The 114166-nt window shown below is 71.0% G+C and carries 106 protein-coding genes, 1 pseudogene and 1 riboswitch (1 of these 108 cut by a window edge); of the genes and pseudogenes, 34 read left to right on the plus strand and 73 right to left on the minus strand.

Annotation, left to right across the window (positions count from 1 at the left end; genetic code table 11):
- On the minus strand, nucleotides 1-261 hold a 261-nt coding region (locus AQJ11_RS45660; protein ID WP_079082279.1), incomplete at its 3' end, for a hypothetical protein.
- A gap of 362 nt (nucleotides 262-623) precedes the next feature.
- On the opposite strand from AQJ11_RS45660, the gene AQJ11_RS12410 reads away from it, so the two are divergent.
- Nucleotides 624-3215 (plus strand): ATP-binding protein, encoded by a 2592-nt coding sequence (locus tag AQJ11_RS12410; protein ID WP_079082280.1) that lies wholly within the window; start codon nucleotides 624-626, stop codon nucleotides 3213-3215.
- A 23-nt stretch (nucleotides 3216-3238) separates the two neighbouring features.
- On the opposite strand, the gene AQJ11_RS50325 is transcribed toward AQJ11_RS12410, so the two are convergent.
- The 12 genes from AQJ11_RS50325 to AQJ11_RS12470 form a co-directional block, all read right to left on the minus strand.
- A complete protein-coding gene (locus AQJ11_RS50325) occupies nucleotides 3239-3697 on the minus strand; it encodes a hypothetical protein (RefSeq protein ID WP_059263021.1) in 459 nt (152 codons plus the stop codon).
- Between the two features lie 176 nt (nucleotides 3698-3873).
- Nucleotides 3874-4737, minus strand: coding sequence for a zinc metalloprotease HtpX (gene htpX / locus AQJ11_RS12420; RefSeq protein WP_058081536.1), 864 nt, complete (start codon nucleotides 4735-4737; stop codon nucleotides 3874-3876).
- A gap of 189 nt (nucleotides 4738-4926) precedes the next feature.
- The gene (locus AQJ11_RS12425) at nucleotides 4927-6444 is read right to left on the minus strand and encodes an NADH-quinone oxidoreductase subunit N (protein WP_059263022.1); all 1518 of its coding nucleotides are present in this window, start codon (nucleotides 6442-6444) and stop codon (nucleotides 4927-4929) included.
- Nucleotides 6441-8015 (minus strand): complex I subunit 4 family protein, encoded by a 1575-nt coding sequence (locus AQJ11_RS12430; protein WP_059263023.1) that lies wholly within the window; start codon nucleotides 8013-8015, stop codon nucleotides 6441-6443. The genes AQJ11_RS12425 and AQJ11_RS12430 overlap by 4 nt, the downstream gene beginning before the upstream one ends.
- 6 nt (nucleotides 8016-8021) lie before the next feature.
- On the minus strand, nucleotides 8022-10016 hold the full coding sequence (locus AQJ11_RS12435; RefSeq protein WP_014674323.1) for an NADH-quinone oxidoreductase subunit 5 family protein: 1995 nt from the start codon (nucleotides 10014-10016) through the stop codon (nucleotides 8022-8024).
- Nucleotides 10013-10387, minus strand: a complete 375-nt coding sequence (gene nuoK / locus AQJ11_RS12440; protein ID WP_014674322.1) for an NADH-quinone oxidoreductase subunit NuoK — start codon at nucleotides 10385-10387, stop codon at nucleotides 10013-10015. Before nuoK (AQJ11_RS12440) ends, AQJ11_RS12435 begins: the two co-directional genes overlap by 4 nt.
- A complete protein-coding gene (locus AQJ11_RS12445; RefSeq protein ID WP_014674321.1) occupies nucleotides 10387-10983 on the minus strand; it encodes an NADH-quinone oxidoreductase subunit J family protein in 597 nt (198 codons plus the stop codon). The genes nuoK (AQJ11_RS12440) and AQJ11_RS12445 overlap by 1 nt, the downstream gene beginning before the upstream one ends.
- Entirely contained in the window at nucleotides 10980-11540 is a 561-nt protein-coding gene (locus tag AQJ11_RS12450; RefSeq protein ID WP_059263024.1) for a NuoI/complex I 23 kDa subunit family protein, read from the minus strand. Before AQJ11_RS12450 ends, AQJ11_RS12445 begins: the two co-directional genes overlap by 4 nt.
- 2 nt (nucleotides 11541-11542) lie before the next feature.
- On the minus strand, nucleotides 11543-12511 hold the full coding sequence (locus tag AQJ11_RS12455; RefSeq protein ID WP_014674319.1) for a complex I subunit 1/NuoH family protein: 969 nt from the start codon (nucleotides 12509-12511) through the stop codon (nucleotides 11543-11545).
- On the minus strand, nucleotides 12508-13845 hold the full coding sequence (locus AQJ11_RS12460; protein ID WP_059263025.1) for an NADH-quinone oxidoreductase subunit C: 1338 nt from the start codon (nucleotides 13843-13845) through the stop codon (nucleotides 12508-12510). The genes AQJ11_RS12455 and AQJ11_RS12460 overlap by 4 nt, the downstream gene beginning before the upstream one ends.
- The gene (locus tag AQJ11_RS12465) at nucleotides 13842-14453 is read right to left on the minus strand and encodes an NADH-quinone oxidoreductase subunit B (RefSeq protein ID WP_014674317.1); all 612 of its coding nucleotides are present in this window, start codon (nucleotides 14451-14453) and stop codon (nucleotides 13842-13844) included. The genes AQJ11_RS12460 and AQJ11_RS12465 overlap by 4 nt, the downstream gene beginning before the upstream one ends.
- Entirely contained in the window at nucleotides 14444-14863 is a 420-nt protein-coding gene (locus AQJ11_RS12470; protein WP_014674316.1) for an NADH-quinone oxidoreductase subunit A, read from the minus strand. The genes AQJ11_RS12465 and AQJ11_RS12470 overlap by 10 nt, the downstream gene beginning before the upstream one ends.
- Before the next feature lie 198 nt (nucleotides 14864-15061).
- On the opposite strand from AQJ11_RS12470, the gene AQJ11_RS12475 reads away from it, so the two are divergent.
- The 5 genes from AQJ11_RS12475 to AQJ11_RS12495 all read left to right on the plus strand — a co-directional run bounded on the left by AQJ11_RS12475 (nucleotide 15062) and on the right by AQJ11_RS12495 (nucleotide 22263).
- Complete coding sequence (locus tag AQJ11_RS12475) at nucleotides 15062-16306, plus strand: sensor histidine kinase (protein ID WP_244218196.1); 1245 nt, start codon at nucleotides 15062-15064, stop codon at nucleotides 16304-16306.
- 275 nt (nucleotides 16307-16581) lie between these two features.
- Complete coding sequence (locus AQJ11_RS12480) at nucleotides 16582-17907, plus strand: sensor histidine kinase (RefSeq protein ID WP_058081527.1); 1326 nt, start codon at nucleotides 16582-16584, stop codon at nucleotides 17905-17907.
- Nucleotides 17908-18269: 362 nt separating this feature from the next.
- Nucleotides 18270-18941, plus strand: coding sequence for a response regulator transcription factor (locus tag AQJ11_RS12485; RefSeq protein ID WP_041665428.1), 672 nt, complete (start codon nucleotides 18270-18272; stop codon nucleotides 18939-18941).
- A 339-nt stretch (nucleotides 18942-19280) separates the two neighbouring features.
- Nucleotides 19281-21209 carry a 2-oxoacid:acceptor oxidoreductase subunit alpha gene (locus AQJ11_RS12490; protein ID WP_058081526.1) on the plus strand — a complete coding sequence of 643 codons (1929 nt, stop codon included), beginning with the start codon at nucleotides 19281-19283 and terminating at the stop codon, nucleotides 21207-21209.
- Nucleotides 21202-22263: a 2-oxoacid:ferredoxin oxidoreductase subunit beta gene (locus tag AQJ11_RS12495; RefSeq protein WP_014674311.1), complete on the plus strand. Its 1062-nt coding sequence runs from the start codon at nucleotides 21202-21204 to the stop codon at nucleotides 22261-22263. Before AQJ11_RS12490 ends, AQJ11_RS12495 begins: the two co-directional genes overlap by 8 nt.
- A 13-nt stretch (nucleotides 22264-22276) precedes the next feature.
- Here the strand turns inward: AQJ11_RS12495 and AQJ11_RS12500 are convergent, their stop codons facing one another.
- Entirely contained in the window at nucleotides 22277-22744 is a 468-nt protein-coding gene (locus tag AQJ11_RS12500; protein WP_059263027.1) for a winged helix-turn-helix transcriptional regulator, read from the minus strand.
- Nucleotides 22745-22835: 91 nt separating this feature from the next.
- Here AQJ11_RS12500 and AQJ11_RS12505 point away from each other — a divergent pair, with 91 nt between their 5' ends.
- From AQJ11_RS12505 to AQJ11_RS12515, 3 genes are all read left to right on the plus strand, one after another.
- Nucleotides 22836-23690, plus strand: a complete 855-nt coding sequence (locus tag AQJ11_RS12505; RefSeq protein ID WP_014674309.1) for an SDR family oxidoreductase — start codon at nucleotides 22836-22838, stop codon at nucleotides 23688-23690.
- A gap of 120 nt (nucleotides 23691-23810) precedes the next feature.
- Nucleotides 23811-24800 (plus strand): EamA family transporter RarD, encoded by a 990-nt coding sequence (rarD, locus tag AQJ11_RS12510; protein WP_059263028.1) that lies wholly within the window; start codon nucleotides 23811-23813, stop codon nucleotides 24798-24800.
- A gap of 72 nt (nucleotides 24801-24872) precedes the next feature.
- Nucleotides 24873-25340 carry a VOC family protein gene (locus AQJ11_RS12515; protein ID WP_059263029.1) on the plus strand — a complete coding sequence of 156 codons (468 nt, stop codon included), beginning with the start codon at nucleotides 24873-24875 and terminating at the stop codon, nucleotides 25338-25340.
- Between the two features lie 31 nt (nucleotides 25341-25371).
- Here the strand turns inward: AQJ11_RS12515 and AQJ11_RS12520 are convergent, their stop codons facing one another.
- Complete coding sequence (locus AQJ11_RS12520) at nucleotides 25372-26268, minus strand: hypothetical protein (RefSeq protein WP_059263107.1); 897 nt, start codon at nucleotides 26266-26268, stop codon at nucleotides 25372-25374.
- A gap of 293 nt (nucleotides 26269-26561) precedes the next feature.
- Between AQJ11_RS12520 and AQJ11_RS12525 the strand changes: the two genes are divergently transcribed.
- Nucleotides 26562-27164: a flavodoxin family protein gene (locus AQJ11_RS12525; protein ID WP_059263030.1), complete on the plus strand. Its 603-nt coding sequence runs from the start codon at nucleotides 26562-26564 to the stop codon at nucleotides 27162-27164.
- Between the two features lie 7 nt (nucleotides 27165-27171).
- On the opposite strand, the gene AQJ11_RS12530 is transcribed toward AQJ11_RS12525, so the two are convergent.
- The 4 genes from AQJ11_RS12530 to AQJ11_RS12545 all read right to left on the minus strand — a co-directional run bounded on the left by AQJ11_RS12530 (nucleotide 27172) and on the right by AQJ11_RS12545 (nucleotide 31567).
- The gene (locus AQJ11_RS12530; RefSeq protein WP_059263031.1) at nucleotides 27172-28053 is read right to left on the minus strand and encodes an ABC transporter permease; all 882 of its coding nucleotides are present in this window, start codon (nucleotides 28051-28053) and stop codon (nucleotides 27172-27174) included.
- Nucleotides 28040-29014: an ABC transporter ATP-binding protein gene (locus AQJ11_RS12535; RefSeq protein ID WP_107120811.1), complete on the minus strand. Its 975-nt coding sequence runs from the start codon at nucleotides 29012-29014 to the stop codon at nucleotides 28040-28042. The genes AQJ11_RS12530 and AQJ11_RS12535 overlap by 14 nt, the downstream gene beginning before the upstream one ends.
- Nucleotides 29015-29068: 54 nt before the next feature.
- Complete coding sequence (locus tag AQJ11_RS12540) at nucleotides 29069-30280, minus strand: LolA family protein (protein ID WP_059263033.1); 1212 nt, start codon at nucleotides 30278-30280, stop codon at nucleotides 29069-29071.
- A 276-nt stretch (nucleotides 30281-30556) separates the two neighbouring features.
- Complete coding sequence (locus tag AQJ11_RS12545) at nucleotides 30557-31567, minus strand: polyprenyl synthetase family protein (RefSeq protein WP_014674300.1); 1011 nt, start codon at nucleotides 31565-31567, stop codon at nucleotides 30557-30559.
- A gap of 543 nt (nucleotides 31568-32110) precedes the next feature.
- A riboswitch (cyclic di-AMP (ydaO/yuaA leader) is annotated at nucleotides 32111-32292 on the plus strand.
- A 5-nt stretch (nucleotides 32293-32297) separates the two neighbouring features.
- Between AQJ11_RS12545 and AQJ11_RS12550 the strand changes: the two genes are divergently transcribed.
- The gene (locus tag AQJ11_RS12550; RefSeq protein WP_058081517.1) at nucleotides 32298-32789 is read left to right on the plus strand and encodes a transglycosylase SLT domain-containing protein; all 492 of its coding nucleotides are present in this window, start codon (nucleotides 32298-32300) and stop codon (nucleotides 32787-32789) included.
- 40 nt (nucleotides 32790-32829) lie between these two features.
- Here the strand turns inward: AQJ11_RS12550 and AQJ11_RS12555 are convergent, their stop codons facing one another.
- Nucleotides 32830-33642, minus strand: a complete 813-nt coding sequence (locus tag AQJ11_RS12555; RefSeq protein ID WP_014674298.1) for a Cof-type HAD-IIB family hydrolase — start codon at nucleotides 33640-33642, stop codon at nucleotides 32830-32832.
- A gap of 231 nt (nucleotides 33643-33873) precedes the next feature.
- Between AQJ11_RS12555 and fahA the strand changes: the two genes are divergently transcribed.
- Entirely contained in the window at nucleotides 33874-35091 is a 1218-nt protein-coding gene (gene fahA / locus AQJ11_RS12560; protein WP_059263034.1) for a fumarylacetoacetase, read from the plus strand.
- A gap of 297 nt (nucleotides 35092-35388) precedes the next feature.
- Nucleotides 35389-36336 carry a M56 family metallopeptidase gene (locus AQJ11_RS12565; RefSeq protein WP_014674296.1) on the plus strand — a complete coding sequence of 316 codons (948 nt, stop codon included), beginning with the start codon at nucleotides 35389-35391 and terminating at the stop codon, nucleotides 36334-36336.
- A 77-nt stretch (nucleotides 36337-36413) separates the two neighbouring features.
- On the opposite strand, the gene recQ is transcribed toward AQJ11_RS12565, so the two are convergent.
- The 15 genes from recQ to AQJ11_RS12640 all read right to left on the minus strand — a co-directional run bounded on the left by recQ (nucleotide 36414) and on the right by AQJ11_RS12640 (nucleotide 54756).
- Nucleotides 36414-38432 (minus strand): DNA helicase RecQ, encoded by a 2019-nt coding sequence (gene recQ, locus AQJ11_RS12570; protein WP_107120812.1) that lies wholly within the window; start codon nucleotides 38430-38432, stop codon nucleotides 36414-36416.
- A 202-nt stretch (nucleotides 38433-38634) separates the two neighbouring features.
- Nucleotides 38635-40284: an NADH-quinone oxidoreductase subunit NuoN gene (gene nuoN / locus AQJ11_RS12575; RefSeq protein ID WP_014674293.1), complete on the minus strand. Its 1650-nt coding sequence runs from the start codon at nucleotides 40282-40284 to the stop codon at nucleotides 38635-38637.
- Nucleotides 40281-41852: an NADH-quinone oxidoreductase subunit M gene (locus tag AQJ11_RS12580; RefSeq protein WP_059263035.1), complete on the minus strand. Its 1572-nt coding sequence runs from the start codon at nucleotides 41850-41852 to the stop codon at nucleotides 40281-40283. The genes nuoN and AQJ11_RS12580 overlap by 4 nt, the downstream gene beginning before the upstream one ends.
- 5 nt (nucleotides 41853-41857) lie before the next feature.
- The gene (gene nuoL, locus AQJ11_RS12585; RefSeq protein WP_059263036.1) at nucleotides 41858-43804 is read right to left on the minus strand and encodes an NADH-quinone oxidoreductase subunit L; all 1947 of its coding nucleotides are present in this window, start codon (nucleotides 43802-43804) and stop codon (nucleotides 41858-41860) included.
- A gap of 15 nt (nucleotides 43805-43819) precedes the next feature.
- Nucleotides 43820-44119, minus strand: a complete 300-nt coding sequence (gene nuoK / locus AQJ11_RS12590; RefSeq protein WP_030641022.1) for an NADH-quinone oxidoreductase subunit NuoK — start codon at nucleotides 44117-44119, stop codon at nucleotides 43820-43822.
- Nucleotides 44116-44961: an NADH-quinone oxidoreductase subunit J gene (locus tag AQJ11_RS12595; protein ID WP_014674289.1), complete on the minus strand. Its 846-nt coding sequence runs from the start codon at nucleotides 44959-44961 to the stop codon at nucleotides 44116-44118. The genes nuoK (AQJ11_RS12590) and AQJ11_RS12595 overlap by 4 nt, the downstream gene beginning before the upstream one ends.
- The gene (gene nuoI, locus AQJ11_RS12600) at nucleotides 44958-45608 is read right to left on the minus strand and encodes an NADH-quinone oxidoreductase subunit NuoI (RefSeq protein WP_059263037.1); all 651 of its coding nucleotides are present in this window, start codon (nucleotides 45606-45608) and stop codon (nucleotides 44958-44960) included. The genes AQJ11_RS12595 and nuoI overlap by 4 nt, the downstream gene beginning before the upstream one ends.
- The gene (gene nuoH, locus AQJ11_RS12605; protein ID WP_059263038.1) at nucleotides 45601-46968 is read right to left on the minus strand and encodes an NADH-quinone oxidoreductase subunit NuoH; all 1368 of its coding nucleotides are present in this window, start codon (nucleotides 46966-46968) and stop codon (nucleotides 45601-45603) included. Before nuoH ends, nuoI begins: the two co-directional genes overlap by 8 nt.
- Nucleotides 46965-49493, minus strand: coding sequence for an NADH-quinone oxidoreductase subunit G (locus AQJ11_RS12610; protein WP_059263039.1), 2529 nt, complete (start codon nucleotides 49491-49493; stop codon nucleotides 46965-46967). The genes nuoH and AQJ11_RS12610 overlap by 4 nt, the downstream gene beginning before the upstream one ends.
- On the minus strand, nucleotides 49490-50836 hold the full coding sequence (gene nuoF / locus AQJ11_RS12615) for an NADH-quinone oxidoreductase subunit NuoF (protein WP_059263040.1): 1347 nt from the start codon (nucleotides 50834-50836) through the stop codon (nucleotides 49490-49492). Before nuoF ends, AQJ11_RS12610 begins: the two co-directional genes overlap by 4 nt.
- Complete coding sequence (nuoE, locus tag AQJ11_RS12620) at nucleotides 50836-51702, minus strand: NADH-quinone oxidoreductase subunit NuoE (RefSeq protein WP_014674284.1); 867 nt, start codon at nucleotides 51700-51702, stop codon at nucleotides 50836-50838. The genes nuoF and nuoE overlap by 1 nt, the downstream gene beginning before the upstream one ends.
- The gene (locus AQJ11_RS12625; protein WP_059263041.1) at nucleotides 51699-53039 is read right to left on the minus strand and encodes an NADH-quinone oxidoreductase subunit D; all 1341 of its coding nucleotides are present in this window, start codon (nucleotides 53037-53039) and stop codon (nucleotides 51699-51701) included. Before AQJ11_RS12625 ends, nuoE begins: the two co-directional genes overlap by 4 nt.
- Complete coding sequence (locus tag AQJ11_RS12630) at nucleotides 53036-53830, minus strand: NADH-quinone oxidoreductase subunit C (protein ID WP_014674282.1); 795 nt, start codon at nucleotides 53828-53830, stop codon at nucleotides 53036-53038. The genes AQJ11_RS12625 and AQJ11_RS12630 overlap by 4 nt, the downstream gene beginning before the upstream one ends.
- Nucleotides 53827-54381, minus strand: coding sequence for a NuoB/complex I 20 kDa subunit family protein (locus AQJ11_RS12635; protein ID WP_007383964.1), 555 nt, complete (start codon nucleotides 54379-54381; stop codon nucleotides 53827-53829). The genes AQJ11_RS12630 and AQJ11_RS12635 overlap by 4 nt, the downstream gene beginning before the upstream one ends.
- A gap of 15 nt (nucleotides 54382-54396) precedes the next feature.
- Nucleotides 54397-54756, minus strand: a complete 360-nt coding sequence (locus tag AQJ11_RS12640) for an NADH-quinone oxidoreductase subunit A (RefSeq protein WP_003992243.1) — start codon at nucleotides 54754-54756, stop codon at nucleotides 54397-54399.
- Between the two features lie 742 nt (nucleotides 54757-55498).
- Here AQJ11_RS12640 and AQJ11_RS12645 point away from each other — a divergent pair.
- Both AQJ11_RS12645 and def read left to right on the plus strand, forming a co-directional pair.
- Nucleotides 55499-56335, plus strand: a complete 837-nt coding sequence (locus AQJ11_RS12645) for a C40 family peptidase (RefSeq protein WP_107120813.1) — start codon at nucleotides 55499-55501, stop codon at nucleotides 56333-56335.
- 238 nt (nucleotides 56336-56573) lie between these two features.
- Nucleotides 56574-57197: a peptide deformylase gene (gene def, locus AQJ11_RS12650; protein ID WP_014674280.1), complete on the plus strand. Its 624-nt coding sequence runs from the start codon at nucleotides 56574-56576 to the stop codon at nucleotides 57195-57197.
- On the opposite strand, the gene AQJ11_RS12655 is transcribed toward def, so the two are convergent.
- Complete coding sequence (locus AQJ11_RS12655) at nucleotides 57198-58481, minus strand: geranylgeranyl reductase family protein (RefSeq protein ID WP_014674279.1); 1284 nt, start codon at nucleotides 58479-58481, stop codon at nucleotides 57198-57200. It lies immediately after the preceding gene.
- 99 nt (nucleotides 58482-58580) lie between these two features.
- Between AQJ11_RS12655 and AQJ11_RS12660 the strand changes: the two genes are divergently transcribed.
- Nucleotides 58581-59099 (plus strand): GNAT family N-acetyltransferase, encoded by a 519-nt coding sequence (locus AQJ11_RS12660; RefSeq protein ID WP_059263042.1) that lies wholly within the window; start codon nucleotides 58581-58583, stop codon nucleotides 59097-59099.
- 82 nt (nucleotides 59100-59181) lie between these two features.
- Nucleotides 59182-59526: a PASTA domain-containing protein gene (locus AQJ11_RS12665; RefSeq protein WP_078611798.1), complete on the plus strand. Its 345-nt coding sequence runs from the start codon at nucleotides 59182-59184 to the stop codon at nucleotides 59524-59526.
- 59 nt (nucleotides 59527-59585) lie between these two features.
- Here the strand turns inward: AQJ11_RS12665 and AQJ11_RS12670 are convergent, their stop codons facing one another.
- The 4 genes from AQJ11_RS12670 to AQJ11_RS12685 are packed head-to-tail and all read right to left on the minus strand — an operon-like array spanning nucleotide 59586 to nucleotide 63978.
- Nucleotides 59586-60278, minus strand: a complete 693-nt coding sequence (locus tag AQJ11_RS12670) for a demethylmenaquinone methyltransferase (protein ID WP_014674276.1) — start codon at nucleotides 60276-60278, stop codon at nucleotides 59586-59588.
- Nucleotides 60275-61393, minus strand: a complete 1119-nt coding sequence (locus tag AQJ11_RS12675; protein WP_059263043.1) for an acyltransferase family protein — start codon at nucleotides 61391-61393, stop codon at nucleotides 60275-60277. Before AQJ11_RS12675 ends, AQJ11_RS12670 begins: the two co-directional genes overlap by 4 nt.
- 1 nt (nucleotide 61394) lies before the next feature.
- On the minus strand, nucleotides 61395-63632 hold the full coding sequence (locus AQJ11_RS12680) for a bifunctional polysaccharide deacetylase/glycosyltransferase family 2 protein (RefSeq protein WP_059263044.1): 2238 nt from the start codon (nucleotides 63630-63632) through the stop codon (nucleotides 61395-61397).
- 19 nt (nucleotides 63633-63651) lie between these two features.
- The gene (locus AQJ11_RS12685) at nucleotides 63652-63978 is read right to left on the minus strand and encodes a hypothetical protein (RefSeq protein ID WP_059263045.1); all 327 of its coding nucleotides are present in this window, start codon (nucleotides 63976-63978) and stop codon (nucleotides 63652-63654) included.
- 239 nt (nucleotides 63979-64217) lie between these two features.
- Here AQJ11_RS12685 and AQJ11_RS12690 point away from each other — a divergent pair, with 239 nt between their 5' ends.
- Nucleotides 64218-65225: a chitinase gene (locus AQJ11_RS12690; RefSeq protein WP_208616484.1), complete on the plus strand. Its 1008-nt coding sequence runs from the start codon at nucleotides 64218-64220 to the stop codon at nucleotides 65223-65225.
- A gap of 39 nt (nucleotides 65226-65264) precedes the next feature.
- Here AQJ11_RS12690 and AQJ11_RS12695 read toward each other — a convergent pair whose 3' ends face one another.
- The 4 genes from AQJ11_RS12695 to AQJ11_RS12710 form a co-directional block, all read right to left on the minus strand.
- Nucleotides 65265-65870 carry a hypothetical protein gene (locus AQJ11_RS12695; RefSeq protein WP_059263047.1) on the minus strand — a complete coding sequence of 202 codons (606 nt, stop codon included), beginning with the start codon at nucleotides 65868-65870 and terminating at the stop codon, nucleotides 65265-65267.
- 7 nt (nucleotides 65871-65877) lie between these two features.
- Nucleotides 65878-67077, minus strand: coding sequence for a cyclic dehypoxanthinyl futalosine synthase (mqnC, locus tag AQJ11_RS12700; RefSeq protein ID WP_014674270.1), 1200 nt, complete (start codon nucleotides 67075-67077; stop codon nucleotides 65878-65880).
- A 72-nt stretch (nucleotides 67078-67149) separates the two neighbouring features.
- Complete coding sequence (locus tag AQJ11_RS12705) at nucleotides 67150-67929, minus strand: prepilin peptidase (protein ID WP_059263110.1); 780 nt, start codon at nucleotides 67927-67929, stop codon at nucleotides 67150-67152.
- A gap of 50 nt (nucleotides 67930-67979) precedes the next feature.
- Nucleotides 67980-68828, minus strand: coding sequence for a menaquinone biosynthetic enzyme MqnA/MqnD family protein (locus tag AQJ11_RS12710; RefSeq protein WP_014674268.1), 849 nt, complete (start codon nucleotides 68826-68828; stop codon nucleotides 67980-67982).
- A gap of 287 nt (nucleotides 68829-69115) precedes the next feature.
- Here AQJ11_RS12710 and AQJ11_RS12715 point away from each other — a divergent pair, with 287 nt between their 5' ends.
- A complete protein-coding gene (locus AQJ11_RS12715; RefSeq protein ID WP_003992177.1) occupies nucleotides 69116-69319 on the plus strand; it encodes a cold-shock protein in 204 nt (67 codons plus the stop codon).
- A gap of 101 nt (nucleotides 69320-69420) precedes the next feature.
- On the opposite strand, the gene AQJ11_RS12720 is transcribed toward AQJ11_RS12715, so the two are convergent.
- Nucleotides 69421-69984, minus strand: a complete 564-nt coding sequence (locus AQJ11_RS12720) for a helix-turn-helix domain-containing protein (protein ID WP_059263048.1) — start codon at nucleotides 69982-69984, stop codon at nucleotides 69421-69423.
- A gap of 69 nt (nucleotides 69985-70053) precedes the next feature.
- Here AQJ11_RS12720 and AQJ11_RS12725 point away from each other — a divergent pair, with 69 nt between their 5' ends.
- Nucleotides 70054-70758, plus strand: coding sequence for an AzlC family ABC transporter permease (locus AQJ11_RS12725; protein WP_059263049.1), 705 nt, complete (start codon nucleotides 70054-70056; stop codon nucleotides 70756-70758).
- Nucleotides 70755-71069, plus strand: a complete 315-nt coding sequence (locus AQJ11_RS12730) for an AzlD domain-containing protein (RefSeq protein WP_058081494.1) — start codon at nucleotides 70755-70757, stop codon at nucleotides 71067-71069. The genes AQJ11_RS12725 and AQJ11_RS12730 overlap by 4 nt, the downstream gene beginning before the upstream one ends.
- Here AQJ11_RS12730 and AQJ11_RS12735 read toward each other — a convergent pair.
- Entirely contained in the window at nucleotides 71066-72724 is a 1659-nt protein-coding gene (locus AQJ11_RS12735; protein WP_208616485.1) for a serine/threonine-protein kinase, read from the minus strand. The genes AQJ11_RS12730 and AQJ11_RS12735 overlap by 4 nt on opposite strands.
- A gap of 82 nt (nucleotides 72725-72806) precedes the next feature.
- Here AQJ11_RS12735 and AQJ11_RS12740 point away from each other — a divergent pair, with 82 nt between their 5' ends.
- The gene (locus AQJ11_RS12740; protein WP_059263050.1) at nucleotides 72807-73439 is read left to right on the plus strand and encodes a class I SAM-dependent methyltransferase; all 633 of its coding nucleotides are present in this window, start codon (nucleotides 72807-72809) and stop codon (nucleotides 73437-73439) included.
- Here AQJ11_RS12740 and AQJ11_RS45665 read toward each other — a convergent pair.
- Together AQJ11_RS45665 and AQJ11_RS12745 are read right to left on the minus strand one after the other, a co-directional pair.
- Nucleotides 73395-73592: a DUF397 domain-containing protein gene (locus AQJ11_RS45665; RefSeq protein WP_079082281.1), complete on the minus strand. Its 198-nt coding sequence runs from the start codon at nucleotides 73590-73592 to the stop codon at nucleotides 73395-73397. The two genes, AQJ11_RS12740 and AQJ11_RS45665, sit on opposite strands and share 45 nt — an antisense overlap.
- Complete coding sequence (locus AQJ11_RS12745; RefSeq protein WP_059263051.1) at nucleotides 73589-74452, minus strand: helix-turn-helix domain-containing protein; 864 nt, start codon at nucleotides 74450-74452, stop codon at nucleotides 73589-73591. Before AQJ11_RS12745 ends, AQJ11_RS45665 begins: the two co-directional genes overlap by 4 nt.
- Nucleotides 74453-74559: 107 nt before the next feature.
- Between AQJ11_RS12745 and AQJ11_RS12750 the strand changes: the two genes are divergently transcribed.
- Nucleotides 74560-75024 (plus strand): ATP-binding protein, encoded by a 465-nt coding sequence (locus AQJ11_RS12750; protein ID WP_244218199.1) that lies wholly within the window; start codon nucleotides 74560-74562, stop codon nucleotides 75022-75024.
- Here the strand turns inward: AQJ11_RS12750 and AQJ11_RS12755 are convergent.
- Entirely contained in the window at nucleotides 74975-75856 is an 882-nt protein-coding gene (locus tag AQJ11_RS12755) for a LysR family transcriptional regulator (protein ID WP_041665423.1), read from the minus strand. The two genes, AQJ11_RS12750 and AQJ11_RS12755, sit on opposite strands and share 50 nt — an antisense overlap.
- Nucleotides 75857-76102: 246 nt before the next feature.
- Nucleotides 76103-78043, minus strand: coding sequence for an AMP-dependent synthetase/ligase (locus AQJ11_RS12760; protein ID WP_059263053.1), 1941 nt, complete (start codon nucleotides 78041-78043; stop codon nucleotides 76103-76105).
- Between the two features lie 337 nt (nucleotides 78044-78380).
- Here AQJ11_RS12760 and AQJ11_RS12765 point away from each other — a divergent pair, with 337 nt between their 5' ends.
- A complete protein-coding gene (locus tag AQJ11_RS12765; protein ID WP_059263054.1) occupies nucleotides 78381-79235 on the plus strand; it encodes a MaoC/PaaZ C-terminal domain-containing protein in 855 nt (284 codons plus the stop codon).
- Nucleotides 79236-79314: 79 nt separating this feature from the next.
- Here AQJ11_RS12765 and AQJ11_RS12770 read toward each other — a convergent pair whose 3' ends face one another.
- The 9 genes from AQJ11_RS12770 to AQJ11_RS12810 all read right to left on the minus strand — a co-directional run bounded on the left by AQJ11_RS12770 (nucleotide 79315) and on the right by AQJ11_RS12810 (nucleotide 86461).
- On the minus strand, nucleotides 79315-79965 hold the full coding sequence (locus tag AQJ11_RS12770; protein ID WP_175252236.1) for a TetR/AcrR family transcriptional regulator: 651 nt from the start codon (nucleotides 79963-79965) through the stop codon (nucleotides 79315-79317).
- A 31-nt stretch (nucleotides 79966-79996) separates the two neighbouring features.
- Nucleotides 79997-80305, minus strand: coding sequence for a DUF4229 domain-containing protein (locus tag AQJ11_RS12775; protein WP_059263055.1), 309 nt, complete (start codon nucleotides 80303-80305; stop codon nucleotides 79997-79999).
- An 81-nt stretch (nucleotides 80306-80386) separates the two neighbouring features.
- Nucleotides 80387-80911: a GNAT family N-acetyltransferase gene (locus AQJ11_RS12780; RefSeq protein ID WP_058081487.1), complete on the minus strand. Its 525-nt coding sequence runs from the start codon at nucleotides 80909-80911 to the stop codon at nucleotides 80387-80389.
- A gap of 16 nt (nucleotides 80912-80927) precedes the next feature.
- Nucleotides 80928-81575, minus strand: a complete 648-nt coding sequence (locus tag AQJ11_RS12785; RefSeq protein ID WP_059263056.1) for a UdgX family uracil-DNA binding protein — start codon at nucleotides 81573-81575, stop codon at nucleotides 80928-80930.
- A gap of 84 nt (nucleotides 81576-81659) precedes the next feature.
- The gene (gene mqnE / locus AQJ11_RS12790; protein WP_059263057.1) at nucleotides 81660-82823 is read right to left on the minus strand and encodes an aminofutalosine synthase MqnE; all 1164 of its coding nucleotides are present in this window, start codon (nucleotides 82821-82823) and stop codon (nucleotides 81660-81662) included.
- Nucleotides 82824-82861: 38 nt separating this feature from the next.
- Nucleotides 82862-83317 carry an Lrp/AsnC family transcriptional regulator gene (locus AQJ11_RS12795; RefSeq protein ID WP_014674251.1) on the minus strand — a complete coding sequence of 152 codons (456 nt, stop codon included), beginning with the start codon at nucleotides 83315-83317 and terminating at the stop codon, nucleotides 82862-82864.
- A gap of 57 nt (nucleotides 83318-83374) precedes the next feature.
- A complete protein-coding gene (locus AQJ11_RS12800; RefSeq protein WP_059263058.1) occupies nucleotides 83375-84025 on the minus strand; it encodes a UbiX family flavin prenyltransferase in 651 nt (216 codons plus the stop codon).
- A 79-nt stretch (nucleotides 84026-84104) separates the two neighbouring features.
- Complete coding sequence (gene mqnP / locus AQJ11_RS12805) at nucleotides 84105-85007, minus strand: menaquinone biosynthesis prenyltransferase MqnP (RefSeq protein ID WP_059263059.1); 903 nt, start codon at nucleotides 85005-85007, stop codon at nucleotides 84105-84107.
- Entirely contained in the window at nucleotides 85004-86461 is a 1458-nt protein-coding gene (locus AQJ11_RS12810) for a menaquinone biosynthesis decarboxylase (protein WP_014674248.1), read from the minus strand. Before AQJ11_RS12810 ends, mqnP begins: the two co-directional genes overlap by 4 nt.
- Nucleotides 86462-86543: 82 nt before the next feature.
- On the opposite strand from AQJ11_RS12810, the gene AQJ11_RS12815 reads away from it, so the two are divergent.
- Both AQJ11_RS12815 and AQJ11_RS12820 read left to right on the plus strand, forming a co-directional pair.
- Complete coding sequence (locus AQJ11_RS12815; protein WP_175252235.1) at nucleotides 86544-87506, plus strand: isopenicillin N synthase family dioxygenase; 963 nt, start codon at nucleotides 86544-86546, stop codon at nucleotides 87504-87506.
- A 155-nt stretch (nucleotides 87507-87661) separates the two neighbouring features.
- A complete protein-coding gene (locus AQJ11_RS12820; RefSeq protein ID WP_058081482.1) occupies nucleotides 87662-89068 on the plus strand; it encodes a condensation domain-containing protein in 1407 nt (468 codons plus the stop codon).
- A 4-nt stretch (nucleotides 89069-89072) separates the two neighbouring features.
- Here the strand turns inward: AQJ11_RS12820 and AQJ11_RS12825 are convergent, their stop codons facing one another.
- The 8 genes from AQJ11_RS12825 to hemL all read right to left on the minus strand — a co-directional run bounded on the left by AQJ11_RS12825 (nucleotide 89073) and on the right by hemL (nucleotide 97357).
- The gene (locus AQJ11_RS12825) at nucleotides 89073-89480 is read right to left on the minus strand and encodes an SRPBCC domain-containing protein (protein ID WP_014674245.1); all 408 of its coding nucleotides are present in this window, start codon (nucleotides 89478-89480) and stop codon (nucleotides 89073-89075) included.
- A gap of 116 nt (nucleotides 89481-89596) precedes the next feature.
- A complete protein-coding gene (gene ccsB, locus AQJ11_RS12830; RefSeq protein ID WP_014674244.1) occupies nucleotides 89597-90697 on the minus strand; it encodes a c-type cytochrome biogenesis protein CcsB in 1101 nt (366 codons plus the stop codon).
- Nucleotides 90694-92403, minus strand: coding sequence for a cytochrome c biogenesis protein ResB (gene resB / locus AQJ11_RS12835; RefSeq protein WP_059263060.1), 1710 nt, complete (start codon nucleotides 92401-92403; stop codon nucleotides 90694-90696). Before resB ends, ccsB begins: the two co-directional genes overlap by 4 nt.
- Before the next feature lie 3 nt (nucleotides 92404-92406).
- On the minus strand, nucleotides 92407-93180 hold the full coding sequence (locus AQJ11_RS12840; protein WP_058081478.1) for a cytochrome c biogenesis CcdA family protein: 774 nt from the start codon (nucleotides 93178-93180) through the stop codon (nucleotides 92407-92409).
- A gap of 1 nt (nucleotide 93181) precedes the next feature.
- Nucleotides 93182-93772: a TlpA family protein disulfide reductase gene (locus AQJ11_RS12845; RefSeq protein WP_175252234.1), complete on the minus strand. Its 591-nt coding sequence runs from the start codon at nucleotides 93770-93772 to the stop codon at nucleotides 93182-93184.
- Between the two features lie 120 nt (nucleotides 93773-93892).
- On the minus strand, nucleotides 93893-95191 hold the full coding sequence (locus AQJ11_RS12850; RefSeq protein WP_014674240.1) for a polysaccharide deacetylase family protein: 1299 nt from the start codon (nucleotides 95189-95191) through the stop codon (nucleotides 93893-93895).
- A gap of 151 nt (nucleotides 95192-95342) precedes the next feature.
- Nucleotides 95343-96041, minus strand: coding sequence for a histidine phosphatase family protein (locus AQJ11_RS12855; RefSeq protein WP_014674239.1), 699 nt, complete (start codon nucleotides 96039-96041; stop codon nucleotides 95343-95345).
- The gene (hemL, locus tag AQJ11_RS12860) at nucleotides 96038-97357 is read right to left on the minus strand and encodes a glutamate-1-semialdehyde 2,1-aminomutase (protein WP_014674238.1); all 1320 of its coding nucleotides are present in this window, start codon (nucleotides 97355-97357) and stop codon (nucleotides 96038-96040) included. Before hemL ends, AQJ11_RS12855 begins: the two co-directional genes overlap by 4 nt.
- 901 nt (nucleotides 97358-98258) lie before the next feature.
- Here hemL and AQJ11_RS12865 point away from each other — a divergent pair.
- The 7 genes from AQJ11_RS12865 to AQJ11_RS12895 all read left to right on the plus strand — a co-directional run bounded on the left by AQJ11_RS12865 (nucleotide 98259) and on the right by AQJ11_RS12895 (nucleotide 105132).
- Nucleotides 98259-98696, plus strand: a complete 438-nt coding sequence (locus tag AQJ11_RS12865; protein ID WP_003974483.1) for a hypothetical protein — start codon at nucleotides 98259-98261, stop codon at nucleotides 98694-98696.
- A gap of 482 nt (nucleotides 98697-99178) precedes the next feature.
- Nucleotides 99179-99814: a Crp/Fnr family transcriptional regulator gene (locus AQJ11_RS12870; RefSeq protein ID WP_341846279.1), complete on the plus strand. Its 636-nt coding sequence runs from the start codon at nucleotides 99179-99181 to the stop codon at nucleotides 99812-99814.
- 169 nt (nucleotides 99815-99983) lie between these two features.
- Nucleotides 99984-100814 (plus strand): nucleotidyl cyclase domain-containing protein, encoded by an 831-nt coding sequence (locus AQJ11_RS12875; protein ID WP_059263061.1) that lies wholly within the window; start codon nucleotides 99984-99986, stop codon nucleotides 100812-100814.
- Nucleotides 100811-103078 carry a hypothetical protein gene (locus AQJ11_RS12880; protein ID WP_059263062.1) on the plus strand — a complete coding sequence of 756 codons (2268 nt, stop codon included), beginning with the start codon at nucleotides 100811-100813 and terminating at the stop codon, nucleotides 103076-103078. The genes AQJ11_RS12875 and AQJ11_RS12880 overlap by 4 nt, the downstream gene beginning before the upstream one ends.
- A 99-nt stretch (nucleotides 103079-103177) precedes the next feature.
- Entirely contained in the window at nucleotides 103178-104152 is a 975-nt protein-coding gene (locus tag AQJ11_RS12885) for an SPFH domain-containing protein (RefSeq protein WP_059263063.1), read from the plus strand.
- Nucleotides 104149-104532 (plus strand): hypothetical protein, encoded by a 384-nt coding sequence (locus tag AQJ11_RS12890; RefSeq protein WP_059263064.1) that lies wholly within the window; start codon nucleotides 104149-104151, stop codon nucleotides 104530-104532. Before AQJ11_RS12885 ends, AQJ11_RS12890 begins: the two co-directional genes overlap by 4 nt.
- Nucleotides 104533-104568: 36 nt before the next feature.
- The gene (locus tag AQJ11_RS12895) at nucleotides 104569-105132 is read left to right on the plus strand and encodes a Pycsar system effector family protein (protein WP_244218200.1); all 564 of its coding nucleotides are present in this window, start codon (nucleotides 104569-104571) and stop codon (nucleotides 105130-105132) included.
- Between the two features lie 72 nt (nucleotides 105133-105204).
- Here the strand turns inward: AQJ11_RS12895 and AQJ11_RS12900 are convergent.
- Nucleotides 105205-105825 (minus strand): annotated as a pseudogene (locus AQJ11_RS12900) (tyrosine-type recombinase/integrase); the annotation flags it as partial.
- Nucleotides 105826-106845: 1020 nt separating this feature from the next.
- Between AQJ11_RS12900 and AQJ11_RS12905 the strand changes: the two are divergent.
- Nucleotides 106846-107739: a phosphorothioated DNA-binding restriction endonuclease gene (locus tag AQJ11_RS12905; protein WP_059263065.1), complete on the plus strand. Its 894-nt coding sequence runs from the start codon at nucleotides 106846-106848 to the stop codon at nucleotides 107737-107739.
- A gap of 45 nt (nucleotides 107740-107784) precedes the next feature.
- Here AQJ11_RS12905 and AQJ11_RS12910 read toward each other — a convergent pair whose 3' ends face one another.
- From AQJ11_RS12910 to AQJ11_RS12930, 5 genes are all read right to left on the minus strand, one after another.
- Entirely contained in the window at nucleotides 107785-108339 is a 555-nt protein-coding gene (locus tag AQJ11_RS12910; RefSeq protein ID WP_059263066.1) for a flavoprotein, read from the minus strand.
- 133 nt (nucleotides 108340-108472) lie between these two features.
- Nucleotides 108473-110458, minus strand: coding sequence for a hypothetical protein (locus AQJ11_RS12915; RefSeq protein WP_208616486.1), 1986 nt, complete (start codon nucleotides 110456-110458; stop codon nucleotides 108473-108475).
- A complete protein-coding gene (locus tag AQJ11_RS12920; protein ID WP_059263067.1) occupies nucleotides 110455-111618 on the minus strand; it encodes a 5'-methylthioadenosine/S-adenosylhomocysteine nucleosidase family protein in 1164 nt (387 codons plus the stop codon). The genes AQJ11_RS12915 and AQJ11_RS12920 overlap by 4 nt, the downstream gene beginning before the upstream one ends.
- Nucleotides 111619-112362 carry an NUDIX hydrolase gene (locus tag AQJ11_RS12925; RefSeq protein WP_079082282.1) on the minus strand — a complete coding sequence of 248 codons (744 nt, stop codon included), beginning with the start codon at nucleotides 112360-112362 and terminating at the stop codon, nucleotides 111619-111621.
- Nucleotides 112363-112467: 105 nt separating this feature from the next.
- Nucleotides 112468-114166: the 3' portion of a SpoIIE family protein phosphatase gene (locus AQJ11_RS12930; RefSeq protein WP_059263068.1), read on the minus strand. Its footprint extends 446 nt past the window's final position; only the last 1699 of its 2145 coding nucleotides appear in the window; its start codon lies off the right edge, out of view; the stop codon is at nucleotides 112468-112470.

Here is a 114166-nt window from a genome sequence, read left to right on the forward strand (position 1 = left end):
GCCTCGGCCGTTGTTGTTGTTATTGTTGTTGTTGTTCCCGCCTCGGCCGTTGTTGTTGTTATTGTTGTTGTTGTTCCCGCCTCGGCCGTTGTTGTTGTTGTTATTGTTGTTGTTGTTTCCGCCGTGATCGCTCGGCGCCATCGCGTGGGTTCCCGTGGGTGCCGGGGCGGCGAAGGAGCTCGACGGCGCCAGGGCGCCTCCCGCAGCCAGAGCTGCCGATGCGGCTATCAGGGCCGCTCGCTTGGCGTACTTGTTCGCCATGATGTTTCCTTTCCGCGGGCATGGACGTCGTGGATCGCAGTCCATTTCGGTGATGAAGGCATCCGCCGTGGCAATGCCCTGCCAGATCGGTTCCCGGGAGTTTCAGGTGCTGCATGCACCGCCGGAGTCCGGCGCCGCGAACTCGGATACCCGGGTCCGACACTCTCTGGCCAGCATGCCCAGCCGTGGTCGGCGGGCGCATCGGGTGAGCACCCCAAGTTCCACCCCGGCCACCCCACCTCGTAGTCCGGCACACCCCACGTACCGCCCGGCAGGCCGCGGCAAGACCCCACCGGCCCGCGGGTCTTGATCGGGTCTGGATCTTTTGCGCGGCCCCGACGACCGGAGGAAACTGACTGGTGATGGACCTTCTAGAGCGAGAGGCCGTACTCCAGGACCTCACCGGTCACCTGACGGCAGCCGTGAGTGGCCCCGGACGCCTGGCCCTTGTCCGCGGCGAGGCCGGCATCGGCAAAACCGCCGTCGTCCACCGTCTCGCCCAGCTGGCCGATCCCCACGTCCGAGTCGTGATCGGCGCCTGCGACCCGCTCGCCTCCCCCCGCCCCCTGGGCCCTCTGCTGGACCTGGCTCCGCGCCTGGGCCGGGAGGCGCGCACCGCCCTGACGGGCACACTGACCGGTTCCAGCCGTTCTGACGAGGTCTACGACTGCCTGCTCGCCGACCTGAGTGCCTACCCCAGCCTGCTGGTCGTCGAGGACATCCACTGGGCCGACGAGGCCACGATGGACCTGCTGCGGTACCTGGCCCGACGCCTGCCGAACGTTCCGGCGCTGGTTCTGGCCACGTACCGCGACGACGAGATCGGCCGCACCCACGGCCTGACCGCCCTCCTCGGCACCCTGGCCGGCTACCCCTGGGTCTACCGCCACGACCTGGCCCCCTTGAGCCGCGAGGCCGTCGCCCGGCTGGCCACAGGACGCACCGTGGACACCGAGCAGTTGTACCGCCTCTCCGCGGGCAACCCCTTCATCGTCGCCGAGATCCTGGCCGCGCCCGCCGACCCCATTCCGGCCACGGTGCGCGAAGCCGTCGCCGGCCGCCTGGCCGGGCTGTCGGGCGCGGCGCGCAGTGTGGTCGACGTCCTGGCCGTCTTGGGGACCCGGGTTCCGCTGCCCCTGCTGGCCGGCATCCTGCCGGCCCCGGAGGAGGCCCTCGACGAGGCCGTGGCCTGCGGCATCGTGCGCACCCACGGACAGGTGACGGAGTTCCGCCATGAACTGACCCGGCTGGCGGTGCTGGAAGCCGTGCCTGCCGCCTCCCGTCTGCGGGTCCACCGGCAGGTGCTGGCGGCGATGCGGTCCGGCCCGGTCGCCGCGGAGGATCTGCCGCTGCTGGCGGATCACGCCGACGGCGCCGGGGACCCGGCCGCCGTGTTGGAGTACGCGCCCGCGGCGGCCGTCCGCGCCGCCGCGCTGGGCGCGCACCGGGAGGCCGCCGGCCAGTACGCCCGTGCCCTGCGGTACGCCGACCGCCTGCCGCCCGAGCGGCACATCTCTCTGCTGGAGGGCCATTTCCAGGCCTGTCTCCTGTCCAGCCAGCTCGACGAGGGGATCGCTTCGTGCCGTACGGCGGTGGGTCTGCGCCGTGCGCTCGGCGACCGGTTGCGTGAGGGCGATGACCTGCGCTGGCTGTCAGGCTGGTTGTGGCCGGCCGGCCGGGCCGCCGAGGCCAGGCAGACCGGCCTGGAGGCGGTGCGGATACTCGAAGGGCTGGCACCGGGCGGGGAGTTGGCGAGGGCGTACCTGAACCTCTGTCAGCTGGCCTGCTACGCGCATGAGGGCGTGGCGGTGGTCGCCGCCTACGCCGAGAAGGCGATCGCCGCGGCTGAGCGCTCCGGCGATGCGGGGGTGGTCGTCCAGGCGCGCTTCCATGCCGCGGCGGCACGCTTGTTGAGCGAGGGGCACGGCTGGGAGGACTGCGAGCAGGCGGTGTCCGACGCGAGGGCGCGTGACCTGTCGCCGGACACGGGCTCCATGGCGCTCGTCATGTGCGGGCTGGCCGCGTTGCGGCGGGAGGGTGCCCGGTCGACCGCGGCCGTGAGCCGGGCGGAGACCTACTGCCTCGATCGCGGCCTGCCGGCCTACCTGCTGTGCGCGAGGGCCTGGGGCGGTTGGGGGCTGCTCCACCGGGGCCTGTGGCCGCAGGCCGCCGATGTCTCGGGGAAGGTCCTGTCCCACCCCGGCTCGCCCCCGGTCGCCCGGACCCTGGCGTTGACCGTGCTGGGTCTGGTACGGGCCCGCCAGGGCAGGCCCGAGGTGTGGCCGCTGCTGGACCAGGCGGCGGGCCTGGTCGATCCGGAGTGCCTGCTCGACACGGGCCTGGGGTGGGAGGCCCCTATCGAGGCGGCCTGGCTGGCCGGTGATCACGAGCAGGTTCAGGCCGATGGCCGACGCGGTCTGGCCGCGCTGGCGAACCGCTCCCATCCCTGGCTGTCCGGTCCTCTGGCCTGTTGGATCCGCCGTGCCGGAGGAGAGCCTCCGCCAGTCCCGGCGGCCGGACCGTACGCGCTGGAACTGGCCGGCGACTGGGCCGGCGCCGCGGCACGATGGGACGGGCTCGGCTGCCCGTACGACGCCGCGCTGGCCCGTCTGTCCGGTGACGCGCCCGCGCTGCGCCAGGCCCTGGCCGCCTTCGAGGCCCTCGGTGCCCGGCCGGCCGTGGCTCGCACCCGCTCCTTGATGCGTGTCCGCGGTGTCCGCCCGATCCGGCGAGGCCCGCGGCCGGCCACCCGGGCCAATCCGTACCGGCTCACCAACCGGGAGATGGACGTCCTGAAGCTGCTGGACGAGGGCCTTTCGGACGCCGAGATCGCCGCCCGCCTCTACATCAGCCCCAAGACCGCGGGGCATCACGTGGGCGCCGTACTGACCAAGCTCAACGTCCACACCCGCCACGAAGCCGCCCGCAGGCTCCATCATCCCGAGCGCGAATAGGGCTCCGCGACGGATTCGTCACCTCAACTGAATTTGCAGTTGATGTTCTGGCTGCCGGTGAAGGTGTTGTTCCCCTGTGCGGCCTGCCCCGTCGGGTAGCAGATCTGGAGGAGCGGCGGGATACCCAGAATCGAGAGGAGTCCCCCGCCGCCTTGCGCCTGGGTTCCGGCGAGGATGTTGTTGTTGTTGGTGTTTGTATTCGTGTTCCTGTCCCCGTTGTTGTTGTTATTGTTGTTGTTGTTCACCCCATTACCGGCATTGTTGTTATTATTGTTGTTCGTGTTGTTGCGGGTGGTCGTGTTCGTGGTGCTCTGCGTGTCGGTGCCCCCCTGTCCCCCGCCGTAGGGGGCCTGGAGCAGTGACGAGACACCCAGCCGTGACAGGAGCCCTTCGTCGCCCTGAGCCTGGGCGCCGCCGGCGCTGAAGAGGACCACCGTGATCGCGGCGGTACTGATCGTGGCGAACCGCTTGGTGAGCTTCACTCGGCCAACCTTTCGTCGTCCCTGGTGCCGCATTCTCAGAGGACAGGATGACGACGGCGGGCCTGGGACAATCCTCAGGCGCGCGGTGACGCCTGCGTTTTCCCCCGGACAGCCTCAGGATTCCGCGCGGCTCACGAAGTCGGAAACAACGGCCACCAAAACGGTGAATACGGTCTTCACCGGTGGCTGCCCGCCATCTTTTCGAGCCGGGCGATGCGCTCTGCCATCGGCGGGTGCGTGGAGAACATCTTGGACAGTCCCTGGCCCGGACGGAAGGGATTGGCGATCATCATGTGGCTCGCCGTCTCGATCCGGGGCTCGGGGGGCAGCGGCAATTGCTGGGTGCCCGTCTCCAGCTTGCGCAGGGCGCCGGCCAGGGCGAGCGGGTCGCCGGTGAGCTGGGCGCCGGAGGCGTCCGCCTCGTACTCCCGGGAGCGGCTGATGGCCAGCTGGATCAGGGTGGCGGCGAGCGGACCGAGGATCATGATCAGCAGCATGCCCAACAGACCCGGGCCGTCGTCGTCGTCCGAGCGGCCGACCGGGATCAGCCAGGCGAAGTTCACCAGGAACATGATCACGGAGGCGAGCGCGCCGGCTACCGAGGAGATCAGGATGTCCCGGTTGTAGACATGGCTCAGTTCGTGGCCGATGACGCCGCGCAGCTCCCGCTCGTCCAGCAGGCGCAGGATGCCTTCCGTGCAGCACACGGCCGCGTTGCGCGGGTTGCGGCCCGTGGCGAAGGCGTTCGGGGCCTCCGTCGGCGAGATGTACAGCCGGGGCATGGGCTGGCGGGCCTGCGTGGACAGTTCCCGCACCATCCGGTACAGCGCCGGCGCCTCGAACTCGCTGACCGGGCGGGCGCGCATCGCGCGCAGGGCCAGCTTGTCGCTGTTCCAGTACGCGTACGCGTTCGTGCCCAGAGCGACCAGGACCGCGACGACGAGTCCGGCGCGGCCGAAGAAGCTACCGATGACGATGATGAGTGCGGACAGTCCCCCGAGGAGTACGGCGGTCCTGAGCCCGTTGTGCCGGCGGTGCACGGTGCGCCCTCCAAGTCGTGCAGCTGGGGAACACTCTGATCCAGTGGACCCTCCCGCTGATGACAACGCCAGGCGGCGGCCACGAGTTCCCCGGTGCGCACGGGGGTGCGTGACGGCCGTCCGGGTGACGTGCGGGTTCGGCCACGCGCGCGTGCCGGCACGAGTGCCCCACACGCGCGTGGCGACTCCTCAGAACAGTCCGCCGGCGGCGAAGCGGAGGACCAGCTGGGGTGCTCCGGAGAGGGCGACGGCGACGGCTCCGGTGAGGGCGAGGGTGGCGGTGACGGGCGCCGGGACGCGGTGCCGGGCGGGCTCGCCCTCGGGCGCGCGGAACAGCAGGGCCGTCCACTGGAGGTAGTAGAAGAGGGCGATCACGACGTTGACGGCCATCACGACGGCGAGCCAGCCGAGGCCCGCGTCGACGGCCGCCGAGAACACGGTGACCTTGGCGAACAGGCCGATGACGCCCGGCGGCAGCCCGGCCAGGCACAGCAGGAAGAAGGCCAGCAGGAGCGCGCCGATCGGATGGGTGGCGTACAGGCCCCGGTAGTCGCTGATCCGGTTCAGGGCGCGGCTGCGGCCCACCAGGGCGGCCACCGCGAAGGCGCCGAGGTTCACGGCGGCGTACATCAGGGCGTACGCGACGGTGGAGCCGATCGCCTTCTGGGCGTCCTTGGTGTACCCGGCGGCGGCGATCGGCACCAGCAGGTAGCCGGCCTGGCCGACGGAGGACCAGGCGAGCAGCCGTACGGCGCTGTACGCGCGCGTGGCCTGCTGGCGCAGGGCGGCGACGTTGCCGACCGTCATGGTGAGGGCGGCCAGGACGGCGAGCGCGGGCCCCCAGACGTCGGCGTACGACGGGAACGCGACGACCGTGACGAGGATCAGCCCGGAGAACCCGACGGCCTTGCCGACGACGGACAGGTACGCGGCGACGGGCAGGGGCGCGCCCACGTAGGTGTCGGGCACCCAGAAGTGGAAGGGTACGGCGGCCGTCTTGAAGGCGAAGCCGACGAGGGTGAGGACGACGCCGGTCTGGGCGAGGGTGTGCAGCTGTCCGTCGACGTGCGGGAGGCGCTGGGCGACCTGGGTGAGGTAGAGGGTGCCGGTGGAGGCGTAGACGAAGCTGATGCCCATCAGGCTGACCGCGGTGGCGGTGACCGAGGAGAGGAAGAACTTCAGGGCGGCCTCGGAGGACCGCTTGTCGCCGTGCCGGATGCCGACGAGCGCGAAGGCCGGCAGGGAGGCGACCTCCAGGGCGACGATCAGGGTGGCCAGGTCCCGGGAGGCGGGCAGCAGGGCGGCACCGGCCGCCGAGGACAGCAGCAGGAACCAGAACTCGCCCGCGGGGACGCGCCGCCGCTCGTCGTCCAGGTGGGTGACGGAGAGCAGGGCCGCCAGCAGGGCGCCGCCGAGGACAAGGAACTGGATGACGAGGGTGAAGTGGTCGGCGGTGTAGCTGCACGCGCGCGCGGGGCCGGTGAGGCAGAAGGTGCTGCGGTCGCCGTCCAGGAGGGGCAGGAGCAGCAGGGTCGCCGCGGCGAGGCCCGCGACCGAGATCCAGCCGAGCACGGCCTTGCGGGGCTCCGGCAGGAACAGGTCGGCGACGAGGACGACGAGCGCCACGACGGCCGCGAGGGTGGGCGGGGCGATCGCGAGCCAGTCGACGGACTGGACCAGCGACTCGGCAAGCGGCTGGGCGCTCATCGGGTGCCTCCTGCGAGGAGCTGCTGCACGGCCGGGTCGGTCAGGCCGAGCAGGGCCTTCGGCCACAGTCCGGCGAGGACGGTGAGGGTGACGAGCGGGGTCCAGGCGGCGAACTCGTACCCGTGGACGTCGGCGAGCTTCGGCACCTCCCGCTCCGCGTCGCCCATGCAGACGCGACGGACCACGATCAGCATGTACGCGGCGGTGAGCAGGGTGCCGAACGCACCGATCGCCATGAAGGTGAGGAAGGCGGGGCGGCTGAGGTCGGCGGCGGGCCGGAACGCCCCGAACAGGGCCAGCATCTCGCCCCAGAACCCGGCGAGTCCGGGCAGGCCGAGGGAGGCGACGGCACCGAAGGCGAGCAGGCCGCCCAGGCGCGGGGCCCTGCCGTACAGCGCGGCGCCGCCCTTCTCGGCGATGGTGTCGAGGTCGGTGGTGCCGGTGCGGTCCTTCAGGGCGCCGACCAGGAAGAACAGCAGGCCGGTGATGAGGCCGTGGGCGATGTTGGCGAACAGGGCGCCGTTCACGCCGGTCGGGGTCATGGTGGCGATGCCGAGCAGGACGAAGCCCATGTGGCCGACGGAGGAGTACGCGATGAGGCGCTTGAGGTCGCCCTTCGAGCCCCGCTTGGCGAGGGCCAGGCAGGCCAGGGACCCGTAGATGATCCCGACGACGGCGAACGCGGCGAGGTACGGCGCGAAGGTGTGGAAACCGTCCGGCGCCACCGGCAGCAGGATGCGGACGAAACCGTACGTGCCCATCTTGAGCAGGACACCGGCCAGCAGGACCGAGCCGACGGTCGGCGCGGCGGTGTGGGCGTCGGGCAGCCAGCTGTGCAGCGGCCACATCGGCGCCTTCACCGCGAGCCCGATCCCGATCGCCAGAACGGCGATGACCTGCACGGACGCGGTCAGCGACCGGCCGTTGTCAGTGGCGAGTGCCACCATGTCGAACGTGCCCGCCTTGATTCCGATCAGGAGCAGGCCGAGCAGCATGACCACGGAGCCGAGCAGCGTGAAGAGGATGAACTTCCACGCGGCCCGGGTCCGGCCCTCACCGCCCCAGCGGGCGATGAGGAAGTACATCGGGATGAGCACCATCTCGAACGCGAGGAAGAACAGCAGCAGGTCGAGGACGGCGAAGGTCGCGAGGGTGCCGGCCTGAAGCAGGAGCAGCAGGGCGACGAACGCCTTCGGGGACGGGCCCGCCGGCGGCTTGAAGCAGGAGTAGAGCGCGCAGAGGAAGGTCAGCAGCGCGGTCAGGACCAGAAGGGGGAGGGAGATGCCGTCGATGCCGAGGTGGATCCGCACGTCGAGTGCGGGGATCCAGCTGATGTCGGTCGTGGCCTGCATCTTCGACGGGTGGTCGTGGTCGAAGCCGAGCGCGAGGACGATCGCGGCGATGAGGACCGCGCCGGTCACGGTCACGCCGTGCCGGAGCACGGCCTGCTCGGGTGACTTCCCCTTCAGTCCGGGCGGGGCCGGGAGGAGAACGGCGACGGCGCCGAGGAGCGGGCCGACGACGACGAATGCCAGAAGGAACTGCATCACGGACTCGTTGATATCGATCACGCCTGCTCACACTCCCGTGGCGACGAGGAGGACGGCGACCGCCAGGACGACGGTGCCGGCGAGCAGCGCGCTCACATAGGTCTGCACATTGCCGGTCTGCGCCCGCCGCACGGCGGCCCCGAGCAGCCGGGGCAGGGCGGCGGCGCCGTGGACGTAGGTGTCGACGACCTCGCGGTCGAGGAACCGGACGAGACTCGCCCCGGCCTGGACCGGGCGGACGAACAGCGCCGTGTACACGGCGTCCAGGTGGAAGCCCGCCGCCGCGTGCCGGTGCAGCGGGCCGAGCAGCAGCCGTGACGGGTCCGCCGGGTCGGGGGCGTAGGCGATGTCGCCGTAGGCCGGCTCGTGGGTGGCGATGGCCTCGGCCTCGACCAGTCCGGCGTCCTCCTCGGGGTGGGCGGCGACCGCGCCCAGCGGGGTGCCCGCGGCGAGGCGGGTGGTGCGCTGCCAGCAGCCGTAGGTGAGCAGCCCGCCGACCAGGGCGAGGCCCGTGCCCAGGACCGAGGTGAGCGGGGTGGGGGTCAGGTCGCGGCCGTCGAACCAGTCGGGCAGCGCGCGGTAGGCGAGCCCGCCGAGAGCGAGGGAGGGGATCGCCAGGACCCAGAGCACCACGGTCATCGTCAGCGGCTGGCGGCCGTGGTCGGGAACCTCGGGGCCCTGACCGCGGAAGGCCAGCAGCCACAGCCGGGTGGCGTACGCGGCCGTGAGCACGGCGGTGAGCAGGCCGGCGACGAGGACGATCCAGCCGGCGGCGGCGGGGGCGTGCCCGGTGTGGCCGGACGTCACGTGCTCGGCGGCGCCGAGGACGGACTCCTTGGAGAAGAAGCCGCTGAAGGGCGGGATCGCGGCCAGGGCGAGCAGCGCCACGGTCATCGTCCAGTAGGCGTCCGGGATGCGGTCGCGCAGGCCGTGCGTGCGGGACATGGCGGCCAGCGAGTTGGTGCCGGCGGCGTGGATGATCACGCCCGCCGCGAGGAACAGCAGCGCCTTGAAGGCGCCGTGCGTAAGGAGGTGGAAGACGGCCGCACCACGGTCGCCGACGGCGAGGGCGCCGGTCATGTAGCCGAGCTGGCCGATCGTCGAGTAGGCGAGGACGCGCTTGATGTCGTCCTGGGCGAGCGCGGCGAGACCGGAGCCGGCCATGGTGACGGCGGCCATGACGGCGAGCACCACCATCGCGGCCTGGGAGGCCTCGAAGAGCGGGAGGAGACGGGCGGTGAAGTAGACACCGGCGGCGACCATCGTCGCGGCGTGGATCAGCGCCGAGACGGGCGTCGGGCCCGCCATCGCGTCCGGGAGCCAGGTGTGCAGCGGGAACTGCGCCGACTTGCCCGCGACGCCCGCGAGGAGCAGCAGCGCGATCACCGTCGGGTGGTCGATGCCGCCGCTCGCGACGGCGCCGAGGACGCGGGTGATGCGGAAGGACCCGGCGTCGGTGGCCAGCGCGAACAGACCGATGAGGAACGGCACGTCGCCGAGCTTGGTGACCAGGAAGGCCTTCAGGGAGGCGGCGCGGGCCTCGGGGGTCTCCCAGTAGTGGCCGACCAGGAAGTAGGAGCAGATGCCCATGACTTCCCAGCCGACGAGCAGCACGATCAGGTCGCCGGAGTAGACGACCAGCAGCATCGCGGAGGTGAACAGGGAGACGAGAGCGGCGTACGAGGGGTAGCGCGGGTCGTCCCGCAGGTAGCCGGTGGAGTAGATCTGCACGCAGGCCGCGACGAACGCGACCAGGACGGCGACGAGCGCGGCGAAGCCGTCGATGTGCAGGGCCAGCTCGATCGGCACCGATCCGGTGGGCGTCAGCTCGGTGTGGGCGTCGACGGCCGCGTCGCCGCCCTGCCGTGCGGCGACCAGCGCGGCCAGCACCAGGGAGGCCAGCGGCGGCAGCACGGCGAGCGGGCGGACGAACCCGGGGGTGGTGCGTCCGAGGAGCAGGCCGGCCGCGGCGCCCAGGAACGGCAGGAGGGGGACGAGGACGGCGAGGGTGGTCGTGGTCACGCGGTGGCCTCAGCCTTCTCGGCCGCGGAGGTGCCGGGGCCTTCGGTTTCGGGGCCCTCGGCGGTGTCGCGGAGCTTGTCGATGTCGGAGGTGCCGCGGTTGCGGTAGACGGCGAGCACGATCGCGAGGCCGATGCCGATCTCGGCGGCGGCGATGGCGATGGTGAACAGGGTCAGCGCCTGGCCGGAGTGCAGGGTGTCCCGCGCGGCGCGGCTGAGCCAGACGTCGAAGGCGACCAGGTTGAGGTTGACGGCGTTGAGCATCAGCTCGACCGACATCAGGACCAGGATCGCGTTGCGGCGGGCGAGGACGCCGTACAGGCCGGTGCAGAACAGGAGGGCGGAGAGTACGGCGGGGTAGGCGAGGTGCATCAGCGGACACCTTCCTTCCCGGGGACCGCGGGGCCGGCGTCGGCCCTGGCCTTGCGGGACAGGACGATCGCGCCGACCAGCGCGGCGAGGAGCAGCACGGACAGCGCCTCGAAAGGCAGTACCCAGTGCCGGAACAGGCTCGCGCCGGTGACCTCGGTGGTGCCGGCGGCGGGGCCGTCCAGGTCGATCCAGGTGGTCCGGAAGGCGTCGACGACCACCCAGACCAGGGCGACGGCGGCGGCGACCGCGACCGTGCGGGCGGCCCAGCGGTTGCCGGAGTCGGCGTCCGGGGAGCGGCCGATGGGGGCCCGGGTGAGCATCAGACCGAACAGGAGGAGGACGACGACCGATCCGACGTAGATCAGGACCTGTACCCAGGCGATGAACTCGGCCGTGAGCAGCAGGTACTCCACGGCGAGGCCGCCGAGCGCGACCACCAGCCACAGGGCGGCGTGCACCAGTTGCCGGGTGGTGACGGTGACCAGCGCGGCGCCGAGGGTCACCAGGCCGACGAGCAGGAACGCGATCTCGACGCCGGTCGGGGACAGGAAGCCTGGTGTTCCGGAAGCGGTCACCGTGGCCGCGGCGAGGGTCACGACTCCTCCTCCGGCTGCTCGGCCGGCCCGGCCTGGGCGGCGGCCAGCTTCTCGGCGGTCTTGCGGGCGGCGGCGATCTCCTTGGGCTCCTCCGCGCCGGGGTCCAGGGCGGGCGGGGCCGGCACGGTCCACATCCACTCGCGGAGCTTGTCCCGCTCGTGGGTGAGGTCGCGGATGTCGGTCTCGGCGTACTCGAACTCCGGGGACCAGAACAGGGCGTCGAAAGGACAGACCTCGATGCAGATACCGCAGTACATGCACAGGGAGAAGTCGATCGCGAACCGGTCGAGGACGTTGCGGCTGCGCTCGCGTCCGCCGGGGGCGGCGGGCGGGACCGTCTCCTTGTGCGAGTCGATGTAGATGCACCAGTCCGGGCACTCCCGGGCGCACAGCATGCAGACCGTGCAGTTCTCCTCGAACAGGCCGATCACGCCACGGGTGCGGGGCGGGAGTTCGGGCAGGACGTCCGGGTACTGCTCGGTGACGTGTTTCCTCGTCATCGTGCGGAGGGTGACGGCCAGGCCCTTGGCGAGGCCGCTGCCGGGGATGGGGGCCATGGTTAGCTGATCACCACCTTGACGATGCCGGTGAGGGCGATCTGGGCGAGGGAGAGGGGGACGAGGAGGGTCCAGGACAGCTTCTGGAGCTGGTCCTCGCGCAGCCGCGGGTAGGTGACGCGGAGCCAGATGACGAGGAAGGCGAGGATCGCGGTCTTCAGCAGGGTCCACAGCCAGCCCAGCCCGTCATGGCCCCACGGCCCGTGCCAGCCGCCGAGGAAGAGGACGGTGGTCAGGCCGCACAGGACGACGATCCCGGCGTACTCGGCGAGGAGGAAGAGCGCGAACCGCAGTCCGGTGTACTCGGTGTACGCGCCGAAGATGATCTCCGAGTCGGCGACCGGCATGTCGAACGGCGGGCGTTGCAGCTCGGCGAGTCCGGCGACGAAGAAGACGATCGCGCCGACGATCTGCCACGGCAGCCACCACCAGTGGAAGGCGTGCACGATGCCGGGCAGGGAGACGGTGCCCGCCGCCATCGCGACCGAGGCCGCCGCCAGCAGCATCGGGAGTTCGTAGGCGAGCAGCTGGGCGGCCGTGCGCAGGCCGCCGAGCAGGGAGAACTTGTTGGCGCTGGCCCAGCCCGCCATCAGCGAGCCGAGGACGCCGACGCCCATCACCGCGAGCACGAAGAACACGCCGGCGTCCAGGACCTGGCCGACGGCGCCCTCGCTCGGGCCGATGGGGATGGCGAGGAGGACGAGCAGGTACGGCAGCAGGGCCACGGCGGGGGCGAGCTGGAAGACGCGGCGGTCGGCGCCCGCCGGGACCACGTCCTCCTTCTGCGCGAACTTCACGCCGTCCGCGATGAGCTGGGCCCAGCCGTGGAAGCCGCCCGCGTACATCGGGCCGAGCCGGCCCTGCATGTGGGCCATCACCTTGTGCTCGGTCTGGCCCACGATCAGCGGGAAGGTGAGGAAGACGACGAAAACGACCACGAGTCGCAGGGCGACGTCCCACGCGCCGTTCACTGCGGGCCTCCTGCGGGGTCGTCGGGGGTGGTGGCCGGGTCGCTCCCGGGGGCGTCGGGGCGCGGCTCGGGGGCGCTTGCCTGCTCCTGCTGCGGCTGGGGTGCCTGCGGGGGCGCGGGCGCGCGGTCGGGCTCGGGCTCCGGTGCCGGCTCCTCGCCCGACGCCGACGCCGGCGTGGGCTGCGGCTGCGGGGGCTGCTCCGGCTCCGCAGGGGGCTCCGGTTCCTGCTCCGACTTCGGTTCCGGCTCCGGCTCCGGCTCCGGCTCGGCGAACGCCGGGCGGGCGTGGTGCCACGGGGCGTCGGAGCTACGGGGGGCTGGGCGGGTCGCGTCGGCCGGTTCCGGCGCCGCCTGGGTCCGCTGCGAGGCCGAGCCCTCCGAGGCGCTGCGGGCGCGGCGCGGCCGGGCGGGTGCGGGCGCCGGGCCGGGCTCGTGCGCCACCGAAGCCTCGGCGGCCGGCCCGTCCGCGGGTCCCTGCGCCGCCGCCCGGGTGGCGTCGCCCTCGGTCGCTGCCTGCTTGCGGCTCGCCGCGTCCTCGCCCGGCACCGCCGCCTGGCTCACCGAGCCCTCGCTCGCACTCCGCATCCGACGCGGCCGACCGGCGGCACCAGCGGCACCAGCCTCCCCGGCTCCACCCGCGGCAGCGGCCTGGCTGGCCGAGCCCTCCGAGGCCGAGCGGGTGCGCCGTACCGGGCGCTCGCCCGCCGCGCCTCCCGCCGCGCGGCCCGCCGCCGCCCTCGCCGGGCGGGTCGGGGCGGGTGGGAGCTGGCCCTTCAAGGGGCCCCACTCGTTGGGGTCGGGGACGCCGGGCGGCAGCATCTGGCGGCGTTTCGGGCCGCCGTGTTCGGACTCGCCGGGTTCCTTCGCGCCCGGCCACGCCTTGGCGACGCGGGCGGCGAGGACGAAGTCCTTGCGGAGGGGGTGTCCCTCGAAGGTCTCGGGGAGGAGGAGGTGCTCCAGCCCCGGGTGGCCCTCGAAGACGACCCCGAACATCTCGTGGGTCTCGCGCTCGTGCCAGGCGGCACCGGCGTAGACGCCGACGGCGGAGGGGAGGGCCGGGGCGTCGTGCGGCACGGTCGTGCGGACGAGGAGCCGGCGGACCGGGTGCAGGGCGACGACGTGCGCGCAGACCCGGAAGCCGGTGCCGGGCTCGTCGACCGCGCTCAGCCAGTCGAAGTAGGTGCAGGACAGGGTCGTACGGGCCGTCTCCAGGGCGGTGAGCCAGGCGGACGGCGGTACGTCCACGGTCAGGACGTCGTAGGACTCCTCGGCCGTGGCCCCCGTACCGAAGAGTTCCTCGGCTGGGGCGGGCAGCCAGCCGACGGCCGTGCTCATCGCGGGCCCCCTTCACCGGCCGGCGCCGGGGGCCGCACCAGGCCGCTCTGGAGGGCGGCGGCGGACGGCCGGGCGGGCCCGTTGTCGTACCGCTCGCCCAGCGACTCGCGGGCGATCTTCTCCTGGAGCTTGAGGATGCCCTGGAGCAGCGCCTCGGGACGCGGCGGGCAGCCGGGGACGTAGACGTCGACGGGGATGATCTGGTCGACGCCCTTCGTCACCGAGTACGAGTCCCAGTAGGGGCCGCCGCAGTTGGAGCAGGCGCCGAAGGAGATGACGTACTTGGGTTCCGGCATCTGCTCGTACAGGCGCTTGACCGCCGGGGCCATCTTGTCCGTCACCGTGCCCGAGACCACCATCAGGTCGGCCTGGCGGGGGCCCGGCGCGAACGGGATCACGCCGAGGCGGATGAAGTCGTGGCGGGCCATCGACGCGGCGATGAACTCGATCGCGCAGCAGGCGAGGCCGAAGTTGAAGACCCAGAGCGAGTAGCGGCGGCCCCAGTTCAGGACGACCTTCATCGGCTCGGGAGCGAGGCGGGCGAGCGCGCCCAGCCTCTTCGGCTCCGGCAGGTACACCGACTCGGAGGTGGCGGGGTTCACGTCCATGCCAGGACGCCCTTCTTGTATGCGTACAGCAGGCCGACGGCGAGGAAGCCGAGGAAGACGAACATCTCCACCAGGGTCGTCGCGCCGTAGCCGGGGGCGGCGAAGACCGTCGCCCAGGGGAACAGGAAGATCGAGTCGACCGCGAAGATCACGTACAGGAAGGCGTAGACGTAGTAGCGGACCTGGGTGTGGGCCCAGCCCTCGCCGACGGGGTCGACGCCGCACTCATAGGTCAGCAGTTTCTCCGGTGTCGGCACGACCGGGCGCAGCAGGCGGCCCGCGCCGAAGGCGACCGCGACGAAGAGCACGCCGATGAGGGCGAGCAGTCCGACCACCGAGTAGGACCGGAAGTAGCCGGCCGCGACGACGTTCACCGCGGCGTACGACGAGTCCCCCAACGTCTCCCGCACCGTCCGTCCCTCGCTTCCTGACCTCGTTGACCTCATTGACCTGTACGCACGGGAGTCTAGGCCCTGATAAAGAACCGGTAAGCAGCCCGTCAGGCCGTGAGACAGCCGGTACCCGGGACGGGGTGGGGTTTTCCCCCGGCGGCGGAGGGCGGCGTACCGCATGGCGTGGACGGTGCCGCGCACGGCAGGCTGACCAGCATGACCGCTCCCAGCCCAGCCGCCGACCGGACCGGCGGCACCGACGAACGTGACGGCCGCGACGGAAACGGCGGCCGAGACGGACACGACGGACACGACGGCCTGCACCCGCTGCCGCCGCCCCGGCCGGCCTATGAGGCGCACACCTGGAAGGAGATCGCGTATCTCCTGCTGAACCTGCCGGTGGCACTGTTCGGATTCACGTACGCCGTCACCGTGCTGGTGGCCGGCGGCGCCCTCACGCTCACCGTGATCGGTCTCCCGCTGCTCGCGCTGTCCCTGCTGGGCGCGCGGCAACTGGGCAAGCTGGAACGGGCCCGGGCCCGGAAGCTGCTCGGGGTGCGGGTGGAGGAGCCGTCGCCGCTGCCGCTCGCCAAGGGCGGGGGCCCGGTGCAGCGGCTGTGGATGGCGCTGAAGGACCCGGTGGGCTGGCGCACGCTGCTGTACGACGCCATCCGGCTGCCCTGGGGCATCCTCACCTTCTGCACGGTGCTGATCTCGCTGTTCGTGCTGTGGCCGGTGCTGCCGTACCTGGCGCGGGGCCTGGCGAACCTGGACCGGGCGATGGTGCGGGGCCTGCTGTCGCCCTCGGACGAGCTGGAGCGCCGGATCGCCGAGCTGGAGTCCGACCGCGGGATCGTGGTGGACACGGCGGCGGCGGACCTGCGCCGGATCGAGCGGGACCTGCACGACGGGGCCCAGGCCCGGCTGGTCAACCTGGCCATGGGACTGGGCCTCGCCAAGGAGAAGCTGCTGGAGGACCCCGACGCGGCGGCGGCGATGGTGGCGGAGGCGCACGGCGAGGTGAAGCTGGCCCTCCAGGAGCTGCGCGACCTGGCCCGGGGCATCCACCCGGCCGTGCTCACCGACCGCGGCCTGGACGCGGCCCTGTCGGCGGTCGCCTCCCGCTGCACGGTGCCGGTGACGGTGACCGTGGACCTGCCGGCCCGGCCGGCGGCGGCCATCGAGGGCATCGCCTACTTCACCGTCTCCGAGCTGCTCCAGAACATCAGCAAGCACAGCGGCGCCCGGTCCGCCTCCGTCGACGTGTGGCGCTCGGAGGAGCGGCTGCTCATCCAGGTCCGGGACGACGGCCGGGGCGGCGCCCGGCTGGACGGGGGCAGCGGGATGCGGGGCCTGGCGGACCGGCTGGGCGCGGTGGACGGCCTGTTCGTGGTCGACTCCCCGGCGGGCGGCCCGACGGTGATCACGGCGGAGCTGCCCTGGCGGGACCGGCAGGAGTAGCCCGGCCCGGCGCATGGCACGGGAGCGGGCCGGGTCGTACCAGGCACGGGAGCGGCCCGGCTCGTACGCGGCACAGGAACAGCCCCCCGCCCGTACATGGCCGGGGCCGCCGCGGCACTACTCCGGCCACGGCAGTACGGCTGGGCGGAGCGCGGGGGTGGGGAAAACCCCCCGCTCAAGACGCCGACGGACTCCATACCCCGGCAGCGCCCGGCGGACGACCCTGGAGGTACGGCTGGAACCGCCGCCGGAACGAGGAGAACGGGACGACACCGATGGTCACGGACTACGGACAGGGGTACGCCACCCGCAGCGAGCCGCGGCACCGGCTGCCCGCCGGGCTGCGGGCGCCCTTCGCGGCGCGCAGCCGGCGCGAGTTCGGCTACGTGCTGCTGAGCCTGCCGGTGGCGACCGTCCTGTTCAGTTGGACGGTGACGATGGTCGCACTCGGCGCGGGCCTGCTGGTGACCTTCCTCGGCATCCCGGTGCTGGCGGCGGCGCTCGCCGGCTGCCGGGGCTTCGGCGTGCTGGAGCGGGCGCGGGCGCGCGGCCTGCTCGGCCTTGAGGTGGCCGACCCGGAGCCGCTGCGGCTGCGCAAGCCGGGCGCGGCGGCCTGGATGGGCGCGATGCTCAAGAGCGGCGCCTCCTGGCGGCACGTGCTGTACGCGCTGGTGCAGTTCCCGTGGGCGGTGTTCTCGTTCTCGGTGGCGGTGACGTTCTGGGCCTGCGGCTGGGGGCTGCTGAGCTATCCGCTGTGGTTCTGGGTGTTCCCGGCGTACGCCGGCGAGGGCGGGATCCAGCTCTACGGCGACGCCCACCACAGCGTCTACCTGGACAACCCCTTCGAGATCACCGTCACGGCGCTGATCGGGCTGGTGTTCACCCTGGCCACGCCCTGGCTCGTACGGGCCCTGACGACCGTGGACGGGCTGCTCGTGCGCGGGCTGCTCGGGCCCTCGCCGCTGTCGGCGCGGGTGGTGGAGCTGGAGTCGGACCGGGGGATCGTGGTCGACACGGCCGCCGCCGATCTGCGCCGCATCGAGCGGGACCTGCACGACGGGGCGCAGGCCCGGCTGGTGAACCTGGCGATGGATCTGGGGCTGGCCAAGGAGAAGCTGCGCGAGGACCCGCGGACGGCGGCGCGGATGGTGGAGGAGGCGCACGGCGAGGTGAAGACGGCCCTCCAGGAGTTGCGCGACCTCGCCCGGGGCATCCACCCGGCCGTGCTCACCGACCGCGGCCTGGACGCGGCCCTGTCGGCGGTCGCCTCCCGCTGCACGGTGCCGGTGCGGGTCGAGGTCGACCTGCCGGCCCGGCCCGCGCCCGCCATCGAGGGCATCGCCTACTTCACCGTCTCCGAGCTGCTCCAGAACATCAGCAAGCACAGCGGCGCCCGGTCCGCCTCTGTCGACGTGTGGCGCTCGGAGGACCGGCTGATGCTCCAGGTGACCGACGACGGCGTGGGCGGCGCCGACGCCTCCCGGGGCTCCGGGCTGGCCGGTCTCGCCGCCCGCCTGGACGCGGTGGACGGCATCCTCATGGTGGACTCCCCGGCGGGCGGCCCCACCCGGGTCATCGCGGAACTCCCCTGGCGCGGCTGAACGCCCGACCGCCTCGGAGCCGGAGCGACGGAGCGGCGAAACGCCGGGTACGCCCGCGCGGCGGAGCAGCGGCACGCCCGCAGAGCGACCGGACGCCGGAACGGCGGAACACCCAGGCACCGGAACGGCGGAACGCCCAGGCACCGGAACGGCGGCACAGCCGACCCGCGCGCCTGAGTAGCGGGGGCGCACGCGGATCCGCCCGAGCCCCGAAGACGCGCCCCGGCCGCGCCCCCGGTATTCCCCCGAGATTCCCCCGGGTCGGCGGCGGTCCGGGGGGATTGCTGGAATGCTGGACACCTGGAGGACGCCCCGGGCGGACGGCGTCGCGGGGGATCGGGCTGTGGGGGGCCGGAAGAATCGTGGAGGACAGGGTGCGGGTGGTCATCGCCGAGGATTCAGTGCTGCTGCGGGAGGGCCTGACCCGGCTGCTGACCGACCGCGGGCACGAGGTCGTGGCGGGCGTCGGCGACGCGGACGCGCTGGTGAAGACCATCTCCGAGCTGGACGAGGGCGGCGAGCTGCCGGACGTGGTGGTCGCGGACGTACGGATGCCGCCGACGCACACCGACGAGGGCGTCCGGGCGGCCGTGCTGCTGCGCCGGCTGCACCCCGGGCTCGGGGTGCTGGTGCTGTCGCAGTACGTCGAGGAGCGCTACGCCACCGAACTGCTGGCCGGTTCCAGCCGGGGCGTCGGCTATCTGCTCAAGGACCGGGTGGCGGACGTCCGGGAGTTCGTGGACGCGGTGGTGCGGGTCGCCGAGGGCGGTACGGCGCTGGACCCGGAGGTGGTCGCGCAGCTGCTCGGCCGCAGCCGCAAGCAGGACGTGCTGGCGGGGCTGACGCCGCGGGAGCGCGAGGTGCTGGGGCTGATGGCGGAGGGGCGGACGAACTCGGCGATCGCCCGGCAGCTGGTGGTCAGCGACGGCGCCGTGGAGAAGCACGTCAGCAACATCTTCCTGAAACTCGGCCTGGCCCCGAGCGAGGGGGACCACCGGAGGGTCCTGGCCGTTCTCACCTACCTGAACTCCTAGCCGGCCGGTCCGGTGTCAGCCTCCCGTCAGCACCCCGTCAGCCTCTCCCGCTTCGGTGGAGGCCGGTACCCGGGAGGAAGGCCCGGAGCGACCCGTAGGGGGCGACCGGGGGTCCGGTCGGGAGCCGGAGGAGAGAACCTGTACACGCGCGGGGAGCGCCTTGACCGGTGCTCAGGCGATGCGGGACATGATGTGCACACAGCGCGACAGGCCGTCTCGAAATGTCGTCCAATCCCTGGATGGCCTCGGGAAGGCGACCCTAACCGACGTAGGGTTGATCCTGGGATGGTCCGTGGGACGACCGGCCCCGGACAGCCGCCTCGAAGGAGGTCCAGTTCAGTGACCAGCCAGGTCAGCAGCCCAGCGGAGCAGACCGACGGAACCGTCGTGGGAGAGCAGCGCAAACCGGGCGGCGCGAAGGACGTGCGGCGCCTGGACCGGGTGATCATCCGGTTCGCGGGGGACTCGGGTGACGGCATGCAGCTCACCGGGGACCGTTTCACCTCGGAGACCGCTTCCTTCGGCAACGACCTCTCCACCCTCCCGAACTTCCCCGCCGAGATCCGCGCCCCCGCCGGCACCCTGCCGGGTGTCTCGTCCTTCCAGCTCCACTTCGCCGACCACGACATCCTGACCCCCGGTGACGCGCCGAACGTCCTGGTCGCCATGAACCCGGCCGCCCTGAAGGCCAACATCGGCGACCTCCCGCGCGGAGCCGAGATCATCGTCAACACCGACGAGTTCACCAAGCGGGCCCTCCAGAAGGTCGGGTACGCGAGCGATCCCCTCCAGGACGGTTCGCTCGACGGCTACAGCCTCCATCCGGTGCCGCTGACCACGCTCACCGTGGAAGCGCTGAAGGAGTTCGACCTCTCCCGCAAGGAGGCCGAGCGCAGCAAGAACATGTTCGCGCTGGGCCTGCTGAGCTGGATGTACCACCGGCCCACCGAGGGCACCGAGAAGTTCCTGAAGTCGAAGTTCGCGAAGAAGCCGGACATCGCCAGGGCCAACATCGCGGCGTTCCGCGCGGGCTGGAACTTCGGCGAGACGACCGAGGACTTCGCGGTCTCCTACGAGGTCGCGCCGGCCACGAAGGCCTTCCCGGTCGGCACCTACCGGAACATCTCCGGCAACCTCGCCCTGGCCTACGGCCTGATCGCCGCCTCCCGCCAGGCGGATCTGCCGCTGTTCCTGGGGTCGTACCCGATCACGCCGGCCTCGGACATCCTGCACGAGCTGAGCAAGCACAAGAACTTCGGCGTGCGCACCTTCCAGGCCGAGGACGAGATCGCGGGCATCGGCGCGGCGCTGGGCGCGGCGTTCGGCGGCTCGCTGGCGGTGACCACGACGAGCGGCCCCGGTGTCGCCCTGAAGAGCGAGACGATCGGCCTCGCGGTGTCGCTGGAGCTGCCCCTGCTGGTGGTGGACATCCAGCGCGGCGGCCCGTCGACGGGGCTGCCGACCAAGACCGAGCAGGCCGACCTGCTCCAGGCGATGTACGGCCGCAACGGCGAGGCGCCGGTGCCGGTGGTCGCGCCGCAGACCCCGGCCGACTGCTTCGACGCCGCCCTGGAGGCGGCCCGGATCGCGCTGACGTACCGGACACCGGTGATGCTGCTGTCGGACGGCTACCTGGCCAACGGCTCCGAGCCGTGGCGCATCCCCGACCTGGAGGAGCTGCCCGACCTGCGGGTGCGGTTCGCCTCCGGCCCGAACCACACGCTGAAGGACGGCACCGAGGTCTTCTGGCCGTACAAGCGGGACCCGAAGACGCTGGCCCGGCCGTGGGCGATCCCGGGCACCCCGGGCCTGGAGCACCGCATCGGCGGCATCGAGAAGCAGGACGGCACGGGCAACATCTCCTACGACCCGGCCAACCACGACTTCATGGTCCGCACCCGGCAGGCCAAGGTCGACGGCATCGACGTCCCCGACGTGGAGGTCGACGATCCGCACGGCGCGAAGACCCTGGTGCTCGGCTGGGGCTCGACCTACGGCCCGATCACGGCGGCGGTACGGCGGCTGCGCGCGGCCGGCGAGTCGATCGCCCAGGCCCATCTGCGCCACCTCAACCCCTTCCCGCGCAACCTCGGCACGGTCCTGAAGGGCTACGACAAGGTGGTCGTCCCCGAGATGAACCTCGGGCAGCTCGCCACCCTCGTCCGGGCGAAGTACCTGGTCGACGCCCACTCCTACAACCAGGTCAACGGCATGCCGTTCAAGGCGGAACAGCTCGCCGCGGCGCTGAAGGAGGCCATCGATGACTGACGCCACCAACGGGCTGCTCCAGCTGGTCCCCAAGGCCGAGGCCAAGCAGTCGATGAAGGACTTCAAGTCGGACCAGGAGGTGCGCTGGTGCCCGGGCTGCGGTGACTACGCGATCCTCGCGGCCGTCCAGGGCTTCATGCCGGAACTGGGCCTCGCGCGGGAGAACATCGTCTTCGTCTCCGGCATCGGCTGCTCCTCCCGCTTCCCGTACTACATGAACACCTACGGGATGCACTCCATCCACGGCCGCGCCCCGGCCATCGCGACGGGTCTGGCCTCCTCCCGCCGGGACCTGAGCGTGTGGGTCGTCACCGGTGACGGCGACGCGCTGTCCATCGGCGGCAACCACCTGATCCACGCCCTGCGCCGCAACGTCAACCTGAAGATCCTGCTGTTCAACAACCGGATCTACGGCCTGACGAAGGGCCAGTACTCGCCGACGTCCGAGGTCGGCAAGGTCACCAAGTCGACGCCGATGGGCTCGCTGGACGCCCCGTTCAACCCGGTGTCGCTGGCGATCGGCGCGGAGGCGTCCTTCGTGGCGCGCACGATCGACTCGGACCGCAAGCACCTGACCGAGGTGCTGCGCGCCGCCGCCGCCCACCCGGGCACGGCGCTGATCGAGATCTACCAGAACTGCAACATCTTCAACGACGGCGCGTTCGACGCCCTGAAGGACAAGCAGCGGGCCGAGGAGGCGCTGATCCGGCTGGAGCACGGGCAGCCGATCCGCTTCGGCGCCGACGGCGCGAGAGGGGTCGTGCGCGACCGGCGGACCGGTGACCTGAAGGTGGTGACCGTGACCCCGGAGAACGAGGCGGAGGTCCTGGTGCACGACGCCCACACCGCGTCCCCGACCACGGCGTTCGCCCTGTCCCGGCTGGCCGATCCGGACACCCTGCACCACACCCCGATCGGGGTGTTCCGCTCCGTCGAACGGCCGGTCTACGACACGGCGATGGCCGAGCAGCTCGACACCGCGATCGAGCAGAAGGGCAAGGGCGACCTGGCCGCGCTGCTGGCGGGCGGGGACACCTGGACGGTCGTCGGCTGATCCGTCCGCCGGTTCAGGAGGCCCGGGACCGGTTCCCCCGGGCCTCTTCGTACGCGCCCCGGCTCGCGTCGTAGGCCTGGCGGCTCTCGTCGTAGGCGCGGCGGCTCTCGTCGTAGGACCGGCGGGCCTCCTCCACCGCGTCCATGCGGGTGTGCGTCCACCGGGCGAGGGCCCGGACCTGCTCCGCCGCTTCCCGGCCGAGTGCGGTGAGCGAGTAGTCGACGCGGGGCGGGATGACCGGCTTGGCGTCCCGGTGGACCAGGCCGTCGCGCTCCAGGGTCTGGAGCGTCTGAGTGAGCATCTTCTCGCTGACGCCCCGGCCGCCGAGGCCGCTGATCGCACGGCGCAGCTCGCTGAACCGGTACGGCCGCTCCAGCAGTTCGATGAGGACGAGGACACCCCAGCGGCTGGTGACGTGTTCCAGGACCAGGCGGTCCGGGCACATCGCCTCGGCGTCCACCGCGTTCTTGCTTACCGGCATACCAGTACCTTACTTCAAAGTGGGTACTTTCGTTCGGTTAGTGCAGCTCCTAGGGTGAGTGACATACCCACCGGAGAAGGAGTCACCCCTCATGAGCATCGTCGTCACCGGAGCCACCGGACACCTCGGCCGGCACGTCGTGGAACAACTGCTGGAGAAGGTCCCGGCCGAGCGGATCACCGCCGTCGTGCGCGACGAGGCGAAGGCCGCCGGCCTCGCCGCCCGCGGGGTGAAGCTGGCCGTCGCCGACTACAACGTGCCCGAGACCTTCGACGGCCTGTTCGCCCCCGGTGACAAGGTCCTGCTGATCTCCGGCAACGAGTTCGACAAGGGCCGGGTGGGGCAGCACACGGTCGTCATCGAGGCGGCCAAGGCGGCAGGCGTGGCGCTGCTCGCCTACACCAGCGCCCCGGGCACCCTGACGGCCGCGCTGGCGGACGATCACCGGGCGACCGAGCAGGTGCTCCTCGCCTCCGGCCTGCCCTACAGCCTGCTGCGCAACGGCTGGTACCACGAGAACTACACCGAGAACCTGGCACCGGTGCTGGAGCACGGCGCGGTCGTGGCCGCCGCCGGCGACGGCCGGGTCTCCTCCGCCGCCCGCGCCGACTACGCCGCCGCCGCGGTCGCGGTGCTGACCGGCGAGGGGCACGAGAACACGACGTACGAGCTGGGCGGCGACGAGGCGTGGAGCTTCGCCGAGTACGCGGCCGAGCTGAGCCGGCAGACCGGCAGGGAGATCGTCTACAACCCGGTCCCGGTGGAGGCCCTCACCGGCATCCTGACCGGCGCCGGGGTGCCCGCGCCCGTGGCCGGGATCCTGGCGGGCGTGGACGCGTCGATCGAGAAGGGCGAGCTGGTCGTCTCCTCCGGCGACCTGTCCCGGCTGACCGGCCGCCCGACGACGCCGCTCGCGCAGGCCGTCACCGCCGCGCTCAAGGGCTGACCCGGGCGGGCCCCCGGCTGTCATGACCGTATGGCGATACGGGCATGACAGTCGGGGACGCCCGGCGTTACCTTCGTCCTCGTGCGTCCACGCCGGACGCGCGGGCGAGAAGGAGGGGACGTGGCCGCGACGTCCGAGGGTGAGCACCGCACAGGCCTGCTGAACGGCTTCGCCGCCTATGGGATGTGGGGGCTGGTGCCCCTGTTCTGGCCGCTGCTCAAACCGGCCGGCGCCCTGGAGATCCTGGCCCACCGCATGGTCTGGTCCCTGGTGTTCGTGGCCGCCGCGCTGCTCTTCGTACGCCGCTGGGCCTGGGCCGGAGAACTGCTGCGCCAGCCCCGGCGGCTCGGCCTCGTCGTCGTGGCGGCCGGTGTCATCACCGTGAACTGGGGCGTCTACATCTGGGCCGTGAACGCCGGCCACGTCGTCGAGGCCTCGCTCGGCTACTTCATCAACCCGCTGGTCACCATCGCGATGGGTGTGCTGCTCCTCAAGGAACGGCTGCGCCCCGTGCAGTGGGCGGCGGTCGGCATAGGTCTCGCCGCCGTCGTCGTGCTGACCGTCGGCTACGGCCGCCCGCCGTGGATCTCCCTCTGCCTCGCCTTCTCCTTCGCCACCTACGGGCTGGTGAAGAAGAAGGTGGACCTCGGCGGTGTCGAGTCGCTGGCCGCCGAGACGGCGATCCAGTTCCTGCCGGCGCTCGGCTACCTGCTGTGGCTGACCGCGCACGGCGGGGACAGCTTCCTGAACCACGGCGGCGGACACGCCGCCCTGCTCGCCTCCACGGGCATCGTCACCGCCCTCCCGCTGGTCTGCTTCGGCGCGGCGGCGATCCGCGTGCCCCTGTCCACACTGGGCCTGTTGCAGTACCTGGCCCCGATCTTCCAGTTCCTGCTCGGCGTCCTGTACTTCCACGAGGCCATGCCGGCCGAGCGGTGGGCCGGGTTCGCGCTGGTCTGGCTGGCGCTGGTCCTGCTCACGGGCGACGCGCTGCGATGGGCCAGGCGACCGGCACGGCTCGCGGTGCCGACGGCCCGCACGGTCCGCACGGCCGGGACGTCGCCCTCGCCGTCACCGTCGGCTTCTGCTTCGACTCCGGCGGACGCCTGACCGGAGGGCCGCAGTCGCCCGAGCGGGCGGAGTACCCCCCTCCACCGACGCGTCCGGCTATAAGTGGGAGCCATGACCACACAGGCGCCCGCCCCGCTGCACTGGAAGCTCGTCGTCGACGCGGCCGACCCGCACGCACAGGCCGACTTCTGGGCCGCCGCGCTGCACTACACCCCGGAGGACAACAGCGCCCTCGTCGAACGGCTGCTGTCCCTCGGCGCGCTGTCCGGGGAGGCCACCGTCGAGTACCACGGGCGGGCCGCGTTCCGTGACCTGATCGCCGTACGGCACCCCGACGACCCGTACGACCCCGAGACCGGCACCGGGCTCGGGCGGCGGCTGCTGTTCCAGCGGGTACCGGAGCCGAAGACCGGGAAGAACCGGCTCCACCTCGACGTCCACGCCGGCCCGGAACGGCGCGCGGAGGAGGTGGCACGCCTTCAGGCGCTGGGCGCGCGGGTGGTGCGGGAGGTCGAGGAGCCCGCGGGCCGCTGGGTGCTGATGGCGGACCCGGAGGACAACGAGTTCTGCGTGCAGTGACCCCGGGTGCGTCTGCTCCGGGCGGGGCCGGTCAGGACCGCGCCGCCGCCTTGGCCGCGCGGTCGGTCAGGCGGACCATGCGGGCGCGGGCGGACTCCAGCGGGCCCGGGTCGTCCGCGGCGGGGCCCGGCTCGGCGGTGAGGTCCGTCCACAGGTCGATCAGGTCGCGCCCCAGCCGCAGGCCCTCCTCCGGGTCACGCACCGCGCGCCAGGCGGTGGCCGCGCTGCGCACGTTGTCGTAGGCGGCCTCCCCGTCCCGTGCCTGGCGGCGCAGCCGGGCCACGTCCAGGGACAGCCGGAAGGCGCGGACCGGGTCACCGGCCAGGTAGGCGATGTAGGCGGACAGTTCGAGCAGGTGCAGTACCTCGGCGTGGCGCGGGCCGAACACGGCGGTGGCCTCGGCGAGCGTCCGGTCGGCCAGTTCCGCCGCCGTGTCGATGCGGCCCGCCCGCACGGCCTCGTTGATCCGGCTCATCGGCTCGGTGAGCAGTTTCGCGCCCTCGGCGGTCTCGGTCAGCGGCCCGTCGCCGAGCACCTCCTCGGCGACCGCGTCGAATCCACGGGCCGGGGTGGGGGTGGCGGCGGGGGGCTCCGGCGGTACGGCGGCGAGGGCGCCGTGGGCCGCGGGGCCCTGGGGGTCCGTGCCGGGCCCGTCCATCACCGGCGCCGGTCCGAACTGACCGGTCGGGGCCTGCGCGGCGCCCTGCGTCCCGGCCGACGCCGGCCGCGGAGTCACCCGGACCGCCTTCCCCGTCACCCGGCTGGAGCCGTCCGCCGAGACCTCCAGGGGGACCACGCAGCCCGCGAGGTCGTCGTGGACCATGGCGCGTATGGGCGCGCCGACGCTGATGGCCAGGCGCTGGAGGTGGTCGAGCACGGCCTGCTGGATCTCCTCGCCCGGTGCCGCCACGACCGACGTCCCGTCCACCGACGCGCCTCCCGCGCCGAACACCCGGACGGACACCGCCGCCGCAGGCCCCACGGGCTGCCGCGCCCGCTTCTTCTCGAAGCTGACTCCAGCCATCGGTGCCCCTCACTCCCCCGGCGTCGCGATCCGGTCGTACGCGTCCTGCCCACCAGTGTGTCCGCTCCCCGCGGTTTTCCACGTCACCGCGACGTCACAGCCTCGCACCAGCCGCACCCTGGCGAAGACTGCTTGCGTGTACATAGAATGCACGCGCATTCAACTGGGGGTACGACATGAACACGTCCGGGGGACCCATGAGCCGCCGTTTCCTCTTCGTCCTGGGCAGCGCCCGCGAGGCGGGCAACACCGAACTGCTGGCCCGCGAGGCCGCCGCGCACCTGCCCGGCGACACCGAACAGCACTGGATCCGCCTCGCCGACCACGCCCTGCCCGACTTCGTGGACCTGCGGCACGACAGCGACCACGTCCGGCCGTCCCCGGACACCCCGGCCGGCCTGCTGCTGGACGCCACGCTGGCGGCGACGGACATCGTGATCGCCTCGCCGCTGTACTGGTACTCGGTGTCCAGCCTCACCAAGCGCTACCTGGACTACTGGGCGGCCTGGCTGCGCACCCCGGGCGTCGACTTCAAGGCGACGATGGCCGGCCGCACCCTCTGGGGCATCGCCGCGCTGGCGGACGACGAGCCGTCGGTCGCCGACCCGTACGCCGGCACGCTCAACAACTCGGCCGCCTACCTGCGGATGCGCTTCGGCGGCGTCCTGCTCGGCAACGGCAGCGCGCCCGGCGACGTCCGCAAGGACGCCGACGCGCTGGCGCGCGCGAAGACGTTCTTCGCGCAGGACGCGCCCCTCGCGCGCTTCCCGTACGAGGCCGTCGGCGCCGCACCCCGGTGAGCCGGCGCTAGGCGTTGATGTCCTTCGCCGTGAACCGCGCCCAGGCCGCCGCGCCGAACACAGCCGCGTACAGCGCCTGGAGACCGAGGTTCTTCACCAGGTCGTCCCAGTAGACGGGGTCGCGCATCAGGTCGGCGAAGGACAGCCAGTAGTGCGGGAACAGGTACGGCTGGAGGGCGTGCAGTTGGGGTATCTGGTCGACGATCTGCACGGTGATGAGCAGGCCGACCGTCGTGGCCATCGCCGCGATGCCGCTGTTGGTGAGCGTCGACACGAACAGGCCGAGGGCCGCCACACCGACCAGTGACGCGGCGACGACCAGGGCGATGAGCAGGGCGCGGCCCAGCCCCTCGGCGAAGCTGATCCGGGTGCCGGAGATCGTCGTCAGCTCGCCGAGCGGGAAGAGCAACGCGCCGACGAGCAGTGCCGAGACGGCGACGACCAGTGTGGCCAGCAGGCAGAAGGCCAGCACCGTCGCGTACTTGGTGAACAGCAGCCGGGTACGGCCGGCCGGCGCGACCAGCAGATAGCGCAGGGTGCCCGCGCCGGCCTCCCCGGCGATCGCGTCGCCCGCGACGACGCCGACCGCCATCGGCAGGAAGAACGGCAGGGTCGCGGCCAGCGCGGTGAAGACCAGGAACAGGCCGTTGTTGGTGATCTGCGAGATGAACGCCGGGCCCTCGCCGCCGCCGCCCGCCGGCCCGCCGCCCCGCGTCTCGATCTTCACGGCGATCCCGACCAGCACCGGCACCGCGGCCAGCACCCCGAGCAGGGCCAGCGTGCGCCAGCGGCGGACGGTGGTGACCAGCTCGCTGCGCAACAGCCCGAGGGTCCACAGGGGGTTCGGCCGGCGCCCGGCGCCCGCCTGGAGCACATCAGCCCGCGACATCGAAGCCCTCCCCCGTCAGCGCCACGAACGCGTCCTCCAGCGAGGCCCGTTCGACGGTGAGGCCCCGGACCCGGACGCCCGCCGTGACCAGGGCCGCGGTCACGTCGGCCAGATCCCGCGCGGGCGGCTCACCGGTGACCCGCTCCCCGTCGGCCGTCGCGTCCCCGACGCCCAGTTCCTTCAGCACGCGTGCCGCATCGGCCGGGTCCGGGGTGGTCACCACCAGCCGGTCGCGCGCCCCGGCGGCCAGGTCGGCCACCGCGCCCTGGGTGACGAGCCGGCCCTGCGCCATCACCGCCGCATGGGTGCACACCTGCTCGATCTCGTCGAGGAGGTGGGAGGAGAGGAAGACGGTCGTGCCGTCGGCGGCCAACTCCCTGACGAGGGTGCGGATCTCGCGCATGCCCTGCGGGTCGAGGCCGTTGGTGGGCTCGTCCAGGACGAGCAGTCTGCGCGGCTGGAGCAGCGCGGCGGCCAGTCCCAGACGCTGCTTCATGCCGAGCGAGTACGCCTTCGCCTTCTTGCCGGCGGCGGCTGCGAGGCCGACCCGGTCCAGCGCCGCGGCGGCACGGGCGCGCCGGGTGCGCGGGTCGGCGGTCGGGTCCGCGGCGTCGTAGCGCAGCAGGTTGTCCCGGCCGGAGAGGAAGCCGTACAGAGCGGGGCCCTCGATGAGGGCGCCGACCTGCGGAAGGACCGTACGGGCCGCCCGCGGCATGGGCCGGCCGAGCACCCGGGCGGTGCCCGCGGTCGGCTCGATCAGGCCCATCAGCATGCGGATCGTGGTGGTCTTGCCGGAGCCGTTCGGGCCGAGGAAGCCGAAGACGCTGCCCGCCGGGACGGTCAGGTCCAGACCGTCCACGGCGAGCTGTCCGCCGCGGTAGCGCTTGGTGAGGCCGTGCGTGGCGATCACACTCGCCGTCGTGTCGCCCGGCTCCGGCTGCGTGGCGGACGGCTCGTCCATCGGCTCCCCTCGGTTCATCCGGTTCGTCTCATCCGGTGCGGTGCGCCCGGGGGGTCACTTCCCCGCGTCGGCCGCCTTCACCAGCGCCTCCTTGGTCACCGTGCCCGCGTACACCTTGCCGTCGTCGGTGATCAGGGCGTTGACCAGGCGGGTGGAGAAGACCGTGCCCTTGCCGAACTTCCCGGAGACCGGGTCGCCCAGCGAACCGAGGAAGCCGCCGAGGTCACCGCCCTGGGAGCCGGTCGGCAGGCCGCCCTTGGCGCCGGTGTCGAAGGTGGCGACGGAGGTCCAGCCCTTGCCCAGCACCTTCAGCCCGTCCTTGCCCGCCAGGCCCCCGGCGAAGTCCTCGCCGTGCTTCGGGGTGTGCTCCCGGGCCCCGGGGGCGTCCTTCTCCTCGGTGACCTTCGCGCCCTTGGGCGGCGTGAAGTCGAACGTGGAGGCGGCCGGCCGGGCGAAGGAGACCTGGGTGAAGCCCGCGTCGAGGACGGCGGCGCCGCCGCTGCTCGGGGTCAGCGTGAACTTCAGCGGCATGCCGGTCTTCGCGTCCACGGCGATGCTGATGGCGCCGACCGTGGTGCCGGACTGCTTGGGCCGGATCAGCAGCTTGTAGGCGTCGCGCCCGGCGACCTGCGCGGTGCCGTCGACGGTGACGGACGTGGTGTCGTCCACCGACTTCAGGGCCTGGTCGGCGAAGTCCTTGGGGGTGGCCGGCGGCTCGCCCTCGCGGTCCTTGCCGGAGCCGGCCCCGGTGGAGTGGTAGACCTCGTTGCTCTTGCTGTCGTAGCCCCAGACGTCCTTGCCGTTGTGGATGAGGCTGTACTCGGCGCCGCTCTCCAGCAGCGACAGTTTCTGCCGGTCCGGGCCGTCGGCGGCGACGCGCAGGGTGTGCGTGCCGGAGACCAGCTCGGTGAGCTTGGCCTGCGGGTCGGCGGAGGAGCCGTCGCCCGAGCCGCCGCGGCCCGAGCCGGACATCAGGCCGTCCTCCAGGCCGCCGAGGTCGGGCAGGCCGAGATCGGTGCTGATCTTCACCGTGCCGGACAGCCGCTGCACGTCCGACGCGGCGATCTTCTCGATGAGCTGCTGCGCGCTGATCTTCGGCAGGTCGGGGTCACCGGAGTCGGCGAGCGCCGGGACCAGCCCGATCGTGGCCGCCGCCACCCCCACCACCGCGACCGGCACGGCGTACCGGGCGGCCTTGCGCCGGCCGGTACGCGGGTGCTCGTCGTGCGCGGCGCCCACTGCGTCGTCGGATTCGTACGGTGCCATGTGTGCCTTACCTCCGTCGTCGGCGGCGGCTGTCCTCACGCTGGTCCGCTGCTCCGCTGGTCCACCCTGAGCCGCCATTCTCACCCGAAACGGTGAGGAGTGGTGATTTCCGTGGTGTCCATCTGACCAAATCGGCTGTGCACAAGCGTCAGACCTCGGAGCCAACTCCGTCTACACCTGCGGTATGACACCCGGCGGTGGTTCCTCCACCCGACCCGTAGGGGTCGTGCCGGATGCCGGGGCCCGTACGGGTGACCGGCCGGGTGACCGGCCAGGTCAGCCGGCGCGGTGCACGACCGCGTCGCACAGCTCGATCAGCGCCGCCTTGGCATCGCACTCGCGCAGCGGGGCGAGCGCGGCCCGCGCCTCCTCCGCGTACCGCACGGTGTCCCGGCGGGCCTGCTCCAGCGCGGGGTGCGCGCGCAGCGCGGCCAGCGCCTGGGCGTGCCGGGCGTCGTCGCTGAGGTCGGAGTCCAGCAGCTCGCACAGCGCGACGTCCTCGGGCAGGCCCAGCCGGGCGGCCCGCTCGCGCAGCCGGAGCACCGGCAGGGTCGGGATACCCTCACGCAGGTCGGTGCCCGGGGTCTTGCCGGACTCGTGGGAGTCGGAGGCGATGTCCAGGACGTCGTCCGCGAGCTGGAAGGCGACGCCGAGCCGTTCGCCGTACTGGGTGAGGACGTCGACGACCGTCTCGTCCGCGCCGGACATCATCGCGCCGAACCGGCACGACACCGCCACCAGGGAGCCCGTCTTGCCGGCGAGCACGTCCAGATAGTGCTCGACCGGGTCTCGGCCGTCCGAGGGACCCGCGGTCTCCAGGATCTGGCCGGTGACGAGCCGTTCGAACGCGAGTGCCTGCACCCGGACCGCCTCGGGGCCGAGGTCGGCGAGGATCTGGGAGGCGCGGGCGAAGAGGAAGTCGCCGGTGAGGACCGCGACGGAGTTGCCCCAGCGCGTGTTGGCGCTGTCCACGCCACGCCGTACGGCCGCCTCGTCCATGACGTCGTCGTGGTAGAGCGTGGCCAGATGGGTCAGCTCCACGACGACGGCCGAGGGCACCACGCCCGGCGCGTAGGGGTCGCCGAACTGGGCGGCGAGCATCACGAGGAGTGGCCGGAACCGCTTCCCGCCCGCCCGCACGAGGTGCTGCGCGGCCCCCGTGATGAACGGGACCTCGCTCTTGGTGGCTTCGAGCAAGCCTTCCTCGACAGCCGCCAATCCGGCCTGGACATCGGCTTCCAGAGCCTGGTCCCGCACGCTCAGCCCGAACGGCCCGACGACGGTCACGAGGGGTCTCCTGTCTGCTGGTGTCTGCTGGCGATTACGCGGTTTGTCGATAGGTCGCTGCCCTCACTCAAGTCAGCGTATCCGGTCCTCTTTCGATCACCGATAGCGCCCACCGGTCCAGCCCGGGCGATACCGGATCATGACCGGCATGGTTTTGATCACACAGTGTGAGCGGATTTTTATCCATATAGGAGTAATCCGGACACCGCGCCCGCACCTCCGCAACGACGCCCCTCATATGCCGGGTTCCACCATCTCCCCGACTTCAGGCGCGAATCCCCCTAATCCCCCATGTCCGAATTGAAACTGTTTGCTATTTCGTGAGTTGGGTCACGCGCCCGGCCGGCCCGCCCCCTCGGCCCGGCCGCCGTGACTCCTTGCCCTGTCGGCGAGTTGAGGATTGGCAACCGCAAAGGATCAAGCACCCCATACGCTGTCGATCAAGGTCAAATCGCACGTTGTATGAATCCGGCCCTTGTTCCCGACATGTGCTCTCGCATACGTTCCGGGCCGTCGGGCGGACGCCGAATCCTGCCGCCGCCCGCATACCCATCGACGAACTCATTCGTACGGCAGGAGCGGGGGACCCAGGTAAGCCGCCGGTCCGGAACGGCACACGCCGCGCCGGGACGGCTAGGGGTGAAGCCATGCCTCCGTCAGGAGCACGGCCGGGCACCTCCCCGCCCGAACCCGACAGCTCACCTCGCAGGCGCCGGAGAGGAACGCCCCCATGTCTGCTGTCGCCCAGCCCCGCCGTACCCGGAACAACCGCCTCGTCCGCGCGCTCACCGCCGCCGGCACCGGTGCCGCCGTCCTCGCCCTGCCGCTCATCGGCGCGGCCGACGCCTCCGCGGCCCCCAGCACCGCCACCACCACGGCGGCCACCACCCCCGCCGGCTACCCGGACAACCTCGACGGCTGGATCCGCGAGTCGCTGGCGATCATGGCCGAGAAGCACATCCCGGGTACCTACAACGGCATCTACCGCAACATCATCCGCGAGTCCTCGGGCAACCCGAAGGCCATCAACCTCTGGGACTCCAACGCCGCCAAGGGCATCCCCTCCAAGGGCCTGCTCCAGGTCATCGACCCGACGTTCAAGGCGTACCACGTGGCCGGCACGTCCTTCGACATCTACGACCCGGTCGCCAACATCACCGCCGCCTGCAACTACGCGGCCGCGCGGTACGGGTCCATCGACAACGTGTTCGGCGCGTACTGACCGGCACCGGCGGCCGGGCCGGGCGCTCCTGACATCCCGGTCAGCCGGCCGGGAAGAGTCCTTCGAGGACGACGGCGATGCCGTCGTCCTCGTTCGACAAGGTGACCTCGTCGGCCACCGCCTTGAGTTCCGGATGGGCGTTGGCCATGGCCACACCGCGCCCGGCCCATTCGAACATCGGGATGTCGTTGGGCATGTCGCCGAAGGCGAGGGCCCGTTCGGCGGCGATCCCGAGCCGTTCGGCGGCCAGCGCCAGCCCGGTCGCCTTCGTCACCCCGCACGGCTGGAGCTCCACCGTGCCCGGCCCCGACATGGTGACCGTCGCGAGCGAGCCCACCGCCGCACGGGCCACGGCCGCCAACTCGTCGTCGGACAGGGTGGCGTGCCGCAGCAGCACCTTGCTGATGGGCGCGCACCACAGGTCGTCCCGCCGGCCGACCCGCACCGCGGGCAGCGTCGGGTGGGGCATCCGGTAGCCGGGCTCGATGAGCGTGAGCCCGTCCACGCCGTCCTGGTCGACCGCCGCGTAGACCTGCCCCACCTCCGCCTCGATCTTGCCGAGCGCCGTCTCGGCCAGTTCCCGGTCCAGCCGGACCGACCACAGCAGACGGTCGGTCGCCGCGTCGTAGACCTGGGCCCCCTGCCCGCACACCGCGAGCCCGGCGCGGCCGAGGTCCGCGAGCAGCGGTCGCACCCGCGGGGCCGGGCGGCCCGTCACCACCAGGTGCCGGGCGCCGGCCCGTGCCACCCGCGCGAGCGCGGCGAGGGACCGGTCCGAGACGGTGTCGTCGCCGCGCAGCAGCGTCCCGTCCAGGTCAGTGGCGATCAGTGCATATGCCGGGGTGGGTGCCATGATCAGAGAATACGGACAGCACGCTCCGCCGACTCACCTCTCATTCCCCGCACTTACGTACCGCCCGCGCCCAACCGCTCGCCGTGGACGGCTCGGTGGGCGATGCGCAGCCGTGGGCCGCGGCCAGCCGGTGAGGCACTGCCCAAGAAACGCGGCTCGGCCGTAACGTGTGGCCCGACCACATGGAACGCAGTGCCATGCGTGGCCCGGATGAGAGTGAGGCAGCACCCCATGCCCCCCTTCGACGTCCCCGAGGGCGACCCCTTCGGTCCGCACAACCTCCCCTACGGCGTGTTCTCGCCCTCCGGCAGCACGGAGCGGAGGATCGGCGTCCGGCTCGGGAACCACGTCCTCGACGCGGGCGCCGCAGCCGCCGCGCTCGGCTCGCCCCACCAGCCGCTGCTCGCCCGGACCACCCTCAACCCGCTGCTGGCCGCCGGCCGCGCCACCTGGTCGGACGTACGGCGCGCCCTTACGTCCTGGGTCACGGACCCGGCCCACCGCGCGGTCGTCGAGCCGCTGTTCCACCCTCTGTCCGAGGTGACCCTGCACCTTCCCTTCGAGGTCGCGGACTACGTCGACTTCTACGCCTCGGAGAACCACGCCCGGAACGTCGGCCGGATCTTCCGCCCCGACGCCGAGGACTCCCTCACCCCCAACTGGAAGCACCTGCCGATCGGTTACCACGGCCGCTCCGGCACCGTGGTCGTCTCCGGCACGGACGTCGTACGGCCCTCCGGGCAGCGCAAGGGCCCGGCCGACCCCGCGCCCGTCTTCGGCCCCTCGATCAGGCTGGACATCGAGGCCGAGGTCGGCTTCGTCGTGGGCGTGCCGTCGCGGCTCGGCACCCCCGTCGCCCTCGGCGACTTCCGGGAGCACGTCTTCGGGCTCTGCCTGCTGAACGACTGGTCCGCGCGGGACATCCAGGCCTGGGAGTACGTCCCTCTCGGCCCGTTCCTCGGCAAGTCCTTCGCCACCTCGGTGTCGGCGTGGATCACCCCGCTGGAGGCGCTGGAGCACGCGCGCGTGGCGCCTCCGGAGCGCACGCATCCGCTGCTGCCCTACCTGGACGACTCGGCGCCCGGCACCGAGCCCGGCGGTTACGACCTCCGCATCTCGGTCGCGGTCAACGGCCATGTGGTCTCCGAACCGCCCTTCTCCACCATGTATTGGACCGCCGCCCAGCAGCTCGCCCACCTGACCGTGAACGGCGCCTCGCTGCGCACGGGCGACCTGTACGGCTCCGGCACGGTGAGCGGCCCCACCGAACGCCAGCGCGGCTCCCTGCTGGAACTGACCTGGAACGGCCGCGACCCCCTCGAACTCCCCGACGGCAAGCGGACCTTCCTGGAGGACGGCGACGTGGTCACCCTGTCGGCATGGGCCCCGGGCGCGGACGGCAGCCGGGTGGGACTGGGCGAGGTCAGCGGGCGGGTGGTGTCGGGCTGACGCCGCGGAGGGTTACGGGGCGGGGGTTGCCGGGCGGGGAGCGCCGGACGGGCGCGCCGGGCGGGCCGGGTGGCTTGCGTAGCGGGCGGGCCGGGCGGCTTGTGTGGCGGGCCGGTCGGGCGCGGCGGGGGTCGCGGACCCGGCCGGTCCCGGCCGATCGGTGTCGACACCTGACTCCGGCCGCCCGTCTTCGTCATACTGACGGGGCACGCACCACACGCGAGCCGCTGTCGCGTGACGCGTGCCCGGCACCACCGTCACCCGCACACCTCTCCGACCAGGAACCGGAGCCCCGGCATGACTGTCTGCCTGCTCCTGCTGAGCGTCGTCGCCCTGACGGCCGCCGTACCGGCGCCGCGCGCGCTGACCCGTGCCGCTTGGCCCGAGCGGGAACCCGTGGTCGCGCTGTGGGTGTGGCAGTGTCTCGTCGCCACCGTCCTGCTGTGCTGCCTGACCGCGCTGGTCCTGGGCGCGGCGGCCGTCTTCCACACCGTCCGCGACCACGTGTTCGCGCCCGCGCCGCCCGCCGTCACCGCCGCCTACGACCTGTCCACCGCGCCGGGGTGGGCCGCCGCGCTCACCGTGCTGCTGGCCTGCGGGGCCGCCTGGACGACGGCGATGCTGGCCCGCGAACTCGTCGAGGCCCGCCGCAGCCGCGACCAGGCCCGGGCGCACCTGCGCGAGCGCGCCCCCGAGCTGCCGGCCGGACTGCCGGCGGCGCGCGGGCCGATGCTGGTGCTGGAGGACGAGTACCCGGACGCCTGGTGGATGCCGGGGCACCCACCGCAACTGGTCGTCACCACAGGGGCGTTGCACCGCCTCACCGACCTTCAGCTGGACGCCGTCCTCACCCACGAGCGCGGGCACGCCCGCGCCCACCACGACTGGCTGCTGCACCTGTCCACCGCCCTCGCCACGGGCTTCCCGCGCGTGCCGCTCTTCGCCCACTTCTGCGACCAGACGCACCGCCTGGTCGAGCTGGCCGCCGACGACACGGCCTCCCGGCGCTGCGGGCACCTCACCACGGCCCTCGCCCTGATCGAGCTGAACCAGCACCGGGGTGTCCTGTCCTGCGACTCCAGCCGCCGCCTCCTCGGCGAGCGCGTCGACCGCCTGCTGGAGCCGCCGCCCCGGCTGCTGCGCCGGCACCGGGCGCTGACGACGACGGTGGCCGCGCTGGTGCCGCTGCTCCCGCTGCTGATCACCTTCGCACCGGGCCTGACGGCACTGTCCTTGCGGGCCTGACGGCACCGCAGAGGCCCCGCCCCGGGCGTCCCGGGCTGTCCCGGGGGTCCGGGTGTTCCGGTGTCCGGGTGTCCCGGTTATATCCAGTCGTCCGGTTCCGGCTCGTCCGTCGGCTCGGGCCAGTCGGCGTCCTGGCTGTCGGCGGTGGCCGGGGTGGCAGCGGCGGCCTGGGTGTCGGCGGCCACCGGGGCGGCCCCGTCCAGGGAAGCCAGCACCTGGATGACCCCTTCGCCGTACGTCGCCAGCTTCTTCTCGCCGACGCCGTTCACCGTGCCCAGCTCCCTCACCGAACCGGGCCACCGGGTCACGATCTCGCGCAGGGTGGCGTCGTGGAAGATGACGTACGCCGGGACGCCCTGCTCCCGGGCCTGTTCGGCGCGCCAGGCCCGCAGCGCCTCGAAGGCGGGGAGCAGCGCCTCGGGCAGCTCGACCGCGACGGCCTTGGCCTTGCGGTCGCCCCCGGAGGAGCCGGCGGAGCGCGACCGGGAGGCGGTCGGCTTCTTCGGCTCCTTGCGCAGCGGCACCTCGCGCTCCCGCCGCAGCACCGAGCCGCTCGCCTCGGTGAGCACCAGCGTGCCGTACTCCCCCTCGACCGCGAGGAGCCCCTGGGCCAGCAGTTGCCGGACGACCCCGCGCCACTCGCCCTCGGAGAGGTCCTGGCCGATGCCGAAGACGGACAGCTGGTCGTGGTCGAACTGGATCACCTTGCCGGTGCGCTTGCCGAGCAGGATGTCGACGATCTGCATCGCGCCGAACTTCTGCCCGCGCTCCCGCTGCAACCGCACCACCGTGGACAGCACCTTCTGCGCGGCGATCGTGCCGTCCCAGGTCTCGGGCGGGGTGAGGCAGGTGTCGCAGTTGCCGCAGGCCGCGGCCTCGGGGTCCTGGCCGAAGTAGGCGAGCAGCTGGCCACGGCGGCACTGGGCGGTCTCGCACAGCGCGAGCATGGCGTCGAGGTGGGCGGCGGCCCGGCGGCGGAACGCCTCGTCGCCCTCGCCGGACTGGATCAGCTTGCGCTGCTGTATGACGTCGTTCAGGCCGTACGCCATCCAGGCCGTCGACGGCAGACCGTCACGGCCCGCCCGGCCGGTCTCCTGGTAGTACCCCTCGATCGACTTGGGCAGGTCCAGGTGGGCGACGAAGCGTACGTCCGGCTTGTCGATGCCCATGCCGAAGGCGATCGTCGCGACCACGACCAGGCCGTCCTCGCGCAGGAACCGGGCCTGGTGCGCCGCGCGCGTGGCCGCCTCCAGGCCCGCGTGGTACGGCACCGCCTGGACGCCGTTGGCGGTCAGGAACTCCGCCGTGCGCTCCACCGAGTTGCGCGAGAGGCAGTACACGATGCCGGCGTCGCCCGGGTGCTCCTCGCGGAGGAAGGCGAGCAGCTGCTTCCTCGGGTCGGCCTTGGGCACGATCCGGTACTGGATGTTGGGCCGGTCGAAGCTGGCGACGAAGTGCCGGGCCGCCGGCAGGTTCAGCCGCTGGGTGATCTCCTGGTGGGTGGCGCGGGTGGCCGTGGCGGTGAGGGCGATCCGCGGGACGTCCGGCCAGCGCTCGCCGAGCAGGGACAGGGCGAGATAGTCCGGGCGGAAGTCGTGGCCCCACTGGGACACGCAGTGGGCCTCGTCGATCGCGAAGACGGAGATCTTGCCGCGGGAGAGCAGCTCCAGCGTGGCGTCCACGCGCAGCCGCTCCGGGGCCAGGTACAGCAGGTCCAGCTCGCCGGCCAGGAACTCGGCCTCGACCATGCGCCGCTCGTCGAAGTCCTGGGTGGAGTTGATGAAACCGGCGCGGACACCGAGGGCGCGCAGGGCGTCCACCTGGTCCTGCATGAGGGCGATCAGCGGCGAGACGACCACGCCCGTGCCGGGCCGGACCAGGGCCGGGATCTGGTAGCACAGCGATTTGCCGCCGCCGGTCGGCATGAGGACGACGGCGTCGCCGCCCGCCACCACATGCTCGATGATCGCCTGCTGCTCGCCCCGGAAGGCGTCGTATCCGAAGACCCGGTGCAGCGTGGCCAGCGCCTCGCTGTCGGCCGCGCCCGGCCCCTCGGTCACCTGTGCCATCTCGCTGATCCCGCCCGTCACGCCCATCGTCCTGTCCCCCGTCGGTCCCCCGTGTGTCGTCTCTCGACCGCTGCCTCCACCATAGGGGTCCGGACCGACAGTCCCGGAGTTATCCACAGGCTCGGTCGTTTCCGTGCGGCATCGGTCAGCCGCCGGCGTGACCCGGAGAACACCGCTGCCCGGCGCCCTCCGGTGAGGGTGCCGGGCAGCGGCGCGGGTGCCGCGGGCGTCAGCGCACGAAGACTCCCGCCTGGTTCGCCAGGTCCAGGAAGTACTGCGGCGCCACGCCGAGGACCAGCGTCACGGCCACGCCCAGGCCGATCGCGAGCATGGTCAGCGGTGACGGGACGGCGACGGTCGGGCCCTCCGGTCGCGGCTCGCTGAAGAACATCAGCACGATCACGCGGATGTAGAAGAACGCGGCGATGGCCGAGGAGATCACACCGATCACGACCAGCGGGGCCGCGCCGCCGTCCGCCGCCGCCTTGAACACGGCGAACTTCCCGGCGAACCCGGAGGTCAGCGGGATGCCGGCGAAGGCCAGCAGGAACACCGCGAACACGGCCGCCACCAGCGGCGAGCGACGGCCGAGGCCCGCCCACTTCGACAGGTGGGTCGCCTCGCCGCCCGCGTCGCGCACCAGCGTGACCACGGCGAACGCGCCGATCGTGACGAAGGAGTAGCCCGCCAGGTAGAACAGCACCGACGACACGCCGTCCTTCGAGGTGGCGATCACACCCGCGAGGATGAACCCGGCGTGCGCGATGGACGAGTACGCCAGCAGCCGCTTGATGTCGGTCTGGGTGATGGCGACGACCGCACCGCCGAGCATGGTGACGATCGCCACGGCCCACATGACCGGCCGCCAGTCCCAGCGCAGCCCGGGCAGGACGACGTACAGCAGGCGCAGCAGCGCGCCGAACGCGGCCACCTTCGTCGCCGCGGCCATGAAGCCGGTCACCGGGGTGGGCGCGCCCTGGTAGACGTCGGGCGTCCACATGTGGAACGGCACCGCGCCCACCTTGAACAGCAGGCCCATCAGGAGCATGGCGCCGCCGACCAGCAGCAGCGCGTCGTTGCCCATGGTGTTGGCGAGGGCCGGGTCGACGTCGGTGACCGTGCCGTCGACGACCTGGGCGATGCGCGCGTACGACATCGAGCCCGCGTAGCCGTACAGCAGCGCGATGCCGAACAGGGTGAACGCGGAGGCGAACGCGCCCAGCAGGAAGTACTTGACCGCGGCCTCCTGCGACATCAGCCGCTTGCGGCGGGCCAGCGCGCACAGCAGGTACAGCGGCAGGGAGAAGACCTCCAGGGCCACGAACAGGGTCACCAGGTCGTTCGCCGCCGGGAAGATCAGCATGCCGCCGACCGCGAAGAGCAGCAGCGGGAAGACCTCCGTGGTGGTGAAGCCCGCCTTCACGGCGGCCTGCTCGCTGTCGCTGCCGGGTACGGAGGCGGCCTGCGCGGCGAAGGAGTCGACCCGGTTGCCGTGCGCCGCCGGGTCCAGGCGCCGCTCGGCGAAGGTGAACAGGCCGACCAGGCCGGCCAGCAGGATCGTGCCCTGGAGGAAGAGGGCCGGGCCGTCGACCGCGATGGCGCCCATCGCCGCGATGTGCGCCTTCGTGGTGCCGAACCCGTCCGCCGCGAGCGCGACGACCGCGGCGAACGCGGCGCACAGGGCGACGACGGACACGAACACCTGCGCGTAGTAGCGGGACCGGCGCGGCACGAACGCCTCGATGAGCACCCCGACCAGCGCCGCGCCGATGACGATCAGCGTCGGCGACAATTGTCCGTATTCGATCTTCGGCGCGTCGATCTTCGAGATCGGTTCGGCCGCGGTTGTCCACAGGCTGTGGACGGCTGGTGCGCTCACTTGGCCGCCTCCACCTCGGGCTTGGGGTCCTTCTTCTGGACGTCGGACATGGTCTGCTTGACCGCCGGGTTGACGATGTCCGTCACGGGCTTCGGATAGACGCCCAGGAAGATCAGCAGCACGATCAGCGGGGCGACGACCACCAGCTCACGCACGCGGAGGTCGGGCATCGCGGAGACCTCCGGCTTCACCGGGCCCGTCATCGTCCGCTGGTACAGCACGAGCGTGTACAACGCGGCCAGCACGATGCCGAAGGTGGCGATGACGCCGATCACCGGGTAGCGCGTGAACGTGCCGACCAGGACCAGGAACTCGCTGACGAACGGCGCCAGTCCGGGCAGCGAGAGGGTGGCGAGGCCGCCGATCAGGAAGGTGCCGGCGAGCACCGGGGCGACCTTCTGCACGCCTCCGTAGTCGGCGATGAGCCGGGAGCCGCGCCGGGAGATGAGGAAGCCGGCGACCAGCATCAGGGCGGCCGTGGAGATGCCGTGGTTGACCATGTAGAGCGTGGCGCCCGACTGGCCCTGGCTGGTCATCGCGAAGATGCCCATGATGATGAAGCCGAAGTGCGAGATCGACGCGTAGGCCACCAGGCGCTTGATGTCCCGCTGGCCGACGGCGAGCAGTGCGCCGTAGACGATGCTGATGAGCGCCAGGACGAGGATGACGGGCGTCGCCCACTTCGACGCCTCCGGGAACAGCTGGAGGCAGAAGCGGAGCATCGCGAAGGTGCCCACCTTGTCGACGACCGCGGTGATGAGGACGGCCACCGGGGCGGTGGACTCCTGCATGGCGTTGGGCAGCCAGGTGTGCAGCGGCCACAGCGGCGCCTTCACCGCGAAGGCGAAGAAGAAACCGAGGAACAGCCAGCGTTCGGTGCTGGTCGCCATGTGCAGCGAGCCGTTCGCGCGGGCCTCGGCGATCTGCGTGAGCGAGAAGTTCCCGGCGACCACGTACAGGCCGATCACCGCGGCCAGCATGATCAGACCGCCGGCCAGGTTGTAGAGCAGGAACTTCACCGCCGCGTACGACCGCTGGGTGGCGGCCGTCTCCTCGCCGTGCTCGTGGGCGCGGTCCCCGAAGCCGCCGATGAGGAAGTACATCGGGATGAGCATGGCTTCGAAGAAGATGTAGAAGAGGAAGACGTCGGTGGCCTCGAAGGAGACGATCACCATCGCCTCCACGGCCAGGATCAGCGCGAAGAAGCCCTGGGTGGGCCGCCAGCGGCGGCTGCCGGTCTCCAGCGGGTCGGCGTCGTGCCAGCCCGCCAGGATGATGAACGGGATCAGTACGGCGGTCAGCGCGATCAGCGCGACCGCGATGCCGTCGACGCCCAGTTCGTACCTGACCCCGAAGTCCTTGATCCAGGCGTGGGACTCGGTGAGCTGGTAGCGGGAGCCGTCCGGGTCGAAGCGGACCAGGACGGTGACCGCCAGGGCGAGCGTGGCGAGCGAGACGACCAGCGCCAGCCATTTGGCGGCGGTGCGCCGGGCGGCCGGTACGGCGGCCGTGGCCACCGCCCCGAGGGCCGGGAGCGCCGCCGTCGCTGTCAGCAGAGGAAAGGACATCGGTATCAGACCGCCCTCATCAGCAGGGTCGCGGCGACCAGGAGTGCCGCGCCGCCGAACATCGAGACCGCGTAGGAGCGGGCGAAGCCGTTCTGGAGCCGGCGCAGCCGTCCGGACAGGCCGCCGAAGCCGGCCGCCGTGCCGTTGACGACGCCGTCCACCAGGGTGTGGTCGACGTAGACCAGGGAGCGCGTCAGGTGCTCGCCGCCGCGCACCAGGACCACGTGGTTGAAGTCGTCCTGGAGCAGGTCGCGGCGGGCCGCGCGGGTGAGCAGGGAGCCGCGCGGGGCGACGGCCGGGACGGGCTTGCGGCCGTACTGGGCCCAGGCGATGGCGACGCCGATGACCAGGCACACCATGGTGGCACCGGTGACCGTGGCCGCGCTGAGCGGGGAGTCGCCCTCGCTGTGACCCGTGACGGGCTCCAGCCAGTTGAGGAAGCGGTCGCCGATGCTGAAGAAGCCACCGGCGAAGACCGAGCCGACGGCCAGCACGATCATCGGGATCGTCATGACCTTCGGGGACTCGTGCGGGTGCGGCTCGGCGTGCTCGCCGCGGGTCTCGGCGGCGGGTTCCACGCTGGGCTCGGCCGGGGACGGCGTCGGGGCCTTGCGCCACCGTTCCTCGCCGAAGAAGGTCATCAGCATCACGCGCGTCATGTAGAAGGCGGTGATGGCCGCGCCCAGCAGGGCCGCGCCGCCGAGGATCCAGCCCTCGGTGCCGCCCTTGGCGAACGCCGCCTCGATGATCTTGTCCTTGGAGAAGAAGCCGGACAGGCCGGGGAAGCCGATGATGGCGAGGTAGCCGAGGCCGAAGGTGATGAACGTGACCGGCATGTATCTGCGCAGGCCGCCGTAGCGGCGCATGTCGACCTCGTCGTTCATGCCGTGCATCACGGAACCCGCGCCGAGGAACAGCCCGGCCTTGAAGAAGCCGTGCGTCACCAGGTGCATGATCGCGAAGACGTAGCCGATGGGGCCGAGGCCCGCCGCGAGGACCATGTAGCCGATCTGCGACATGGTCGAGCCGGCCAGCGCCTTCTTGATGTCGTCCTTGGCGCAACCGACGATCGCACCGAACAGGAGCGTGACCGCGCCGACGACCGTGACGGCCAGTTGCGCGTCGGGGGCGGCGTTGAAGATGGCGCCGGAGCGGACGATCAGGTAGACGCCCGCGGTCACCATCGTCGCCGCGTGGATGAGGGCGGAGACCGGGGTCGGGCCCTCCATGGCGTCCCCGAGCCAGGACTGCAACGGCACCTGGGCGGACTTGCCGCAGGCGGCGAGCAGCAGCATCAGGCCGATCGCGGTGAGCTTGCCCTCGGAGGTGTCACCGGTGTGGCTGAGGACCGGGCCGAAGGCGAAGCTGCCGAAGGTGGTGAACATCAGCATGATCGCGATCGACAGGCCCATGTCGCCGACCCGGTTGACCAGGAAGGCCTTCTTCGCGGCCGTGGCGGCGCTGGGCTTGTGCTGCCAGAAGCCGATCAGCAGGTACGAGGCGAGACCGACGCCCTCCCAGCCGACGTACAGCAGCAGGTAGTTGTCGGCGAGGACGAGCAGCAGCATCGCCGCGAGGAACAGGTTCAGATAGCCGAAGAAGCGGCGGCGGCGCTCGTCGTGCTCCATGTACCCGACCGAGTACAGGTGGATCAGCGAGCCGACGCCCGTGATGAGCAGCACGAACGTCATGGACAGCTGGTCCAGGCGGAAGGTGACGTCCGCCTGGAAGCCGGCCACCGGGACCCAGCTGAACAGGTGCTGCGTCAGGGTGCGCTGCTCCGCGCCCTTGCCGAGCAGGTCGGCGAAGAGGATGAGGCCGAACACGAAGGAGGCGGCCGACAGGAGCGTGCCGGTCCAGTGGCCGACGCGGTCCAGGCGCCGGCCACCGACCAGGAGGACGGCCGCTCCGAGCAGGGGCGCCGCGATGAGCAGCGCGATCAGGTTCTCCACGATTCTTCCGACCCCTTACAGCTTCATCAGGCTGGCGTCGTCGACCGAGGCCGAGTGGCGGGCACGGAACAGCGACACGATGATCGCGAGGCCCACCACGACCTCCGCGGCGGCGACGACCATCGTGAAGAAGGCGATGATCTGGCCGTCGAGGTTGCCGTGCATCCGGGAGAAGGTGACGAACGCGAGGTTGCAGGCGTTCAGCATCAGCTCGATGCACATGAAGACCACGATGGCGTTGCGCCGGATCAGGACGCCGGTCGCGCCGATCGTGAACAACAGGGCGGCGAGGTAGAGGTAGTTGACCGGGTTCACTTCGACGCCTCCTCGGGCCGCTTGAACGTCTCCGGCTCGATCGCCCGGCGCTCCAGGCGCTCCTCCGCGCGCTGCTCCAGCGCCCGCAGGTCGTTGAGTGCCTCGGCGGACACGTCGCGGATCTGCCCGCGTTCGCGCAGCGTCTTGCTGACGGTGAGCTCGGACGGGGTGCCGTCGGGCAGCAGACCCGCGATGTCCACGGCGTTGTGCCGGGCGTAGACACCGGGGGCGGGCAGCGGCGGGACGTGCTTCCCCTCGCGGACGCGCTGTTCGGACAGCTCGCGCTGCGTCTTGGCGCGCTCGGTGCGCTCCCGGTGGGTGAGCACCATGGCGCCGACCGCGGCCGTGATGAGCAGCGCGCCGGTGATCTCGAAGGCGAAGACGTACGTGGTGAAGATGTGGGACGCCAGTCCCTCCACGTTGCCGTTCGCGTTCGCCCGGCCGGTGCCGTCGAACTCCTTCAGGGAGGCGTTGGCGATGCCCGCGAACAGCAGGACCCCGAAGCCGACCCCGCACAGAAGGGCCAGCCAGCGCTGGCCCTTGATGGTCTCCTTCAGGGAGTCCGCGGCCGTGACGCCGACGAGCATCACCACGAACAGGAACAGCATCATGATCGCGCCGGTGTAGACGACGATCTGCACGATCCCGAGGAAGTAGGCGCCGTTGGCGAGGTAGAACACCGCCAGGACGATCATGGTTCCGGCGAGGCAGAGCGCGCTGTGCACGGCCTTCTTCATGAAGACGGTGCACAGGGCGCCGATCACCGCGACCGTGCCGAGGACCCAGAACTGGAAGGCCTCACCGGTGGAGGTGGTGTAGGCGGCGAGGTGCTGCGCGGTCATCGGCCGATCACCTTCTCCGAGGCCGGCTCGTCCTCGCCGAAGGTGGAGGCGGCCTCCTGCGGGACCTCGCCCTTGGAGACGGCCGCCTGACGGACCGTGCCGGGCGCGGCCTGCGTCACCAGGCCGCGGTAGTAGTCCTGTTCGTCCGTCCCCGGGAAGATCGCGTGCGGCGTGTCGACCATGCCCTCTTCGAGACCGGCGAGCAGCTGCTCCTTGGTGTAGATGAGGTTGGCGCGGCTGGAGTCGGCCAGTTCGAACTCGTTCGTCATCGTCAGCGCGCGCGTGGGGCACGCCTCGATGCACAGCCCGCACAGGATGCAGCGGGCGTAGTTGATCTGGTAGACGCGGCCGTACCGCTCGCCCGGCGAGTAGCGCTCCTCGTCGGTGTTGTCGGCGCCCTCCACGTAGATGGCGTCGGCGGGGCAGGCCCAGGCGCACAGCTCGCAGCCGACGCACTTCTCCAGGCCGTCCGGATGGCGGTTGAGCTGGTGCCGTCCGTGGAACCGCGGAGCCGTGGTCTTCTTCTGCTCCGGGTACTGCTCGGTCAGCCGCTTCTTGAACATGGCCTTGAAGGTCACGCCGAAGCCGGCCACGGGGTTCTGGAAACCGGGGTTGGTCTGCCCGGACTCCTGAGGCTCCTCAGCCATCGGACGCCTCCTTTCCATCCGAAGTTCCGTCACTGACAGTGTCCGGCCCACCACTGACAATCAGCTCCCGCTCGCCCCACCGGGGGCGGCGCCGCGGCGCCGGCGGCAGTTCCTGCCCGGGCAGCGGCGGCACCGGGAACCCGCCCGCCATCGGGTCGAACGCCGGCTGCCCGCCGGCGGGCTCCTCGGCCGGCCGGGCCTTGTCGCGGAACATGTCCGCGACGAAGGAGATCAGCAGCAGGGCGAGGACGCCGCCGCCGACGTAGAGGGCGATGTCGGCGAAGTCGTAGTTCTCGTTGCGCAGGGCGCGGACGGTCGCGACCAGCATCAGCCAGGTCAGCGAGACCGGGATGAGGACCTTCCAGCCGAGCTTCATCAGCTGGTCGTAGCGGACGCGCGGGAGCGTGCCGCGCAGCCAGATGAAGAAGAACAGCAGCAGCTGCACCTTGATGACGAACCAGAGCAGCGGCCACCAGCCGTGGTTCGCGCCCTCCCAGAAGGAGCTGACCGGCCAGGGGGCGCGCCAGCCGCCGAGGAACAGGGTGGTCGAGACGGCCGAGACCGTCACCATGTTCACGTACTCGGCGAGCATGAACATCGCGAACTTGATCGACGAGTACTCGGTGTTGAAGCCGCCGACCAGGTCGCCCTCGGACTCCGGCATGTCGAAGGGGGCGCGGTTGGTCTCGCCGACCATGGTGACGATGTACAGGATGAAGGAGACCGGCAGCAGCAGGATGTACCAGCGGTCGTGCTGCTGCGCCACGATCGTGGACGTCGACATCGACCCCGAGTAGAGGAACACGGAGGCGAACGCGGCGCCCATGGCGATCTCGTACGAGATCATCTGCGCGCAGGAGCGCAGGCCGCCCAGGAGCGGGTACGTGGACCCGGAGCTCCAGCCCGCCAGCACGATGCCGTAGATGCCGACCGAGGCGATGGCGAGGATGTAGAGCATCGCGATCGGCAGGTCGGTGAGCTGCATCGTGGTGCGGTGGCCGAAGATCGAGATCTCGTTGCCGGCCGGTCCGAAGGGGATCACCGCGATCGCCATGAAGGCCGGGATGGCCGCGACGATCGGCGCGAGGACGTAGACCACCTTGTCCGCGCGCTTGACGATGAGGTCTTCCTTGAGCATCAGCTTCACGCCGTCGGCGAGCGACTGGAGCATGCCCCAGGGGCCGTGCCGGTTCGGGCCGATGCGCAACTGCATCCAGGCGACGACCTTGCGCTCCCAGACGATGGAGAACAGCACGGTCACCATCAGGAACGCGAAGCAGAAGACCGCCTTGACGACGACCAGCCACCAGGGGTCGCGGCCGAACATCGAGAGGTCTTCAGCGGCGAGGTACGGGCTCATGCCTCCACCTCCTTGGGGGCCTCTTCGGCGACTGCCGCCGGGCCGATGCGGACGAGGGAGCCGGGGCGTGCGCCGGTGTCGGAGGCGACCCCGGCACCGGCGGAGTTCAGCGGGAGCCAGACCACCCGGTCGGGCATCTCGGTGATCTGCAAGGGCAGTCCGACCGTGCCGGCGGGGCCGGTGACGGTCAGGATCTCGCCGTCCGCGACGCCCGCCTCGGCGGCCGTCGCGGCGGACACGCGCGCGTGTGCGGCGTGCCGGGTTCCGGCGAGCGCCTCGTCGCCCTCCTGGAGGACGCCCTGGTCGAGCAGCAGCCGGTGCCCGGCGAGCACGGCCTCACCGGCGGCCGGGCGGGGCAGCGCGCCCGCGGTCTCCATGGGACCCGAGGCACGGGGGCCGTCCCAGGAGCCGAGCCGGTCGATCTCCGCGCGCGTGGTGCGCAGGTCCGGCAGGCCCAGCCGGCGGCGCCCGTCGGCGCCTTCGGCACCGTCCATGGCGTCGGCGAGCATGTGCAGCACCCGCGTGTCGGTCGGCGCGAGCGGGCGGGTCATCTGGTCGGGCTTGAGCGCGGCCTCGAAGAAGCGCACGCGGCCTTCCCAGTTGAGGAAGGTGCCCGCCTTCTCGGCGACCGCGGCGACCGGCAGGACGACGTCGGCGCGGGCGGTGACCTCGCTGGGCCGCAGCTCCAGCGACACCAGGAAGCCGACGTTCTCCAGCGCCTCACGCGCGCGTGCCGGGTCGGGCAGGTCGGCGACCTCCACTCCGGCGACCAGGAGCGCCGAGAGTTCGCCGGTGGCGGCGGCCTCGACGATCTGGTGGGTGTCGCGGCCGTAGCGCGCCGGGAGTTCGGCGAGGCCCCAGGCCGCGGCGACCTCCTCCCGCGCGCGCGGGTCGGTCGCCGGGCGACCGCCCGGCAGCAGCGAGGGCAGCGCGCCCACCTCGACGGCGCCGCGCTCACCGGCCCGGCGCGGGATCCACACCAGTTCGGCGCCGGTCGCGGTGGCGGCGCGCAGCGCGGCGGTGAGTCCGCCCGCGACACCGGCCAGCCGCTCCCCCACGACGATGACGGCGCCCTCGGCGCGCAGGGCCTCTGCGGCGAGCGTGCCGGGCTCCTCCAGGCCGACGCCGCTCGCGAGCGCGTCCAGCCACTCCGTCTCGGTGCCCGGTGCGGCCGGCAGCAGCGTGCCGCCCGCCTTCTCCAGGCCCCGGGTGGCGTGCGTGGCCAGCGAGAACACCCGCTGCTTGCGCTTGCGCCAGGCCTTGCGCAGCCGCAGGAAGACGCCGGGTGCCTCCTCCTCCGACTCGAAGCCGACCAGCAGCACGGCGGGCGCCTTCTCCAGGGAGGTGTACGTCACGCCCCTGCCGTCGAGGTCCCGGCCCCGGCCGGCCACCCGGGCCGCCAGGAAGTCGGCCTCCTCGCCGCTGTGCACGCGCGCGCGGAAGTCGATGTCGTTGGTGTCGAGCGCCACGCGCGCGAACTTGCTGTACGCGTAGGCGTCCTCGACGGTCAGCCGGCCCCCGATGAGGACACCGGCCCGGGAGCGGGCGGCGCCCAGGCCCCGCGCCGCCGCCTCCAGGGCCTCCGGCCAGGAGGCGGGCTCCAGGACACCGTCGGCGTTGCGCACCAGCGGCGTGTCGAGGCGGTCCTTCTGCTGCGCGTACCGGAACGCGAAGCGTCCCTTGTCGCAGATCCACTCCTCGTTGACCTCGGGGTCGTAGGCGGCGAGCCGCCGCATGACCTTGCCGCGCCGGTGGTCGGTGCGGGTGGCGCAGCCACCGGAGCAGTGCTCGCACACCGACGGGGAGGAGACGAGGTCGAAGGGGCGGGAGCGGAACCGGTAGGCGGCCGAGGTGAGCGCGCCCACCGGGCAGATCTGGATGGTGTTGCCGGAGAAGTACGACTCGAACGGGTCGCCCTCGCCGGTGCCGACCTGCTGGAGCGCGCCCCGCTCGACCAGCTCGATCATGGGGTCGCCCGCGATCTGGTTGGAGAAGCGGGTGCAGCGGGCGCACAGCACGCACCGCTCGCGGTCGAGCAGCACCTGGGTGGAGATCGGTACGGGCTTCTCGTAGGTCCGCTTCTTGCCGTCGAAGCGGGACTCGGCGTTGCCGTGCGACATCGCCTGGTTCTGCAGCGGGCACTCGCCGCCCTTGTCGCAGACCGGGCAGTCCAGCGGGTGGTTGATGAGCAGCAGCTCCATCACACCGTGCTGCGCCTTCTCGGCGACCGGCGAGGTCAGCTGGGTCTTCACGACCATGCCGTCCGTGCACGTGATCGTGCAGGACGCCATCGGCTTGCGCTGGCCCTCGACCTCGACGATGCACTGGCGGCAGGCGCCGGCCGGGTCCAGCAGGGGGTGGTCGCAGAAGCGCGGGATCTCGATGCCGAGCTGCTCGGCGGCCCGGATGACCAGGGTGCCCTTGGGCACGCTGATCTCGATGCCGTCGATCGTCAGCGTGACGAGGTCCTCCGGCGGGACCGCCGCCTCTCCCCCGCCCGCGGGAGCACTGGTGGTCACGGTCATGCGTTCACCTCCGGGCGGTCCGCCCAGGCCGTCGACTTGGCCGGGTCGAAGGGGCAGCCCCGGCCCGTGATGTGCTGCTCGTACTCCTCGCGGAAGTACTTCAGCGAGGAGAAGATCGGGGACGCGGCGCCGTCGCCGAGGGCGCAGAAGGACTTGCCGTTGATGTTGTCGGCGATGTCGTTGAGCTTGTCGAGGTCGGACATCACGCCCTTGCCGGCCTCGATGTCCCGCAGCAACTGCACCAGCCAGTACGTCCCTTCGCGGCAGGGTGTGCACTTGCCGCAGGACTCGTGGGCGTAGAACTCGGTCCAGCGGGTCACCGCCCGCACCACGCAGGTCGTCTCGTCGAAGCACTGGAGCGCCTTGGTGCCGAGCATGGAGCCGGCGGCGCCGACGCCCTCGTAGTCGAGGGGGACGTCGAGGTGCTCGTCGGTGAACATCGGCGTGGAGGAGCCGCCCGGCGTCCAGAACTTCAGGCGGTGGCCCGGCCGCATGCCGCCGCTCATGTCGAGGAGCTGGCGCAGCGTGATGCCGAGCGGGGCCTCGTACTGGCCCGGGCTCGCGACATGGCCGCTGAGCGAGTAGAGCGTGAAGCCCGGGGACTTCTCGCTGCCCATCGACCTGAACCAGTCCTTGCCGTTTTTCAGGATGGCGGGAACCGACGCGATCGACTCGACGTTGTTCACCACAGTGGGACAGGCGTAGAGGCCTTCCACCGCAGGGAAGGGGGGACGGAGCCGCGGTTGACCACGGCGGCCTTCGAGCGAGTCGAGCAGTGCGGTCTCCTCACCGCAGATGTACGCGCCGGCGCCGGCGTGCACGGTGATCTGGAGGTCGAGTCCGCTGCCCAGGATGTTCTCGCCGAGGTAGCCCGCCGCGTAGGCCTCGCGCACGGCCTCGTGCAACCGCCGCAGAACGGGGACGACTTCACCCCGCAGATAGATGAAGGCATGCGACGACCGGATGGCGTAGCACGCGATCACGATGCCCTCGATGAGGCTGTGCGGGTTCGCGAAGAGGAGCGGGATGTCCTTGCAGGTGCCCGGTTCCGACTCGTCGGCGTTGACAACTAGATAGTGCGGTTTCCCATCGCCCTGAGGGATGAACTGCCACTTCATCCCGGTCGGGAATCCCGCGCCGCCGCGGCCCCGCAGCCCGGAGTCCTTGACGTACGCGATCAGGTCGTCCGGCGACATGGCGAGGGCCTTGCGGAGCCCCTCGTACCCCTCGTGCCTGCGGTAGACGTCCAGAGTCCAGGACCGGTCGTCGTCCCAGAAGGCCGACAGCACGGGTGCGAGCAGCTTCTCCGGGCTCGGGTCCTTGACCTCGGATACCACGGTCATCACTCCCCCTCCTCTGCGGTAGGCCCCGCGGGGTGGGCAGGGTCGGAGGCCGATGTCTCCTGCGGCGCGTCATGGGAGCTCAGGTGCTCGGCCGGCGACGGCTCGTGCACCCTGTCCTGGGACTCCTCGTGCGGACCTCCGCGCGGATGGACCACGCGCGCGGGTGCGGCCTCTCCCCTTGCCAGGCGGAGGCCCACCAGCGACGCGGGTCCCGCACTGCCGCCCTCCTCGACGGCCCCGGGCCGCTCGTCGGGGAAGCCGGCCAGGATCCGCGCGGTCTCCTTGAAGGTGCACAGGCGCGCCCCGCGCGTGGGCTGCACGGGGCGCCCCGCCCGCAGATCGTCGACCAGGTGCTTGGCGCTCGCCGGGGTCTGGTTGTCGAAGAACTCCCAGTTGACCATCACGACCGGCGCGTAGTCGCAGGCCGCGTTGCACTCGATGTGCTCCAGGGTGACCTTGCCGTCGTCCGTGGTCTCGCCGTTGCCGACGCCCAGGTGCTCCTGGAGGGTCTCGAAGATCGCGTCGCCGCCCATGACCGCGCACAGCGTGTTGGTGCAGACGCCGACCTGGTAGTCACCGGACGGCTTGCGCCGGTACATCGTGTAGAAGGTGGCGACGGCGGTGACCTCGGCCGTGGTCAGACCCAGCATGTCCGCGCAGAACCGCATGCCGGTGCGCGTGACATGGCCCTCCTCCGACTGCACGAGGTGGAGCAGCGGCAGCAGGGCGGACCGGGAGTCCGGGTAGCGCGCGATCACTTCGCGCGCGTCCGCCTCCAGCCGGGCCCGGACGTCGTCCGGGTACGCGGGTGCGGGCAGTTCGGGCATGCCCAGGCTGACGCCCCGCTCCGAAGAAGAGGTGGTCACCGGTCGACGCCTCCCATCACGGGGTCGATGGACGCGACGGCGACGATGACGTCGGCGACCTGGCCGCCCTCGCACATCGCCGCCATGGCCTGAAGGTTGGTGAAGGAGGGGTCGCGGAAGTGGACCCGGTAGGGGCGGGTGCCGCCGTCGGAGACCGCGTGCACCCCGAGTTCGCCCTTGGGCGACTCGACGGCCGTGTACGCCTGTCCCGGCGGGACCCGGAAGCCCTCGGTGACCAGCTTGAAGTGGTGGATCAGGGCCTCCATGGAGGTGCCCATGATCTTCTTGATGTGGTCGAGGGAGTTGCCGAGTCCGTCCGGTCCCAGGGCGAGCTGGGCGGGCCAGGCGATCTTCTTGTCGGCGACCATGACCGGGCCGGGCTGGAGCCGGTGCAGGCACTGCTCGACGATCCCGAGCGACTGGCGCATCTCCTCCAGGCGGATGAGGAAGCGGCCGTAGGCGTCGCAGGTGTCGGCGGTCGGGACGTCGAAGTCGTACGTCTCGTAGTCGCAGTACGGCTGGGTCTTGCGCAGGTCGTGCGGCAGGCCGGTGGCGCGCAGGATCGGGCCGGTCGCGCCGAGGGCCATGCAGCCGGCGAGGTCGAGGTAGCCGACGTCCTGCATGCGGGCCTTGAAGATGGGGTTCCCGGTGGCGAGCTTGTCGTACTCCGGGAGGTTCTTCTTCATCTTCTTCACGAACTCGCGGATCTGGTCCACCGCGCCGGGCGGCAGGTCCTGGGCGAGTCCGCCGGGCCGGATGTACGCGTGGTTCATGCGCAGGCCCGTGACCAGCTCGTAGATGTCGAGAATCATTTCACGATCACGGAATCCGTAGATCATGATCGTGGTGGCGCCCAGCTCCATGCCGCCGGTGGCGATGCACACCAGGTGGGAGGACAACCGGTTCAGCTCCATCAGGAGCACCCGGATGATCTTGGCGCGCTCGGTGATCTGGTCCTCGATGCCGAGGAGCTTCTCGACGGCGAGGCAGTAGGCGGTCTCGTTGAAGAAGGACGTCAGGTAGTCCATGCGCGTCACGAACGTGGTGCCCTGCGTCCACGTGCGGTATTCGAGGTTCTTCTCGATGCCGGTGTGGAGGTAGCCGATGCCGCAGCGGGCCTCGGTGACCGTCTCGCCCTCGATCTCCAGGATCAGGCGGAGCACTCCATGGGTGGACGGGTGCTGGGGACCCATGTTGACGACGATGCGCTCGTCGTCGGCGCGGGCCGCGGACTGGACGACCTCGTCCCAGTCGCCACCGGTGACCGTGTAGACGGTGCCCTCGGTGGTCTCGCGCGCGGACGCGGCCGACGCGGCGGATGCTGACTGCGTGCTCACGAGTACGACCTCCGCTGGTCCGGAGCCGGGATCTGGGCGCCCTTGTACTCGACGGGGATGCCGCCGAGGGGGTAGTCCTTGCGCTGCGGGTGGCCCTGCCAGTCGTCCGGCATCATGATCCGCGTCAGGGCCGGGTGACCTTCGAAGACGATGCCGAAGAAGTCGTAGGTCTCGCGCTCGTGCCAGTCGTTCGTCGGGTAGACGGAGACCAGCGACGGCAGGCGCGGGTCGCTGTCGGGCGCGCTGACTTCGAGGCGGATCAGCCGGTTGTGGGTGATCGAGCGCAGGTGGTAGACGGCGTGCAGCTCGCGCCCCTTGTCCTGCGGGTAGTGGACGCCGCTGACGCCGGTGCACAGCTCGAAGCGCAGCGCCGGGTCGTCGCGCAGGGTGCGGGCGACGCGGACCAGGTGCTCGCGTTCGATGTGGAAGGTCAGCTCGCCGCGGTCGACCACCGTCTTCTCGATGGCGTTTCCGGGGAGGAGTCCCTGTTCCTCCAGGGCGCCCTCCAGCTCGTCGGCGACCTCGTCGAACCAGCCGCCGTAGGGCCGGGTCGCCGGTCCCGGAAGTCGGACCGAGCGGACCAGGCCGCCGTAGCCGGAGGTGTCGCCGCCGTTGTTGGCGCCGAACATGCCGCGCTGGACGCGGATCTCCTCGCCGCCCTGGCCGCGCTGGCCGGGGAGGTTGGAGGCGGAGAGGTCCTTCTCGGGGTTCACCCCGTTCGCGGAGCCGTTCACCCCGTTCGCGGAGCCGTTCACCCCGTGGTTCCCCTGGGTGCCGTTCGCGTCGCTCACCGCAGCAGCCCCTTCATCTCGATCGTGGGCAGGGCCTTGAGCGCCGCCTCCTCCGCCTCGCGGGCCGCCTCCTCGGCGTTCACGCCGAGCTTGGAGGACTGGATCTTCTGGTGGAGCTTGAGGATCGCGTCCATCAGCATCTCGGGGCGGGGCGGGCAGCCGGGCAGGTAGATGTCGACCGGGACGATGTGGTCGACGCCCTGGACGATCGCGTAGTTGTTGAACATGCCGCCGGAGGAGGCGCAGACGCCCATGGAGATCACCCACTTGGGGTTGGGCATCTGGTCGTAGACCTGCCTCAGGACGGGCGCCATCTTCTGGCTGACCCGGCCGGCGACGATCATCAGGTCCGCCTGGCGCGGTGAGCCGCGGAAGACCTCCATGCCGAAGCGGGCCAGGTCGTAGCGGCCGGCGCCGGTGGTCATCATTTCGATGGCGCAGCAGGCGAGGCCGAAGGTGGCCGGGAAGACGGACGCCTTGCGCACCCAGCCCGCGGCCTGCTCGACGGTGGTCAGCAGGAAGCCGCTCGGCAGCTTTTCTTCGAGTCCCATGTCGTTAAAGGCCCCTCAGTCCCATTCCAGGCCGCCGCGCCGCCATACGTACGCGTACGCGACGAAGACGGTGAGCACGAAGAGCAGCATCTCCACGAGCCCGAAGATCCCCAGGGCGTCGAAGGTGACGGCCCAGGGGTAGAGGAAGACGATCTCGATGTCGAAGACGATGAAGAGCATCGCCGTCAGGTAGTACTTGATGGGGAAGCGCCCGCCGCCGGCCGGCGTGGGGGTCGGCTCGATGCCGCACTCGTAGGCTTCGAGTTTCGCGCGGTTGTACCGCTTCGGACCGATCAGCGTGGCCATGACCACGGAGAAGATCGCAAAGCCTGCCCCGAGGGCTCCCAGTACGAGGATGGGCGCATACGCGTTCACCGCTCCTCGCTCCTCTCAGTCGGCGCTGACTGCTGGCGGTTGCACTGGACTCACACCCGCCTCACCGGCCCCACGAACCCCGCTCGCCCCGGCGAAGATCGCGAACATGTGAAGCAGGTCACAAGCCCAACTGCCTCGCATCTTATGCCCGCCGCTCTGTGATCTGCGACACGGGGTATTCCACTAGCTTTGTGATCTCCACCACCTGACGAAGGATCATGAAGTCGGATGATGGGTGATCTTCATACGCGAAGCGTTCAGTTGATCACCAGAAGTGACAATCTTGCATGTCATCGCAGGCCGGAAGGGGCGTCTCCATATCAAGAGACTTCCGGTGCATGCAAATTCGCGATGGACGCGCAGGGCTGGTAGTGGGGCGCGTTCACACCTCGGAGGGAGATCGGGGCGGGATGTGGACGCGGTCGGTGCGCGTGCACGCGTTCACGAGCCGAACAGGCGCCGGACGCCACCGTTCCGGTAATCGTTCCGTGACGTCCACCACATTCATGAGAGACGTCTGAGAACCGGGCTTGGCCAACGAAGCCAACCAGTGGTAAGCGGGGGGCAATTCGGACTTAATGATCAAAGACCGTGATCAAGGGCTTGATCGCGGGCGTCCATAATGTCCGTTACGGCGTCAATAAAGAGCGACACGCCCGGGTTTCCGGGTCTCGATTGAACAACTGTGGCGCAGCCCACGTTTCTTGAAGATATGAAGGAGCCCCTGGTACCGGTTGTTCCCATGTCCCACACCGCTCACATACGCAGCCACCGGAAGCCCCGCCGCAGCGCGTCGACCCTCGCGATGCGGGCCGGAGTTGCCGGTGGCGTCCTCGGCACCCTGGCAGTCGCCGGGGCGTCCGGCTCGGCGAACGCTGCCGAGCCGGTGACGCAGACCCTCGAACTGCCCACCCTGACGGCCGACCTGGCCGCTCAGGCGGCCCAGTCCGCGGACGCCACCGAGCAGGCTGCCGCGAACTACCAGCTCCAAGCCGAGCGTGACGCGGCTGCCGCGAAGGCCGCGAAGCAGGCCAAGGCGGACCTCGCCGACGCCAAGAAGAAGGCGGCGGAGGCCAAGAAGAAGGCCCAGGAGGCCGCCCGCAAGGAGGCCGCCGCCCGCGCCTCCCGCACCGCGGAGCGGACCACGCTCTCCACCACGGCGGACGCCGGATCCACCACCGTCACCACGTCCACCAGCACCAGCACCAGCACGTCCACGGCCACCGGTTCGGCCGCGGCCGTCATCAGCTTCGTCAAGGCGCAGGTCGGCAAGGCGTACGTCTCCGGCGCCACCGGTCCCTCCGCCTACGACTGCTCCGGCCTGGTGCAGACGGCCTTCAAGCAGGTCGGCATCAGCCTGCCGCGCGTCTCCCAGGACCAGTCGACGGCCGGCACCCAGGTCTCGCTGAGCAACCTCCAGCCGGGCGACATCCTGTACTGGGGCAGCGCGGGCTCCGCGTACCACGTCGGGGTGTACGTCGGCGACGGCATGTTCGTGGGCGCGCAGAACCCCTCCACCGGTGTCGTGGAGCGCCCGCTGTCGTACGACCCGCCCACCGGCGCCGTGCGGGTGCTCTGAGCGCACCCCGCACCTCTCACACGCGTAGGGCCGCAGCCATTCGGGGCAGCGGCCCTCGCGGCGTCCCCGGAACGCGGAACGCCGTGCGCCGCCCTGGAACGCCGCGCGCCACCCCTGACGCGCCTCTGCCAGCCCCTGACGCGCCCGGCCTCCTCCCCGACACGCCTCGGCTCCTCCCTGACATGCTCTGCTCGGGCCGCCGTCCGGTGGTCCGTCGCCGAGCGAAGGAGTCCACGCGATGCCACGCGTGTTCGTACAGGGAAGCCCCGCCGACCCCTACCCGCGGTACGCCCCCGAGGCCGCCCGGGGCGCGGTGCGCCGCATCACCGAGGTCGGCGAGGAGGTGCTGCACAGGCCGTGCCGGGACGTCACGGAGTTCGGGCCCGACCTCGCCGCGCTCATCGACGACATGTTCCGCACCATGTACGTCGCCGACGGCGCCGGACTGGCGGCGAATCAGGTCGGCGTGGATCTGCGGCTGTTCGTGTACGACTGCCCCGATGACGATGGAGTCCGACATGTCGGACACATCGTCAATCCGGTGCTCGAAACGCCCACGACCGGGCGACGGCTGCTGGACGAGGGCGAGGGGTGCCTGTCGGTGCCGGGTGCCGTGATGGACGTACCGCGGCCGGACCGGGCCGTCGTGCGCGGACAGGACAGGGACGGCAACGCCGTCGTCATCGAGGGCACCGGGTACTTCGCGCGGTGCCTGGCCCACGAGACCGACCACACCAACGGGTACGTCTATCTGGACCGGCTCTCGAAACGGGACAAGAAGGACGCGCTGCGGCAGATGGCGGACCGGCGGGACGCGGTGTACGCCCGCCGGGCCGCCAACGCCGCGGCCTTCAGCTCCTAGTCACGCCTTCGGGGCCACCTTGCTCAGGCCGTTGATGATGCGGTCCATCGCGTCGCCGCCCGTGGGGTCTGTGAGGTTCGCCAGCAGCTTCAGGGTGAACTTCATCAGCAGCGGGTGGGTCAGACCGCGCTGGGTGGCGATCTGCATGACCTTCGGGTTGCCGATGAGCTTCACGAAGGCGCGGCCGAGCGTGTAGTAGCCGCCGTAGGTGTCCTTGAGGACGCGCGGGTAGCGCTGGAGGGCGATCTCGCGCTGGGCGGGCGTCGCGCGCGCGTGGGCCTGCACGATGACGTCGGCGGCGATCTGGCCGGACTCCATGGCGTAGGCGATGCCCTCGCCGTTGAAGGGGTTCACCAGGCCGCCGGCGTCACCGACGAGCAGCAGCCCGCGCGTGTAGTGCGGCTGGCGGTTGAAGGCCATGGGCAGGGCGGCGCCGCGGATCGGGCCGGTCATGTTCTCCGGGGTGTAGCCCCAGTCCTCCGGCATGGAGGCGCACCACGCCTTGAGGATCTCGCGCCAGTCCAGCTCCTTGAAGGAGGCGGAGGTGTTCAGCACGCCGAGGCCCACGTTGGACGTGCCGTCGCCCATGCCGAAGATCCAGCCGTAGCCGGGCAGCAGGCGGTCCTGGGGGCCGCGGCGGTCCCACAGTTCCAGCCAGGACTCCAGGTAGTCGTCGTCGTGGCGGGGGCTGTGGAAGTACGTCCGGACGGCGACGCCCATGGGGCGGTCCTCGCGGCGGTGCAGGCCCATCGCCAGGGAGAGGCGGGTGGAGTTGCCGTCGGCGGCGACGACGAGCGGCGCGTGGAAGGTGACCTCGCGCTTGTCCTCGCCGAGCTTGGCGGTGACGCCGGTGATGCGGCCGGTGCGGTCGTCGAGGACCGGGCCGCTGACGTTGCAGCGCTCGTACAGCCGGGCGCCGGCCTTCTGGGCGTTGCGGGCGAGCTGCTCGTCGAAGTCGTCGCGCTTGCGGACCAGGCCGTAGTTCGGGTAGGCGGCGAGGTCCGGCCAGTCGAGCTGGAGGCGGGAGCCGCCGCCGATGATGCGCAGGCCCTTGTTGCGCAGCCAGCCGGCCTCCTCCGAGATGTCGATGCCCATGGCGACGAGCTGCTTGACCGCGCGCGGGGTGAGGCCGTCGCCGCACACCTTCTCGCGAGGGAACTCGGTCTTCTCCAGGAGGAGGACGTCGAGACCGGCCTTGGCGAGGTGGTACGCGGTCGTGGAGCCGGCTGGCCCCGCGCCCACGACGATCACATCGGCGGTGTGGTCGGAGAGGGGCTCGGTCACGGCGGGATCTCCCCAAGGTTTCGAAATCTGCGTGCCGACCGGCACTGGACATGGGCAGTCTATTCAGCGGACTTGATCGACCGGCTGAAGGGCTGCCCTGTGAAGCGACCTCTCCCCGCGGTACGGCTGCGCGTCCCCACGCACGAGGACGCGGTCGCCTGGCACCGTGTCTTCGCCGACCCGGAGGTCATGGAGTTCCACGGCGGCAGGCCGGCGGAGCTGTCGGTGTACGAGGAACTCACCGCGCGCCAGCGCCGGCACGACGCGGAGCACGGCTTCTGCCTGTGGACCCTGCTGGACGACTCCGGGGAGGTCATCGGCTTCACCGGCGCGCAGCCGTGGCGGCCGCACTGGGGCCCGGTCGGCGAGACCGAGATCGGCTGGCGGCTCGGGCGGGCCCACTGGGGCAAGGGGTACGTCACCGCGGCGGCGCGGGAGACGCTGCGGCGGGTGCGGGAGGCCGGGGTGCCGGGGGTGGTGGCGGTGGTCCGCCCGGGCAACGAGCGGTCGATCGCGGTGACCCGGCGGCTCGGCATGGAGCCGGCGGAGACCTACCCGCACCCCACGCTGGACGAGGCGGTCCTGTGCTTCCGGCTCCGCTTCTCTCACGCTCAGTAGTCGTCTGTCACGGAAAGACACCGAAGCCTTCCGGCCGGGCCGGGCGGGAGTTACCCTGCCAGTACCGCTGGGGGTGACATCTGTGCCTATAACACCCAAAACACCCGAAGTACGCGTCCCGCACCTGGTCGGTCTGATGGCCGTGGACGCCCGCGAAACGGCCAGGGCGCGGGGTCTGTTCCTCAACGCGCCGGACCGCCCGGACTTCCACCGCACCGTCGTCGACCACGTCGTACGCCAGTACCCGCAGCCCGGTGCCGAGGTGCCGCCGGACTCGATGGTCTACGTGTGGTTCGACTTCGGTGAGGGCGAGGGCGGCGGAGGCGTGCGTGAACCACGCGTTCCGCGACCCCCGGCGGGCGGACTGCGACGGGAGCTGGAGCAGCCCGGCGACCCGTACGCGGTGGCCGGATTCGGCTCCTCCTGAAGCTCTCCCCGAAGCCTCGGCCCGCGGCCCGCTCCGGGGCCCGCCGCTCCTCGACGCCGCTACTCCTTGAAGCCCCGGTGCAGCGCGACCACCCCGCCGGTGAGGTTGCGCCACGCCACCTTGGACCAGCCCGCCTTGCCCAGCCGTTCGGCGAGCGCGGGCTGGTCGGGCCAGGCGCGGATGGACTCGGCGAGGTAGACGTACGCGTCCGGGCTGGAGGACACCGCGCGCGCGACCGGCGGCAGCGCCCGCATCAGGTACTCGGTGTAGACGGTGCGGAACGGCGCCCACGTCGGGTGGGAGAACTCGCAGATCACCACGCGTCCGCCGGGCCGGGTGACCCGGTACATCTCGCGCAGCGCCGCGTCCGTGTCCTGCACGTTGCGCAGCCCGAAGGAGATCGTCACCGCGTCGAAGGTGTCGTCCTTGAAGGGCAGCCTCGTCGCGTCGCCCGCCGTGAACGGCAGCCAGGTGTGCTTCTTCTTGCCGACCTGGAGCATGCCGAGGGAGAAGTCGCAGGGGACGACGTACGCGCCGGTCCGCGCGAAGGGCAGCGAGGAGGTGGCCGTCCCGGCGGCGAGGTCCAGGACCTTCTGCGCGGGGCGCGCGTCGACCGCCCTCGCCACCTCCTTGCGCCAGCGCCGGTCCTGGCCGAGCGACAGCACGTCGTTCGTCAGGTCGTACCGTTCCGCCACGTCGTCGAACATCGAGGCGACTTCGTGCGGCTGCTTGTTCAGGGAAGCGCGGGTCACCCGCCCATTCTTGCAGCCCGCCCGCCCGGCAGGAGCGTCGGCTTCCTGCGTGCCGCGACGTCCTCCACCCACCCGCACGCCGGCACGAAGAAGGCGATCAGCACCCAGCCGACGCCGAACAGGAACCACTGGCTGTCCAGCGGGAGGTACGCCTCGAAGGCCGGCACTTCCCAGAGCCGGTCGATCAGCGGGACGGCCAGCACCAGCGCGATCTGGTGCCACAGGTAGATCGTCACCGCGCGGGCGTTGAACACGGTGACCGCGCGGTCCAGGCGCCGGAACCGGGCCAGAGCGGCGAAGCCGATCCCGAAGCGCGCCTTCGCCCACATCAGCAGCGTCACGAAGCCGGCCGACCAGAAGGCCTGCGCGAGGGGGTTCTCGTCCAGGTCGTACGTCCCGAAGTCCGCCTGGTGCCCGAAGGCGTACCAGGCGCCGTAGCCGAGGGCCGCGAGCGACAGGACGATCACCGGGACCGGCCTGGCCCGCCGGAGCACGCCGTCGCGGTGGGCGAAGCCGAGCATCCAGCAGAAGAGGTACGTCGACAGGTCCCACAGGGCGCTGCCCAGCCGGTTGTCCGGGCCGGACCAGACGAAGGCCGGCACCAGGACCGGCACGAGGGACAGCACCAGGACGGGGACCGGGGCGAGCCGGAAGAGCCGCAGCAGCAGCGGGGAGAGCAGCACGAACCAGAGGTAGGTGCGCAGGTACCAGAGGATCTCCCAGGCCTGCTCGCCCCACGCGCTGCCCGGCGGGTCGCCGAGCGGGACGACCCAGTAGACGATCCGCCAGTCCGGCATCCAGCCGTGGACCAGCATCGCGAGGACCACGAAGAAGCCCCAGAACCAGAACGGGGGCAGGAGCCGTCGGAGCCTGCCCCTGAGGACCTTCGGGGCCGGGCGTTCCAGGGACTTCGCCATCAGGGTCCCGGCCAGGGCGAACATGATGCCCATGGAGGGGAACACCAGGCCGCACCAGGCCCACCCGAAGGTGTGGTAGGTCACCACCCGGACCAGTGCCAGGGCCCTGAGCGTGTCGAAGTAGCGGTCGCGCCCGGCGGGCTCGGGCCGGGACGGCCGTACGGCGGCGAGGGCCCCGGTCCTGCTGTGCGCTCCCATCTCAGCCCGCCCCCGCCGGTGTCCCGACCTCGCCCGTCCGCTTCAGCTTCTGCCAGCGCAGCCGGCCGCCCGTGAGCGCGGTGACGCAGGAGTGGATGAGGACGAGGTACATCATCTGACGGTAGGCCAGTTGTTGCAGGGGCATCATCAGGAGGTAGCGGTACTTCTCGCGGTCGAGGCGGAAGGCGTAGGCCGCGCAGAGGAGTTGGACGCCGAGGACCGCCAGCCAGGCCAGCAGGGCCGCCCGGAAGTCGACGAAGATCATGGAGTAGGCGGTGAAGACGTCGATGAGCGGGGCGAAGAGCGGCGTGACGACCTGGAAGACCACCACCAGGGGCATGCCGACGCGGCCGAAGCGGCCCGACGGCCCCCGGTCCGTCAGGGACTTGCGGTGCTTCCACAGGGCCTGCATGGTGCCGTACGACCAGCGGTAGCGCTGGGACCAGAGCTGCCCCAGGGAGCCCGGCGCCTCCGTCCAGGCCCGGGCGTGCTCCTGGTAGACGACCCGCCAGCCCGCGCGGTGCATGGCGATGGTGATGTCGGTGTCCTCGGCGAGGGTGTCCTCGCTCATGCCGCCGACCGCCAGCACGGCCTCCCGGCGGAACGCGCCGATCGCGCCCGGGATGGTGGGCATGCAGCGCAGCAGGTCGTACATGCGCCGGTCGAGGTTGAAGCCCATCACGTACTCGATGTGCTGCCAGGCCCCGATCACCGTGGTGCGGTTGCCGACCTTGGCGTTGCCGGCGACCGCGCCGACGGACGGGTCGGCGAACGGCTGCACCAGGTGGCGCACGGTGTCCGGTTCGAAGACCGTGTCGCCGTCCATCATGACGACGATGTCGTACGACGCGTGGCGCACGCCGTTGTTCAGCGCGGCCGGCTTGCCGGCGTTCTCCTGGCGGACCACCCGGACGTTCGTCATGCCGAGCGACTCGGCCGCGTCGCGCGCGATCCGCGAGGTGCCGTCGGTCGAGCCGTCGTCCACCACGATGATCTCGATCGGGTGGGTGCTCCGCGCCAGCGACTGGAGGGTGTTGGCGATGCACTCCTTCTCGTTGTACGCCGGGACGATCACGCTCACCGGTCCGGTGACCGCAGGGCCCCAGCCGGACCGGCGTCTGTTGCGCTGCCGGTGGTGGCGGCGGGCGAGGACCAGCATCATCCCGAAGCGGCCCAGCACGGCCGCCCCGACGATCGCCAGCCCGACCGACAGCGCGGGCACGGTCCACTCGGCGACGGCCACCGCCGCGATGAGGGCCTTGCCCTCGTAGAGGGTCAGGCCGGTGGCCCGGTGGTGGGCGGCCTGGAGGCGCGGGCCGGCCGGCGTGCCGCCGCCCGCCGCCCGCCCGTCCGCCGCGCGCTGCCGCTCCATGACCCCGCTGATGGTGGTGAAGGTGTAGCCCTTCGCCTTCATCTTCTCGATGTACTGCGGCAGCGCCGCGATCGTCTGCGACCGTTCGCCGCCCGCGTCGTGGAAGAGCACCGAGGCGCCCTGGGTGCCCTTCGGGGTGGCCCACTTCACGATGTCGGAGACGCCCGGCCGCTTCCAGTCGTCGCTGTCGGTGTCGACGAAGACGCTGGTGTAGCCGTCCTTGCCGAGCCTCTGGTAGACGGGCCAGCTGTAGTCGTCGATGGCGTCCGTCTCGGAGGAGTACGGCGCCCGGAACAGGGTCGTGGTGATGCCGGCCGCACCGGCGAGGGCGAGCTGCGTCTGCTCCATCTCGCGGTCGACGCGGGACGCGGACTGGTACGACAGGTCGACGTGCGTGAACGTGTGGACGCCGACCTCGTTGCCCTGCTCGACCATCGTCCTCACGATGCCGGGGTAGCGCGACACCATCGAGCCGACCAGGAAGAACGTGCCGGGGACGTCGTACTTCCGCAGGATGTCCAGGACCTGTGGCGTCCAGGTCGGGTTCGGGCCGTCGTCGAAGGTGAGGGCGATGGTCTTGGCGGGGACGGAGACCGTGGTGGCCCGGCCGCCCCGGAAGGTGAGGATCGGACCGCCGTCGAGGATCGCGTCCGGGACCTCGCTGGAGTCGGCCCCGCTGCGCACGCGCTGGTCGCCGCCGACCTCGGCGCGCAGATACCCGTCGAGCAGCATCACGCAGGTCAGCGCGAGCAGGAGCAGGAGGGCGAGGATGACGCGGGGGCGTTGCAGCGCCGCGGCCCTGCCTGCCGCGCGCTCGATGCGGGTGGGCGCGCGCCTGCGGCCCCGGGAGGATGTGGGAGTGGTCATGACTGCCGCTGCGCTCCGGTCAGTTGGCGCCCGCGGAGGCGGAGGCGGACGGGGTCGTGGACGCGGAGGCGGACGGGATGGCGGACTCGGTGGGGGAGGCCGTAGGCCGGATGGTGTCCGGCAGGTCCGCCTGGCGGCCGGTGCCGCCCTCCGGCCGTATCCGCCCGGGCGCCCGGCCGCCCTCCGCGTCGGTGCCGAAGGGCAGCAGGGACGACGGGTGCAGCGAGGTGCCCCAGCCCATGAAGGCGGCGGCGAGCACACCCGCGTAGGCGAGGCAGACGGCGCCGAGGAACAGGCCGAGGCGGCGCAGCACCTTCGACCGGCGTCCGGTGGTGTCAACGAACACGGGTCCCTCGGTGGACCCGCTGCCATGTTCGCGGCGACGACCGCGCCCGGCGGCGCGAGTTTCGATGGCGGGTTCGGATTGCATTCCTCGGATATTAGAGAGCGTTTATGTGGCAATTTCTCAGGAATTCTTGTGAGCCACCCGAGATTCTTGTGAGCCGCCCATGAAGGCACCTTGAACCTGTCGGCGGGCTGAGAGAACGCGAGGAATCCACACCCCGGTGTGAGAGATTTCCCCCCATGAGGAGTCCACTGAGGCCGATGGCCGGGGCCGGCTGCGCGGTCGCGCTCGCGGTGACGGGTTGTTCCGCCGAGGCCGCGAGCGCACCGCACGCCACCGCCTCCGGCACCGCCGCCGCCCCCGCCACCAGCACCGTCTACGCCCCCTACGTGAGCGCCACGGAGGCCGCGGCCACCGACTCCGCCGGGTCCCCGGCGACGTACAACCTCGCCTTCGTGATCTCCGGTGGCAGTGGCTGTACGCCGAAGTGGAACGGCACCGAGGCGATCACCGACTCCGCCGCGAGGTCCCGGATATCCGCGCTGAGGAAAACCGGCGCCGGGGTCCGCGTTTCGTTCGGCGGCGCCTCCGGAAAGGAGTTGGCCGCCGCCTGCGACAGCGTTTCGGAACTCGCCGCCGCCTATGGCGAGGCACTGGACGCGGCCGGTTCCAGTGAGGCCGACTTCGATATCGAGGGCGACGAGCTCACCAACTCCGCTTCCGTCGCACTGCGTTCACGGGCGATAGCGCGGTTGCAGGACGAACGCCCGGACCTGAAGGTCTCCTTCACCCTTCCGGTGATGCCCTCGGGGCTCGACGCGGACGGCCTGGCGCTGCTGGAGTCCGCCAACACGTACGACGTCCAGGTCTCCACGGTCAATCTCATGACCATGAACTACGGCGAGTCGTACGACGGTGACATGGGGGACTACGCCGTGGCCTCCGCGACGGCCGCGCACGCCCAGCTGAAGAAGGTGTTCGGGCTGTCGGACGCGAACGCCTGGCGCGGCATGGCGCTGACCTCGATGATCGGCGTCAACGACGTGGCCGGCGAGACGTTCACGCTGTCCGACGCGGCTCAGGTGCGGACGTTCGCGGAGCGCAAGGGGGTCGCCTGGGTGTCGATGTGGTCGGCGTTCCGGGACCGCGCGTGCGAGGACGGGCAGTCCGGGCAGGACGACGCGGCCACGGATTGCAGCGGGGTGAGCCAGACGTCGGGTGCCTTCGCGCGCCGCTTCTCCGGCTGAGCACGCCGCTTCTCCGGCTGAGCGGACCGCTGTGGCGGCTCAGCGGCGGCGGAACACCAGCCGTCCCGCCACCACCGTCGCCACGCACGTCCCCGCGCCCCGCTCGGCCAGTTCGTCCTCGTCGCGTACGTCGAAGACGGCGAAGCGGGCGGCGGAGCCCTGGTGGCGTTCGGTCGCCGGCATGGGGGGCCGGGCGGAGCCGAACGGGTCCAGGGAGGGCGGGTCGTCAGGGGTGCCCAGCCGTCCCACGGTCCCGAGCCCGGTGCGCCGTACGGCGTCCCGCACCGCGCGGCTGTGGAAGGGCTCGCAGGCCACGGCGACCGTGCCGTACGCCAGCATGCGCTGGATGCCCCGCCGGGCGCTCGCGCCCCAGCGGGCGTCGTCCAGGGTGAGCGGGGCGAGCGCGTCCCCGGTCAGCGGCTCGGTGCCGAGCTCGTCGGCCTCGCGCGGGTCCGGGTGGTACGTCCGCTCCAGCAGCTCGTTGCCGTAGGGGTTGACGAACCCGGGCGTGAGGATGCCGGGCCAGGCGCGCACCCGCACGCGTGGCTGTGCGGCGGTCAGCTCCTCCAGGGGGCCGACCGCCTCGATCCACTCCCCCTGGACGAGGAAGGCGTGCCCCCTGGAGTCGGCGTGAATCGTCAGCAAGGCGGCCCTAGTTCGACGCGAGCAGCTTCAGCTCGGGGTGGGCCGTGCCGCCCTCGATGGCCGTGGAGGAGATGTGGGAGACCACGCGGTCGTCCACGGGGTCGTTCGCCGGGTCGTCGTGCACGACCAGGTGCTCGTACGTCGTCGCGCGCTGCGCCGGGACGCGGCCCGCCTTGCGGATCAGGTCGATGATCTCCAGGCGGTTGGAGCGGTGCTTGGCACCGGCCGAGGAGACCACGTTCTCCTCCAGCATGATCGAGCCGAGGTCGTCCGCGCCGTAGTGCAGGGAGAGCTGGCCGACCTCCTTGCCGGTGGTGAGCCACGAGCCCTGGATGTGCTGGACGTTGTCCAGGAAGAGGCGGGCGATGGCGATCATCCGCAGGTACTCGAAGAGGGTCGCCTGGGTGCGGCCCTTCAGGTGGTTGTTCTCGGGCTGGTAGGTGTACGGGATGAACGCGCGGAAGCCGCCCGTGCGGTCCTGGACGTCCCGGATCATCCGCAGGTGCTCGATCCGCTCGGCGTTGGTCTCGCCGGTGCCCATCAGCATGGTGGAGGTGGACTCGACGCCCAGCCGGTGCGCGGTCTCCATGATCTCCAGCCAGCGCTCGCCGCTCTCCTTGAGGGGCGCGATGGCCTTGCGGGGGCGCTCGGGGAGCAGTTCCGCGCCGGCGCCGGCGAAGGAGTCCAGGCCGGCCTCGTGGATACGGGTGATGGCCTCTTCCACCGAGACCCCGCTGATCCGGGCCATGTGCTCGACCTCGGACGCGCCCAGGGAGTGGATGACGAGCTGCGGGAAGGCCTCCTTGATGGCCCGGAAGTGCTTCTCGTAGTACTCGACGCCGTAGTCCGGGTGGTGGCCGCCCTGGAACATGATCTGGGTGCCGCCGAGCTCGACGGTCTCGGCGCAGCGGCGCAGGATGTCGTCCAGGTCCCGCGTCCAGCCCTTCTCCTTGTCCTTGGGGGCCGCGTAGAAGGCGCAGAACTTGCACGCCGTGACACACACGTTCGTGTAGTTGATGTTCCGCTCGATGATGTACGTGGCGATGTGCTCGATGCCCGCGTACTTGCGGCGGCGCACCGCGTCGGCGGCGGCGCCCAGGGCGTGCAGAGGGGCGTCGCGGTAGAGGACGAGCGCCTCTTCCGGGGTGATCCGCCCACCGGCAGCGGCACGGTCGAGGACAGACGTGAGGTCGGCCTTCTCGGTCACCAGGGTGTCCCTTTCGTCAAGGGTTGTGGACGGACTGAGCCAGCCTACGCCAGCCCCTTCTTCCGCCCGCGCTCAGGCCGCGTACGCGCCGATCAGCAGTCCGGTGAGGGCACCGGCGAGGAGGAACGGACCGAACGGCACGGCCGTCTTCCGGCCCGCCCGCCGGGCCAGGACGAGCGCGCCGCCGTAGAGCGCGCCGAGCAGGAATCCGGCGAAGGTGCCGAGCAGCACGGTGGGCCAGCCGTACCAGCCGAGGACGGCGCCCGCGCCCACGGCCAGCTTCACGTCACCGAAGCCCATGCCGCCCGGGTTGACGCGGTACAGCACGTAGTAGCCGGCGCCCAGCGCGAGGGCGCCGTAGAGGGCGGTGCGCCAGTGACCGGCGTGTTCGGGGAGCAGGGCGGCGAGCCCGAGCAGGGCGAGGGCGGTGGCGGCGAGCGGGAGGGTCAGCGGATCGGGCAGCCGCTGCACCCGGAAGTCGACGGCGGCGAGCAGCACGCCGACGGGCGCGAGCAGCAGCCACACCGCCAGCTCCGGCCGGGTGCCGGTGGCGGCGGTGAGGGCGGCGCAGACGAGGGCGGTGGCGGTGGCGAGGAGCGGCGCGGAAGGGGCGTACGGCTGGTACGGCGTGACGGGCACGCGCCCCTCGGCTCCCCCGCGTTGGCCCCCGCGCGCGCACTGCCCGCACCGGACCCCGCCCAGCCACCCCCGGACCGGGTGGTGGCCGCCGGGGCAGCGGTCGCGCCACGGCTCGCCGGACGGTACGGCGAAGCGGTAGGCGGCGCGGGGCAGCAGGGCCCCCGCCAGCGCGCCCCACAGCAGGGCGCCGAGCACCAGCATCCCCGTGGTCACCCCGCCCACGCTTCCCCCCTCGGCCGGCCTGTCCCCGGTTCCTACCCCGTTCAGGGCCGGAGCAGTTCCACCTTCACGTCGGCGGGGAAGCCGGTCGTCGGGCCGACCCGGCGGGCGAACTCGGCGACGGCCTCCAGCTGCGGTGCGCCGAAGCTGAAGTCAAGGGTGGTGAAGTACTGCTCCAGGGTGGCCTCGTCGAACTCCTCCCAGCGGGCGGCCTGTTCGGCGACCTTGTGCACCTCTTCCAGGGAGAGGTCGCGGGAGGCGAGGAAGGCCTCGTGGACCTTGCGGGTGATGAACGGCTCGCGTTCCAGGTAGTCCCGGCGGGCCGCCCACACCGCGAAGACGAACGGCAGACCGGTCCACTCCTTCCACAGCGCGCCGAGGTCGTGGACCTGGAGGCCGAAGCGGGGGCCGTCGAGGAGGTTGGCGCGCAGGGCGGCGTCGCCGATGAGGACGGCGGCCTCCGCCTCCTGCATCATCAGGCTGAGGTCGGGCGGGCAGGTGTAGTAGTCGGGCTGGACGCCGTACCGCTCGGCGAGCAGGAGCTGGGCGAGCCGGACCGAGGTGCGCGAGGTCGAACCGAGGGCGACCCGGGCGCCGTCGAGCCGGTCCAGCGGGACCTGCGAGACGATCACGCAGGACATCACCGGGCCGTCGCAGCCGACGGCGATGTCGGGGAAGGCGACGAGATCGTCGGCGTTGCGCAGGAACTCGACCAGGGTGACGGGGCCGATGTCGAGGTCACCGCCCACGAGCCGCTCGCTGAGCTTCTCCGGGGTGTCCTTGGTGAGCTCGAAGTCGAGGAGCGTGCCGGTTCTCGCGAGCCCCCAGTAGAGGGGCAGGCAGTTCAGGAACTGGATGTGGCCGACGCGCGGCCGGGTGCGAGAATTGTCCACATCGCGAGACTAGACCCCGCGGGGTACGGTGCTGGGACCGACCCCACCCTCAAACGGCCTAGCGGACGTTCAAACATCTGGGTGACGTGATCTTGACCCCTATTGCTTTCGGCTGCCCGGATGCTAGGCTTGCCGCAAGTTGCAGTTTGGTTTCCCTTGCAGTACAGAGCCTGCGGAGCATGTAACCGCAGGCTCTCGTCGTTTTCAGACGAATGCAGTCGTGCAGCACCGTTTCGCACTTGCAGGTTCTGGAGGCAGGGCAACCCTTTTGAGCCCAAGGAGGGCTTATGGCTACCGGAACCGTCAAGTGGTTCAACGCCGAAAAGGGCTTTGGCTTCATCGCCCAGGAGGGCGGCGGCCCCGACGTCTTCGTTCACTACTCCGCGATCAACGCCTCCGGCTTCCGCTCCCTTGAGGAGAACCAGCAGGTGAGCTTCGACGTGACGCAGGGCCCGAAGGGCCCGCAGGCGGAGAACGTCACTCCCGTCTGATCACTGCCTGATCGCAGAACCTGAGTGCAGTACCCAAGGAGCCCCGCGCCACCGGCGACGGGGCTCCTGCCTTTCCCCGTTCATTTCGTATTCACGAACGCTCACATGTGCTGCATGATCAGCACAAACTTGGTCCCGGCCGCGAGCGCCTCGTACGCGTGGGGCGCGTCTCCCCGGTACGACATGTAGTCCCCGGGACCGAGTTCCACGGCCTCGCCGCGCGGACCGGCTTTCACGGCCCCGTCGCTGACCACGATGTGCTCGACGGTCCCCGGAATGTGGGGCTCTGAATCCCGTACGGTCCCCGGCTCCAGCCAGACGAAATACAGATCCCGGCGGGCGCCCGGCGGGCAGGCGGACAGCAGCGAGGCCAGATAGCTCGACTGGTCCGAGTGGACCGTGGGCCCCTCACCCGCCCTGATCACCTGCACCGCCGACACGGGCGGTTCGACCAGCGCGCTGAACGGCACGCCGAGCGCCACCGCGAGCGCCCAGATGGTCTCCATGCTCGGATTCCCGCTCGCGGCCTCCAGCTGGGACAGCGTGGACTTGGCGATTCCGGCGCGTTTGGCCAGTTCGGACAGGGACAGGCCGGTACGGCCGCGCTCCCGCTTCAGGGACGCGGCGATCCACTCCATGGGGAGCCGGGCGGGCACCTCGGACATGTGCGTTCGCTCCATCGGTACGATCGTTCGCCTTGACGGACAGGGCGCTCACTGTCCATCGTAGAGAACATGCGTTCGCCACATCGAACAACGCCCGCGCCCGGCACGGACCGCTCCCTCCTCCGCGACAGTTCGCTCGTCTGGCTGGCCAGCGGCATCGTCGGCGTCTCCTTCGGCGCCGTCTCCGTCGCCGGCGGGCTGCCGCTGTGGGTGCCGGTGCTGATGTCGCTGCTGGTCTACGCGGGATCTGCCCAGTTCAGCGCGGTGGGCGTGCTGCTCGCCGGGGGCGGTCCCGTGGCCGCCGTTGCCACCGGGCTGCTGCTCAACACCCGGACGGCGGCCTTCAGCCTCGCCGTGGCCGAGATCATCGGCACCAACCGCGCGACCCGCTTCCTCGGCGCCCACCTGGTCACCGACGAGACGGTCGCCTTCGCCCTCGCCCAGTCCGACCCGGTACGGCAGCGGCGGGCGTTCTGGATATCCGGGCTCGGCCTGTTCGCCGTGTGGAACACCGGCGTCCTGGCCGGCGGGCTCGCGGGCAGCGCCCTCGGCGACACCGCCCGCTACGGCCTGGACGCCGCGTTCCCCGCCGTCCTCGTCGCCCTGGTCCTCCCCGCCCTCCGCGCGGACGCGGCGGTACGGCGGTGTGCCCTGCCCGGCGCCGCCCTGGCCCTGGCGGTCACGCCCGCCGTCCCGGCCGGGGTCCCGGTCCTGCTGGCCCTGGCGGGACTCGCCCTGCACCGCCGCCCGACCGACCGGGGAGCCGCCGCGTGAACGCCACACTCACCGTGATCCTCGCCCTGGCCGTCGGCACGTACGCGTTCCGGCTGGTCGGCCCGGTCCTGCACGGCCGGGTCACGGTCCCGCCCCGCGTCCAGGAACTGGCCTCGGCGGGCGCGGTGGTCCTCCTGGTCGCCCTGCTGGCCACGGGCGCGCTGACCGAGTCCGGCGGCTTCGCGGGCTGGGCCCGCCCCACCGGCGTCCTCGTCGGCGCCGCACTGGCCTGGCGCCGGGCACCGTTCGCGGTGGTGGTGCTGGGGGCGGCCGTGACGACGGCGGTGTTGCGAGGGGTGGGGGTGGGTTAGGCGGCGTGCCGCCAGACGGTCAGGTCGCCCATGAGGAAGGCGATGTCGGGCATCGCGGTGGACTTCGTCTGGATCACGTACAGCCCGATGTCGCCCTCGTCGTCCTTCATACAGAACTCGGTGCCGGCCGCCGCGCCGGACAGGGTCCAGCTGTGCTTGGTGGCGTGCTTGAGGATGAGACGGCACTCGTCGAGGGTGGTGCCGTGGCCGCCGTACATCTGCATGAACACCACGCTGTCGCTCTTCAGTTCGCAGCCGATCGCCTGGCAGTCGAAGCGGATGTCACCCTTGCGGTCCCTCCGCTGGGGCTCCTGGTCCTTGAGGCTCAGCGAGGTCTTTGCGTCCAGCCACAACTGGGCAGACCCCTCCGGCCGCGGGTCCCGGGGAGAGGCCGAGGACCCGACGTCACCGGCACCCGGCGCGGACGCGTCCGAGGGACGGGACGAAGGCTCCGACAAGGAGTCCGACGAGGACGAGGACGACCGTGGGGCAGATGCCGTGGCCGACGTCCGGGATCCCGCCGCGTCCCGCCCACTGGACCGGCCCTTCGCGTCCATGACCGACCACGCCAGGAGCGCCACCAGCAGCGCGCCGCCCGCCACACCCGCGACCGAGATCAGCGCGGCGCGCCGACGGCGGGCCTTCCGCTGCTCCGGCGTCGGCTGCGGCCAGCCGACCGGCGCGATGAGCGGCTGCTGGGCGTACGCGCGGGTGGGCACCGGCGGCTGCGGACAGGCCGGGGTCGGCTCGGGGACCGGCGCCGGAACCATGACCTCCGGTCCAGTGATCTCCCGCCACACGGCCGGTCCCCCGCCCGCGTCGGCGTCCGCGCCCAGCCGCCGCCGGCACCACTCCACGACCTCCGCCAAAGTGGCCCGCTCCGCCGGATCGGCGGCCAGGCACCGGGCGAACAGCGGACGCAACGGCTCGGGCAGCAGATCGAGGTCGGGTTCCTCATGCACGATCCGGTAGAGCACGTTCACGGCCGGGCCGTCCCCGTACAGCGGTCTGCCCAGCGCCGCGAACGCGGCCGTCTGCCCGAGCGCGAAGACGTCGGTCGCCGCCGTCACCTCACCCCCGGACGCCTGCTCCGGAGCCATGAACGAGGGCGTGCCGATCGTGCCGCCCGTCGCCGTGTACGCGGTCCCGTCGGCCGCCAGCGCGATACCGAAGTCGATCACCCGTGGCCCGTCGGCGGCCAGCAGCACGTTCGACGGCTTCAGGTCCCGGTGCACGATGCCCTCGGCGTGAACGGCCTCAAGCGCCTCGGCCACCCCCGCCATCAGCCACAGCACGGCCGCCACCGGCAACGGCCCGCGCCGGACCACGGCCTCCGTCAGCGACGGCCCCGGCACGTACACCGTGGCCAGCCACGGCGGAACGCCGTCGGCATCGGCGTCGATCAGCTCGGCGGTGTACGCCCCCCTGACCCGCCGAGCCGCCTTGATCTCCCGCCCGAACCGCCGCCGGAAGTCCGGGTCATCGGCCAGTTCCGGCCGTACGACCTTCAGCGCGACGGGCCGTCCGCCCTGCGTGTGGGACAGGTAGACCCGGCCCATACCGCCCGCGCCCAGCCGCGCGGCGAGCCGGTAGCCCGCCACCACGGGTGGGTCGTCCGCCTGAAGTGGCTGGAACACCTCCGCCGACTGGTTCACCGGCCCGTACCCCCCAGTTGATGCGTTGGCCAACGGCAGCAGCCTAAGCGGAGTGTCGGTGCGGGCCGCTACGGTCCCTCCCATGACCGACACCCGCGCCTTCTACGACACCATCGCCGAGGACTACGCCGACCACTTCCGCGATCCCCTCGCCGAACGGCCCCTGGAACGGGCCCTCCTCAGCGCGTACGCCGAACAGGTCGGCCCCCACGGCACGGTGGCCGACCTCGGCTGCGGCCCCGGCGACGTCACCGCGCACCTGGCGGGCCTGGGCCTGTCCGTCTTCGGGCTGGACCTCTCGGACGCCATGATCGCCATCGCCCGCCGCCGGTACCCCGCGCTGCGGTTCGAGCAGGGCTCGATGCGGGAGCTCTCTTCGGCCGACGGTTCGCTGGCCGGGGTGGTCTCCTGGTACTCCAGCATCCACACACCCGTGGAAGAACTCCCGGACCTGTTCGCCGAGTTCCACCGGGTACTGGCCCCCGGCGGGCGGCTTCTCCTCGCCTTCCAGGTGGGCGACGTACCGCTCCGCCTCGAACGCCCCTTCGGCCATGACGTGGCCCTGGACTACCACCGGCGCCACCCCGAGCAGATGGCGGAGCTGCTCTCCGACGCCGGTTTCGCCCTCCGCTCCACCACCGTGCGCGGGCCCGAGGTGACGCGCGGCGAATCACCCGTCCCGCAGGCGTTCCTTCTCGCCCAGAAGGAAGGCTGACCAGGCAAAAGGGGTGACGGTCAGGTGGGCGGCGAGGGGTTGCTTCGAGTCTCGAATGTGGATGGCGGTGGGGTGGGCGGCCACTTCTAGGCACTGGCCGCCTTCGCCGCTGCTGTAGCTCGACTTGAACCAGGTCAACTGCTCTATGGTCATCGTCCGTCCAGCATCTTCTCGATCAAGTCCAGGGACTCGTGCGGGTTGAGGGCCTGAGCCCGGATGATCCCATAGCGAGCGGCGAGGACGCGGACCTCTTCTCGGTCACTGATCAACTTGGGGTACTCCTGTGACTCCATGTAAGCAACTTGCTCCTTCCCCTTAGGGATGAGCAAGGTGAAACCGTTGTCCAAGCAAGGGTGCTCATGCCGTCCTGTTGGCATGACCTGAAGCTGCACATTGCGCCGCCGACCGATCCTCAGCAACTGACGCAGTTGGTCCTTGTGCACCTTCAGCCCGCCGATCGGCCGCTCCAACACCGCCTGCTCGATGACGAAGCTGAACTCGGGCGGCGGCCACTGCTCGAAGATCTGCTGGCGTGAGAGCCGGTCGGCCACCCGCTTCTCGATGGTCTCCTCGTCCAGGGGCGGATGCCGCTGGGTGAACACCGCGCGCGCGTAGTCCTCGGTCTGGAGCAGGCCCAGCACGCCCATGGTGCTGTAGTCGTGCAGGGACACTGCCTGCGCCTCCAGCGCCGCATAACCCCGGTACCACTCGGGATGCCGCGTCCGCGCCCGGGTCATCGCCTCCTCCACCTCGGGAATCACCGCGATGAACATGCCGTTGGCGCCCAGGATCTCGTCGGCCCGCCGCAGGAACTCCGGCCTCGGTGTGCGTACCCCTCGCTCCATGGCGGAGATCTGATCGGGGCCGTACCCCACCAACTGGCCGAACTCCCGTTGGTTCAGCCCCGCCCGCTCCCGCGTCAGCTTCAGCTGCTTGCCCAGTACGGCGAACACCCCAGCCGACCCGTTCTCCTCCGCCGGCGTCTCCGGCCTCCGCTCGCTCTCCTCCGTCACGTCACCCTCCGACTGACCCGTACTCCCACGAACCGCACCCGTACGACTACGGACAGTCGCCGGGTCTCCCCTGGTCAGCGTAGGGAGAAGTGACCACGCTCGGTGATGTGAACGTAGAAATCTCCACCCCCCCAACCGAACTCGCCCAACGGCTCAGCTCGACGCCCCGAGGCGCTCGCCTGGCCCGTCAGCTCACCAGCACCGCGCTCGCCACCTGGGGGTATCCCCACGACAGCGACCTCAGCCACACCGCCCAGCTCGTCGTCGCCGAACTCGCCGCCAACGCCGTCACCCACGGTCGCGTACCGGGCCGGGACTTCGAGCTGCGGCTCGCGCTGCTCCCCGCCAAGGACACCTTGCGTATCGAGGTGAGTGACGCCCGGGACGACCGCGCCCTCCGCTTCCTCGACGGGGGGTTGGAGGACGAGAACGGCCGGGGTCTCGTGATCGTGCAGGTGCTGGCCACACTCTGGGGCGTGTCCGAGCGGGACGTCGGCAAGACGGTGTGGGTGGAACTGGCGCTCAGCGCAGGGCGGCGACCGTGTCCGCGAAGGCCCGGGCCGGCGGGCTGAGCGCGTCCCAGCGGCGGACGGCCCAGCCGACGGGGAGGGGACGCAGGCCCGGCAGCGGGACCAGGCGAAATGGGCCGTCGCCGGGGACGGGCAGTCCCGGTACGGCCGGGACGACCGCCCTTCCGATCCCCAGCTCGGCGAGCAGCAGGGCCGTGTCCCAGTCGGCCACGCTCGGCTCGTAGGCGAACCGGACTCCCCGCTCGGCGCACGCCGCTTCCAGGTGGGCGGCGGACGTGGAGTTCGGCGGGAGCCGGATGACCCGGGCGCCGGACAGCTCGGCCGGGTCCAGGTACGGGCGGCCGGCCAGCGGGTCGTCCGCCCGGACCGCGAGGAGCCACGGCAGCTCCGCGACCGTCCGCTGCTCGATGCCCCGGACCGGCGGGCCGATGGTGATCCACGCGAGGTCCAGCGTGCCGTCGGCGAGGGCGTCGAAGCTGCCCCGGCCCGAACTGACCGTGCGGAACTCCAGGTTGACCTTGGGGTGGCGGCGGCGGAACGTGACGACCGCGTCGGACATGAAGTGCCGGACGGTCGTCGCGCCGGTGGCCACGCGGACGTACCCGCTGTGGCCGTCGACCAGGTCGCGGAGCTGTCGTACGGCGACGTCCAGGGCGTTGATGCCCTCGCCCGCGGCGGCCTCCAGTATCCGGCCGGCCTGCGTCGGTACGACCCCGCGCGGCCGGCGTTCCAGCAGGGCCACGCCGGTCTCCCGCTCCAGCCGCTTGACGTGCTGGCTGACGGCGGACTGGGTGCGGCCGAGGTCACGGGCGACCGAGCTGAGGCTGCCCGCACGGCACACGGCGATGAACACGCGGAGGTCTTCCAGGGTCACAAGACCCAAGCTAACACTGGGGGTTGGTGAGGAAACCCAAGGATTGACTGGGCTCAGCACGGCGCGCGAGGATCGTGCGCGGGCCGCGACCGACCCAGGCGGCAACCCGCTCCCCGCCCCGCCGAGTCCGGAGGAGGTGGGACCAGCGAGGAGCGGGTGTCGACCGTCGCCGGTGCCGTGAAGTGACCGCCGGGCCGCCGGCCCCAGCCAGTCGGCTCGGGGCCCGTTGCCGCCGCGCCGGTCCCCTCAGCGCTCGTACAGCCCCTCCACCTCCGCCGCGAAGTCCCGCAGGATCTGGTCCCGGCGCAGCTTCATGGACGGGGTCAGGTGGCCGGCCGCCTCGGTGAAGTCGACCGGGAGGACGGCGAAGCGGCGGATGGACTCCGGGCGCGAGACCATCCTGTTGGCCTCGTCCAGCGCGCGTTGCAGGACCGCGTGCAACTCCTCGTCGTCGACCAGGAGTTCCGGCGGTACCGGGTGCTTGCCGATCATCTGGCGCCAGTGCGTGATGCCGTCCCGGTCGAGGGTGATCAGCGCCGCGACGTAGGGGCGGCCGTCGCCCACCAGCATCACCTGGGAGATCAGCGGGTGCTGGCGCAGCCAGTTCTCCAGCGGGGCCGGGGCCACCGACTTGCCGCCCGCCGTGATCAGGAGTTCCTTCTTGCGGCCGGTGATGGTCAGATAGCCCTCGTCGTCCAGTTCGCCGAGGTCGCCCGTCGGCAGCCAGCCGTCGCGGGTCGCCGGGACCACTCCGCCCGCCTGGGGGTCCCAGTAGCCGCGCAGCACGTGGTCGCCGCCGATCAGGATCTCGCCGTCCGCCGCGATCCTCACCCGCGTGCCGGGCAGCGGCCAGCCGACCGTGCCGAGACGGGGTTTCAGCGGCGGGGTGACCGTGGAGGCGGCGGTGGTCTCCGTGAGGCCGTAGCCCTCGAAGATCTCGATGCCGGCGCCGGCGTAGAACGCGGCGAGGCGCCGGCCGAGCGGGGAGCCGCCGCAGATGACGTACCGGACGCGGCCCCCCATGGCGGCGCGGATGCGGCGGTAGACGAGGGGGTCGTAGAAGGCGCGCTGTGTCTTCAGGGCGCGGCCCGGGCCGTTGCCCGTGCCGGTCTGGCGGGCCTCCAGCGCCTCGCCGTAGCGCTGGGCCACGGCCGCCGCGCGGTCGAAGACCGACGCCCGGCCGCCGGCCTCCGCCTTGGCGCGCGCCGTGTTGTACACCTTCTCCAGCATGTAGGGGATGGTCAGCAGGCAGGTCGGCTTGAAGGTGTCCAGGTCCGGGAGGAGGTCCCGCGGGGCCAGGCTGGGGGCGTGGCCGAGGCGGACCCGGGCGCGGACGCAGGCGATGGCCACCATGCGGCCGAAGACGTGGGACATGGGGAGGAAGAGCAGGACCGAGGGGTCTTCGCCCTTCGCCTTGAAGACGGGGTGGAGGAGTTCGATCGCGTTGTCGACCTCGGCGAAGAAGTTGCCGTGCGAGAGGGCGCAGCCCTTGGGCCGGCCGGTGGTGCCCGAGGTGTAGATCAGGGTGGCGAGCGTGTCGGGGCCGAGCATGCCCCGGCGAACGCCGGTCTCGCCGTCCGGCACCGGTGCGCCCGCGTCGGCGAGCCGGTCCACGTGGTCCTTCTCCATCACCCACACGTGGCGCAGGTCGGGCAGGTGGGCGAGTTCGGGCCCGATGGCGGCGGCCTGGGCGGCGGTCTCGGTGACCAGGGCGACCGCGCCGGAGTCGTGCAGGATCCAGCGGGCCTGGAAGGTCGAGGAGGTCGGGTAGATCGGGACCGTGACCAGGCCGGCCGCCCAGGCGGCGAAGTCGAGCAGGGTCCACTCGTACGTCGTGCGGGACATGACGGCGATGCGGTCGCCGGGCATCAGCCCTTCGGCGATCAGGCCCTTGGCCACGGCCTGCACCTCGGCGGCGAAGCGGGCGGCCGTCACGTCCGTCCAGCCGCCGTCGGAGCGCTTGCGGCTGAGGACGACCTGGTCGGGGGCGGTCTCCGCGTTCTCGTACGGGATGTCGGCGAGGGAGCCGTGGGTGACCGGGGGGACGAACGGGGGGACCGCCACTTCCCGTACGGCCCCGTCGAGCCGGCGTATCTCGGGTTCGACGAGGACCGGGCGGCCGTCGTAGTCGATGGCGGAGACCGGGGTGCCGGAGGAGACGGACGGGGTCGGGTACGACGTGGACACGGGCGGCTCCTCTGGCGTGCGTGCACCTGCGGCGAGCCTCACGGGAGGCGGTTACCGCTGGTTAGGCAGGTGATCGTACGGCTCCCCTGTGAGGGGGTTGTGCGGGTTCGGGGATGATCCGGGGCCGGGGATGTGCAACCTCGGGGGTTATGTGACGGGTGCTCACCTTTACCCGCCACGCGCCCGGCTCCGCCTGGTCCCGTGCGCCCGCCGGCCCGGTGCCGGCGGTGCGGCAGCGGCTCGCCCGGCAGTGGTCCACCATGACTTACCTTCGGTAACCTTACTCCAGAGTAATCACATTCCAGCTCTTCGGAACCGAGTCGCGCGGGAGTCGCAGATGGCCGACCGCTACCTCAGCTTGACCGCGCCCCCCGCGCTGGCCCCGCTGCTCGCCCGGGGCGCCCTGCGCTCGCCCTTCAAGCGCCCCGCCCCCGACGCGGCCTTCCCGCGCACCCGACTGGTGCTGCCCGGCGTGCGCGTGGACCTGGCGAAGCTGGCCGCGTACGAGCGGGTCTGCGGCTTCCCGACCGGCGAGCCCGACCTGCCGGTCACCTACCCCCACGTCCTCGGCTTCCCGCTGGCCATGCGGCTGATGAGCGGGCGGGACTTCCCGCTGCCGCTGCTGGGGCTGGTGCACACGTCGATCGAGATCACGCGGGGCGCCGCGCTGGCGGCCGACGGGGAGTACGAACTCGGCGTGTGGATCGCCGGGTTGGCCGCGCACCGGCGGGGGACGGAGGCAACGGTGGTGACGGAACTGCGGTCGCGCGGGAGCGCGGTGTGGGAGTCCCGGAGCACCTACCTGGCCCGGCACCGTACCGGCCCCGGCACGCCGCCCGAGCCACGCGAGGTCGCCGGCGCCGCGCTGCCCGCCGTCGCCGAGTGGAGCCTCGCCGGGGACGTGGGGCGGCGGTACGGCGCCGCGTCCGGCGACCGCAACCCCATCCACCTGCACCCCCTCACCGCCCGCCTCTTCGGCTTCCCCCGCGCCATCGCCCACGGCATGTGGACCCTGGCCCGCTGCCTGGCCGCCCATGGCGCGGACGGCCCCGCCGTGGTGCGGGCGCGGTTCAGGGCGCCGGTGCTGCTGCCGGGGACGGTGGTGTACGGGGCGGACGGGAGCGGGCGGTTCGAGTTGCGGGGCGCCGAGGGCGGGCGGGTGCATGTGGAGGGGGACGTAGGGGGGAACTGAGGGCCGCTGCCGGGGGCGGCCAGGCAGGTCGCTCGCGCCCCCGCGGCGGAGCCGCGTATCGGATACGGCCCCGCGCCCCTCAGGCCGGCTCGGCCGGCGGTGTCCACACCTGACCGCGCATCAGGTTGCCCAGGCCCGCCCACGCGAAGTTCATCAGGGTGGCCGCGGCCTGGCGGGCCGTCGTCCCCGGGGTGGCGTTGGCCCAGGCGGCGAGGGACTCGGCGGCGCCCACCAGGGCCTCGGCCAGCCCCGCCACCTCGTGTTCCGGCAGGTCGGGGTCCCGGTGGGCCTCACGGGCCGCGACCGCCACCAGCCGGGTCACGAACGCGACGATCTCCGCGCGCATCGCGGTGACCTCGGCCGCGAAGGGCTCCCCGTGGGTGCGGGCCTGGAGGTGCAGCACCGACCAGCCGTCGGGGTGCTCGGCGGTGTGCGCGAAGAACGCCCTGAGGCCGTCCCAGAGTTGCCGGTCGGCGGGCAGCCCCGGCCGGACACCCGCGCGCACGGCCTCCGTGAGCGCGGCGGCCTCGCGGCGGATGCACGCGGTGAAGAGGTCTTCCTTCGAGTTCAGGTACAGGTAGACCAACGGCTTGGACACGCCCGCGAGTTCGGCGATCTCGTCCATCGAGGCGGCCATGTACCCGCGCTGCCCGAAGATCCGTACGGCAGCGTCGAGCATCTGCTGCTCCCGCACCGCCCTCGGCATCCGTTTGGTCTTGACGGCACCCATGAGGGCAAGCCTAGTTGGGCCGGCGGCCCGGTCAGCCGGACGTGGTGGCCCCGCCCTGCGCCCGCGAGGCGTCGACCGCCTCGTCCTCCTGGCTGCGGTTGGCGTCCAGGTTGGCCTTCATCCGGTCGACCCTGTGCACGATCTGCACGGAGGCCCGGTCCCGCTCCTTGCGCAGCGCCACCCAGCTGATCGGCGCGGAGAGGACCAGGGCGAGCAGCAGGACCCACAGTCCGTTGGACTCGCCGAAGCCGCGCGGGAAGATGCCCGAGTAGACGGCTCCCCAGACGATCACGAGGCAGCCCGCGAAGATACCGAGGCGCATCAGCGTGTAGCGGAGCATCTCAATCCACTCGTCCGATTCCAAAAGGGGTCATCGTCCAGTGAAGCACGACCGGTGGGCGATCACGCAGGGGGGTCGGCGTCAATGGAGGGGCAGCAGCATGATGATGTCGTCGCGGTCGTCGCCGGGTGCGACCCGGATGGCGTCCGGGACGCGGCCGACCTCCTTGTAGCCGCAGGAGCCGTAGAAGCGCTCCAGGCCCAGCCCGCCCCGGCAGGTCAGCCGGACCGCCTCGATGCCCTCCATCCCGCGCGCCGCGTCCGCGGCGGCGGCCAGCAGGTCGCGGCCGTGGCCCCGGCCCTGGTGGCGGGGGTGGACCATCACCGTGTACAGCCACAGCCAGTGGGTCATCAGCCGGTGGGTGTTGCGGGTGAGGAAGGCCGCCGCCGCCACCTCGCCGGCCTCGTCGTGGCCGACGAGCAGCCGGGTGCGGCCCTCGGCCATCTGCGCGAAGTGCCGCACCAGCTCCGGGCGTATCTCCTCACGGTTCGCCGGCGCCACGAAGCCGACGGCGCCGCCCGCGTCGGTGACGTCCGCCCACAGGTCGAGGATGCCGTCACGGAGGGCGGGGGTGACGGCGGGGTCCAAGGTGAAAGTAAGAGGCACGTCGGCAGTTTACTTATTACCCAAGGGCGCGTGCAGCCACTTCCAGATCGGCCACCAGGCCCTGGTACGCCTGCTCGCGGTCGTCCGCCCGCAGCACGGCCGACGGATGCACGGTCGGCACCAGCCGCTCCGGCCGGCCGTGGATCTCCTCCTCCAGCACCGTCCCGCGCACCTGGCTCACCCGGAACGACGACCCCAGCAGCGCCTTCCCGGCCGTCGCGCCCAGGACCACGATCAGCTCCGGCTCCACCAGCGCCAGCTCGGCCGCGAGCCAGGGGCCGCAGGCCGTCATCTCGCGCAGGCTCGGCGCCTTGTGGATACGGCGCTTGCCGGGCTCGGCCCGGGTGAACTTGAAGTGCTTGACCGCGTTGGTGACGTAGGCCTCGGAGGGGTCGATGCCGGCCTGGGCCAGGGCCCGGTCGAGCAGCTTGCCCGCGGGCCCGACGAAGGGCCTGCCCTGCCGGTCCTCCTGATCGCCGGGCTGCTCCCCCACGAGCATCACGCGGGCGTCGGTGTTCCCGGCGCCGAAGACGGTCTGGGTGGCGGCGCGGTGCAGCGGGCAACCGCGGCAGTCCGCGGCGGCTCGGCGGAGAACGTCCAGGCCGGCTCCCTCGGGAACGAAGGGAGCCGCGTCGTACCGGTCTTCGGGTGCCTTCGTGGGCATGCGCCCCGAGTACCCGCCCGGGAGCACGGGGAACTGCGCGACCAGCCCCCACGCTCCCGCACCCGCACGCTTACGTGCCGCGCCTCACACCCGCATCGGCTGCGGCGACTCCCGGCGCTCCGGGTCGGGGCCCTCGTACTCGCGGATGATCTCGTACCGCGTGTTCCGCTCCACCGGGCGGAAGCCCGCGTCGCGGATCAGTTCCAGCAGGTCCTCGCGGGTCAGCTTGTTCGGCGTGCCGAAGTTGTCCGCGTCGTGGGTGATCTTGTACTCCACCACCGACCCGTCCATGTCGTCGGCGCCGTGCTGGAGGGCGAGCTGGGCGGTCTGCACGCCGTGCATGACCCAGAAGACCTTGACGTGCGGGACGTTGTCGAACAGCAGCCGCGACACCGCGAAGGTCTTCAGCGCCTCCGCGCCGGTCGCCATCTGGGTGCGCGCCTGGAGGGTGTTGCGCACCTTGCCGTCCTTCATGTCCACGAAGTCGTGCTGGTAGCGCAGCGGGATGAAGACCTGGAAGCCGCCGGTCTCGTCCTGGAGCTCGCGCAGGCGCAGGACGTGGTCGACGCGGTGGCGGGGCTCCTCGATGTGGCCGTACAGCATGGTGCACGGGGTCTTCAGACCCTTCTCGTGCGCCAGGCGGTGGATGCGGGACCAGTCCTCCCAGTGGGTGCGGTGGTCCACGATGTGCTGCCGGACCTCCCAGTCGAAGATCTCGGCGCCGCCGCCGGTCAGCGACTCCAGGCCGGCGTCGATCAGCTCGTCGAGGATCTCGGAGGCCGACAGACCGCTGATGGTCTCGAAGTGGTGGATCTCCGTCGCCGTGAAGGCCTTCAGGGAGACGTTCGGCAGGGCCTTCTTCAGCTCGCGCAGGGACCGCGGGTAGTACCGCCACGGCAGGTTCGGGTGCAGGCCGTTGACGATGTGCAGCTCGGTGAGGTTCTCCGACTCCATCGCCCGGGCGAGCTTGACGGCCTCCTCGATGCGCATCGTGTACGCGTCCTTCTCGCCCGGCTTGCGCTGGAACGAGCAGTAGGCGCACGAGGCCGTGCACACGTTGGTCATGTTCAGGTGCCGGTTGACGTTGAAGTGGACGACGTCACCGTTCTTGCGGGTCCGCACCTCGTGGGCGAGCCCGCCGAGCCAGGCCAGGTCGTCCGACTCGTACAGCGCGATGCCGTCCTCGCGGGTCAGCCGCTCACCGGAGCGGACCTTCTCCTCCAGCTCGCGCTTGAGCCCGACGTCCATACCCACACCTTTCTACGACAACGCGACCCACGGTATCCCTAGACCTCGTCCGGCAGTTCCCCGACCCGGTTCTCCCACTTGGTGGACAGCACGATCGTGGTACGGGTGCGGGAGACGCCCTTCGTCCCGCTGAGCCGGCGGATGGTCTTCTCCAGGCCGTCCACGTCCGTCGAGCGGACCTTGAGCATGAAGGAGTCGTCACCGGCGATGAACCAGCAGTCCTCGATCTCCGGCAGGTCCCGCAGCCGCTGGGCGACGTCCTCGTGGTCGGCGGCGTCGGAGAGCGAGATGCCGATCAGGGCGGTGACGCCGAGGCCGAGGGAGGCCGCGTCCACCGTGGCGCGGTAGCCGGTGATGACACCGGCCGCCTCCAGCCGGTTGATGCGGTCGGTGACGCTGGGGCCCGACAGGCCGACCAGGCGCCCCAGCTCCGCGTACGAGGCCCGGCCGTTCTCCCTCAGGGCCTGGATGAGCTGCCTGTCCACCGCGTCCATGCGATCGAAGCCTTCCGGTGAAAGTTCCTGGAGTGATGAGGGGTACTGCTGCTTGCCTTACGTGCCGGCCGTGCCGCCGCCCAGCGCGCCCTTCCAGCGCCGGTACAGGCCGTGTGCGACACCGGCCGCGTCCAGCACGCGGCCGGCGACGAAGTCCACCAGGTCCTGGATGTGGGTGGCGCCCGCGTAGAAGGCGGGCGAGGCCGGGACGACCGTGGCGCCGGCGTCGTCCAGCGCGACGAGGTGGCGCAGCGTCTGCCCGTTCAAAGGGGTCTCCCGTACGGCCACGACCAGCGTCCGGCGCTCCTTCAGTGTGACGCTCGCCGCGCGCTGGAGCAGATCCTTGGACAGGCCGAGCGCCACCCCGGCCACCGAGGCGGTGGAGGCGGGCACGATGAGCATGCCCTTCGCCGGGTACGACCCCGAGGACGGCCCGGCGGCGAGGTCGCCCGCGCTCCAGTACCGCACCCCGCTGGTGTCCACGTCGAAGGTGCCGGGCTTGCCGTCGGCGCCACGGGCCAGCCATTCGCGCAGGTCGTCCTGCCAGTGGGCGTCCCGGAACGAGATGCCCGTCTCGTCCAGCAGCGTCAGCCGCGAGGCCCGGCTGACCACGAGGTCCACCGCTTCCCCGGCCTCCAGCAGCGCCCGCAGCACGGCAGCGGCGTACGGCGTCCCGGAAGCTCCGGACACCCCCACGATCCAAGGCACACGCTGCGTTTCTCCTGCGTTCACACCTTGAGCGTACCGGCGCGCCCGACCGCCCTCAGGCCGGGTGGTGCCGGGCCGCTCACACGGTCAGACCGCGCACCAGGAGATCGAGCAGCGCGCACACGAACAGGGCGATGCCGATGAAGCCGTTGACCGAGAAGAACGCCCTGTTCAGGCGGGACAGGTCGTGGGGCCGGACGATGGAGTGCTCGTAGAGGAAGGCGCCGGCGACGATCAGCAGGCCCAGCCAGAAGAACGCTCCGGCGTGGGTGGCCAGGCCGTACCAGACGAACAGGGCCGTGGTGATCGTGTGGCACACCCGCGCGCCCCAGATCGCGGCCGGGACGCCGAAGCGGGCCGGGACCGACAGGACGCCGATCTCACGGTCGGTCTCGACGTCCTGGCAGGCGTAGATCAGGTCGAAGCCGCCGATCCAGACGCCGACGGCGAGACCGAGGATCACCGCCGTCCAGGACCACTCGCCGCTGATCGCCAGCCAGCCGCCGATGGGGCCCATGGACTGGGCGAGACCCAGGATGGCCTGCGGGAAGTTCGTGAACCGCTTCCCGTAGGGGTAGACCACCATCGGGACCACCGCCACCGGCGCGAGCGCCAGGCAGAGGGGGTTCAGCAGGGCCGCCGCGCCCAGGAAGACCACCAGGGCGATCAGCGCGCCCGTCCAGGCGTGCCGGACCGACATCGCGCCGGTGACGAGCTCGCGGTGGGCCGTGCGCGGGTTCCGGGCGTCGATCTCGCGGTCGATGATCCGGTTGACCGCCATGGCGAAGGTGCGCAGGCCGACCATGCAGATCGTGACCAGGAGCAGACGGCCCCAGTGGATGTTCCGGTCCCACTCGTACATCGCCGTGAGGGAGGCGATGTAGGCGAAGGGGAGCGCGAAGACCGAGTGCTCGATCATCACCAGGCGCAGGAACGCCTTGGTGCGGCCGGGCTGGGGGATGGCGGCAGAGGCCGAGGTCACAGTCCGTACTCCTTCCAGCGGCGGTCCACCAGGGCCGCCGTATCCGGGTCCGACAGGACCATGTCGGGCCAGCCGCCGTCGCGGGTGTAGCCCTCCTCGGGCCACTTCCGCGTCGCGTCGATGCCCGCTTTGCCGCCCCAGAACTGCTGGTAGGAGGCGTGGTCCAGGTGGTCGACGGGGCCCTCCACGACCGTGAGGTCGCGGGCGTAGTCGGTGTTGCCGAGGGCCCGCCAGGCGACCTCGTGCAGGTCGTGCACGTCGCAGTCGGCGTCCACGACCACGATCAGCTTGGTCAGGGACATCATGTGCGCCCCCCAGATCGCGTGCATCACCTTCTGCGCGTGCTTCGGGTACTTCTTGTCGATCGAGACGATCGCGCAGTTGTGGAAGCCGCCGGCCTCGGGCAGGTGGTAGTCCACGATGTCCGGGACGATGATCTTGAGCAGGGGCAGGAAGAAGCGTTCCGTGGCGCGGCCGAGCGGGCCGTCCTCCGTCGGGGGGCGGCCGACGACGATCGACTGGAGCAGGGGGCGCCTGCGCATCGTCACACAGTCGATCCTCAGGGCCGGGAAGGGCTCCTGCGGGGTGTAGAAGCCGGTGTGGTCGCCGAAGGGGCCCTCGGGCAGCATCTCGCCCGGTTCCAGCCAGCCCTCCAGGACCACCTCGGCGTTGGCCGGGACCTGGAGCGGGACCGTCTTGCAGTCGACCATCTCGATCCGCTTGCCCGCGAGGAAGCCGGCGAAGAGGTACTCGTCGATGTCGCCGGGGAGCGGGGCGGTGGAGGCGTACGTCACGGCGGGCGGGCACCCGAAGGCGATGGCCACCGGAAGCCGCTCGCCCCTGCGCGCGGCCACCTGGTAGTGGTTCCGGCTGTCCTTGTGGATCTGCCAGTGCATGCCGATGGTGCGCTTGTCGTGGCGCTGGAGGCGGTACAGGCCCAGGTTGCGGATGCCGGTCTCGGGGTCCTTGGTGTGGGTCAGGCCCAGGTTGAAGAAGGAGCCGCCGTCCTTCGGCCAGGTGAACAGCGCCGGGAGCCGGTCGAGGTCGACGTCGTCGCCCTGGAGGACGACCTCCTGCACCGGCGCGTTGTCGGGCTTCACCTTCTTCGGCGGGACGTGGGCCATCGCGCCGAGCTTGCCGAAGGCCTCGCGGACGCCGACGAAGCCGTGCGGCAGCTCGGGCCGCAGCAGGCCGCCGATCTTCTCCGAGATCTCGCCGTACGACTTCAGGCCCAGCGCCTTCAGCAGCCGGCGGTCGGTGCCGTACACGTTCATGGCGAGGGGCATGTCCGAGCCGCGCACGTTCTCGAAGAGCAGCGCCGGGCCGCCGGACTTCTGCACCCGGTCGACGATCTCCCCGACTTCCAGGTACGGGTCGACCTCGGCCTTGATGCGCTTGAGGTCACCCTCGCGCTCCAGCGCCCGGAGCAGGGAGCGAAGATCGTCGTAAGCCATGCGCCCAAGTATCGCCGACGTACCGCTTTGTCCCTGCGGCCACCCCCGGAAGCCGGTCCGCGCAGCGCCGGGGAGTGGAAACATGGCTGGTGTGATTCCCACCATCGATCTGCGGATCTGGACCCAGGGGGACGCGATGCGGCGGGCCGTGCTCGCCCGCACCGTCGACCAGGCCCTGCAGTCCGCCGGCTTCCTGCTGGTCACCGGGCACGGCGTGGACCCCGCGCTGCGGGCCGGTATCCGGTCGGCCGCCCGGGAGTTCTTCCTGCTGCCCGCCGGGGTCAAGCAGCGCTACGCGGCGAAGGTCGGCGGGCGCGGCTGGCTCGGGCCGGGCGCCGAGGCCAACGGGTACGCGGAGGGCACCGAGACCCCGCCGGACCTGAAGGAGTCGCTGACCTTCGCCACCGCCGAGCCGTTCGAGGACCCGGTCGTCAACGCCGAGTGGTACGCGCCCAACGTGTGGCCGGCTCAGGTGCCCGCGCTGCGCGGGCTGTGCGAGGAGTACCTGGGCCGGATGGTCGCGCTGGAGAAGGAGCTGCTCGCCCTGCTGGCCTGCGCGCTCGGGCTCGGCGCCGACTTCTTCACCCGGCACATGGACCATCCGACGTACGGCTTCAACATCAACTGGTACCCGGGGACGGAGATCGTCGGCGCGCCCCGGCCCGGACAGTTCCGGATCGGGCCGCACACCGACTTCGGGACCGTCACCATCCTCGACCGGCAGGCCGGCAAGGGCGGGCTCCAGGTGTACACCGACGCGGACGGCTGGCAGGACGCGCCGTACGACCCGGCCGCGTTCACGGTCAACATCGGCGACCTGCTGGCCCGTTGGACCGGGGACCGGTGGCGGTCCGGGCGGCACCGGGTGCTGCCACCGCCCGCCGACGCGCCCGCCGAGGAGCTGATCTCGCTCGTCTACTTCGGCGAGTGCACCCCGGGCACGCTGGTGGAGTCCCTTCCGGCGCCGGTGGGCCGGGTGGTGTACCCGCCCGTCGACTCGCACGTGTACCTCCGCGAGAAGCTGGACTCCATCACCGTCGAGTGAACCCCTGACCGGTCACCGACCGTTATTCACTTCCGCGTTCGGCCCGCCACCCGTTCCGTTGAAATGAACCGGCGGGGCATGTCCCGCCCGCGTCCCACGGCATTGGCTTCCAGGGGGGCCCGTATCCAGGGGCCCCCTTCTGCGATGGGAGACGCGTGCGAATCACTGACATCCAGCGCTGCGAGGTCCGGCCGGGACGGCTCGTCGAGTGGACGTTGAGCCCGGCGACCGTCGCGGCGGCGACGGCGCTCCCGGACGACTCCCGGCCGCCCGCCTACATCCAGGAGTCGCACATCAGGACGGCCAGGTGCGTCCGGGAGGACGGGCTGTTCGTGCCGACCTGGCTCGGCACCGCCTTCGACCTGCCCGGCCCGGTCGACCTCGACGTGCTGGAGCGGGCGCTGCGCGCCTGGACCGTGCGGCACGAGACGCTGCGCAGCGGCTTCCGCTGGGCCGGTGACGAACTGCGCCGGTTCACGCTCGACGCGGCCGACGTGTCCCTGCGCCGGGCGGAGGTGGGCGACTTCCCCGACGCCGGCGACCTCGTCCGGCACCTCCAGGAGCGCTTCGACACGGTCGCGGACGCGCTGCGCTGGCCCAACCTGATCTACACGGCGGTCGTCCGGGACGACGGCGCGAGCGTCTACCTGGCCTTCGACCACAGCAACGTCGACGCCTACTCCCTGCACCGGCTGGTCGCCGAGATCCACGAGCTGTACGCGGCGGGTCTGGCCGGCCGGGAGCCGGACTCCGCCACGCCCGCCGCGAGTTACGTCGACTTCTGCGAGATCGAGCGCGCGGACGCGGACGGCATCGACGGCCGGCACGCGTTCGTGGACCGCTGGCGGGAGTTCATCCACCGCTGCGACGGCACGCTGCCGGGCTTCCCGGTGGACCTGGGGCTGACCCCGGGCGGCCCGCTGCCCACGCAGCGGATGCTGTGCGAGCCGCTGGCGGACGCGGACGCGGCGGCGGCGTTCGAGGCGTACTGCCGGCCGTACGGCGGCAGCCTGGTCGGGCTGCTGGCCGCGACCGGGCTGATCGTGCACGAACTGGGCGGGCAGCCGGTGTACCGGACGGTGGTGCCCTTCCACACCCGGGTGAAGTCGCGGTGGACGGACTCGGTGGGCTGGTACGTGGGCGGCGCCCCGATCGAGGTGCCCGTGGGCCGCACCCGTGGCTTCCCGGAGGCCCTGCGGGCGGTCCGCGCCGAACTCCAGGCGAACCGGTCGCTGGCCCGGATGCCGCTGGCCCGGGTGCTGAGCCTGCTCGGCGCGGACTTCCGGCCCACCTCCCCCGACCTGTACTCGATCGTGTCGTACGTCGACACCCGCGCCATCCCGGGCGCCGAGCGGTGGGCGGAGCTGAAGGCGTACGGGCTGATGCGGGTGTCGTACGGCGACCAGGTGTGCGTGTGGGTGAACCGGCTGCCCGACGGGCTGTGGCTGGCGAGCCGGTACCCGGACACGGACGTCGCGGCGAAGAACATGCGGCTGTACGTCGAGCGGCTGCGGGACCGGATCGCCTCCGTGGCCCACGACAGCCTGCCCGCGGTCTCCTAGTCGCTCAGCTCCGCCCCGGCCCCAGCGCCTCGATCAGGCGCTCGAAACGGCTCCGCCAGCGCTGTTCCGAGTCCTCCTCGCCCTGGAACTCATGGGTGAAGCGGAGCACGCTGCCGTCCTCCCCGTCCCGCTCCAGGTGGAACCGGAGCCGGCCGCCGCCCCCGACCGTGTACTCCGCGACCCGGTCCACGTCCCACGCGGTGACCTGCCCGTCGCCCAGGTCGCGCAGGGTGACCGCGCCGCCGAGCCGGGGTTCCAACACGTCGGCGGCGGTGAACCAGGAGGCCAGCCCCTCGGGCGTGGCCAGCGCGGCCCATACCTCCTCCATGCGCCGGGGGAGCCGCACCACGAAGTGCAGGATGTGCGTGTTCCCGTGCGTCTGGCTGGTGCCCTGTGCGATGGAACCGCTCATGACACCAGCCTGCCCCCGGGCCCGGGGATGCGCACGCGGTTACGGCCGCCCCCGCACGGCGAAGGCCGGTCCCCGTGAGCTGGGCCACGGGAACCGGCCTTGCGGTGGTGCGGGGGTCAGACGCCCGCGTAGGAGTGCTTGCCGCTGACGAAGATGTTGACGCCGTAGTAGTTGAACAGCCAGCAGCCGAAGGCGATCAGCGCCAGGTAGGCGGCCTTGCGGCCCTTCCAGCCGGCCGTGGCCCGGGCGTGCAGGTAACCGGCGTAGGCGACCCAGGTGATGAAGGACCAGGTCTCCTTCGGGTCCCAGTTCCAGTACCGGCCCCAGGCGTCGCCCGCCCAGATCGCGCCCGCGATGATCGTGAACGTCCACAGCGGGAAGACGGCCGCGTTGACCCGGTAGGCGAACTTGTCCAGGGACGCGGAGGCGGGCAGCCGCTCCAGCACCGAGGAGGCGAACTTGCCGGGCGTGCCGCCGAGCTGGAGCTTGTTCTCGTACGAGTCCTTGAACAGGTACAGGATCGTGGCGACCGCGCCGACGTAGAACACGGCACCGCAGAAGATGGCGGTGGAGACGTGGATGTACAGCCAGTACGAGTGCAGGGCCGGCACGAGCTGGTCGCTGGCCGTGTACAGCACGGTGACCGCGAGGCCCAGGTCCAGCAGGACCGTCGTGACGAGGAACAGGCCGAGCCAGCGCACGTTCTTCTTCAGGGCCAGCAGCGTGAGGTACACCCCGACGGCGACCGTGGAGAAGGTGATGTTGAACTCGTACATGTTGCCCCACGGGGCCCGCTCCACGGAGGCCGCGCGGGCGACGACGCCGCCCAGCTCCACCAGGAACGCGAGCACGGTGAGGGAGATGGCGATCCGGCCGTAGAGGTCGCCCTGCTCGTCGCCGCCGTGCGCACCGGGCCCGTCCGGCACGTCCCGCGCGCCGGACGCCGAGCGGACGACGACCTTCGGCCGCTCCAGCACGGCGGTGCCGCCGGCCCGCTTGACGGTGACGGCCGGCGCGCCCGCCTTCCGTTCGCTGTCGGCGGTGAGCGCGGCGGCCGTACGGCCGACCTTGCTGCGGCTGCCGAACAGCCACTCGGCGATGTAGGCGAAGAAGGCCAGGGTGTAGACCGCCATCGACGAGTAGATCAGCGTGTTGCTGATGCTCGCGAGGTGTTCGTTGGTCGCGGCGGCGAGATCGGTTGCGGCGGCGAGAGTCACTTCTCAGCCCCTTCGGCAGGTACGGCTTGGGGGTCGGGGGTTGCTGCGGAGTCGTCGTCGGGGTCGGGTGCCCCCGGCGCCTGGTCGTAGAGGATTCCGGCGAGGTCGCCCAGCTCCTCGGGCACCTTCGCGGACTCGCTGCGGCCGAGCCCGGCCATCTCGACCAGCGTGACGCCGTCGGCACCGCGCACCGCGCGCACCCAGACCCGGCGGCGCTGGATGAACAGGGACGCGGCCAGGCCGAAGATCGCGGCGAGGGCACCGGTGAGCGCCCAGCCGCCGCCCGGCTCCTGGACGATCTCGAAGCCGGCCCACTCCTTGACGTCCTTCTCGAAGGTGATGGAGCCGGCGCCGTTGGGCAGCGTCATGGTTTCGCCGGGCTTGAGGTTGTCCCTCAGCTGCGCGCCCTTGGCGTCCTTGTAGTCCTTCATGTGGGTCTTGTCGAGCTGGTACACGCTCTGCGGCAGGCCCGAGTCGACGCCCAGGTCGCCGTGGTACGGCTCCAGGTTCAGCACCGGGTTCAGCAACGCGGGGAAGGCCGAGGCGATCTCCATGCCGGCCCCGCCGTAGGTCGGCAGGAAGAAGGCCTTGATGCCGAGCTGCTCCTTCTTGCCCTTGGCGTCGCGATAGCCGTCCATGACCTTGACGACACCCTGGGAGGTGACGTTGCCGTCGAGCGGCAGCAGCGGCACGGCGTCGCGGTAGACCACGTTGCCCTTGCCGTCCCGCACGGTGATCACGGGCGCGTAGCCATGGCTGACCAGGTAGACCTTGGAGTCGTCGATCTTCAGCGGCTCGTTGACCTTGATGGTGGTCGTGGTCTCCTTGCCGTAGGCGCCCTTGCTGTAGCGGATCTTCGCCTGGAAGGTGCGCGCGGTGCCCCTGTTCGGGCCGGTCAGCTCGTAGGTCCCCTTGAAGTCCTTCAGGGTGAAGCTGAACGGGACCAGGTCGTCGGGCTCGAACAGACTGCCGGACTTGAAGTCGTCGTACATCGGCAGCGCGTTGGAGAAGCCGTCGCCCTCCACCATCAGCTTGGTGCCGTCGGACTTGTACAACTGGCCCGAGGCGAAGGCGACCAGCAGCACGATCAGGGCGATGTGGAAGACCAGGTTGCCCAGCTCGCGCAGGTAGCCCTTCTCGGCGGCCACGGCGTCACCGACGACGTGGGCGCGGAAGCGGCGCTTCCTCAGCAGCGCGAGCGCGGCCTCGCGGACCCGCTCCGGGTCCGCGGTGGTGCGCCAGGCGGTGTGGGCGGGCAGCCGGTCCAGCCGCTTGGGCGCGCCCGGCGGACGGCCGCGCAACTGGCCGACGAACTGCCAGGTACGGGGGACGATGCAGCCGATGAGGGAGACGAACAGCAGGATGTAGATCGCGGAGAACCACACCGAGCTGTAGACGTGGAACAGGCCGAGCTTGTCGTAGACCGGCGCCAGCGTCTTGTGGGCGGCGCGGAAGTCCTCGACCTTGCTCGCGTCGGCGCCGGTCTGCGGGATCAGCGAGCCGGGGATCGCGCCGAGCGAGAGCAGCAGGAGCAGCAGCAGCGCGACCCGCATGGAGGTCAGCTGCCGCCAGAACCAGCGCGCCCAGCCGATGACACCGAGGCCGGGCAGGCTCGTCTGCTCCTCCTGCGGCGCGGTGGACAGCTGGGAGCCGGCCGCGCCCAGCTCCTCCCGGTCCCGGCTCGTGTCGGTGTCGGTCTTGCTCATCGGTCAGATCCCCACATTGAAGCCGCCGGACCAGGTCTGCATCTGCTGCACCAGACTGTTCCAGGCACCGGTCAGCAGCAGCACACCGGTCAGGATCATCATCGAGCCGCCGATGCGCGTCACCCACACATAGTGGCGCTTGACCCAGGCGAAGGCGCCGAGGGCCTTGCGGAAGCCGATCGCGGTGAGCACGAACGGCACGCCGAGGCCGAGGCAGTAGACGACCATCAGCAGCGAGCCGCGCGCCGCGCTCGACTCCTGGAAGGAGAGGGAGCTCACCGAGGAGAGCGTCGGGCCCATGCAGGGCGTCCAGCCGACGCCGAAGAGGGCGCCGAGCAGGGGCGCCCCCAGCAGGCCGCCCGTCGGCCGCTTGTGGAAGCGGAACTCGCGCATGGTGAACCAGGGCAGGAGCCCCATGAAGAAGACGCCCATGGCGATCATGAGCACGCCGAGCACCTTGGACAGGGTGCCCTGGTAGTCGATCAGGTTGGAGCCGAAGTAGCCGAAGAGCGCACCGCCCGAGACGAACACGGCGCTGAAGCCGAGCACGAACAGGGAGGCGCCGGCCACCATCCGCCCCCGTCTGGCCCCGGCCAGGTCGGTGCCCGCGACGCCGGTCACATAGGAGAGGTAACCGGGGACCAGCGGCAGCACACAGGGCGAGAAGAAGGAGACGAGCCCGGCGAGCAGGGCGATCGGCAGCGCGACCAGCAGGGCGCCGTGCAGGACGGTCTCGTTCTGGCCCGTCTCCCCGGCCAGCGTCAGCAGTGCGCTCACGTCACTTCTCCGCGAGGACCGGCTTGAGCATCTTCAGCAGGCCCGTGTCGTCGAGCGCCTCCAGGGCCCGCGCGGCGACCTTGCCGTGCCGGTCGATGACGAGCGTGGAGGGGATGATCTGCGGGTTGAGGGTGCCCTTCTTGAAGCGGAGCATCAGCTTGCCCGTGGGGTCGTACAGGCTCGGGTACGCGACGCCGTGCTCCTTCTCGAAGTTCACGGCCGGGGTGGTGCTGGTGTCCCGGGTGTTGATGCCGACGAACTGGACGCCCTTGTCCTGGTACTCCTTGGAGACCTTGGCGAAGTACTGCGCCTCCTCGCGGCACGGTCCGCACCACGAGCCCCAGACGTTGACGACGACGACCTTGCCCTTGTAGTCGGCGACGTCCAGGGTCTTGCCGTCGATGGTCCTGCCCGACAGGTCCGGGGCCGTGGCGCGCTTGCCGGCGGGCACGGTGTCGATGCCGTTGTTGCCGGTGACGAAGTGGGTGTCGCCACCGCCTCCGGAGGTGCCGCCCTTACCGCACGCGGACAGGGACAGGGCCGCGACGGCGGCCACGGCGCTGAGCAGGACGGCGCGGCTACGGGTACTCATGTGAAAAGTTTCGCATGCCTGTTCCGGGGATCTCGCGCACCCCCCTGCCGGGCGGAAAACCGCATTTCAGGGCGTATTTACACGGGACATTTCAGACACAGGGTCCGAGTCGGCGCCGACTCAGGCGGCGTCGGAGGAGGCGGACCCGCCGCCCCGCAGGAACTCCTTCCAGCCGCCCGCCGGCTGCTGCCCGACCCCGAGCGTGCGCAGCTTGGCGAGCACCTCGGGCTTCTGCACGTCCATCCAGTCCACGAACTGCCGGAAGGAGACCAGCCGCACGTCGGCGCCCTTCTCCTTCTCGCGCGCGATGTGCTTGAAGGCCTCCTCGACGGAGTCCATGTAGATGCCGCCGTTCCACTGCTCGAAGTGGTTGCCGACGAAGAACGGTGCCCGGTTTGTCTCGTATGCCCGCTGGAATCCCTGGATGTACGCCTGCGCGGACTGCTTGCGCCAGCCGGGGTAGTTGTAGGCGGGCGCCTTGGTGGAGTTCAGGGACTGGTTGGCGAGCATGTTGTAGTCCATGGACAGGACCTCGAAGGAACGTCCGGGGAAAGGTATCTGCTGCAACGGCAGGTCCCAGATCCCCAGCTTCTTCTCCGGCCACACCTGACGGCCGCCCGGCGAGGAGGCGTCGTAGCGCCAGCCCAGCTTCCGGGCGGTGGGCAGCAGGTTGTTCTGGCCGAGCAGGCAGGGCGTACGGCCGCCGACCAGCTCCTTGTCGTAGTCGAACGGCAGCGCGGGCAGGTCGGTCCAGCCGGTGTTGGTCCGCCACTCCTTCACGAACGCCTTGGCCTGCCGGATCTCGCTCTCCCACTGCTGCGGGGTCCAGTTGCCGACCGTGCCCGTACCGGCGCAGAAGTGCCCGTTGAAGTGGGTGCCGATCTCGTGCCCCTCCAGCCAGGCCCGGCGCACGTTCGTCAGCGTGGCCTTGATGTGCTCGTCGGTGAGGTAGCCGATGTCGGAGGCGCCGCGCGGGTTGTTCGGCGGCTCGTACAGCCGCTTCTTCGACTCGGGCAGCAGGTACAGCCCCGAGAGGAAGAAGGTCATGGACGCGCCGTGCTCCTTGGCCAGGTCCAGGAAGCGCGGGAAGAGCCCGTTGCCGACCTCGCCGGCGCCGTCCCAGGAGAAGATCACGAACTGCGGCGGGGTCTGTCCCGGCTCCAGCGGCTCGGGCTTGGCCGGCTGGTGCGGCTGCTTGCCGGTGAAGGAGGTGGAGCCGTCGCCGATGGGCCGCGCCGGGTGCGCGGTGCTCCCCTTGCCGTCTCCCTGCCCGGGCTTGGCCTGGCCGGAACCGTTCGGGTGGCCGCCGCCGTCCGACGACGTGAGGCTCCCGCAGCCGGCGAGCGAGGCGGCGGCCGCCGCCCCCGCGCCGAGGCCGAGCATTCCCCGCCGGGAGAAGGTCCGGGAGAAGGTGGGCATGGAAATCCCCGATTCGTCGCTGCCTGCTGGTCACCCAGTCAGAGGGCGGGACGATCGGGGAGGTTCCGCAGATTCTTGTGTTTTTCGTAACAGGGGCCGTAAAAGTGCGCTAAGCGATATCAAACGGACCGTCAGTGACGAGTGACACCGGTCAGGCGCCGAAGGCCTTCCCCTGCGCGGTGCCCTTCCCCTTCTGGGGCTTGGCGCCGGCGCGCAGATGGACCGGGACCAGATCGATGGCGGGCTCGCTGTAGCCCACGGACACGATCTTGTCACCCAGGTATGTGAAAGTCGTCAGGGAGGCGAGCGTGCACTGCCGCTTGCGCGGGTCGTGCCACAGTCGCCGCCGCTCGACGTACGAACGCACGATCCAGATCGGCAGCTGATGGCTGACCAGCACCGCCTCGTGCCCGCGCGCCCGGTCCTTGGCCGCGTTCAACGCGCCCATCATCCGCACGACCTGGTCCACGTACGGCTCGCCCCAGGACGGCCGGAACGGGTTGACGAGGTGCTTCCAGTTGTCCGGATTGCGCAGCGCGCCGTCACCGACGCCGAACGTCTTGCCCTGGAAGACGTTCTCGGCCTCGATCAGCCGCTCGTCGGTGTCGAGATCCAGCCCGTGCGCCTTGGCGATCGGCGCGGCGGTCTCCTGCGCACGCTCCAGCGGGGAGGCGCAGACATAGGTGACGTCCCGCGGGGCGAGGTGCTCGGCGACCCGCTCGGCCATCTGCCGGCCCAGCTCGGACAGGTGGTAGCCGGGCAGCCGCCCGTACAGGACCCCGTCCGGGTTCGCGACCTCGCCGTGCCGCATGACGTGGACGACGGTGACGTCCTTGGTGCTGTCGCTCATTCTGCCGTGGCCTCCGCAGCCGCCCGGGCCGCCGCCGGAAGGGCGTCGGCGATCTTCTGAAGGGCCCGCTCGTCGTGGGCCGTGGACACGAACCAGGACTCGAAGGACGACGGCGGCAGGTAGACGCCGTTCGCCAGCATCGAGTGGAAGAACGCGGTGAAACGGTACGACTGCTGCCGCTTGGCGTCCTCGTAGTCGCGCACCTGCCGGTCCGTGAAGAACACGGAGAACATGTTGGAGGCGGTCTGCACCCGGTGCGCGACGCCCTCCTTCGACAGCGCCTCGCTGACGAGCGTCCGGATCTGCTCGGAGACGGCGTCGACCTTGGCGTAGGCGGCGTCGTCGAGCAGCCGCAGCTGGGCGAGACCGGCGGCGGTGGCGACGGGGTTGCCGGAGAGGGTGCCGGCCTGGTACACGGGCCCGGCGGGCGCGAGGTGCGCCATCACATCGGCACGCCCGCCGAACGCGGCGGCCGGGAAGCCACCGCCCATGACCTTGCCGAAGGTCATCAGGTCGGGCGCGACACCCTCGACGCCGTACCAGCCGGCGCGGCTGGTACGGAAGCCGGTCATCACCTCGTCCGAGATGAAGAGGGCGCCGTTCCTCCGGCAGGAGTCCTTGAGGGCCTGGTTGAAGCCGGGGTCCGGCGGCACGACGCCCATGTTGCCCGGCGAGGCCTCGGTGATCACACAGGCGATCTCCCCGGGGTGCCGGTGGAAGGCCTCCTGCACGGCCTCCAGGTCGTTGTACGGCAGCACGATCGTGTCGCCGGCCTGGGCACCGGTGACACCGGGCGTGTCGGGCAGCGCGAAGGTGGCGACCCCGCTGCCGGCCGCGGCGAGCAGCGAGTCGACGTGCCCGTGGTAGCACCCGGCGAACTTGATCACCTTGGACCGCCGGGTGAACCCGCGGGCCAGCCGGATGGCGGACATGGTCGCCTCGGTGCCGCTGCTGACCAGCCGCACCTGCTCGACGGGAGCCACCCGGGCGACGATCTCCTCGGCGAGCGCGACCTCGCCCTCGCCGGGCGTGCCGAAGGACGTGCCGCGGGCCACGGCCTCCTGGACGGCGGCGATGACCTCGGGGTGCGCGTGCCCGAGGATCATGGGCCCCCAGGAGCACACGAGGTCGACGTACTCGCGCCCGTCGGCGTCGGTCAGGTAGGCCCCCTTGCCCGACACCATGAACCGCGGCGTGCCGCCGACGGCGCGGAAGGCGCGCACCGGGGAGTTGACGCCGCCCGGGGTGACGACGGAGGCACGGTCGAAGAGCGCCTGTGAGACGGGCGCGTCGTAGGGATAGGGCGTTTCGCTCATGGCACTCATGACGTGCGACTACTCCGGCTTCTCGGACTCCGGTTGCGGGGTGACCTCCTCAGGGTAGGCCGAAGCCGCCGCGGAGCCCCGGCCGGACCGGGGTCGGTGTCGTGGCGGGGGGCGGGCGGGGGCGGTCGGGGGTGGGTCGGATGCGGTCGGTGGGGGCGGTCGGGGGCGGGGTCGGACCCGGTCGGTGGGGCGGCGGGGGGGCGGTCGAGGTGGCGGTCCGGCGCGGTCGAGGGCGGGGTGGGGGGCGGTCGAGGTGGCGGCCGAACGCGGGGGGTTGGTCGATCAGACGCGACAGACGGTTGATCACGCGAGGGGGGGTGGTTGATCACGCAAGGCGGGTGGCCGATCACGCCCGGCGGCCGGTTGATCAGGTGCGGCGGGTGGTTGGTTCAGGCCCGGCGGGTGGTTGGTTCAGGCGCGGCGAGTCCCAAGATCACAGCGGGGCCATCCCTCATCTGCGAGACTGAGACCTGATACACAAAGCCCATACGCACGTACTCATCAGGGGCCGGAGATCAGGACCGGGAATCCCCCCGCGTGGACTGTTGTTCCACCGCACGTTTCGGCGGGCGGCCGTGGGGGAGGTCACTGACACGATGATCGGGTTGCGCGGCGGGGGCCACGCGTCCTAGAAAAGCAGTCGGGTGGAGATATGCATCGCGGTGGCGGACTGGGCGAGGGGACTGATGACCTGGGTCCTCGACGCGCCCGGCGGGGAAGGCACCGGCGCGACGCGGAGGAAACGACCGAGACACGTCAGACCGACGCACGACAGGCACAGGGTGTACCGAGTGAGCCCGAGCGGTACGACCAGCAGATCGACCGGGATCTCGACCGCCGGCTCGACCAGCGGGCCGACCGCCTCCGGGCGGGGAGCAGGAATGGTGGTCGGGTGGGGGTGACGTACAAATACTTCGGCGCGCCGGACGGCGCGACCGCGGCTCGCGTCCCCATCTCGATGCGTCCCGAGGAACTCGGCGGCGACGAGCTGGGCATGAACGGCATGTTCACCAAGATCAAGCCGGAGACCATGGCCGCGATGGTGCTGACCGGCATCGAGGGCGTCCCCCTGCACAAGGTGCCACCCCTGGAACTGGTCGTCCTGCACCCCGACTACGCGGTCGTCAAACTCCCCATGACGGTCGTCGACCCCCTCCGCGGCATCGGCGAGGAAGCGGTCGGCGCGGCGGCCTTCATCTGGTCGACGGTCCCCGACCGGGGCGGACCGCGGGACGCGTTCAACGTGTACCAGTTGCTGCACGAGTGGCAGGACTTCAGCCACCGGCTGCATGAGGCGGGGCATCAGCCGTACTGCCTCGTGTGGCCCTGATCGGCTCTGAGCTGGGGTTTCTTGCGGGGTGGGCGGGGTCTTCGGGCCTCGCCCTTTTTGGTGGCGGAGGGGGCCGTCAGGCGGCCAGGGCACATTGAGGGCACATGGGTTGCGATCAGGGCACTGGCGTACGCCCGCGCCCTCTCGGTAGCCGGTGCTCTGCCCGTCCCGGTACTGCGCGTGGGTCGATGGGATGCCGGTGACGCGTTGTGCATTCAACATTGCCCATCGTCAGACGCATGCGCCAGAATCGTCGGGCATTTGACAAAACCTCGTGCCACAGACGATCCCGCAGGCTTCCGCGAACTGCTTGGGTGCCCGCTTGACAGGCGGCGTTGGGGGCGAGTGAGTTCCGTTGCGGGAAGGACACTGCTGTGGAGAGCGCCGCTGGAAGCGCGAAGCCAGGAGCCTTACGCGCTCATGCTGAGGCCGCCGTACCTCTTCTGACCGATGACCGCGTCCCTTACCTCGCCCGGCTCCCGGTGGCGGCCTCGGCGGCGTTGATCAGCGCCGGATCCGAGCTGCGTTATCCGGCTCGTACCGTCCTGCTCATGAAGGGCGAGCCGTCCTCCCACGTCCTGCTCGTCCTGGAAGGTTGGCTGAAGGTGACCGACGGTGCCCCCGGCGGGCACGAAGCGCTGCTGGCTCTGCGCGGGCCAGGGGACATCATTGGTGAAAGCGCCGCACTCGAGGACACGACACGGTCCGCTTCGGTGACCACGCTGGAGCCGGTAAGGGCGGTGGTCATCTCGTCGGACCGCTTCAAGGCGTTCCTTGACGCGCACCCGATCGCGGCGCGTCAGCTCATGGCCGTGCTCACAGACCGGATGCGTGCCGGGGATCGCAAGCGGCTGGAGCTCGCGGCCTGCAGTGTCAAGGAGAGACTGGCGCGCCTGCTGCTGGAGCTGGCTCAGTACCACGGTGCGCCAGTACCGGAGGGCGTTCTCGTCAGGGTGCCACTCACCCAGCAGGAACTCGCCGGGGCCGTGGGGGCGTCCCGTGAGTCGGTTACCCGGCTTCTTGGCGAACTACGGGAGCGCGGCTATGTCACCACACACCGTCAAGCCCTGGTGGTGGTCAGGCCGGAGATGTTGCGGCGGATCGGCGGCTCTGCGTAATCCGTCACATCAACCGTGCGGCAACGATCCTCGCGGCGCACGACGTGCTGGTTGACCCTGGGCATGGAGTGGTCCTGACCGACCAGGTTGGTCGGCCCGGCAGTCGATTGCCCCTCCCGCACTTCGCTTCGGCCTGACGCGCCGGTCGCGCGCTTCTGAGGAGAGACACATGGCGGAACCCAGCAACAAGACGATCCTGCTCATGGACATGGAGGGATCGGGGCGGCGTCGCGACAGCGAACAAGCCGTCATTCACCGCATGTTGTACAGAGTCCTCCATGAGACGCTGTCGACTGCCGCCATCGAGCCGACCGAGTATCGCAGCGAGGACCGCGGCGACGGCGTATTCGTCCTTATCGATCCGGCCGTGCCGAAGCCCGCGCTGCTCAGGGCCTTGCTGACGGCGACACCTGAGCAACTCGTCAGCACCAATCGGCTGGCCGCCGAGGGTGCTCGGATCAGGCTGCGGATCGTCGTCCATACCGGCGAAGTGGCACTGGACGAGTTCGGTGCAGTCGGCGCGGATCTCGTCCATGCTTTCCGGCTCCTGGACGCACCGGCACTACGAGAGGAGCTTGCCGCGACGTCGGAGCCGAGTGTCCTTTGCGTGTCCAACGCCGTGTATCAGGGCGTGGTGCGTCACGCGCATCCGGGTGTACGGCCCGAGCACTTCCATCCACTGACCGTCGACAGCAAAGAAGGTGCCACGCTGACGGGCTGGTACCACGACAGCTCGCGACAGCACACCGACACCGCCGGATCGGAGCGGCCCACCGCGGAGTCGACCGCATCGTCCATCCCCGCCCAGGCGGCCGTACCGGTACCCAGGTCCGAGCACTCAGCCGGCGCGGCTCTGGCTCCGGCGCTGCACACGCGCACGGGCAATTTCTTCTTCGGGACCGCGAGCATCGCCGGGGACGCCATTGCGGGTGACAAGCACGTTGGTACCAGCTCCACCGAGTCGACTCGGCAGCGGGACGTGGAAGGAACCGGAGAGTGAACCAGCACGTGGACGCCTCCTTAGACCTAGAGGACGCCGGCGCCGGACCCGAGGCAGAGAAGGATCCCGGGCGGGCCGCCGACACCGGGGACGTGGTGCCACCGACACCGGATGAAGACCCCGCCCCGGAGGCATGGGAGGCCATCGAGCAGCTCTTTGCTCTCGCCCCGCACCTGCGGTCAGGGCGGGCCAATGTCATGGGGGACACCCAGGTATCCGGCGATGTCGTCGCAGGCGACAAGCGCGTCGATGTACACCTGCACGAAAGACGCCTGCCCCGGTTGCACACTGTCGGCCCTCTGCCGACAGCGGAACTCGACCACTTGGCCGAAACGTTCGCACCGAATCGGCGGTACGACGAGTTGTGCGCGCAACTCAGCGCCCGACGCGTCCTCGTTCTACGCGGACGGCCCGGCACCGGTCGCAGGACCGCGGCCCTGCGCATGCTCATGCAGGTCGGTCCGAAAGCCGGCGAAGTGATTGCGCTGGACCCAGGCACGGAGTCGGCCGATTTCGCCAACCACGTCCAGCCCGGCGGGGCCCATGTGGTGGTGGACCCGATCACCAGCCAGGACAGTCCGTTGCGGGACATCCATCTCAACGCCATCCGCCGACGTCTCGGGGACGACGGTCTCTTTGTCGTCGTCGCAGCGCACGGCACCGTCATGGAGGAAGTGACAACGCACGATTGGCAACCGCTTCCCGCCGCCGACATCACACGGGCTCACTTGGTGCACGCGATCCAGGGCTCAGCGGCAGACGGACCGGCCGGTGATGCCGCGGCGGCCGACAGGGTGCGGCGTTTGCTTGAACTGGAGACGACCGTACGGTATTTGAGCTCCGGCCCGTCACCCGCGGAGGCCGCCGACTTCGCTCGGCTTCTCGTGGAGTACGCAGCGGGACGCTGCGACGATGAGGAGCTTTCCGGGTACGGCCGTAGATCGGCCGAGGAGATCGCCAGCAGGTGGTTCAGTGAAGACCAGCAGTCGGGCGGAGCCCCGCTGCGCGACAAGGCGTTTCTGATCTCGCTCGCCGTATTCGACGGATTGCCATATCCGTTGGTGGCCGAATTCGGAGACCTCCTCTACATGCGGCTTCGCACCGTCGAGGAACCCGATCGCACCGCCGGATATCCCGTCTTCGGTTCATCCCCGGAAGACCGATTGAGGTTGGCCAGGGCCCAGGAACACGACGAAGAGACCGACACCGCATGGGGACGCTTGCCCGAACGGGTCGTCGCTTTCCAGAACGACTCCCTTTGGAGCATCGCCCTGCGCCATGTCTGGACCAGCCATCCAGCTGTCAGAAAGCCCCTGTTGGCCTGGCTCGACACCCTCGTGACGGACCGCCGGACCTTCGTACGGCTCCGAGCCGCGGTGGCCTCGGGAGTACTGGCGGCCGCGGACTTCGGTTACGCCTTCGACAGCTTCCTCAATCAGTGGGGTTCTTCGCCGAGGCCGATGCAGCGGCAGCTCGCCGCATGGGCGCTGTACACCGCCGCCGAACATGGCATGGACACAGCCGTCAGACGCTTACTCTCCGACTGGAGCAGCCGACATCACCTGGCACGGAGGTGGACGGTCGCTCGCTCATACGCTCTGCTGGGCGGGGCCACGGCCCCGAGTGCGCTCCGGGACATCGGGCGGATGGCCGCGACCGAACCGCCACCGGACAGCGCGCTCCAGTCAGCGCTTGAGCAGGCACTGGAGGCGCTGCTTCAGGGGCCCGCAGCCGTCACCGTTCTGGAGCGACTCGTGCAGTGGCACGCAAGCCGTGGTCCCCTGCGCGAACTGGCAGTAGCAGGATTTCTGCGGGGTGCGCGCAGGCGCTACCGGGCCGTGAGCAACGAGGCGACGACCTGGCCGAGCCTTCTGTGGCTGGCGGAACACGACGCCCACGCCCGACGGTACGCCGTCGTGATGTGGCGGGCGTTGCTGGGCAGTCGCTCCAGCCGCGACGCGGCACGTGACGAACTGGTTCGCTGGGTCCGGGTCGCAGAGCGTGCGTCCGCGAAAGCGGCACGGTACCGAGCTTTTACGACCGAGGCGCCATTCGAGCAGACGGACCGGTACGACACGGTGTCGGACGTAGAGGAGGCGCTGGGCAGACTGCTCCCTCTGCTGGTCGAAAACCAGAACGACTGGGACCGGTTGGACTTACTTCTCCGCCGGGTCAAAACCCCGGACGGAGGCCAGAGCCCCACGGCCGCCCGGCTCAGGACCGCCCTCGCCAAAGGCCCCGCGGCACTGCCCCGTCCCCTGTGACGGCAGACCCGTCATCCCCGATTCTGGCCGCCGCCGACACTCAGCCAGCCTCACGCGACTCACCGCCTCGTATGCAATGCCCCGAAAATAGGAGAACTCATGGAACTGGTCAACGACCCTGTGCGCCAGATACGGAGCCTGGGCCGCTTCGAATACGTACGCCACCGGCCACCGACCTACGCGGAACGCGCACTCGTGTTCCTGACGTCCGGAGGACGACCGCAGACGTATCTCCCGCATCAGCAGCCCACCCGCGGAGAGCTGGTGACCAGCAACTTCCGCACACTGTACGAAGTGGACATGGGCATCCAACACATGTCGCTGGAGCACCGGCTGCCTAGCGACGGCGATGCCGCGTTCTTCTCCGCGGAGACCGATCTAACCTGGCGGGTCATCGACCCCGCCAAGGTGGTGGAACGGCAGATCCGCGACGTCCGTGCGCTGCTGGAGCCCCGTTTACTGACCCGGATGCGCCGGGAAAGCCGCCGGTACGCCATCGAGGAGAGCGCCGCTGCCGAGGTCGCAGTGATGGAGGCGCTGGCCACCACGCCTCTGGCGGCCGACGAAGGGCTGGACATCCAATGCGAAGTCAGGCTCAGCCTCGACGAGGAGGCGGTCGTCCAACTGTCCTCACTGCGCTCCCTCGACTACACCAAGCAGCGGACGCGGAGCGAGCACGAACTGACCAGGCTGCGCACCCACAACGAACACGAAGTCATGGAGGAGCGCAGCTCCTTCTACGCCCGGCTGCTGTCTCAGGGCGAGTTCGAGCGCTGGGGCGCGCACCTCGCGCAGAATCCGGCCGACATCCCGCTCGCAATCGAATCCATTCGTGACGACGAGCGCGAGGCCAGCGCCAACCAGATCCGCGTCATCGAGCGGGTCCTCGACTCCGGAGCAGTTGAGGATCACATGCTGGAAGATGCGTCGCGGGCGGCTCTGTCGGCTGTGAAGGAGCGGCTCAACGACGCCGGCCGGGGCCGGACACGCAAACACCCCCTCTACCGGGAACAGCTGGAGCGGGGAACCAGTGATCAGGATGAGCGACCGGACGCATCGGGAGAAGACCGGTGACCACGCCCGCGGACGTTGAACGGGCCCTCGTGCCCGCTCTCGTCGTCGGCATCGCCTGCTACGTGCTGCTCCGCTGGGCTGCGGTACCACTGTTGACGCACCTGGAGACCGGCATGGAGTACGCGATGAATGTCATCGTCGTCGGACTGCTGTTGCCCGAATACTGCTGGACCCGGGCGCAGCGCCGTGTCTCCGGCCAGGCCGCCCCCTTCGCCTACACCTACGGAGACGCGGTGTGCGCTGTCGCAAGCGCCGGACACCGCTGTGTGGGCACCGTGCTGTCGGCGCTGCGCGAGGCAGTAGGCCAGCTCGGTCACCGCGGCGCCCTGTGGGGCGGCCTGCTGGTGGCCGGTGCCCTCCTGTGGTCCGGCTTGCCGTGATGTGAAGGCCGCAGGGGATGTCTCCAACCTGAATCGATGTCAGGAGAATCGAAGATGATGGGTGTCACGAGCACAACGTCCTCCTCTCACGGGCCTGCCCCAAGGCTCAATTCCGATCCCGCAGGTGTGCATGCCGCGGAACGCTTGCTGGCCGAGGTGCGAACCGAAATCGGTCGTGCCGACACCAAGGCATCGGTTCTCATTGGCGCGCTGGGTGTGTGTGCCGGAGTCTTCCTGAGCACGTACTGGAGCAGGATGCCGGCCACAGGCTTCAGTCGAACCCTGGGCACGGCCAGTGCTCTGAGCTGGGTTCTTGCACTGGGCTTTCTACTGTTCGCGACAGCCCCTCGCTACCGGGCGAGCCAGTGGCGGGCCGGCAGTCCCCTGACGTATTTCCTCGACATCCGTCGGGCCGCGGATTCCGGAGTACTCGCTGATGCTCTGCGCACCACCGACGAGGAGCAGATGTCGGGCCTGGTGATCGCGCTCCGCAACACGAGCGACATCGTCGCGGCCAAACACCGGTGGATCAGGACAGGACTGGTCTGCTTCCTCCTCGGAATGGTTGCCCTTGGGGGGAGCGTGCTGGCAGCAGTCTGAGCGGCGAACAAGCCAATCGACGCAGGCCGTTTCACCCACCGCCCCGCTCTCGTCATGTGCCGGAAGAGGCTGTCAGGCGGCCAGTGCGCAACGCTGGCACGTTGGTTGCGGTGTAGGCACGGATGCTCCCTCGCCATCGGAAGTGCTACCTCGGTCTTCAGCGTTGGCCTCGGTGAAGGCGTCATCGATCGCCTTGCGGGTGCGGGTCTCGCTGGACGGCAGCAGGTGCGTGTATGTCCGCAGCGTGGAGCCCGGGTCCGAGTGGCCGAGGTACTCGGAGAGCGCCTTGATGCTCTCCCCCGCGTCCAGGAGGACGGAGGCGTAGGCGTGCCGGAGGGCGTGCATGCCGTCCTCGGGGGCCGCCTGGAGGTAGCGCGCGCCGCGCTCGCGGGGTGGGATCACTCCGGCGGCAGCCAGGGCGCGCTTCCAGTCACCCACGTTGAAGACGCTGCGGTTGTAGGCCCGTCCCTTCGCGTCGACGAAGAGGAGACGGAAGGTCTTCGGATCACCGTCTGGCTTGGCCCAGGGCAGGGTGACGGCAACGGGCGGGAACTCCTTCATGTGGGCCTTGAGGGTGGCAGCAAGCTGAGCCGGCAGGGGCACTGACCGGATCTTGTTGCGCTTGGGCAGGGCGAAGACAGGCTTCGTACCGACCAACCGCACCTGGCGGTTGACGTGGATCCATCCGCCAAACTTCCCCGATACGGCTGACCATTTGACTCTCTCGGGAAGCGTCCTCCCAGCCCCATCCACCACCTCAAAACCTGCTTCGCGGACCATTCGGGCCACGTCGCTCTGGTCCATCAGCCAGTGCTCTGGGTCCCGCGCCAGACCGTCCTCATACATACGGCGACAAACGCACCAGTTGCAGAGTTCAATACTTCGCGACTGGATCTCCTTGTACATAATCGCCCCCGGCCTGCCACAGGTCTGGCACCGGTATTTCCTCGGGGCCCCAGGAGATACAAACGTCCCCTCTGGATCTACCTTGAGTGCACGGTAGATCGCATCGATACACTCAACACAGCATCCTGGCTTGCCTTTGCGATTGGCGCTCTCATTCTTGCCACACCTGGAACAGGGTCGGACTGCCATGGGGCCCCCTTCAGCACGATTGCCTCTACGAGGCTACGGGCGGGCACTGACAACGGGCCGGGGTAGCCGTCCTCACCTCTCAGCGATCCTTTCACCGCGCGCGGTCAGCTCACAGGGGGCATCGCGGACGAATGACCTTGTCGGTGGACTACCGCCCCGGACCTACCCGATCCTCCCGACGCCTACGCACACCAGGCCATCTAACGTGCATTTTTCATGATGCACAGGGCCCATTGAGGCGAGGGCACATCCAGGGCACATGAGCCTGGGAAACGGCGTTGACCCGTGAGAACTACCGAGAGGAGTTTTCCCAGGTCAACCCACATTTCCTTGCGAAACGCCAGGTCAGCGCCCTCCCGCCACCAATCGCTGCACGAGTGGCAGGACTTCAGCCACCGGCTGCATGAGGCGGGGCATCAGCCGTATTGCCTGGTGTGGCCCTGAGCCGAGGCTTCTTGGACAACGGGCGGGGTTTTCGGGCCCCGCCCTCGTCATATCGAGCAGGCGGCCACCGGTCGTCTGCTCGATCTCGTTCACTCGGGAACTTCACCGCCCGGACTCCGCAACCGTCCTGAGAAGTACCACTGGTCGGGTCCGGCCCGTCTACGATCAACCGCCATGGACTGGCTGGAGCGGATCGCGAAGCTGAGGCAGTGGACCAAGGGGGGAACGCGCGCTCCGCACAAGCCGCTGTTGCTCCTGTACGCCCTCGGCCGGTACCAGGAGGATGCCGACGGCGGCCTGCGATACACCGCGGTGGAACAGGACTTGCAGCGCCTGCTGACCGAGTACGGCCCACCCAACAAGACCACACCCGCCTATCCCTTCCACCACCTCGTCAGCGACGGCGTGTGGGAAGTGCGCACCGACCGCGGGCCGGGCAGCCCTGGCAGCGGGGTGCGGGACCTCCGCGAGACGGGCGCCACCGGCCGGCTCGCACCGGAGCTGAGAGCGGCCCTGCGCCGCGAACCGGACTTGCTCGGCAGGATCGCGCGACTGCTGCTGGACCTGCACTTCCCACCCTCCCTGCACGGGGAACTGTGCGAAGCCGTCGGCCTGGACCTGGAGCCGACGGAGGCCGAGCAGCTCTCGGCCGTACGCAGGCAGCGGGACCGGAGGATGCGGGAACTGGTGCTGACCGCCTACGAGTACCGGTGCGCCTTCTGCGGATACGACGGCAGGATCGGCGCGGTACCGGTCGGGCTGGAGGCCGCCCACGTGCGCTGGTGGGCGTTCGGCGGACCCGACGAGACCGAGAACGGGCTGTGCCTGTGCGCACTGCACCACAAGCTCTTCGACAAGGGCGTCCTCGGGGTGGGCGACGATCACCGCATCCTGGTCTCGCAACGCTTCGTCGGTCACAGCCCCGCCGCCCGCGAGCACGTCATAGCCCTCGCGGGCCACCCGCTCATCGGCCCCCAGCCCGGCTCGCGCCCTGTTGCCGCGGCCCACCGCGACTGGCACGCCCGGCAGGTCTTCCACGGCGAACCCCGCCCTGCCACGGCCGCCTGACCCCGGCAGCCGCTTACGAGGACCCGGGCTTCGTACAGCGGGTCCTCACCGCGCCGTGCCGACCACAGGCTCCAGCAACTCCAGTGCCTCCTCCCAGCGGAAGCGTTCCGCCGCGCCGCCGGCCTTCGGCCGGTGCGGTTCGCACGAGCCGAACAGGACACCCATCCCCCGCAGCCGGTCCAGGCTCTGCCGGTAGGCGGGGTGGGCGGCCTGGGCGGAGTTCAGGTAGGGCAGTGCCACGGTCGGGACGCCCATGCCGTACGCCTCGCACAGGATGCCCAGGGCGAGGGTGTCGGAGATCCCGGCGGCCCACTTGTTGATCGTGTTGAAGGTGGCGGGAGCCACGGCGATCGCGTCCGCCGGAGGCAGGGGGCGCGGGTCTCCCGGCGAGCGCCACGCGGAGCGGATCGGATAGCCGGTCTGTGCCTCGATCGCCCTGGTGTCGATGAAGCCGAGCCCCTGCGGTGTGGCGATGACGCCGACGTCCCAGTTCGCCTCCTGGGCGGCCGTGATCAGCTTGCCGACGTCACCGGCGACACCGCTCGCGCACACGACGACGTACAGGAAGGGCTTCTTGTCCGGGGCGGTCGGTTCGGTCACGCTGGGGCTCCCAGTCGGCGGCTGAAGTGGTGCGGTTCCGGCAGGGTACGTCGGCTGTCGCCATGGTTGTACGGGTGGGCGGGCAGGGGCTTTGGCCCCTGCCCGCCCCGAAGGCCGCGAAAGCCCCGAAGACTCAGCCGACGGCGCGGAAGGTCGGCAGGTTTTTGGGGTTGTTCCGTTCGATCCAGCCCTTTCCGTCCGCCGCGATTCCTTCCAGGAGGCGGAAGGTGTGGACGAAACCGGCCGCGCTGAGGTTGATTTCGGAGATTTCCTGGGCGTTCTCGTCCGGCGCGAGTTGATGGGTGTCGGCGTCCGCGACACGGATGTTCCTGGCCGGCCCGTTGGTGAGGATGAGCTCCAGGTCGTAGCCGACCTCGCTGCGCTCCGTGACCTGTACGGAGGACAACGCGTCGAACCGGTAGTTGCTTCGCTGCCCGGTCCCGCGTTTCGCGTCGGTGAAATCGAATTCCGCGCTGACCTCACGAACGCCGTCCTGCGTGACCAGGAAGAGACGGAAGGTGTAGCGCGAGTACCGCCAAGGGCCGCCCTTCACCCGCCCCCGCTTGTAGGGGCGCGCGGGTGTCACCAGGATGGTGTGGGTGATCAGGTCGCGCCAGGTGAGCTGGTAGTGCCGGAGTGCTTCGTCGACGAACAGCGTCTTGTCGCAGGTGAGCCAGGTCTCCATGTCCAGCTCGCTGGGCCGCGTGGCGTCCAGGAACGACTTCCAGTTCTGGTACGCGGCTTGCCGCGCGGCCAGCCGCTCCTGGTACTCCTGGGTTTCCTCGGCCACTCGGCGCTCCTCGCCCCGGGCCTCCAGCCACGAGGACGCGGCCGCGCGTCCGGACCAGACCACGCCGGCCACGGCCAGGACGGCCAGCAGCATGTGCGACGCACCGGCAGCTGAGGCCACCGTGCCGAGCAGGGCCAGAGTCGTGAAGCCGAGGATGACGAGGGCGACCACACACAGCGCCTTCGCCGACGCCGGCGTCTGGTTCTGGTGGCGACGATCGAACAGGGTGCCCCTGCTGTACCGGTCCCGGGTGTCCTCGGCGAGATGGCGGATCAGCCAGTTGACCCGGTCCACGCTGATGCGGCTCTCGCGGTAGAGCACCGCGATCTCGGCGACGAGGCTGTCGCGGATCTGGGCGGTGAGCCCGAACCATTCGTGCGGGGCCAGTCCATGGGGCACACGCACACTGAAGTAGTGGTCGAACGCATGACGGACACGGTTGGTGAACCCGTCCCCGGGCGAGGCGGGATCGCGCGTGTGCGGTACCTGGAACATGCGGTTCCTGGCCCTCAGCTGGTGTTCCTGGTACCACCATCGGCTGCCGAAGTGGGTCGCGGTCGCGCCCGCAGCGAGCGCCACCAGCAACTCGACGGCTGCCGCGGCCGGATCCGCGACCAGGGACAGGACGCAGAGGAACGCGGTGACGACGACGAACAGGCCGACTCGGACCGGGATGGCCGCCTGGGCGGCGGCAGCGGTGCTCGGGCGGGGCGGCAGGGCCCGTGGCCCGATGGGCTCGGGTTCGAAATAGGCCCAGACCCGTTGGACCCGGCCGTTGCCGAAGCGAGCCGCCTCGGCCCGCTCGCGGTTCTCGGCCCACAGGCTGTCCTTCAGCCCTCCGGTGAGCACGAGGTCGAAGTGGTGGAGGATCTCGTCCCGCCGGTGAGGTGACAGGGCTCGCAACCGCTCCACCACACGTCCGGCTTCGCCGTCCGCCGTGCTGAGCGCCGCCAGCAGTTCGAAAGCGACGCGCAGGGCGTCTTTCCACTCTCCCTCGGCGTATTCCTCTACGCGCCAGGAGGCTTCGCGCAGCCACCGGAGTTCTTCGGCGCTGAGGTCGTGGTAGGCGCGTCCGCTGAGCATGGCGAGCACCCCGTGGAAACGGACCTCCGCGCTGTCGTGTCCGTGGGCGATCGCGTCACTGATCATGTCGCGAGCACGGCTGGGAATGCCGTCCTGAAGGAACCGCACACCGACCTTGTACTTCTCCTGAGGCGATGCGTCAGGATGGACGAAGTAGACGTTGGAGTTGTGTACGGTCTCGGCCTGGATTCCGACGGTGGAGTCGTACGCCGCCGAATTGTGCGTGACGTGGCTGCCGTCGATCATGACAAGTCACCCGCCGCGACGACCAGTGGTGCCAGCCTGGCCACCAGTTCGGGAAACTCCGCGATCAGACCGCGTAACCTCTTGAGTGCCATGGTCGCCCTCTTGGACGGCTCGGGAGTGTTGTCCGTCGCTGCCCGGCGGGCGAAGCCCAGCTCGGCCAGTGCCTCTCGGTAGGTGTCGTCGTCGAGGGCGCCCTCGGCGTGGTGGCGCTTCAGGTGCTCACGCAAAGCGTCCAGTTCCGCGACCAGGTCCGCCGGACCGGCCACCTTCGGGGCCGCGTTCACGTGGACGCTGCTGCCCTTGACGGAGCCGGCCATGATGCCGACGGTGCTGTGGTGGGCGGTGTTGCTGACGCGCCCTTCGAGTCCGTCGGCCGTACGGGCCCTGTCTGCCTGGGACATCGCGATCTGCTCCTGTTCCCTCACCAGTTCCACGGCCAGCCGTGTGGCGAACGCCGCCGCGTTCGCCGCGGCCCGTGGTTGCCGGTCACGGTCCTTCGCGCTGTTCTTCGTACCGTCCGCCCGGTCGCTGATTCCCCGGATGATGGCCACCGGCGCCCCGTTGAGGTGACCGGCCTGCGCCACACCGGCCGCCTCCATCTCGATCGCGAGCGCGTCGTTGTAGTGCTGCCGGATCCACCGCGCCTCGGCGGAGATCTTCGAGTTCTGTACGACCTCGCCGGCGGCGATCGCGCCGAAGCGCACCTGCGGGGCGCGCCCCTGACCGGTCGTGTCGTCGGCCCAGTCGTTCACACGAGCCAGATGCGAGCCGAGCTGACTGATGCCGTGCGCCGTCTCCCACACCCGGGGACGGGCCTTGAGCCCGTCGTCCTCGCTGGTCCCGCCGTGGTAGGCGTACACGTGTGTCGCCATCACCACGTCGCCCAGCCTGGCGGTGTCCCACAGCGCACCGGCGACGCCGACGAACAGCACGGCCACCGGCGAGAACTCCTGTATCGCGCGCTCGGCGATCACCGCGGCGGAATGATTCCCCTTGTTCGTCAGGCCGAGCGCGACACGACACGAAGTGCCCCGCACGGTTCCCACCTCGAACAGCGTCCCGCGCTCATGACGGTGCACCTGTGCACCGTCCAGTTTCCGGCGCACGGCCTGGTACTCAAGATTGAGGGCGGTGAGGATCACCACCAGGTCTTTCGACATCTATTCCCCTTCCTCTCTCGTGCCCTTTTCCGTTGTGGACGGCACAGGTCGGATCAGCGGCGGGAACAACACCTTCTTCGGCCCGGCCCGGTACAGCCGCGCGGGCCGTCCTCCCGTGCTCCTGCGTCCGGAGTCGGCGGGAACGATGAATCCCTCCACGGCCTGGACTTTCCGGTAGAAATTACGGGTGTCGAGTTCGGTGCCCCACACCGCCTCGTACACCTGCTGCAACTCGGCTATGGTGAAGAGTTCTCCGCAGAACGCCGTGGCGAGCGCCGAGGATTCGAGCTTGGTCCGCGCGCGTTCGATCCCGTCCGTCACGATCCGGCGGTGGTCGAAGGCCAGTTCCACTTCACCGGACAGGACGGCTTCCGCGGGGACCCACGCGGCATCCATGGCATCGGTTCCCGCGACCGGTTCGGGCAGTCCCGGCGCGATCGCCAGGTGGGCCACGGAAACGACTCGTCCCCTCGGATCACGGCCCACCTCCCCGTAGATGGCCAGCTGTTCGAGGTGCACCCACCCGGCGGTCAGAGCGGTCTCCTCGCTCAGCTCACGGTGGGCGGCGTCCAGGATCTCCTCCCCGGCGTGGTTGAGGAATCCGCCGGGCAGGGCCGGCATGCCCTGGAAAGGGTCTTCGCCCCGCTCCACGAGCAGGACACACAGCCGCCCCTCGCGCAGCGTCAGGATCACGAGATCGACCGTCAGGAGCACAGGTGGGGGTGACCACGCGTCATCTTGCATGCCGCTTACGGTACTTGGGTTCCTGTCACTTTAACAAGAAGGGGGACATGGAGGCCGCTCGTGCGGTAAGGCGGAGGCGCTCGGAGGGGTCACGTCGTCGTGGAGTCACCGCGCACCCGGTACGCGCGTCCGGTGCGGGCTGATCAGGAGCAGGGCGACGTCGTCGCTGCGCGCCGCGGTGTGCTGGGCACCGGTGACGAGGGTGTCGGCCAGGGCGTCCACGGGCTGGTTGCGCGCGTGGGCGAGCCGGCCGGCGAGGGCCCTGATCGCGTCCTCGATGTCGGTGCCGGGGGCCTCGACGAGCCCGTCGGTGTACAGGACGAGCACGGCACCGGGGAGCAGCGGGATCCTCGCCGTCGGGTAGTCGGCGGCGGGGTCGATGCCGAGCAGGAGCCCGGGAGGCAGCTCGACGATCTCGGTGCGGCCGTCCGGATGGCGCAGGATCGGCGGGGGGTGTCCGGCGGTGGCCAGGCAGGCGCTGTGCCGGGCGAGGTCGAGGTCGGCGTAGAGGCAGCTGGTGAACAGGCCGGCGTCGAGATCGGTGAGCAGGCGGTTGGTGCGCGCGAGGACCTCGCCGGGGGGTGCGCCGGCGGAGGCGTGGACGGCGGTGCGGACCTGCCCCATCAGGGTGGCGGCCTGGACGTTGTGCCCCTGGACGTCTCCGATGGTCGCGGCGGCGGCTGCCTCGTCGAGGCGGATGAGGTCGTAGAAGTCCCCGCCGACGTCCATGCCGTAGCTGCTGGGAAGGTAGCGGGCGGCCACGTCCAGGCCGGGCACGCGGGGCAGGGTGCGGGGCAGCAGACCGGCCTGGAGGTCGTGGGCAAGCTGCTGCGTGGCGTCGTGGAGACGGGCGCGGTCCAGCGCCTGGGCGATCAGCCCGGCGGACGAGGTGAGGACGGAGCGCTCCTCGGCGGGGAAGGCGCGCGGCCGGTCGTAGGCGAGGACCAGTGAGCCGACGGGGCGTCCGGAGGTGATCAGCGGCAGGAACGCCCAGGCCGCCATGTCGTCCTGGAGGACGGCGGGAGGGTAGGCCGCCTTGAGGTCGTCGAAGGAGCCGAAGAAGCTCGGGATCCCTGTCGTCAGGACGTGCACCGCCGGGGTGTCGGACGTGAGGGGAGCCGCGTCGAAGCGGCGCATCAGCGGGGCGGAGCAGCCGTGGTGGCCGATGATCCGCAGTCTGCCCTCCTCCGCGGCCATCAGAGCGAGGGCCTGGGCGCCGAAGGCGGGCAGGATCTGGTCGCCGACCCTCTCGACGACGTCCTGGACACCGACCGCCTCGGTGAGCGTGGCGGCCAGGTGCATCAGGTGGTAGAGGGCCGTGGCCCGGCCGGGTTCCGCCGCGGGCGCGGGGTGCAGCAGATGCGGAGGGGGTACGGCGTCGGCCGAGGACGTGGGCACGATGCGCACGCTGATGCCGGACGCGTCCGGGTACAGGTGGAACGACAGCCACTGGTCGGGAGGCCGCCGGGCGGTGAAGGACGTCGGCCGGCGGCTCAGCACGGCGGCCCGGTAACGGTCTTCGGCGACCGGGTTGTCCAGCCACGCGAGCGCCTCCCAGGGCCGGGCGCCCAGCAGGTCGGGAATGCCGGCACCGAGCAGCTCTGCCGCGGCGGTGGTGAGGAAGGTGATCCGGCCGTCCGGGTCGAGGGCGCAGCAGCCGCTCGGAAGGCGCTCGGCGAAGTCGGCCGCGGCCTGGGCTTCGGCCGGTCCGGCGGCACGGTTGCGCGACGGGGAGAGGATCCGCGGCTCGGGCCCGGCCAGGACGCGACCGCTGTCGGCGGCCTGCCGCAGGATCGGGCCCAGG

Origin of the sequence: Streptomyces corchorusii (genome assembly GCF_001514055.1) — a bacterium.
GTDB classification, from domain to species: Bacteria; Actinomycetota; Actinomycetes; order Streptomycetales; family Streptomycetaceae; genus Streptomyces; species Streptomyces olivaceoviridis.

Coding starts and splice junctions, on each gene's coding strand:
- AQJ11_RS12680 (WP_059263044.1), bottom strand. CDS start 63,632: ATGACCACTCCCACATCCTCCCGGGGCCGCAGGCGCGCGCCCACCCGC.
- AQJ11_RS12740 (WP_059263050.1), top strand. CDS start 72,807: ATGACCGACACCCGCGCCTTCTACGACACCATCGCCGAGGACTACGCC.
- AQJ11_RS12475 (WP_244218196.1), top strand. CDS start 15,062: ATGACCGCTCCCAGCCCAGCCGCCGACCGGACCGGCGGCACCGACGAA.
- recQ (WP_107120812.1), bottom strand. CDS start 38,432: ATGGGCGTGACGGGCGGGATCAGCGAGATGGCACAGGTGACCGAGGGG.
- AQJ11_RS12795 (WP_014674251.1), bottom strand. CDS start 83,317: ATGGACGCGGTGGACAGGCAGCTCATCCAGGCCCTGAGGGAGAACGGC.
- AQJ11_RS12785 (WP_059263056.1), bottom strand. CDS start 81,575: ATGCCCACGAAGGCACCCGAAGACCGGTACGACGCGGCTCCCTTCGTT.
- def (WP_014674280.1), top strand. CDS start 56,574: ATGCCACGCGTGTTCGTACAGGGAAGCCCCGCCGACCCCTACCCGCGG.
- AQJ11_RS12815 (WP_175252235.1), top strand. CDS start 86,544: ATGGCTGGTGTGATTCCCACCATCGATCTGCGGATCTGGACCCAGGGG.
- AQJ11_RS12580 (WP_059263035.1), bottom strand. CDS start 41,852: ATGTCCTTTCCTCTGCTGACAGCGACGGCGGCGCTCCCGGCCCTCGGG.
- AQJ11_RS12875 (WP_059263061.1), top strand. CDS start 99,984: ATGGCGGAACCCAGCAACAAGACGATCCTGCTCATGGACATGGAGGGA.
- AQJ11_RS12895 (WP_244218200.1), top strand. CDS start 104,569: ATGTCAGGAGAATCGAAGATGATGGGTGTCACGAGCACAACGTCCTCC.
- AQJ11_RS12595 (WP_014674289.1), bottom strand. CDS start 44,961: ATGACCGCGCAGCACCTCGCCGCCTACACCACCTCCACCGGTGAGGCC.
- AQJ11_RS12690 (WP_208616484.1), top strand. CDS start 64,218: ATGAGGAGTCCACTGAGGCCGATGGCCGGGGCCGGCTGCGCGGTCGCG.
- AQJ11_RS12465 (WP_014674317.1), bottom strand. CDS start 14,453: ATGGACGTGAACCCCGCCACCTCCGAGTCGGTGTACCTGCCGGAGCCG.
- AQJ11_RS12885 (WP_059263063.1), top strand. CDS start 103,178: ATGGAACTGGTCAACGACCCTGTGCGCCAGATACGGAGCCTGGGCCGC.
- AQJ11_RS12675 (WP_059263043.1), bottom strand. CDS start 61,393: ATGGGAGCGCACAGCAGGACCGGGGCCCTCGCCGCCGTACGGCCGTCC.
- AQJ11_RS12765 (WP_059263054.1), top strand. CDS start 78,381: ATGGCCGACCGCTACCTCAGCTTGACCGCGCCCCCCGCGCTGGCCCCG.
- AQJ11_RS12925 (WP_079082282.1), bottom strand. CDS start 112,362: ATGCAAGATGACGCGTGGTCACCCCCACCTGTGCTCCTGACGGTCGAT.
- AQJ11_RS12810 (WP_014674248.1), bottom strand. CDS start 86,461: ATGGCTTACGACGATCTTCGCTCCCTGCTCCGGGCGCTGGAGCGCGAG.
- AQJ11_RS12495 (WP_014674311.1), top strand. CDS start 21,202: ATGACTGACGCCACCAACGGGCTGCTCCAGCTGGTCCCCAAGGCCGAG.
- AQJ11_RS12500 (WP_059263027.1), bottom strand. CDS start 22,744: ATGCCGGTAAGCAAGAACGCGGTGGACGCCGAGGCGATGTGCCCGGAC.
- nuoH (WP_059263038.1), bottom strand. CDS start 46,968: ATGAGCCCGTACCTCGCCGCTGAAGACCTCTCGATGTTCGGCCGCGAC.
- AQJ11_RS12450 (WP_059263024.1), bottom strand. CDS start 11,540: ATGGCCCCCATCCCCGGCAGCGGCCTCGCCAAGGGCCTGGCCGTCACC.
- AQJ11_RS12850 (WP_014674240.1), bottom strand. CDS start 95,191: ATGCCCACCTTCTCCCGGACCTTCTCCCGGCGGGGAATGCTCGGCCTC.
- AQJ11_RS12775 (WP_059263055.1), bottom strand. CDS start 80,305: ATGCTCCGCTACACGCTGATGCGCCTCGGTATCTTCGCGGGCTGCCTC.
- AQJ11_RS12460 (WP_059263025.1), bottom strand. CDS start 13,845: ATGAGCACGGCCGTCGGCTGGCTGCCCGCCCCAGCCGAGGAACTCTTC.
- AQJ11_RS12535 (WP_107120811.1), bottom strand. CDS start 29,014: ATGGACGAGCCGTCCGCCACGCAGCCGGAGCCGGGCGACACGACGGCG.
- AQJ11_RS12915 (WP_208616486.1), bottom strand. CDS start 110,458: ATGATCGACGGCAGCCACGTCACGCACAATTCGGCGGCGTACGACTCC.
- AQJ11_RS12565 (WP_014674296.1), top strand. CDS start 35,389: ATGACTGTCTGCCTGCTCCTGCTGAGCGTCGTCGCCCTGACGGCCGCC.
- AQJ11_RS12725 (WP_059263049.1), top strand. CDS start 70,054: ATGCGTTCGCCACATCGAACAACGCCCGCGCCCGGCACGGACCGCTCC.
- AQJ11_RS12505 (WP_014674309.1), top strand. CDS start 22,836: ATGAGCATCGTCGTCACCGGAGCCACCGGACACCTCGGCCGGCACGTC.
- AQJ11_RS12825 (WP_014674245.1), bottom strand. CDS start 89,480: ATGAGCGGTTCCATCGCACAGGGCACCAGCCAGACGCACGGGAACACG.
- AQJ11_RS12555 (WP_014674298.1), bottom strand. CDS start 33,642: ATGGCACCCACCCCGGCATATGCACTGATCGCCACTGACCTGGACGGG.
- AQJ11_RS12480 (WP_058081527.1), top strand. CDS start 16,582: ATGGTCACGGACTACGGACAGGGGTACGCCACCCGCAGCGAGCCGCGG.
- fahA (WP_059263034.1), top strand. CDS start 33,874: ATGCCCCCCTTCGACGTCCCCGAGGGCGACCCCTTCGGTCCGCACAAC.
- AQJ11_RS12550 (WP_058081517.1), top strand. CDS start 32,298: ATGTCTGCTGTCGCCCAGCCCCGCCGTACCCGGAACAACCGCCTCGTC.
- AQJ11_RS45665 (WP_079082281.1), bottom strand. CDS start 73,592: ATGACCATAGAGCAGTTGACCTGGTTCAAGTCGAGCTACAGCAGCGGC.
- AQJ11_RS12715 (WP_003992177.1), top strand. CDS start 69,116: ATGGCTACCGGAACCGTCAAGTGGTTCAACGCCGAAAAGGGCTTTGGC.
- AQJ11_RS12525 (WP_059263030.1), top strand. CDS start 26,562: ATGAGCCGCCGTTTCCTCTTCGTCCTGGGCAGCGCCCGCGAGGCGGGC.
- AQJ11_RS12920 (WP_059263067.1), bottom strand. CDS start 111,618: ATGTCGAAAGACCTGGTGGTGATCCTCACCGCCCTCAATCTTGAGTAC.
- nuoK (WP_014674322.1), bottom strand. CDS start 10,387: ATGCACCTCGCCTACCCCGCCGTACTCTCCGCCCTCCTGTTCTGCACC.
- AQJ11_RS12855 (WP_014674239.1), bottom strand. CDS start 96,041: ATGAGCGACAGCACCAAGGACGTCACCGTCGTCCACGTCATGCGGCAC.
- AQJ11_RS12905 (WP_059263065.1), top strand. CDS start 106,846: ATGGACTGGCTGGAGCGGATCGCGAAGCTGAGGCAGTGGACCAAGGGG.
- AQJ11_RS12530 (WP_059263031.1), bottom strand. CDS start 28,053: ATGTCGCGGGCTGATGTGCTCCAGGCGGGCGCCGGGCGCCGGCCGAAC.
- mqnE (WP_059263057.1), bottom strand. CDS start 82,823: ATGGACGTCGGGCTCAAGCGCGAGCTGGAGGAGAAGGTCCGCTCCGGT.
- resB (WP_059263060.1), bottom strand. CDS start 92,403: ATGAGCAAGACCGACACCGACACGAGCCGGGACCGGGAGGAGCTGGGC.
- AQJ11_RS12645 (WP_107120813.1), top strand. CDS start 55,499: ATGTCCCACACCGCTCACATACGCAGCCACCGGAAGCCCCGCCGCAGC.
- AQJ11_RS12540 (WP_059263033.1), bottom strand. CDS start 30,280: ATGGCACCGTACGAATCCGACGACGCAGTGGGCGCCGCGCACGACGAG.
- hemL (WP_014674238.1), bottom strand. CDS start 97,357: ATGAGCGAAACGCCCTATCCCTACGACGCGCCCGTCTCACAGGCGCTC.
- AQJ11_RS12425 (WP_059263022.1), bottom strand. CDS start 6,444: ATGAGCGCCCAGCCGCTTGCCGAGTCGCTGGTCCAGTCCGTCGACTGG.
- nuoI (WP_059263037.1), bottom strand. CDS start 45,608: ATGGCTGAGGAGCCTCAGGAGTCCGGGCAGACCAACCCCGGTTTCCAG.
- nuoF (WP_059263040.1), bottom strand. CDS start 50,836: ATGACCGTGGTATCCGAGGTCAAGGACCCGAGCCCGGAGAAGCTGCTC.
- AQJ11_RS12410 (WP_079082280.1), top strand. CDS start 624: ATGGACCTTCTAGAGCGAGAGGCCGTACTCCAGGACCTCACCGGTCAC.
- AQJ11_RS12635 (WP_007383964.1), bottom strand. CDS start 54,381: ATGGGACTCGAAGAAAAGCTGCCGAGCGGCTTCCTGCTGACCACCGTC.
- AQJ11_RS12720 (WP_059263048.1), bottom strand. CDS start 69,984: ATGTCCGAGGTGCCCGCCCGGCTCCCCATGGAGTGGATCGCCGCGTCC.
- AQJ11_RS12515 (WP_059263029.1), top strand. CDS start 24,873: ATGACCACACAGGCGCCCGCCCCGCTGCACTGGAAGCTCGTCGTCGAC.
- AQJ11_RS12770 (WP_175252236.1), bottom strand. CDS start 79,965: ATGGGTGCCGTCAAGACCAAACGGATGCCGAGGGCGGTGCGGGAGCAG.
- AQJ11_RS12845 (WP_175252234.1), bottom strand. CDS start 93,772: ATGAGTACCCGTAGCCGCGCCGTCCTGCTCAGCGCCGTGGCCGCCGTC.
- AQJ11_RS12610 (WP_059263039.1), bottom strand. CDS start 49,493: ATGACCGTGACCACCAGTGCTCCCGCGGGCGGGGGAGAGGCGGCGGTC.